Origin of the sequence: Pseudomonas furukawaii (assembly GCF_002355475.1) — a bacterium.
Taxonomy (GTDB): Bacteria; Pseudomonadota; Gammaproteobacteria; order Pseudomonadales; family Pseudomonadaceae; genus Metapseudomonas; species Metapseudomonas furukawaii.
This window is the reverse complement of record NZ_AP014862.1, coordinates 4248880-4360224: the sequence shown is the minus strand read 5'-3', so window position 1 is coordinate 4360224 and position 111345 is coordinate 4248880. Positions and strand designations below refer to the sequence as shown.

Here is a 111345-nt window from a genome sequence, read left to right as displayed (position 1 = left end):
GCGGTGATGCCGTTGCTGATCACCCTGCTCATCGTGTCCATCATCGGCCCGGTGTCCATGGGCGGCTTCCTGTTCTCCACCGAAGCCCTGATGCCCAAGTTCAGTCGGATGAATCCCCTGTCAGGCCTCAAGCGCATGTTCTCCCTGCATGCCCTGGCCGAGTTGCTCAAGGCCCTGGCCAAGTTCGGGCTGATCCTGCTGGTGGCCTTGCTGGTGCTGAACGCGGATCGCGACGATCTGCTGGCGATCGCCCACGAGCCGCTGGACATGGCCATTCTCCACAGCGTCCAGGTGGTGGGCTGGAGCGCCATCTGGCTGGCGTGCGGCCTGATCCTGATCGCTGCCGTGGACGTGCCGTTCCAGCTCTGGGACAACAAGCAGAAGCTGATGATGACCAAGCAGGAAGTGCGCGACGAGTACAAGGACTCCGAAGGCAAGCCCGAGGTGAAGTCGCGCATTCGGCGGTTGCAGCGGGAGATGGCCGAGCGGCGCATGATGGCCGCCGTGCCCCAGGCCGACGTGGTCATCACCAACCCCACCCACTTCGCCGTGGCGCTCAAGTACGACGCCGAGAAGGGCGGGGCGCCGGTGCTGCTGGCCAAGGGCAGCGACTTCACCGCGCTGAAGATTCGCGAGATCGCCCAGGACAGCAAGGTGACGGTGATGGAGTCGCCCGCGCTGGCCCGGGCGGTCTACTACTCCACCGAACTGGACCAGGAAATCCCCGCCGGCCTCTACCTGGCCGTGGCCCAGGTGCTGGCCTACGTCTATCAGCTCAAGCAGTTCCGCGCCGGCAAGGGCAAGCGTCCGACGCCGCTCAACGACCTGCCGATTCCGCCGGACCTGCGCCGCGACGAGTGAGGATCGGAATCGAACCCGCATCCTGCGAGGACGGTTTTCCGCGAATTCCGGCCGGGTGGAAAACGCAGGATGCGCCGTGCGCATGGCCGGCCCCTACGAAAGCCACGCCCCGCACCGCGCGCCCGTAGGATGGCGTAGAGCGCAGCGAAACCCATCGCCGTACCCGCACCGGGCCCCGCCGGTGGGTCGGTGAAGCGCGAGCCACGCCATTCGCCGGCAAGCCGGCTCCTGATATGGATTGACCTGTCAACTCTGGGTCTATTCTTTCGTTTTGTTCTTCTCCGCCAGTGGCTTCGGTTCAGGGGGTGGAGGGCGATTAGGCGACGGTGGATCACTCTGATATACGTGGGTTGGTTACCGACCTGACTTCACTTCGTCGCGGAGCTGCCCTTCTCTACGGTCGTGGGTCTGTCCTCCTCGCAGAGGACGCCACATAGGAGCGCCAGGGGTTCTCCTCACCGGCCCTCCACCCCCTGAACCGAAGCCACTGCTGCGGGTTCATGCCACGGCCTTACTGCCGTGTGCCTTGCCCGCCACCGCGCAGGCGATGGCCCAGATGAATCCCGCCAGCTCCCGGGCGATGGCGGTGGTGACCTGCTGCTTGAGCTTGCCCGCCGCCAGCAGCGCTCGATAACGACCGCACAAGCGCTTCTGCGCGTGCCAGGCGATGGCCTGAACCACCGCCGAGGTTTTCGCCGCGCGCGCCTCGATGACGCGTGTCTTGCGTGCCGGGAAACGGTAGTTCCACCCCGCTTCCACCAGCACCCGCCGGACATGGCCATTGCCCGTGCGGGTAATGCGGCCCTGGCGGCGTGAGCCACCGCTGGAGTGCTCGCTGGGAACCAGTCCCAGGTAGGCCATCAGCTCGCGCGGCGAGTCGAAGCGACTGAGGTCGCCCAACTCCGCCAACACCGTCATCGCCGTGATCAGGCTCACCCCGCGCAACGCCATCAGGGCTTGCGCCACCGTACCCAGCGACCAGCCGGCCAGCGCTTCGTGCATTTGCGCTTCCAGATCGGCCACCCGCCGTTGCATCGATTTAACGGTGTCGAGGTACTCCTGCAGGACGATCTGCTGCACCGGCGAGTCAAGTTTCACGCTCGCCAACCAGTGGAAATGGGCCTGGGTCCAGCGACTTTTACCGGCATAGACGTGCCCATGACGCAGCAAGAACGCGCCCAGGCGTTGCCGGCACTTCAGTTCCAGGGACTTCATGTCCTCCCGGGCGCGCGTCAAGTCGCGGATCGCTTCCTGCTCCTGATCCGGCACCCACACCGCCGTCAGCTCGCCCGCCCGATGCAGGCGCGCCAACATCAGGGCGTCCCGACGGTCGGTTTTCAACCGCTCGCCCGCCTTGCGCGGAATCAGCGAGGGCGCCACCACCACGCAACCATGGCCCAGCGCTGTCAGCTCACGGTAAAGGCCGTAGCCGCAGGGGCCGGCCTCGTAGCAGAAGCTCAACGCCTCGCCCTGCCGGCTCAGCTGCTTGAGCAGTTTGCGCAGCGCGCTGTCGCGGTTCTCGATGGTGCCGTGATAGTCCGGCTCACCGCGCCCCGGCCGTGCCACCGCGACAGCAATCGTCGCCTGGTGAACGTCCAAACCTACATAGACCTGGTTAAACTCGTTCATGACCTGTCCCCCTCGATGCGGCTCTGTGTTGGAGGTGTTTCCACCCCGAAAACATAACCCGCGCTTTCGAGGTGGGGCAGGTCAATCCATGATGTCTACGAAAGCCACGCCCCGCACCGCGCATCCGTAGGATGGCGTAGAGCGCAGCGAAACCCATCGGCGTACCCGCACCGGACCTCGCCGGTGGGTTGGTGAAGCCTGCCCCGGCCTACGGATTCTTTCCTGAAATCAGATCCTTAACGAAGTTGGAAGGCTTCTTGCACAAGGGAGGTCAAGGCGCCCTCTGGCGTCAAAAGATTGGAAGTGCGGAACGGCGTTTCGCGAAAGGGGTAGGGGAGCAACAGTGGATCGTACGCAACTGGTGGGCAATGTCCGCAACAACCTGATGGCGGTGGGCCGGGGCAATCTCGGGGTGCCGCTGCTGGTGCTGGTGATGCTGGGCATGATGACCCTGCCGGTACCGCCCTTCCTGCTGGACGTCTTCTTCACCTTCAACATCGCCCTGTCCATCGTGGTCCTGCTGGTCAGCGTCTACGCCATGCGTCCGCTGGACTTCGCCGTGTTCCCCACCATCCTGCTGGTGGCGACCCTGCTGCGCCTGGCGCTGAACGTCGCGTCCACGCGGGTGGTGCTGCTCCACGGCCAGGACGGCCACGATGCCGCCGGCAAGGTGATCCAGGCCTTCGGCGACGTGGTGGTGGGTGGCAACTACGTGGTGGGCGCAGTGGTGTTCGCGATCCTGATGATCATCAACTTCGTGGTGGTCACCAAGGGTGCCGGACGTATCTCCGAGGTGAGCGCGCGTTTCACCCTGGACGCCATGCCCGGCAAGCAGATGGCCATCGACGCCGACCTCAACGCCGGGCTGATCGACCAGGCCGAGGCCAAGAAGCGCCGCAGCGAAGTGTCCCAGGAGGCCGACTTCTATGGCTCCATGGACGGTGCCAGCAAGTTCGTCCGTGGCGACGCCATCGCCGGCCTGCTGATCCTCTTCATCAACCTGCTGGGTGGCATCGCCATCGGCATGCTGCAGCACGGCCTGAGCTTCGGCGACGCCGGCCGCATCTACTCCCTGCTGACCATCGGTGACGGCCTGGTGGCGCAGATCCCCTCGCTGCTGCTGTCCACCGCCGCCGCCATCATGGTCACGCGGGTTTCCAGCTCCGAGGACATGGGCCAGCAGGTCAACCGCCAGATGTTCGCCTCGCCCAAGGCCCTGGCCGTCTCGGCCGCCATCCTGATCGCCATGGGGCTGGTGCCCGGCATGCCCCACGTGCCCTTCGTCGGCCTCGGCCTGCTGGCCGCCGGTGGCGCCTGGCTCATCTGGAAGAAGCAGAACAAGGTCAAGGAAGAGGCGGTGCAGGAGGAGAAGCGCCAGCAGGAACTGCTGCCCGCCCAGCGCGCCCAGGAAACCAAGGAGCTGGGCTGGGACGACGTCGTTCCCGTCGACCTGGTGGGCCTGGAAGTGGGCTACCGGCTGATCCCGCTGGTGGATCGCAACCAGGGCGGCCAGCTGCTGGCGCGGATCAAGGGCGTGCGCAAGAAGCTGTCCCAGGAGATGGGCTTCCTCATGCCCTCGGTGCATATCCGCGACAACCTCGACCTGCTGCCCAACGCCTATCGCCTGACCCTCATGGGCGTCAGCGTCGCCGAGGCGGAGGTCTACCCGGACCGCGAGCTGGCGATCAATCCCGGCCAGGTGTTCGGCACCCTCAACGGCGTCGCCGCCAAGGATCCGGCGTTCGGCCTGGAGGCCGTGTGGATCGACGCCAGCCAGCGCGACCAGGCGCAGTCCCTCGGCTACACCGTGGTGGACGCGAGTACCGTGGTGGCCACCCACCTCAACCAGGTGCTCTACAAGCACGCCCACGAGCTGCTGGGGCACGAAGAGGTCCAGCAGCTGATGCAGAACCTCGCCAAGAGCTCGCCGCGCCTGGCCGAAGAGCTGGTGCCGGGCGTGGTGTCCCTGTCCACCCTGCTCAAGGTGCTGCAGGCGCTGTTGCAGGAGCAGGTGCCGGTGCGTGACATCCGCACCATCGCCGAGGCCATCGCCAACGTCGCGCCGAAGAGTCAAGATCCCGCCGCGCTGGTGGCGGCGGTTCGCGTCGCGCTGTCCCGTGCAATCGTCCAAGGCATTGTGGGACTAGAGCCGGAGCTGCCCGTGATCACCCTGGAGCCCAGGTTGGAACAGATATTGCTCAATAGCCTGCAGAAGGCCGGACAGGGTTCGGAAGATGGCGTTCTCCTCGAACCCGGAATGGCCGAGAAGCTGCAGCGTTCACTGGTGGATGCGGCGCAGCGCCAGGAAATGCTCGGCAAGCAGGCCATCCTGCTGGTGGCCGGGCCGATCCGGGCGATGATGTCGCGCTTCGCACGGCTGGCCGTACCGACCATGCACGTGCTGGCCTACCAGGAAATACCGGACAACAAGCAGGTCACCATCGTGGCCACTGTGGGACAGAACTAATCGAGGTCTACGGCCATGCAGGTCAAACGCTTCTTCGCCGCCGATATGCGTCAAGCCATGAAGCTGGTGCGGGATGAACTGGGCGCGGACGCCGCCATCATCGGCAATCGTCGCGTCGCCGGTGGTGTCGAGCTGACCGCCGCCCTGGACTATCCCATGCCGGCGCCGGCGCCGAGCAAGCCCAACCCGGCCCTCGAGGCCGAGCTGCGCAAGACCCAGGCCCGCATCGCCCAGGCCCAGGCCGATCTGGCCGTGCGTGCCGAGGCCGATGCCGCCAAGGACCGTCAATTGTTCGCCGCGCGCCCGCTGACCGCCGTCGAGCCGGAACTGCCGGAAGAGGCCCTGTCGGCCGCCCTGGGCCGTCCGCGTGCGGTGGCGCGCCCGGTGGAGCCGGTGGCCGCGCCGAAATCCTCCGGCGTCGACCAGGCCGCCCTGGATGCCATGCGCTTCGAGCTGAGCGGGCTGCGCGAGCTGATCGAAGTCCAGTTGGGCTCCATCGCCTGGGGCCAGATGCAGAGCCGTCGTCCGCAGCAGGCCAGCCTCTGGCGTCGCCTGCAGCGCATGGGGCTGCCGGCCGAGCTGGGACGCGCCCTGCTGGACAAGGTGGCCAAGGTCGACGAGCCGCGCCAGGCCTGGCGCATGGTTCTGGCCCACCTCGCCCACGCCATCCGTACCCCCAAGGTCGAGCCCCTGGAAGAGGGCGGTGTGATCGCCCTGGTCGGCCCGGCCGGCATGGGCAAGACCACCACCCTGGCCAAGCTGGCGGCGCGCTATGTGCTCAAGTACGGCGCCCAGAGCGTCGCCCTGGTCAGCATGGACAGCTTCCGCATCGGTGCCCAGGAGCAGATCAAGACCCTCGGCCGGATTCTCAACGTGCCGGTGACCCTGGTGGATCCGGGCCAGTCCCTGACCCAGGCGCTGGCGCCGTTGGTGCGCAAGCGCGTGGTACTGATCGACACCGCCGGCCTGCCCACCAACGATCCGGCGCTGACGATGCAGCTGGAGGCACTGGCGAGCCGGGCGATAAATGCGAAGAATTACCTGGTGATGGCCGCCACCAGCCAGAGCCAGGTGCTCAAGGCGGCCTATCACAGCTACAAACGTTGCGGCCTGGCCGGTTGTGTCATCACCAAGGTGGATGAAGCGGCCAGCCTCGGTGAGGCATTGGGTCTGGCTATCGGCCAGCATCTCCCGGTAGCCTATCTGGCCGACGGGCCGCGAATCCCGGATGATCTGCAGGTTCCCCGCAGCCACCAGTTGGTGAGCCGTGCGGTCAGCCTCCAGGCACCGGAGGACCCGAGCGAGGAAGCCATGGCCGACCTGTTCGCCGGGCTCTACCAGAATCCGGCGCGTCGCGCCGGTTGACGAATTTTTCGAGCCGCCCTGGAGTGGGCGGTGCTAGGCAGCCAAGTGGCCCAAGGCAAGGTATTTCAAATGGGTAGTATGCATCCCGTACAGGTGATCGCGGTGACCGGCGGCAAGGGCGGCGTCGGCAAGACCAACGTGTCGGTGAACCTTTCCCTGGCGCTCGCCGATCTCGGTCGCCGCGTCATGTTGCTGGACGCCGACCTGGGTCTGGCCAACGTCGACGTGCTGCTCGGCCTCACCGCCAAGCGCACCCTGGCCGATGTGATCAATGGCGAATGCGACCTGCGCGACGTGCTGTTGCAGGGGCCGGGGGGCATCCGTATCGTCCCGGCCGCTTCCGGCACCCAGAGCATGGTGCAGCTCTCGCCCATGCAGCACGCCGGCCTGATCCAGGCGTTCAGCGATATCAGCGACAACCTCGATGTGCTGGTGATCGACACCGCCGCAGGGATTGGCGACTCGGTGGTCAGCTTCGTCCGCGCGGCGCAGGAAGTCATAGTGGTGGTCTGCGACGAGCCCACCTCCATCACCGACGCCTACGCGCTTATCAAGTTGCTCAACCGCGATTACGGCATGAGCCGCTTCCGGGTTCTGGCCAACATGGCCCACAGCCCCCAGGAAGGGCGCAACCTCTTCTCCAAGCTGACCAAGGTGACCGACCGCTTCCTGGATGTCGCCCTGCAGTACGTGGGCGCCGTCCCCTACGACGAGTCGGTGCGCAAGGCGGTACAGAAGCAGCGCGCGGTCTATGAGGCCTTCCCGCGCTCGAAGTGCTCGCTGGCCTTCAAGGCCATCGCGCAGAAGGTCGACAGCTGGCCGCTGCCGGCCAATCCGAGAGGCCACCTGGAGTTCTTCGTCGAGCGTCTGGTCAGACAGTCGCCCGCGGAAACGCCCGTATGACACCCGCTACTGGACTGCGTATGTACGGCAAGACACAGGCAAGGGATTCGCAACATCAGTTGATCGAGCGCTACGCCCCCCTGGTCAAGCGCATCGCCTATCACCTGCTCGCGCGCCTGCCGGCCAGCGTGCAGGTGGAAGACCTGATGCAGTCCGGGATGATCGGCTTGCTCGAAGCCTCCAAGAAATACGACGGCACCAAGGGTGCCAGCTTCGAAACCTACGCGGGCATCCGCATTCGCGGCGCCATGCTCGACGAGGTCCGCAAGGGCGACTGGGCACCGCGTTCGGTGCACCGCAACACCCGTATGGTGAGTGACGCGATCCGCGTTATCGAGGCGAGAACGGGGCGTGACGCTAAAGATCAGGAAGTTGCTGCCGAACTTGGATTGAGTCTCGAAGACTACTACGGCATCCTGAGCGACACCTTGGGCAGCCGCCTGTTCAGCTTCGACGACCTGTTGCAGGACGGCGAGCATGGCGGCGTGCGCGAGGACGCCGGTTTCACCCAATTCTCACCCTCCCATGATCTGGAAGAAGAACGCTTCCAGGCCGCGCTGGCCGATGCCATCGCGAACCTGCCGGAGCGTGAGCGCCTGGTGCTGGCGCTGTATTACGACGAAGAACTGAATTTGAAGGAAATCGGGGAAGTGCTGGGGGTCAGCGAGTCGCGGGTCAGCCAATTGCACAGCCAGTGCGCCGCACGCCTGCGTGCGCGTCTCGGCGAGTGGCGCGCGCGCTGAACGGCACACCGCTTCCAGATTTGAACGGCGCCCGGCAAGAGGGGCGTTTGAGGACTGTACGGAGGTCGACTTGGACAAGAACATGAAAATCCTCATCGTTGACGATTTCTCGACGATGAGACGCATCATCAAGAACCTCTTGCGCGATTTGGGTTTCACCAATACCGCCGAAGCGGACGACGGCACCACGGCGCTGCCGATGCTCCACAGCGGCAACTTCGACTTTCTCGTCACCGACTGGAACATGCCCGGCATGACCGGCATCGACCTGCTGCGCGCCGTGCGGGCGGATGAACGCCTGAAGCACCTGCCAGTCCTGATGGTGACCGCGGAAGCCAAGCGCGACCAGATCATCGAAGCGGCCCAGGCCGGCGTGAACGGCTATGTGGTCAAGCCCTTCACCGCCCAGGTCCTGAAGGAAAAAATCGAGAAGATCTTCGAGCGGGTCAACGGCTGATGCCGGCCGCGAGGGCACCATGGACCAGAAAGAACCCCTGCTGGGAGACTTCGAGTCGACCCTGAAAGACCGTGCGCGGGAATTGGTGGACAGCCTGGAGAAAGGCAATTTCACCGACGCCGTGCAACTTATCCAAGAACTCAACCAGGTCCGGGATCGCGGCCTGTACCTGGAGGTCGGCAAGCTCACCCGCGAGCTGCATAACGCCATCGTCAACTTCCAGATCGACCCGCGCCTGCCCCATGCCCAGGAAGTGTCGCAGATCGCCGACGCGACCGACCGGCTGGGCTACGTGGTGCACATGACCGAGAAGGCCGCCAACCGTACCATGGACCTGGTGGAGGAGAGTGCGCCATTGCTCAACGGACTCAGCGACGAAGCCCTGCAGCTGCGCGAGCAGTGGGGACGCTTCATGCGCCGGGAAATCGGCGCGGACGGATTCCGCGAGCTGGCCCGTCGCGTCGACCAGTTCCTGGCGCGCAGCCAGCGTGATACCGACGCACTCTCCGGCAAGCTCAACGACATCCTGCTGGCGCAGGATTACCAGGACCTCACCGGCCAGGTGATCAAGCGCGTGACCCAGCTGGTCACCGAGGTGGAGAGCAATCTGGTCAAGCTGGTGCTGATGGCGAGCCAGGTGGACCGTTTCGTGGGTATCGAGCACGACCACAATGCGTTGCGTGCCGAGGCCGACAAACAAAAAGACACCTCCAGGGGTGAAGGTCCGCAGATGAATGCCGATAAACGGGAAGACGTGGTGTCCGGTCAGGACGACGTCGACGATCTGCTATCCAGCCTTGGTTTCTAGGGAGCGCTCATATGAGCTTCGACGCCGATGAAGAAATCCTCCAGGACTTCCTGGTAGAGGCCGGCGAGATTTTGGAGCAACTGTCCGAGCAATTGGTCGAGCTGGAAAGCCGCCCGGACGATATGGACCTGCTCAATGCGATCTTCCGTGGCTTTCACACCGTCAAGGGCGGCGCTGGCTTCCTCCAGCTCAACGCCCTGGTGGAGTGCTGCCACATCGCCGAGAACGTTTTCGACATCCTCCGCAAGGGCGTACGCCGTGTGGACGCCGAGCTCATGGATGTGGTGCTGCAAGCCCTGGATACCGTGAACGAGATGTTCAGCGAGGTGCGCGAGCGCAGCGAGCCGACGCCCGCTACGCCGGAGTTGCTGGCGGCGCTGTCGCGCCTGGCGGAGCCCGCCGGCGCGGAGCCCGCGCCCCAGGCTGCCGAACCGGCAGCGGTCGTGGCCGCGGAGCCGGCTCCGGCACCGGTCGCGGTCGTGTCCGGCGAATCCTCGATGGATATCTCCGACAGCGAGTTCGAGCAGTTGCTGGACGCCCTCGGCGACAGCGACGCCATCGCCGCTGCGGTGGCGAAGGATGCGAGCGACGAGATCAGCGACGACGAGTTCGAGTCCCTGCTGGACCAGCTGCATGGCAAGGGCAAGTTCTCCGGTGCGGTCGAGTCCGAGGTCGCGGTGTCCGCCCACGCGTCCGCCCCGGCCTTGGCCATTCCGGTTGGCGCCGGCGCTGGCGACGACATCAGCGACGACGAGTTCGAAGCCCTGCTGGACCAGCTCCATGGCAAGGGCAAGTTCAATGGTGCTGCTGAGCCCGCCGCCCCGGTGAAGTCCGAGGCGCCCGCCGTGGTCCCGGCCGCCGCCGAGGGTGGTGGCAATATCACCGACGACGAGTTCGAGGCCCTGCTGGACCAGTTGCATGGCAAGGGCAAGTTCTCCGGCGCCACCGAGGACCCCGTGGCGACTGCGGCGCCGACTCCCGTGCCGGCCGCCAGCCGCCCGGCGCCCGTACCCGCTGCCAAGCCGGCTCCGAAGGCCGAACCGGTCGCGCGTCCGGCTGCGCCCGCCGCCGGCAACGGCGCGGCTGGTCCGGCCGTGGCCAGCGAAGCGGAAACCACGGTGCGTGTCGATACCGCGCGCCTGGACGAGATCATGAACATGGTGGGCGAGCTGGTGCTGGTGCGTAACCGCCTGGTTCGCCTGGGCGCCAACAGCGGCGACGAGTCCATGGCCAAGGCCGTGTCCAACCTGGACGTGGTCACCGCCGACCTGCAGACCGCCGTGATGAAGACCCGGATGCAGCCGATCAAGAAGGTCTTCGGCCGCTTCCCGCGCCTGGTCCGCGACCTGGCGCGCAACCTCAAGAAGGAAATCAACCTCGAGCTGGTGGGCGAGGAGACCGACCTGGACAAGAACCTGGTGGAGGCCCTGGCCGACCCGCTGGTCCACCTGGTGCGCAATGCGGTCGACCACGGCATCGAGTCCCCCGACGAGCGCGAGGCCGCCGGCAAGCCGCGTACCGGTCGGGTGGTCCTGTCCGCCGAGCAGGAGGGCGACCACATCCTGCTGATGATCACCGACGACGGCAAGGGCATGGACGCCGCCGTGCTCCGCGCCAAGGCGGTGGAGAAGGGCCTGCTGGACAAGGACGCCGCGGATCGCCTCACCGAGCTGGAGTGCTACAACCTGATCTTCGCCCCGGGCTTCTCCACCAAGACGGAGATTTCCGACGTCTCCGGCCGTGGCGTCGGCATGGACGTGGTGAAGACCAAGATCTCCCAGCTCAACGGCACCGTGAACGTGTTCTCGCAGAAGGGCGCAGGCTCGAAGATCGTCATCAAGGTCCCCCTGACCCTGGCGATCATGCCCACCCTGATGGTGATGCTGGGCAACCAGGCCTTCGCCTTCCCGCTGGTCAACGTCAACGAGATCTTCCACCTCGACCTGTCCCGCACCAATGTGGTGGACGGCCAGGAAGTGGTGATCGTGCGCGACAAGGCGCTGCCGCTGTTCTACCTCAAGCGTTGGCTGGTCCGCGATGCGGCGGTGGAAGAGCAGGGGGAAGGTCACGTGGTGATCCTTTCCGTGGGCACCCAGCGAATCGGCTTCGTCGTCGACCAGTTGGTGGGCCAGGAAGAGGTGGTGATCAAACCGCTGGGCAAGATGTTGCAGGGAACGCCGGGCATGTCCGGCGCCACCATCACCGGTGACGGCCGCATCGCGTTGATCCTCGACGTGCCGAGCATGCTCAAGCATTACGCGCGCCGTGGCTGATCTGGGGCGGCCGGCAACGGCCGCCCGCTAGGAGCTTTATTCTTATGGCAGTCAAGGTTCTGGTGGTGGATGACTCCGGTTTCTTCCGTCGCCGTGTCTCGGAAATCCTCGCTTCCGACCCCAATATCCAAGTGGTGGGCACCGCCACCAATGGCCGCGAGGCCATCGACCAAGCGCTGGCGCTCAAGCCGGACGTCATCACCATGGATTACGAGATGCCGATGATGGACGGCATCACCGCGGTGCGGCACATCATGCAGCGCTGCCCGACGCCGGTCCTGATGTTCTCGTCCCTCACCCACGAAGGCGCCCGCGTCACCCTCGACGCCCTGGACGCCGGCGCGGTGGATTTCCTGCCGAAGAACTTCGAGGACATTTCCCGTACTCCCGAGAAGGTCAAGCAGTTGCTCTGCGAGAAGGTCCACAGCATCGCCCGCAGCAACCGCCGTTACAGCAGCTTCGGCACCTCGTCATTGCCCACGCCGGCGACCGCCCCCAGCCCCGGACTGTCGGCACGCTCCAGCCCAGCGCCGGCGGCAGCGAACCCCGCAGCCCCCGTCGCCAGCTCGCCGGCTCCCAAGCGCAAGGGCTACCGGCTGGTGGCCATCGGTACTTCCACCGGCGGCCCGGTAGCCCTGCAGCGGGTGCTGACCCAGCTTCCGGCGAACTTTCCCGCGCCACTGGTATTGATCCAGCACATGCCGGCGGCTTTCACCAAGGCCTTCGCCGAGCGTCTGGACAAGCTCTGCCGGATTTCCGTCAAGGAAGCCGAGGACGGTGACGTGCTGCGTCCCGGCCTGGCGCTGCTGGCGCCGGGGGGCAAGCAGATGATGGTGGATACCCGTGGGGTCGTGCGCATCCTGCCCGGCGATGAGCGCCTGAACTACAAGCCCTGCGTCGACATCACCTTTGGTTCGGCCGCCAAGGCCTACAGCGACAAGGTCCTCGCGGTGGTGCTCACCGGCATGGGGGCCGATGGCCGCGAGGGCGCGCGCCTGCTGAAGCAGGGCGGCAGCCAGGTCTGGGCGCAGGACGAGGCGAGCTGCGTCATCTATGGCATGCCCATGGCCGTGGTGAAGGCCAACCTGGCCGACGCCGTCTACAGCCTGGACGACATCGGTCGCCACCTGGTCGAGGCCTGCATGTAATGGAGAGCGCCAGGTAATGGATGTACTCAGCCTTATCGGGGTCATCCTGGCATTCGTCGCCATCGTCGGCGGCAATTACCTCGAAGGCGGTCACGTCGGGGCCCTGCTGAACGGCCCTGCGGCACTCATCGTCCTGGGCGGTACCCTGGGTGCCGCCTTCCTGCAAACGCCCATCAGCATTTTCAAGCGCGCCCTGGCCATCGTCCGCTGGATACTGTTCCCGCCCTTCATCGACCTGGCCGGCGGCATCAACCGGGTGGTGAACTGGAGCCAGACGGCGCGCAAGGAAGGCCTGCTGGGCCTGGAGCCCATCGCCGACAGCGAAGCCGATCCCTTCGCCCGCAAGGGCTTGCAACTGCTGGTGGATGGCGTCGAGCCGGAGTCCATCCGCAGCATCCTCGAGGTGGACCTCTTCACCCAGGAGGGCCGCGACCTCCAGGCTGCCAAGGTGTTCGAGAGCATGGGCGGCTACGCCCCCACCATCGGCATCATCGGCGCGGTGATGGGCCTGATCCATGTGATGGGCAACCTGGCCGATCCCAGCCAGTTGGGCGGCGGCATCGCCGTCGCCTTCGTCGCCACCATCTACGGCGTCGGCTTCGCCAACCTGCTGTTGCTCCCGGTGGGCAACAAGCTCAAGGCCATCGCCATCCGCCAGTCCCGTTACCGCGAGATGCTGCTGGAGGGCATCCTCTCCATCGCCGAGGGCGAGAATCCGCGTTCCATCGAACTCAAGCTGCAAGGCTTCATGGACTGAGGGTACGGCCATGGCACGCAGGCGGCACCAGGAAGAACACGAGAATCACGAGCGCTGGCTGGTGTCGTACGCGGACTTCATCACCCTGCTGTTCGCCTTCTTCGTGGTCATGTACTCGATTTCCTCCATCAACGAAGGCAAGTACAAGATCCTTTCCGAGTCCCTGGTCGGGGTGTTCAACCAGCCGGACCGCTCGGTCGAGCCGATCCCCGTGGGTGAAGAGAAACCGCGCAGCACGGGGCACGCCGTGACGGACGAGGGCGATCACAGCCAGTCCTCGGTCGATGATCCGGGCGCCGATCCCCTGGTGACCATCGCCCAGAGCATGCGCGATGCCTTCGGCGACCTGATCGATGCCGACCAGGTGAGCGTGCGCGGCAACGAGCTGTGGGTGGAGATCGAGATGAATTCCAGCCTGCTGTTCCCCAGCGGCGACGCCATTCCCAACGACGCGGCCTTCGAGTTGATCGAGAAGATTGCCGGGATTCTGGCGCCCTACGGCAACCCCGTGCATGTGGAGGGGTTCACCGACAACCTGCCCATCGCCACCGCGCAGTTCCCGTCCAACTGGGAGCTTTCCTCCGCGCGCGCCGCCAGCATCGTGCGCATGCTGGCCATGGATGGGGTCGCACCGAACCGCCTCGCCGCGGTGGGCTATGGTGAGTTCCAGCCGGTGGCGGACAACGCCACTGCCGAAGGACGGGCCCGCAATCGGCGGGTGGTCCTGGTGGTGTCCCGCAACCTGGATGTACGTCGCAGCGTCAGCGGTGTAGGGAGCGCCAACGCGCGGCCGGATGCCGCGTTGCAGAGGGCTGGCACGCAACCTGCACCAGTAGCGCCAGCAGAGGCCCCGGGTACGGGGGCCGTCAATTCCCCGTCGCCGGCCCCACAGGGCCGGTGAGAGTCTCGGTGCAACCGCGCAGCCGGGAGGATGAAGAACGATGAGAGTCTGGGCAGTAGCCAATCAAAAAGGTGGGGTCGGCAAGACCACTACATCCATCGCCCTGGCCGGCCTGCTGGCCGATGCCGGCAAGCGCGTCGTGGTGGTGGACCTCGATCCCCACGGGTCGATGACCAGTTATTTCGGTCATGATCCCGACACCCTGGAGCACAGTTGCTTCGACCTCTTCCTGCACCAGGGCAGCGTGCCCGACGGGCTGCCCCGGCAGTTGCTGCTGCAGACCAGCCATGAGCGCATTTCCCTGCTGCCGTCCAGCACCGCCCTGGCGACCCTGGAACGTCAGTCGCCCGGCCAGAACGGCCTGGGCCTGGTGATCGCCAAGAGCCTGGCGCAGCTCTGGCAGGAGTTCGACCACGCCATCATCGACAGCCCGCCGCTGCTGGGCGTCCTCATGGTCAACGCCCTGGCCGCCAGCCAGCAACTGGTCATCCCGGTGCAGACGGAGTTCCTCGCGGTGAAGGGCCTGGAGCGCATGGTCAGCACCCTCAGCATGGTCAACCGTTCGCGCAAGCAGGCGCTGCCCTACACCATAGTGCCGACCCTGTTCGACCGCCGGACCCAGGCGTCCCTCAACACCCTCAAGGTGTTGCGCAACAACTACCCGGAACATCTCTGGCAGGCCTACATCCCGGTGGACACGCGGTTGCGCGACGCCAGCCGGGCGGGCGTGACGCCCTCCCAGTACGATTCCAACAGCCGGGGCGTGATCGCCTACCGGGCCCTGCTCAAGCACCTGCTGACCCAGCAGCTGTCCGCCCAGGTGGCCTGAGATGCACCCGATCGCCGACCGCCGGGCCTCAAGTGAAGGGCGTCGACTGCCGATAGGCCTTACAGATCAATCCCGTGGGTTCCCAACATGAGTCGTCCCATCGCCACCGCCACACGTCCGCAACTGGCCTTGCAGTCCTACCTGGACGCGTTGCTGCACGAGGCGTCGGTCGAGTTGGCCGAGAGCATCAGCAGCGACGAGTTCGAGGCTGCGGTCCTGGAGGAACAGGTCCGGGATGCGCGCCTGACCCGCGAACTGGCCGCGCTGCCCCTGGCGGCGTCGGAGCCCCGCTTGCCCGAACCCATGCCCGAGGTCGAACCGCTGCTGGTACTGGAGCCGGAGTGCCCCGATCCGGTGGTCGCCCCGGTCCTGCCGGTGCAGGAGGCGGCGCTTCCGCTGGCGCGAGTCGAACCCCTGGTGGAACTCGGTACCTCCGGCGCGCCGCAGTCCGATATTCCCGCGTGGGTGGCCGGCGGCCGCCCCGCGTGGGGCGAGGAGCCCTTCGAGTGCCTGCTGTTCGATGTGGCCGGCCTGACCCTGGCCGTTCCCCTGGTATCCCTGGGCTCCATCTATCCCCTGGCGGGCCAGGAGCTGACGCCCTTGTTCGGCCAGCCCGAGTGGTTCCTCGGCATCCTGCCCTGCCAGGCGGGGAACCTGAAGGTGCTGGATACCGCCCGCTGGGTGATGCCGGAACGTTACCGCGACGACTTCCGCGAGGGCCTGCAGTACGTGATCTCCGTCCAGGGCTACGAGTGGGGGCTGGCGGTGCACCAGGTCAGCCGCTCCATTCGCCTGGACCCGAACGAGGTCAAATGGCGCAGCCAGCGTAGCCAAAGACCCTGGTTGGCCGGTACCGTGATCGAGCATATGTGCGCGCTGCTGGATGTCGCGGCCCTGGCCGAGCTGATCGCCAGCGGTGCCGTCAAGCGCATGGCGCTGAATTGAGGGGAAGGTCCCGCGTCGCGGGGCCCTCGAAGATAACAGCGGGTAGAACCCGTGACTGCCGCCCCGGGTGGCTCAAGAGAGGCTAGGGAACATGAAGAAATCGTCCGCTCAAGGTGCCGAAGATCCCATCCTGCAGTGGGTGACCTTCCGCCTGGACAACGAGACCTATGGCATCAACGTGATGCAGGTGCAGGAAGTCCTGCGTTACACCGAGATCGCGCCGGTTCCGGGGGCGCCGAGCTATGTGCTGGGCATCATCAACCTGCGCGGCAATGTGGTGACCGTGATCGACACGCGCCAGCGCTTCGGCCTGGGGCCGGCCCCGGTGACCGACAACACCCGCATCGTCATCATCGAGGCGGACAAGCAGGTCGTGGGCATCCTCGTCGACAGCGTCGCCGAGGTGGTCTACCTGCGCCAATCCGAGATCGAGACCGCGCCCAACGTGGGCAACGAAGAGTCGGCCAAGTTCATCCAGGGCGTCTGCAACAAGAATGGCGAGCTGCTGATCCTCGTCGAGCTGGACAAGATGATGAGCGAGGAAGAGTGGTCCGAGCTGGAGAGCATCTGAGTTGATCTGGATCGCGTCGCTCGCCGTAGCGCTCGCCGTGGCGTGCTCGGTACTGGGGTACGCCTGCCACCAACTCTCCCAGCGCCTGCGCCGGGAGGTCGAGGCGCAGGCCAGCCGCGACGCGCTGCGCGACCAGAGAATCAAGGAGCTGGGCCGTCGGCTGGAGACCTATCTCGAAGGCAGCGTGCGCATGGGCGAGGATCTCCACGAACTTCGCCGGCTGGTGGCGCCGTTGCCTGACCGGCTGACCCAGCTGGAGCAGCGGGATCCCCACAGCCTTTCCTTCAGTCAGGCCTCGCGCCTGGTGGGGCTGGGCGCCAGCGTCGACGACCTGACCCAGTCCTGCGGCCTGACCCAGGCCGAGGCCGAACTGGTCAGCCGCCTGCACCAGGCCGGCAAGGATCGCGGATAGTCGCCGCGATCGCCCATAGCACCAGGGGTTCTTAACCCATGGGGGCTCCGCTCCATTCGTTCCAAATCCCCTCGTTGCGCCTGACCTAAGCTGAAATTCCGGGGCTTCTCTCCGGGGGAGGTCCGGCCATGCGTCTACTTCCGATACTGCTGCTCTGCCTGGCGTCCCTGGCGAATGCCCAGGAGGCCCCCATGCAGGTGGCCGGCGCCATGACGGTGAATGTCCTGCAAGCGCGTTATCTGTATGAGCGGGGTGTGGTTTTCGTCGATGTGCGCCCCACCCGCGAGTGGACCTGGGGTCATATCCACGGCGCTCTCCACCTCGATCTCCTCGGGCGATTCGACGACCTCGCCCAGCCCCACTGGCCAAGGCAGGCGCCCCTGGTGATCTACTGCGACAGCGATGTCTGTCCGCAGAGCGCGGAGGCCGTGCGGCGTGCGGTGAGCTGGGGGTATCGCCAGGTCTTCTACTTCCGTGAGGGCTTCTTCGCCTGGCAACTGCTGGATTTTCCCCAGGGCAAGGGGCTGGAGGGCGAGCGCGTCGTGTTCAATCAGCCGGACCACCGATGAGTGGCAGGGACGGTATCGTCGCTCGCGCTTCGCCATCATCGGGCGCGAACCCCGTCGGGCACTTGCCCTTCAGGTACCAGGCGAAGGCGATGATCTCGGCGATGGTGCGGTAGAGCGGCTCGGGAATCGCATCCCCCAGTTCCAGGCGTGCCAGCAGTCGCACCAGTTCGGCGTTCTCGTAGATGGGCACCTCGTAGTCGCGGGCGATGGCGAGGATGGCTTCGGCCAGCTCGTCGTCCCCCTTGGCGGTGAGGCTGGGGGCGGCGACGCCGTCGTAGGACAGGGCGATGGCCTGGCGGGGTTTCCTGCTCATGCGGTTTCGTCCACCCAGCGTTGCTCCAGCGTGGTCCTGGGGCCTTGCGGCGGACGGCCCTGGCTGCAGGCCAGCTCTCCGACAGTGAGGCCGGCGGCCAGCAGGCGCTCCCGCAGGTTGGGCAGCTCGCGATCGATCAGGTGCGCGGTATCCGACCGTTCGGCCCAGAGCTGGCTGGACAGGCTGCCCTGCAGCAGTTGCGCCTGGACCTGCAAGGGCCCCAGGGGCTCCAGGTCGAAGGCCAGCTCGATCCGCCAGAGGCTCTCCTTGCGTTCGCTTTTCTCCTCACGCCCGTCCTGCTCCTGCTGCAGCTTGATCTGCAGCGGCACGATGTCCTGCTGGTTGCGCATGGGCACCTCCAACTGCCAGGTGGTCAGCAGGTTGCCGTCCGGGGTCACCTGGGTCTGGGCGAGGCTCGACAGTTGGTGGGTCTGGAGGCGGGAAACCGCGGCGGCGGCGAGTTTCAGCAGGGTTTCCAGATCGCCTTCCTCCTCGGCGGCCTGCGCCAGCCGGGAGGGAAGGGGGAAGCTGAGCGCCTGCTGGCGCAGGTTGGCCTGGCCCAGGGCGCCGAGGGCGTTGCGGATGAACGCGGGTACGGCCTGGGCCATGGCGTTGCTGGTGCCGGCGCTCGGCAGGCTGGCCGGGCCGCCCGGCAGGGTGGGCAGCAACTGGGCGATGAGGCGGAGCAGGTTGGCCTTCAGGTCCTGGGGCAGGGCGCCGGCCTGACCCGAGAGCAGCCGCGACTCCATCAGCGCGCCGCTGTTTTCCAGGGCCGCCGCGAGCAGCTTGGGGTCGCCCAGTTGGCGGACATCCGGCAGGGCCCCCAGCAGCTTGTCCATGGCGAGTTTCAGACTCTCCGGCAGATGCTCCCGGTCGACGCCCCGGAATGCCGAGACCAGGGCCTCCAGCGAGCCCTGGCGGCTTTGCTGGCTGGCTAGTTGCTGGGTCAGCTCCAACTGGTCCAGCTGGGTGGCCAGGGGCAGGAACTGCAGCGCCTGGCTGCCCTGCACCTGGGCGGTCAGCAGGCTGCCGATGGTCAGGGGCCGGGGGCTGTCGATGGTCAGCTGGTTGCCCGCCAGTGGCGTGTTGATCAGGTTGACCATCACCCTGTACAGCGCCGCCTGGGCCTTGCCCTGGCTGACCAGCTCGCTGGACACCACCTTGCCCTGCACCAGGCTGCCCACCGGCAGCAGCTCCAGGTCGAGGCTGCCGAGGGCGCGCTCGCCCCCCTTCAGGGCCATCGCCAGGCGGGTGTCTGACAGGGCGGTGATGCTGAGGAGGCTGCCCTGGGCGAGGGGGCGGGGGCTGCTGGCCTCCAGGGTGGTCTGGGTGCCATTGGCCAGGGTCAGCTTCAGCAGCACCTGGAAGCTCTGCGCGGCTTCCTTTAGGGCGATGACTTCCGCATCGGCGCTTTCCCCGGCGCTCATCAGCCCCCCGAGGGGCTGCAACAGTTTCAGCGCCAGGTCCGTGGCGTTCTGCACGGGGCGGGCGATGACGGGGTTGGCGGGAAGGGCGCGGGCGCCGCTGATCTCGGTCATCAAGGGGTTACAACCTGTCGAAAAAGCCCGCTTCGGGGGTGGGGGATGGCATGTATAATGCCGCCCCGTCCGGGCCGGCCGCGAGCCTTGGAGTTCTCCAGTATAGCGGCCGGCACCTTCCTGACTTGAATGCAATCCCGGGTATCCATGCCGTGACCAGTCCCTACCTCGAGACCGTGGCCCTCGCCTGCGAGCGGGACTGGCGTCTGCTCTTCGAGCGGCTGGACCTGCAGCTGTCCCGGGGCGAAATGCTCCAGGTGGCCGGCCCCAATGGCAGCGGCAAGACCAGCCTGCTGCGCCTGCTCTGCGGCCTGATGCAACCCACCTCCGGCGAGGTCCGGCTGAATGGCGCGCCGCTGACTTGCCAGCGCAGCGAACTGGCGCGCAACCTGCTCTGGATCGGCCATGCCGCCGGCATCAAGGGCCTGTTGACGCCCGAGGAGAACCTGCGCTGGCTCTGCGCGCTGCACCAGCCCGCCAGCCGCGAGGCCATCTGGCAGGCACTGGAAGCGGTCGGTCTGCGCGGCTTCGAGGATGTGCCCTGCCATACGTTGTCGGCCGGGCAGCAACGGCGTGTCGCCCTGGCCCGTCTTTACCTGGATGCGCCGCCCCTGTGGATTCTCGACGAGCCCTTCACCGCCCTCGACAAGCAGGGCGTCGCGCAACTGGAAGCCCATCTGGCGCGGCACTGTGACAACGGCGGGCTGGTGGTCTTCACCACCCACCACAGCATGGGCCAGGTGCCCGCCGGCTACCGCGAACTCGACCTGGGGCAGCCTCGTCCATGAGTAACGTCTTCACCCTCCTGGTCGCCCGCGAAGCCCGGCTGCTGGCGCGCCGTCCGGCGGAATTGGCCAACCCGCTGGTGTTCTTCGCCATAGTGATCGCATTGTTCCCCCTGGCGGTGGGGCCCGAGTCGCAATTGTTGCAAGGCCTTTCTCCCGGGCTGATCTGGGTGGCGGCGCTGCTCGCCGTGCTGCTCTCGCTGGACGGGCTTTTCCGCAGTGATTTCGAGGACGGCTCCCTCGAACAGTGGGTCGTTTCGCCGCACCCCCTGCCGCTTCTGGTCCTGGCCAAGGTGCTGGCACACTGGCTTTTTTCCGGATTGGCCCTGGTTCTGCTGGCGCCGCTGCTGGCGCTGATGCTGGGCTTGCCGGCCCGCTGCCTGCCGGTGCTGCTGCTGTCGCTGCTGCTGGGTACCCCGGTGCTCAGCCTGCTGGGCGCCGTGGGTGCCGCCCTGACCGTCGGGCTCAAGCGCGGCGGGCTGCTGCTCGCGCTGCTGATCCTGCCGCTGTACATCCCGGTGCTGATCCTCGGCAGCGGGGCGTTGCAGGCGGCCCTGCAAGGACTGCCGGCTGCCGGCCACCTCCTGTGGCTGGCCAGCCTCACCGCCCTGGCGGTGACCCTGACACCCTTCGCCATTGCCGCCGGCCTGACCATCAGCGTCGGTGAATAAGAAACGAGTTGCCCTGATGAGAAAACTGCCGATGTCCGAACAGGCCGAAGCGCCGAGCAGGGGGTCCCGATGAACTGGACCTGGTTCCACAAGCTCGGCTCGCCCAAATGGTTCTACGAGATCAGCGGTCGCTGGCTGCCCTGGTTCGCCTGGGGCGCGGCGATCCTCATCGCCGTCGGCCTGGCCTGGGGGCTCGCCTTCGCGCCGCCGGACTACCAGCAGGGCAACAGCTTCCGCATCATCTACATCCACGTGCCGGCGGCCTTCCTGGCCCAGTCCGGCTACATCATGCTGGCCGTCTGCGGGCTGGTGGGGCTGGTCTGGAAGATGAAGCTGGCCGACGTCGCCCTGCAGGCCGCCGCGCCGCTGGGGGCCTGGATGACCTTCGTCGCCCTGGTCACCGGCGCCATCTGGGGCAAGCCCACCTGGGGCGCCTGGTGGGTCTGGGACGCCCGACTGACGTCCATGCTCATCCTCCTTTTCCTGTACTTCGGTGTCATTGCGCTCGGCCAGGCCATCAGCAATCGTGACAGCGCCGCCAAGGCCTGCGCGGTGCTGGCCATCGTCGGCGTGGTGAACATCCCGATCATCAAGTACTCGGTGGAGTGGTGGAACACCCTGCACCAGCCCGCCACCTTCAAGATCACCGAGAAACCGGCCATGCCACCGGAAATGTGGGTGCCGCTGCTGCTCATGGTGCTGGGCTTCTACTGTTTCTTCGCCACCGTGGTGCTGATGCGCATGCGCCTCGAGGTGCTCAAGCGCGAGTCCCGCAGCAGCTGGGCCAAGGCCGAGATTCAGGCACAAGTGGGTAAGGTCTGATGAATTTTTCTTCCTTCACCGAGTTTCTCGCCATGGGTAACCATGGCCTGTATGTCTGGACCGCCTATGGCATCAGCCTGGCGGTGCTGGCCATCAACGTCGCCCTGCCGCTGATGGCGCGGCGGCGTTACCTGCAAGACGAGGCGCGCCGCCTGCGCCGGGAGGAGTCGAAGTGAATCCTGTACGCAAGAAGCGCCTGTTCATCGTCCTGGCCATCCTGGCCGGCGTCGGGATCGCCGTGGCGCTGGCGCTGTCCGCGCTGCAGCAGAACATCAACCTGTTCTACACCCCCACCCAGATCGCCAACGGCGAGGCCCCCAAGGACACCCGCATCCGCGCCGGCGGCATGGTGGCGGAAGGCTCGGTGCAGCGCTCCGGCGATTCCCTGGACGTGCAGTTCGTGGTGACCGACTTCGCCAGGAACGTGACCATCCGCTACCACGGCATCCTTCCGGACCTGTTCCGCGAGGGCCAGGGCATCGTCGCCCTGGGCAAGCTCAACGACGAGGGCGTGCTGGTGGCCGACGAGGTGCTGGCCAAGCACGACGAGAACTACATGCCGCCAGAGGTCACCAAGGCCCTGAAGGAAAGCGGCAAGCTGCCTGAAAAGAAAGAGGGCTGACGCGATGATTCCCGAACTCGGCCACCTGGCCCTGATCCTCGCCCTGTGCATGGCCCTGGTGCAGGCGACCCTGCCGCTGATCGGCGCCTGGCGAGGCGATCGCCAGTGGATGAGCCTGGCCCAGCCGGCCGCCTGGGGGCAGTTCGCCTTCCTGGCCTTCGCCTTCGGCTGCCTCACCTACGCCTTCATGGTGGACGACTTCTCGGTCGCCTACGTAGCCAGCAACTCCAACAGCGCGCTGCCCTGGTACTACAAGTTCAGCGCCGTCTGGGGCGCCCACGAAGGCTCCCTGCTGCTCTGGGCGCTGATCCTCGGCGGCTGGACCTTCGCGGTCTCGGTCTTCTCCCGGCAACTGCCGGAAGTGATGCTGGCCCGAGTACTGGCGGTGATGGGGTTCATCAGCATCGGCTTCCTGCTGTTCCTGATCGTCACTTCCAACCCCTTCAACCGCCTGTTGCCGAACATGCCGGCGGACGGCAACGACCTGAACCCGCTGCTGCAGGACTTCGGCCTGATCGTCCACCCCCCGATGCTCTACATGGGCTACGTGGGCTTCTCGGTCGCCTTCGCCTTCGCCATCGCCGCGCTGCTGGGCGGTCGCCTCGACGCCGCCTGGGCGCGCTGGTCGCGGCCCTGGACCATCGTCGCCTGGGCCTTCCTCGGCATCGGCATCGTGCTGGGTTCCTGGTGGGCCTACTACGAGCTGGGCTGGGGTGGCTGGTGGTTCTGGGACCCGGTGGAGAACGCCTCCTTCATGCCCTGGCTGGTGGGCACCGCGCTGATCCACTCCCTGGCGGTGACCGAGAAGCGCGGCGTGTTCAAGAGCTGGACCGTGCTGCTGGCCATCGCGGCCTTCTCCCTGAGCCTGCTAGGCACCTTCCTGGTCCGTTCCGGCGTGCTCACCTCCGTCCATGCCTTCGCCTCCGATCCTGAGCGCGGCGTGTTCATCCTCGCCTTCCTGCTGCTGGTGGTGGGCGGCTCGCTGACCCTGTTCGCCGTCCGCGCGCCGGTGGTCAAGAGCCAGGTGGGCTTCGCCCTCTGGTCCCGCGAGACCCTGCTGCTGGTGAACAACCTGGTACTGGTGGTGGCCGCCTCGATGATCCTGCTGGGCACCCTCTACCCGCTGGTGCTGGACGCGCTTTCCGGCGCCAAGCTGTCGGTGGGGCCGCCCTATTTCAACGCCCTGTTCCTGCCCCTGATGGGCATCCTGATGGTCACCCTGGCGGTGGGTGTACTGGTGCGCTGGAAGGACACGCCCACCCGCTGGCTGGCGGGCATGCTCGGACCGGTGCTGCTGGGCAGCCTGGCGCTCGGTGTGCTGGCGGCCTTCATCCTCGGCGACTTCCACTGGGCCGTGCTGGCCGTGGGCTTCCTCGCCGCCTGGGTGGTGCTGGCCGGTGTCCGCGACCTGCTCGACAAGACCCGCCACAAGGGCGTGCTCAAGGGCGCCGCCGGCCTGACCCGCAGTTACTGGGGCATGCAACTCGCCCACGCCGGCATCGCCATCTGCGCCCTGGGCGTGGTGCTGTCCAGCCAGTACAGCGCCGAGCGCGACCTGCGCCTGGCGCCGGGCGAGGCCGTCGAGCTGGGCGGCTACCGCTTCGTGTTCGAGGGCGCCGCTCACCACGAAGGGCCGAACTTCACCTCCGACAAGGGCACAGTGGCCGTGTTCGAGGGCGACAAGCGGATCACCGTGCTGCACCCGGAGAAACGCCTCTACACCGTGCAGCAGTCGGTGATGACCGAGGCCGGCATCGACGCCGGCTTCACCCGCGACCTCTACGTCGCCCTCGGCGAGCCGCTGGATAATGGCGCCTGGGCCGTGCGCGTCCATGTGAAACCCTTCGTCCGCTGGATCTGGCTCGGCGGCCTGCTCATGGGCCTGGGTGGCCTGCTGGCGGCCCTGGACCGTCGTTACCGCGTGAAAGTGAAGACCCGCGTCCGTGAGGCGCTTGGCATGGCTGGAGCCCAAGCATGAAACGCCTGATCCTCGTCCTGCCCCTGCTGGGCTTCCTCGCCATCGCGGTGTTCCTCTATCGCGGGCTGTTCCTCGATCCGGCCGAATTGCCCTCGGCCCTGATCGACAAGCCGTTCCCGGCCTTCTCCCTGCCCAGCGTCAGTGGCGATCGCACCCTCACCGAGGCGGACCTCAAGGGCAAGCCCGCCCTGGTCAACGTCTGGGGCACCTGGTGCGTGGCCTGCCGTGTGGAACACCCGGTGCTGAACAAGCTGTCGCAGATGGGCGTGACCATCTACGGCGTGAACTACAAGGACGACAATGCCGCCGCGCTGAAGTGGCTGAAGGAATTCCACAACCCCTACAAGCTGGACATCCGTGACGAGCAGGGCAGCCTCGGCCTCAACCTGGGCGTCTACGGCGCGCCCGAAACCTTCCTGATCGACAAGGACGGCATCATCCGTCACAAGTTCGTCGGCGTGATCGACGAAACCGTCTGGCGCGAACAGCTGGCGCCCTTGTACCAGGGCCTCGTGGACGAGGCCGGCAAATGAAGCGCCTGTTCGCCGCCCTGGTCCTGGGCCTCGCCCTGACCGGCATCGCCCGAGCCGCCATCGACACCTACGAGTTCAAGGACGAGGCCGAGCGCGAGCGTTTCCGCGTGCTCACCGAGGAACTGCGCTGCCCGAAGTGCCAGAACCAGAACATCGCCGACTCCAATGCGCCCATCGCCACGGACCTGCGCCGGGAAATCTTCCGCATGCTGGAAGAGGGCAGGAGCAACGACGAGATCGTCGACTTCCTGGTGGCCCGCTATGGCGACTTCGTGCGCTACAACCCGCCGGTGAACGCCCGCACCCTGCTGCTCTGGTACGGCCCCGCCGGCCTGCTGGTGGGTGGCCTGCTGGTGTTGGCCGTCATTGTCGTGCGCCGTCGCAAGGTGGAGAACAGCCCGTCCCAGGTGCTGCTCTCGGCCGATGAGAAGGCCCGCCTCGACGCCCTGCTGAACTCCGAGAACCAGGACAAGAAAGACTCATGATCGATTTCTGGCTCGCCGCCGGCCTGCTGTTGCTGGTCGCCCTGGCTTTCCTGCTGATTCCCGTGCTGCGTGGCCGCAAGGCCCAGACCGAGGAAGACCGTACCTCCCTCAACGTCGCTCTTTACCAGGAGCGACTCGACGAACTGGATACCCAGCACGCCTCCGGCACCCTGACGGCCGAGCAGTACGAGGCGGGCCGGGCCGAAGCCGGTCGCGAGCTGCTGGCCGACACCGAAGGCGCCGACGCCGCTGGCGGCTCCCGCCTGGGACGAGCGCTGCCGCTGTTCTTCGCCATCCTGGTCCCGCTGCTGGGCTTCGGCCTGTACCTGCACTGGGGAGCCAGCGACAAGGTGGAACTGGCTCGTGAGCTCCGTGAGCCGCCGCGCGACATGGAGGAGATGACCTCCCGCCTCGAACGCGTGGTGGAGGCCCAGCCCGAGTCCGCCGAGGGCTGGTACTTCCTGGGCCGTACCTACATGGCCCAGGATCGGCCGGCCGATGCGGCCCGCGCCTACGAGCAGGCCGCCAAGCGCGCGGGGCGTGAGCCCGAACTGCTGGGCCAATGGGCCCAGGCGCTGTACTTCGCCAGCCAGAAGACGCTCACCCCCGAGGTGAAGGCCCTGACCGAGGAGGCCCTGAAGGCCGACCCGAACGAGGTCACGAGTCTCGGTCTGCTGGGCATCGCCGGCTTCGAGGACGGCCGCTACCAGGACGCGATCCGCTACTGGGAGCGCCTGGTGGTCCAGTTGCCGAAGGACGATCCTTCCCGGGGCGCCCTCCAGGGCGGCATCGACAAGGCCCGCGAGAAGCTCAGGGAAAGTGGCGTTTCGGTGGAAGAACCCGCCGCCCAGGCGCCCGCCAGCGCCGAGCTGAAGGTCAAGGTGGACCTGGCCGCGGCCCTCAAGGACAAGGTGCAGCCCGGCGATGCCGTGTTCATCTTCGCCCGCGCCACGTCCGGCCCGCCCATGCCCCTGGCGGTCAAGCGCGTCACCGTCGCCGACCTTCCGGTGGAAGTGAGCCTGAGCGATGCGGACGCGATGATGCCCCAGCTCAAGCTGTCCAACTTCCCCCAGGTGCAGTTGGTCGCCCGGATCTCCCGAGGGGGCAATGCCACCGCCGGTGAATGGATCGGACGCAGTTCGCCGTTGTCTACTGGCTCGTCGGATACCCAACGACTGACCATCGACAGCCCGGACGAGAAATGACCACGCACAGCATCCATCCGGCAGGACCGAGCTCCCGCTTCGGCCTGCCCCTGATCTGCATCCTCCTGACCCTGGCCGGTTGCACCGGCCCGGGTGGCTACCGCGACGACTACCCCGACTGGGAGCCCGCTCCCCGGCAGCCCTCCGCGCAGACACCCGCCCAGACCCGCCCCCTGCCGCCCGCGCAGCCCCAGCCACCGAAGCAGGCGCCGCGCATGAAGGCCCACCCGCGCTTCGCCCCGCCACCCGGCGGCAACTGCTACTGGGACACCGGCCTCGGTGTCTACGTACTGGAGGGGCAGCGCAACACCTTCTATCGCGAACGGGTCTACTACCGCTGGGATAACGGCTGGAATTACTCCAACTCGCCTCAGGGACCCTGGCAGCCCACCGACGCCAGTGGCGTTCCGGCCGGGCTGGGACGGAAATTCCGCTAGGCCGGTTCGCGAGTTCGGCGAAGCTCCGTAGGAGCCGGCTTGCCGGCGAATGGCGCAGGCCAGTTCGCGAGTTCGGCGAAGCTCCGTAGACATCATGGATTGACCTGCCCCACCTCGAAAGCGCGGGTTATGTTTTCGGGGTGGAAACACCTCCAACACAGAGCCGCATCGAGGGGGACAGGTCATGAACGAGTTTAACCAGGTCTATGTAGGTTTGGACGTTCACCAGGCGACGATTGCTGTCGCGGTGGCACGGCCGGGGCGCGGTGAGCCGGACTATCACGGCACCATCGAGAACCGCGACAGCGCGCTGCGCAAACTGCTCAAGCAGCTGAGCCGGCAGGGCGAGGCGTTGAGCTTCTGCTACGAGGCCGGCCCCTGCGGCTACGGCCTTTACCGTGAGCTGACAGCGCTGGGCCATGGTTGCGTGGTGGTGGCGCCCTCGCTGATTCCGCGCAAGGCGGGCGAGCGGTTGAAAACCGACCGTCGGGACGCCCTGATGTTGGCGCGCCTGCATCGGGCGGGCGAGCTGACGGCGGTGTGGGTGCCGGATCAGGAGCAGGAAGCGATCCGCGACTTGACGCGCGCCCGGGAGGACATGAAGTCCCTGGAACTGAAGTGCCGGCAACGCCTGGGCGCGTTCTTGCTGCGTCATGGGCACGTCTATGCCGGTAAAAGTCGCTGGACCCAGGCCCATTTCCACTGGTTGGCGAGCGTGAAACTTGACTCGCCGGTGCAGCAGATCGTCCTGCAGGAGTACCTCGACACCGTTAAATCGATGCAACGGCGGGTGGCCGATCTGGAAGCGCAAATGCACGAAGCGCTGGCCGGCTGGTCGCTGGGTACGGTGGCGCAAGCCCTGATGGCGTTGCGCGGGGTGAGCCTGATCACGGCGATGACGGTGTTGGCGGAGTTGGGCGACCTCAGTCGCTTCGACTCGCCGCGCGAGCTGATGGCCTACCTGGGACTGGTTCCCAGCGAGCACTCCAGCGGTGGCTCACGCCGCCAGGGCCGCATTACCCGCACGGGCAATGGCCATGTCCGGCGGGTGCTGGTGGAAGCGGGGTGGAACTACCGTTTCCCGGCACGCAAGACACGCGTCATCGAGGCGCGCGCGGCGAAAACCTCGGCGGTGGTTCAGGCCATCGCCTGGCACGCGCAGAAGCGCTTGTGCGGTCGTTATCGAGCGCTGCTGGCGGCGGGCAAGCTCAAGCAGCAGGTCACCACCGCCATCGCCCGGGAGCTGGCGGGATTCATCTGGGCCATCGCCTGCGCGGTGGCGGGCAAGGCACACGGCAGTAAGGCCGTGGCATGAACCCGCAGCAGTGGCTTCGGTTCAGGGGGTGGAGGGCCGGTGAGGAGAACCCCTGGCGCTCCTATGTGGCGTCCTCTGCGAGGAGGACAGACCCACGACCGTAGAGAAGGGCAGCTCCGCGACGAAGTGAAGTCAGGTCGGTAACCAACCCACGTATATCAGAGTGATCCACCGTCGCCTAATCGCCCTCCACCCCCTGAACCGAAGCCACTGGCGGAGAAGAACAAAACGAAAGAATAGACCCAGAGTTGACAGGTCAATCCATATCAGGAGCCGGCTTGCCGGCGAATGACGCAGACCAATTCGCGAGCGAGCTCGCTCCTACGGCGAATGGCGCAGGCCGGTTCGCGAGTTCGGCGGAGTTCCGTAGGAGCCGGCTTGCCGGCGAACGGCACGGGCCGGTTCGCGAGCAAGCTCGCTTGTATGTCGTAAGGTGAGTCTGTCGGGGGTGGAGGGACTGAGCTCGCTTCTGCAAGACAGACGGTAGGAGAACTCCCCCACTCCTGGCTCACGACAAGCGCCGATAAGGAATCCATCGACTCGAGTAGCCGCTCGAGATCGACCATATCTGCAAGCCTGCGCACAGGTGAGCCCCCCGACAGACTCATTCATCTTGTCGGCCGGAATCGCACATGACAACCCAAACCCCCATCATCGGCATCGACGTGGCCAAGGACAGCCTGAGCCTGTATCGCGCCGACCTGGACCAGTACTGCACCCTGGACAATGACGCCCGCAGCATCCGCGCCTGGCTGAAGACGCTCCCCGGCGACTGTGCCTTGGCAGTGGAAGCCACCAGCACCTATCACGTGCAGCTGGTCGACCTGGCCCATGCGCGTGGTCATCGCCTCTATGTCATTGATGGCTATCGCCTGAGCAATTACCGCAAGGGCATCGGCGGCCGCATCAAGACCGACGCCAGCGATGCCCGTCTACTGGCCCGTTATCTGGCCCACGAACAGGCCCAACTGCGGGTCTGGCAACCCGCTGGCAAGGCTTACCGGCTGCTGCAAAGCCTGCTGCGACGCCGGGCGACGCTGATCCGCAGTGCCACGGCGCTGCGCCAGAGCTTTGGCCATGACACCCAGTTCAAGGTGTCGATGAAAGCGGCGCTCAGCTCCCTCAAGCGCCTGGAGCAGCGCCTCGATCAGGACATTGCCCAGGCCCTGAAGGACGCTGGCCTGGCCGAGCAGGCCAAGCGTTGCCGGGCCATTGAAGGCATCGGCCCGCTAACCGCAGCAGCCCTGAACATGGCCTTTCAGCGTGGCCCCTTCCGCAACAGCGACGCCTTCATCGCCTTCCTGGGCCTGGATGTGCGCGCGAAGGAATCGGGGCGCTACAGCGGACGCCGCAAGTTGAGCAAACAGGGCGATCCGGAGGTCCGGCGGCTGCTACACAATGCCGCCATGGCCGCCAGTCGCACCAAAGCTTGGCAGAAGCTCTATCTGGGCTACCTGGAGCGTGGTCTGAAAAAGACCGAAGCCCTGACCATCCTGGCACGGAAACTGGCTCGAATTGCCTTCGCCCTCATGAAGACCCAGCAGCCATATCGGTCACCAACCTGTACGGCGGGGTAGACATAGAATCTCCTACGGCGAATGACGCAGGCCGGTTCGCGAGTTCGGCGAAGTTCCGTAGGAGCCGGCTTGCCGGCGAATGACGCAGGCCAATTCGCGAGCGAGCTCGCTCCTACACGAAATCCAGTTGTTGCCCCCCGGATTCCGGGGGTTGTAGCATGATGGCATTCCGCCATTTCGGAGTTGCCGGATGTCGCCCCGTACCGCCCTTGCCGTCCTTGCCCTATTGCTGGCCCATCCCCTTTCCGCGCAGGTCTACCAATGGCGTGACGCTGACGGGAAGGTGCATTTCACCGACACGCCACCTCCCCAGAGCCAGGCGGTGGAGGGCGCGCAGTTGCCGGCCGGCGGTAGCGCGGTGCCCCCGGTGGCTGCGGAGCCGAAAGCCCCGCCCGCGCTGTCCGGCGATGGGGCCGATCCGCTGTATGACAAGGGCCGGAAACAGTGTTCCGCCGCCATCGCCCGCATGCCGGTGCTGATCAACCAGACCCAGACCCTCGGCCGTGACGCGGTGAAGCAGCGAAAGATTTCCCAGGAGCAGCTGGACAGGGCCATGTACCTGATGGACGACTTCTACAAGGGGCTCAAGCGCAGCGAGCGCGAGTGCACCCGTGACTACGTCGTCAGCGAGAAGGGCCGCAGCGGCACCGACTGCCTGGCCGATACCCCGGACGTCCTGAGCTTCGGTGTCTGCATGCGCTTCGCCGAATGGGAGCGGACCTTCAGGTAGCCGCCGGCCGACTACGCCCGCAAGGGGCTGCCGTTCACCACGCCGCTGGCCATGGTCAACAACGACCACATCTCGGCCCTGTTCGCGGCGGCGGTGGAAGCGGTGGAGGAGGCCATCGTCAATGCGCTGCTCGCCGGCCGGGAGAGGCTGTGTGCCGACTTGAACCACTCCGGCCAGTCCTCCAGCTGCCCTTGCTCATTGGGCGCCCGATGCGATCAGAACACCCGCCCCAGGTTCAGGTACAGCGCCCGCTCGGAGGCGTCGTTCAGGCCGTAGCTGAAGTCCAGCGGGCCCAGCGGCGTGTCGAGGCTGATGAAGAGGCTGGCGGCGTTGATGTAGCCGCTGTCGAAGTCGTCGTCATTGTTCCAGGCCCGGCCCCGCTCGAGGCTGCCGCCCAGGTAGAAGGGGAAGTCCAGGGGCAGGAAGCTCCGGGGCGTCATGCGGCGGTAGTAGACCACCCGCGCCAGGCTGATGTTCTGCCCGGCAATGGCGTCCTGGCGGAAGCCCGAGAGCTGGCGCGCGCCGCCGAGGACGAAGGCCGAGGTGACGGTATCGGCCCTGTCCAGCGTGCGCCCGTAGCGTCCGCCGACGACGAAGGTGTCGGGGCCGCGGCCGAACGCCTTGTCCAGGTTGATGCCCCATTGCCGGTAGCGCTGGTCCGAATCCAGGCTCGGGTCGTACTGGCGCAGCAACACGCTGATGTCTTCGCCCTCGTGGGGGTAGTCGACGTTGTCCAGGGTGTCGAAGGAATACTTGGCCTCGTAATAGCCCTCGCTGAAGCTGAAGCTCGGCAGCTCCGGGTCGCCGATCTTCACGTCAGCCTCGCCCCAGGCCTGGCCGATGCCGAAGCGGATCTCGCCATTGTTGGCGATCTGCCGGCCGAGATTCAGGCCGTAGCCGTAGCGTTCCACCCGGTATTCGGCGACGGGGTCATCGTCCAGTGTGGCTTCGATGTTCTGCGATTCGCCGATCAGGTAGGGGGCGACGAAGTAGCGGGAGCCAGCGTCCAGCGGTTGGTAGAACTCGCTGTAGAACTTCTGGTAGTCCCCCAGCTGGACACGTGTCAGCCACTCGGCCCCCAGCTCGTTGATGCCGTTCTTGCGGTAGCTGGCGCCCAGGTTGAAGGCGCTGTCGCCGCGCAGGTCGTCGGAGAGGTTCAGCCCCAGGCGCAGGTAGTCGGTGCCGGCGCGCTTGCCCCGGGCGTTGATCACCAGGGCATCGCCATCCTTGCGTTTGACCACCCGGTACTGCACCTGCTCGAAGTAGTCCAGGCCGTAGAGGGTGCTCATGTCGCTTTGCAGGCGCTCCAGGTCCAGGCGCTGTCCCAGGGGCTGGCGGATGTAGCGGCGGATGGTGGCGTCGCCGATCTTCGAGTCGTTCTCGATGAGGATGCTGCGGATGATCGGCGTGCGTTCGCTGGGCAGGCGCGCGTCGGCCAGTCGGGCATCGCCGCCGCCCGCGTCGGGGCGAAGGTCCGCCAGGCGCGCGGCCAGGATCTGGGTGGCGCGGTAGCCGGCGTCGATCATTTCCCGGGAACGGCCGAAGTCGGTGGCGCTGTAGCCGGCCAGGGGCGGCTGTATCAGCACGTCGGTCGGTTCCAGGGTGGCCAGCTGCATCTCGGAATTGGTCCGCGTCATCAGGGTCACGGATTGGTTGAGCACGTCCACCACGGTGCCCAGCTCCTTGCGCGAGCGCAGCGGGGTACCGATGTCGACCACGATCACCCGGTCCACGCCCATCTCCCGGGCGACGTCCACCGGAATGTTGTCCACCATGCCGCCGTCCACCAGCAGCCGACCGTTGACTTCCACCGGCGCGAACACGGCGGGAATGGACATGCTGGCGCGGATCGCCTGGGGCAGGTGGCCGCGCCGGAACACGACCTTCTCGCCGGTGGCGATGTCCGTGGCGACGGCGCGGAAGGGAATCGCCAACTGGTCGAAGTCCCGAGTATCGCTGGTGTGGACCAGCAGGCTCTCCAGCAGCAGGGCGAGGTTCTGCCCCTGGATCACCCCCAGGGGCAGCCCCAGGCTGCCGTCATCGCGGAAGCTGAGGCGCTGCTTGACGAGGAAATCGCGGTCGTCCTGCTTGCGGCGAAAGGGCACTTCCTGGCGGGGCGGGTTATCGGACAGGGTGTGCTGCCAGTCCAGGGTGGTGGCCAGTGCTTCCAGTTCGTCCACCTGGTAACCGGCCGCGTACAGGCCGCCGATCACCGCCCCCATGCTGGTGCCGGCGATGGCGTCCACCTTGATGCCCTGTTCCTCCAGGGCCCGCAACACGCCGATATGGGCCAGGCCCCGTGCGGCGCCGCCGGAGAGCACGAGACCGACCCGGGGTTCGGGCTGGGCCAGGCAGAACAGGGGGAGGAGGAGCAGGCAAAGCAGAACGCGGCGCATAACGCATCCCTGGTCAGGCGGGGGAACTGAAGGCGGCTATTATAGGGCGCCCTTTCCCGCTTCCGAGCTCATTCATGTCCGATTCCAAGCCCGAGATCGTCATCACCTATTGCACCCAGTGCCAGTGGCTGCTGCGCGCCGCCTGGCTGGCCCAGGAGCTGCTCAGCACCTTCGGCGACGACCTTGGCAAGGTCAGCCTGGTGCCCGGCACCGGGGGTGTCTTCCGCATCACCTGCGATGGCGTGGAGATCTGGGAGCGCAAGGCCGATGGCGGTTTCCCCGAGGCCAAGGTGCTCAAGCAGCGGGTGCGTGACCGCATCGATCCCGCGCGGGACCTGGGCCACAACGATCGCCCCTGATCCGCCGCGCCAACGCCTTCAGGACGCCGCTAGGGGTTGGCGGTGGCCGGACGCGTCTCGACCGGCGCCCCTTTGCGGGCCGACAGGGCGATGGCGAAGATGATCAGCGCGCCCCCGGCCAGCATCCGCAGGCCGGGCTCTTCGTTGAACAGCCACCAGGCGAAGGCGATGCCGTAGACCGGCTCCAGGGCGAAGATCACCGCCGTGGTGCGGGCCTTGAGGACCTTCAGGCTGGCGACGAACAGGCTGTGGGCGAGGCCGGTGCAGAACACGCCGAGCAGGGCGATCCACAGCCAGTCCATAGCCTTGACGCCCGCCAGCAGCGGCCAGCTGAAGGGCAGCAGCAGGACGACGATGGTGAGGTTCTGGCACAGCGCCGCCTTCACCGGGTCCAGCCCCTTGACGCTGACCCGGTTGAGCAGCGACAGCAGCGAGAACAGCAGGCCCGAGAGAATCGCCGAGAGCAGCCCCTGGGTGGCCTGGCTGGCGAACTCGAAACTGGGCGTCACCAGTACCAGGCCCAGGCAGACGAGGCCGACGATGAGGACCTCCTGGGCGCGGATGCGCTCGCGGAACAGCAGCCCCTCCAGCAGCAGGGTGAACGCCGGAAAGCTGGCGAAGCCCAGGGTGGCGATGGCCACGCCGCCCACCTGAACCGCGTGGAAGAAGGTGATCCAGTGGGTGCCCAGGAGCACGCCGCCCAGGGCCAGCATTCCCAGCTGGCGCAGGTTCGGGTTGACGCTGCGGGTGCGTGTGATGAGCTGGGCGAAGAGCGCCAGGGCGATGACCGCGAAAAGCCCGCGACCGAAGGTGATGATCATGGGCGCGGTGTCGGCCAGCTTGCCGAAGATCCCCGAGAGTCCGAACAGCAGGGCGCCCAGGTGGATCGCCAGCAGTGCGTTGCGTTCCTTCATGCCAGGCGCGCCCCGTTGGGCAGCGGCTTGTCGAAGCCGGCCAGCACCACCTTGTTCTCGTCATCATGGACACCGGTCACCAGCACCTCCGAGCGCACCCCTGCAATCCGCTTGGGTGCGAAATTGCACACGCAGAGCACCTGCCTGCCCACCAGTTCCTCGGCGGCGTAGTGGTCGGTGATCTGGGCGCTGGAGGTCTTCACCCCCAGTTCTCCCAGATCGACCTCCAGCACGTAGGCCGGCTTGATGGCCTTGGCGTTGGGGATGGCGGAGAGCACGGTGCCGACGCGCAGCTCGATCCGCTGGAAATCGTCCCATTCGATGGTGGACATGACCTTCTCCCTGATGAGTGACGGCGCCAGTCTAGGGGCGCCGGACCGTCCTGTCTGTCGCCAGGCTCGCGGACTTTGTCGCGTTACTCGTGGGCGCGGCGCAGCGCGCGCGGGGTGACGCCGTAGGCCCGGGACAGGGCGGCGGTGAAGGCGCTCTGGGAGCTGTAGCCGACCCGGGCGGCGATCTCGCCCACGGGCAGTTGGCTGTCCAGCAGCAGCCGGCGGCCCAGGTGCAGGCGTCGGGCGCGGACATGGTCCATGGGCGTGAGTCCGGTTTCCGCGAGGAAGCGGGCGTGGAAGCGGGCCACCGACAGGCCGCAGAGGCGAGCCAGGTCGGCCACCTGCAAGGGGTGGGCGGCGTGCTGGTCGATATGGGCGTCAAGGGCGGCCAGGGGCAGGGCGCCGGAGTCCTCACGTTGGGCGCCCGGTGCGGCCAGGCTGGCCAGCAGCAGGCCGGCGGATTGCGCGGCGATCACCTCGTCGCCCACGGCGCTGGTGGCTATCCAGCTCACCAACTGGCTTTGCACTGGGTCGAGGCTGAGGGCGCCGGGGCGCTCCAGCAGCCGCCGGCCCGCATCGAAGTGCCGGCCCAGGGCCTGTCGCAGCCAGTCGTCGTCCGGCACGTCCACCACCAGGCAGCGGCTGCCGCCCGGGCTGCCGCAGGCGTGTCGGGCCTCGGGCGGCACCACCGCCAGGGTTTGCCGCTCCACCCGCGCGCCCTGGCCGTCCACTTCGAAATCCAGGCAGCCGGAGAGGCCGAACACCAGTTGGGCGTGGTCGTGGCTATGGACCAGGAGGTCGTGGTTGTACTGGCGCAGGGAGAGGATCGAATGCATGGCGGGCACCTCGGGGCAGGCCGTCAGTGTACCTCCAGTCGCCGGATTTTCGTTGTCATCGCCCTGCAATCCCGTCGTCACGCCCACTTCACCCCCGCGAGGCACCATCGGCGAAATCCCGCAGGAGGCCGCCCATGAGCAGCGTCGAATCCCTGGACCCGGTTGTCAGGAGCAAACCCCGCAAGCAGCGCGTGCGCACCCTGTGGATCTCCGACGTCCACCTCGGCACCCGAGATTGCCAGGCCGATCGGCTGGCGCACTTCCTCAAGCAGTACCACGCCGATCGTATCTACCTGGTGGGCGACATCATCGACGGCTGGAAGCTGCGGGGCGGGTTCTACTGGCCCCAGGCCCACACCAACGTGATCCGTCGCCTGCTGACCATGAGCAAGCGCGGCACCGAGGTGATCTATGTCACCGGCAACCATGACGAGTTCCTGCGCCGCTACTCGGCGCTGATGCTGGGCAATATCCAACTGGTGGACGAGGCGGTGCACGAGACCGCCGACGGACGCCGCCTGCTGGTGATCCATGGCGACCAGTTCGACGTGATCACCCGTTACCACCGCTGGCTGGCCTTCCTCGGCGACTCCGCCTACGAGTTCACCCTGACCCTGAACCGCTGGCTCAACCACTGGCGCGAACGCTGGGGCTACGGCTACTGGTCGCTGTCCGCCTACCTCAAGCACAAGGTGAAGACGGCGGTGAACTTCATCAGCGACTTCGAGGAAGCCATCGCCCACGAGTGCGCCAAGCGCGGCCTCGACGGCGTGGTCTGCGGCCACATCCACCACGCCGAGATCCGCAAGGTGGGCGAGGTGGACTACCTGAACTGCGGTGACTGGGTGGAATCCTGTTCCGCGCTCATCGAGCACTGGGACGGCAGCATCCAGCTCTACCGGCTCGCGGAGGCCCAGGCACAGGAAGCCCGCGAGGTGGCGCTGGTCGAGCCGGCGGCATGAAGGTCCTTGTCGTCAGCGACGCCTGGCTGCCCCAGGTGAACGGTGTGGTGACCAGCCTTCGCCACCTGGTTCGCGAGTTGGAAGGGCTCGGCCACCAGGTGCTGCTGCTCTCGCCCCAGGGCTTTCGCTGCCGGCCCTGCCCGAGCTACCCGGAAATCCCCCTGGCCTGGGACCTCTGGCGGGTGGGACCGATGATCGAGGCCTTCGCCCCCGACTGCGTGCACCTGGCCACCGAAGGCCCCCTGGGCTGGGCCGCCCGGCGCTGGCTGGTGAGCCGGGGACTGGCCTTTTCCACTGCGATCCACACCCGCTTTCCCGAGTACGTCCACGGTCGCTGGCCCTGGCTGCCGCTGTCGTGGGGATACGCCTTCCTCCGTCATTTCCATCGGCCCAGCCAGGCGGTGCTGGTGACCACCGAGCGCATGCGCGAGACCTTCGCCGAGCGCGGCCTGGTCTGGCTGCACCTGTGGCGCAAAGGCGTGGATACGGCCCTGTTCCGACCCCGCGACCTGCCGAGGCCCGCGCGGCCGGTCTTTCTCCATGTGGGGCGCCTGGCGCCGGAAAAGAACCTGGAGGCCTTCCTCGGCCTGGACCTGCCCGGTGAAAAGTGGGTGGTGGGCGATGGCCCTTCGCGGGCCGGGCTGGAGGCCCGTTACCCCGGCGTGCGCTTCTTCGGTTATCGCCAGGGCGAGGCGCTGGCGGAGCTCTACGGCCGAGCCAGCGTCCTGGTGTTCCCGTCCCTCACCGACACCTACGGCTTGGTGATGCTGGAGGCGCTGGCTTGCGGCACGCCGGTGGCGGCCTTCCCCGTGGCCGGGCCGCTGGATGTGCTGGAACCGGGCGTGACCGGTTGCCTGGACGAGGACCTGGGACGCGCTTGCCTCGCGGCGCTGGAACTGGATCGGGCGGTCTGTGCCGAACGTGCCGGACGCTTGTCCTGGCGGGCTTCGGCGCTGGAGTTCCTGGCCCGACAGCCGTTGCTGGATGGGGAGCCCTGCCTGGAAGGGGCGCTGGTTGCCGATCTGTGAACCGGCGGCCCTGCGCACCGGGATGATCGCGGTGCCCGCAGCGCACCCTTGGGAAGCCCGTGTCGTCTGCCGCCGATCGCGGATCAGGGAATGATCTTGTCCCGCAGTTTCTCGGCGGCCTGCTGCAGGGCCTGGATGACCCTGGCCTTGTCGAAGCTCTCGATGCTGTTGGTGTCCAGGTACATGGAAAAACCGGGCAGTTCGTGCTCGACGTAGCTGGAGGTGGCGCCCAGGTCGCGGCGGAAGTCCACCACCTGGTAGATCTGCACCGGTCGGGTGAAGCCCTTGACGCTGATCTGGCCCTTGTCGCGGCACATGATCACGTCCTTCACCAGGGAATAGGTCTCGTGGGAGATGAGGATCTCGCCGGCGTCGGAGGCGGTCTCCAGGCGGCTGGCCAGGTTCACCTCGCGGCCGATGATGGTGTAGTCCATGCGGGTGTCGGCGCCGAAGTTGCCCACGGTGCAGTAGCCGGTGTTGATGCCCATGCGGATCTCCAGGGGCTTGGTGATGCCCTGGGCGCGCCATTGCTGGCGGAGCACCTTCATGTGCTTGCGCATGGCCACGGCCATGGAGACCGCCGCCACCGCGTCCTTCTTCGCCCCCTGGGTGCTGGGGTCGCCGAAGAACACCATGACGCTGTCGCCGACGAACTTGTCGATGGTGCCGCCGTACTTGAGGGCGATCTTCGACATGTCGTTGAGGTAGTTGTTGAGCAGGTCGGTGAGGGCCTCGGCTTCCAGTTCCTCGGACAGCTCGGTGAAGCCCTTGATGTCGGAAAAGAACACGCTGAGCTTCTTGCGCTGGGTCTCCAGGCGCACGCTCTTCTTGCCGCTGAAGATCATTTCCCAGACCTGGGGCGACAGGTACTTGGCGAGATTGCGCGCCAGCCGCGCGGCCTTCTCCTGTTCCCGCTTGATCTCGCTGCGGGCCTGGGCCAGGCGCAGGCCCTGCTGGTGCACGAAGAAGGCGGTGATGCAGATGTAGAGCGTGGTGAAGAGCACGCTGACCACCGATACCAGGGTCGGCGTGCCGGTCTTGAATTCCGGCTGCAGGGCGAGGCCGACCAGGGCCATGCTGACCAGGGTGCCCGCCAGTACCAGGGTCATCTGCCCGAGGCCGCCGAGGATCATGGCGCTGAAGCAGAGGGTCAGCAGCACCATCAGGGTGGGAACCAGGGAGAAGCTCAGCAGCGCCGCGGCGGCGCCGGCGTGGAAGGTGTCGACGCCCATGAGGATGCGGGCGGTGCGGCTATCGGGAAAGCGTTGGCTCAGCTGGCGGGCCAGGTGGGGGTAGAGCAGGGCATAGGGCACCATCCAGAGGATGTCGAAGCTGAAGTGCTGGACATAGGTGCCGGCGGCGATGCAGGCGGCGATGCCCATGTAGGCCAGGACTCGGGAGTAGTACTCGCGCAGGACGGGCGTTGCGGAGGTGGATTCGAGCGTGGGCTTCATGGCTGGGGTCTGTCCCTGATGCTTTCTTGACGCCGGGTTGCGGCATTCGCGATGCGCTGCAAGTCCTGGGCCATGGAGTAGGCGGGGCGGGATCATAACCAGACGACGGACCGGCGGCCAAGGGGCCGCCGGCCGGGTGACCTCAGAAGCGGATGCGGCCGGTGAAGGCGTCCTTCAGCATCACCCAGTCGCCCATGAAGCTGTAGAGCGGGTACTTGAAGGTGGCCGGCTTGTTCTTCTCGAAGACGAAGTGCCCGATCCAGGCGAAACCGTAGCCGGCGAAGGGCAGGGCGAGGAGCCACAGCCACTGCTGGGTGACGATGGCGTACCCGAGGATGGAGAGCACCAGCAGGCTGCCTACGTAGTGGAGACGTCGACAGGTGTCGTTGCTGTGTTCCTGCAGGTAGTAGGGGTAGAACTCGGCGAAGGTCCGGAAGCGCTGGGTGGATTCGGCAGGCATGGCGGCGGCTCCTGATTCTTGTTGTCTGCTGCAGTGTAGGCCGGGTGTCTTCGTGGGCCAGTGACAATGAGCGCCACTTTAGTATCCTTGCCGGCACTCCGTCCCCGGACGGCTCGCTTGACCCCAGAACCAGAAGGCGCCATGAGCGAACGCACGACATCCTCGAGCTGGGCCCTCGGCATCGTCCAGGCCCTGGAAATGGGCGGAGTGGATTGCCGCAAACTCTTTCCCGAACTCGGCCTCGACTACCAGGCCTTGAACGACCCTGACGCACGTTTCCCCCAGGATGGCATGACCCGTCTCTGGCTGCGGGCGGTGGAGTTGTCCGGCAACCCGGCTATCGGTCTCAACATGGCCAAGGTGGTGCGCCCGGCGTCCTTCCACGTGGTGGGCTATGCGCTGATGTCCAGCCGGACCCTGAAAGAGGGGTTCGCCCGGCTGGTGCGTTACCAGCGGATCATCGCCGAAGGGGCCGACCTCAGCTTCTGCGCGACGCCCTCGGGCTATGAGCTGCGCCTGTCGATCCACGGCGATCGACTGCCGCCGGCGCGGCAGAGCGCCGAGGCTTCCATGGCCTACTGCCTGGCGTTCTGCCGCTGGATGACCGGGCGGCCGATCAATCCCCTGGAGATCCGTTTCCAGGGGCCGGCGCCGACGGACCTCGAACCCTATCGCCAGGTGTTCCAGGCGCCGCTGCGCTTCAACGCCGACCATTGCGCCCTGCTGTTCAGCCGTGCCGACATGGAGTCGCCCCTGCCCACGGCCAACGAATCCCTCGCCCAGCTGCACGATCGCTTCGCCGGCGACTACCTGGCACGCTTCTCCGGGACCCGCGTCACCCATCAGGTGCGTCAGGTGCTCTGTCGCCTGCTGCCCCAGGGTGAGCCCAAGCGTGAAGTGGTGGCGGGCCTGATGCACCTGTCCCAGCGCACCCTGCAACGTCGCCTGCAGGAGGAAGGGGTGAGCTTCCAGCAACTACTGGACGACACGCGCCGCGAGCTGGCCGAGCAGTATCTGGCCCAGCCCAGCCTGACCCTGCTGGAAATCGCCTACCTGCTGGGCTTCGCCGATCCGAGCAATTTCTTCCGGGCCTTCCGGCGCTGGTTCGGCAGCACCCCCGGGGAATACCGCGCAGGTCTCGAGTAGGCGTTGGGCGGTTCCGCCCTCAATGGCGCCAGAAATAGGGCGTCAGCAGCACCAGTACGGTGAGGATCTCCAGGCGACCCAGCAGCATGCCGAGGGTCAGCAGCCATTTCGCGCCATCGGGCAGGCTGGAGAAGTTGCCCGCCGGGCCGATGACGTCGCCAAGTCCCGGGCCGACGCCGGAGACGGTGGCGGCGGCGCCGGTCAGCGCGGTGATCCAGTCGAGCCCCATCAGCGACAGGCCCAGGGCGATGCCGCAGATGATGATGGTGAAGAAGAAGGAAAAGGTCAGGATCGAGCGGACGATGTCCTCGTCGAGGCGATGGCCGTTGTAGGTCTGCTTTATCACCGCGCGAGGGTGGACCAGCTGCGTCAGGTTGGCCTTGAGCAGGATGTAGGCCACCTGGAAGCGGAATATCTTGATGCCGCCGGCGGTGGAGCCGGAGCAGCCGCCGATGAAGCCCAGGTAGAAGAACAGCATCAGCGAGAAATTGCCCCACAGGCTGTAGTCGCCCAGGGCGAAGCCGGTGGTGGTGAGGATCGAGGTGGTGTTCACCGCGACGTGACGCAGGGCGTCCAGCCAGTGCAGTTCGGTGGTGAGCCAGTACCAGGTGCCCAGGACCAGCCAGATCGCCAGCAGCAGGCCGATGAAGCCGCGCACCTGTTCGTCGCGGATCAGTGCCTTGCGGTTGCCGCGCAGGGTGGCCGCGTAGAGCATGAAGGGCAGGCTGCCGAGGATCATCACCACCACCGCGACCCAGTGCACCGCAGGCTGCTGCCACTTGGCCAGGGACTGGTCGGAGGTGGAGAAACCACCGGTGGCGATGGCTGACATGGCGTGGTTGATGGCGTCGAAGGGGCCCATGCCCGCCCACCAGAAGGCCAGGGCGCTGAGGATGCTGAGGCCGACGTAGATGGCGACGATGTACTTGGCCACCATGTGCGACCGGGGCATGACCTTGTCCGAGCGGTCCGACGACTCTGTCTGGAACAGCCGCATGCCGCCGATGCGCAGCAGCGGAAGGATCGCCACCGCCATGCCGATGAAGCCGATGCCCCCGAGCCAGCGCAGCAGCGAGCGCCACATGAGGAGGCCGGGGGACATGCCGTCCAGGCCGCTGAGCACCGTGGCGCCGGTGGCGGTGACCCCGGACATGCTCTCGAACCAGGCATCGGTGAAGCTGATGTGCTGGGTGAAGATGAAGGGCAGCGTGGCGAACAGGCAGACCACGATCCAGCTGGACACCGTCAACAGGTACATGTCCCGGGGACGCAGGTGGACGTGCTCGGGGCGACCCTGGATCACCAGGGCCAGGCCGGCGATGAAGGTGATCAGGCTCGACCAGACGAAGGCATTGATGTCGCTGGCGCGGTCGTAGATCACCAGGGTCAGCACGGGAATGGCCATGCTCACCGCGAGGGTGATCAGGAAGATGCCGTTGAGGAAGCCGATGATGCGAAGGGTCGGCAGGGCCATGGTGTCCGTTTCAGGCAGAGGGCGAAACGCGCCATTCTAACCGCGCCCGGCGCCCTGTAAACCGGGGGCGGTCGCGCAATCAATGTCGCCAGAACTTCGGGGTGAACAGCACCAGCACGGTGAGGATCTCCAGGCGGCCCAGCAGCATGCCGATGGTCAGCAGCCACTTGGCCGCGTCCGGCAGGGTGGAGAAGTTGCCCACCGGCCCGATGATCGGCCCGAGGCCCGGCCCCACGTTGCAGACGGCAGTGGCGGCGGCGGTCAGCGCGGTGACCCAGTCCAGGCCGATCAGGCTTAGCCCCAGGGCGATCACCGCGATAGTGGTGGTGAAGAAGAAAGAGAAGGTGATCAGCGAGCGGACGATCTCGTCGTCCAGGTAATGGTTGTTGTACTGCTGCTTGATCACGGCGCGCGGGTGCACCAGTTGCTGCAGGTTGGCCTTGAGCAGTTGCCAGGCCACCTGGAAGCGGAAGATCTTGAGTCCGCCGGCCGTGGAGCCGGAGCAGCCGCCAACGAAGGTCAGGTAGAAGAACAGCAGGACCGAGAAACTCCCCCACAGGGTGTAGTCGCCCAGCGCCACGCCGGTGGTGGTGACCACCGAGGTGACGTTCACCGCGACGATGCGCACCGCGTCCAGCCAGGGATGGGTCGAGTGAGCCCAGAGCCAGGTGCCTACCACCAGCCAGGTGACCACCAGGAAACCGATGAAGCCGTGTACCTGGTGGTCGCGGATCAGTGCGGTGCGGTGGCCCCGCAAGGTGGCGACCATCAGGGTGAAGGGCAGGCTGCCGAGGATCATCACCACCACCGCTACCCAGTGCACGGCGGGTTGCGTCCAGTTGGCGAGGGACGAGTCGGAAGTGGAGAAGCCGCCGGTGGAAATGAGCGACATGGCATGGTTCACCGCGTCGAAGGGCGTCATTCCTGCGATCCAGAACGCCAGGGTGGCGAGCAGGGTGAGGCCTGTGTACACCAGCACGATGTACTTGGCCGCCATGTGGGAGCGCGGCATGACCTTTTCGCCCCAGTCGGAGGACTCGGTCTGGAACAGGCGCATGCCGCCGACCCGCAACAGCGGCAGGATCGCCACCGCCATGCCGATGAAGCCGATGCCCCCCAGCCAGTGCAGCATCGAGCGCCAGATCAGCAGGCCCGGCGAGGCGTGGTCCAACCCGGTGATCACCGTGGAGCCGGTAGTGGTGATGCCGGACATGGTCTCGAAGAAGGCGTCCGTGTAGCTGATGTGCTGGATCATCACCATGGGCAGGGCGGCGAAGCAGCAGACCACCACCCAACTTGCGGTGGTCAGCATGTACATGTCCCGGGGGCGCAGGTGGGCGTGTTCTGCCCGGCCGGGCGCCACCAGGGCCAGGCCGGCGATGAAGGTGATCAGGCTTGACCAGAGGAAGGCGAAGATGTCGTCGGTTCGCTCGTGGGCCAGCAGAGTGATCATCGGGATCACCATGCTGACGGCCAGGGTGATGAGGAACAGGCCGATGAGGAAGCCGATGATGCGCAGGGTCGGCAGGGACATGGATCACTCGGGACGGGAGGTCGGAGGCGGCATTCTACTGGCCCGGCGAGCGCCATGTAATGGCCTCGGGCAGAGGAGTTTCGGCTCTGCCGGCTCCCGGTCGGTTATGGGCTAGAATGCCGCTCTTTCGAACTCTGGAGGTAGCCGATGGAGGCTCTCGACGCTCTGCTCAATCGCGTATCCCTGGCTCGCCTGCGGGAGCCAGCGCCGGACGCCGCCCAGCGCGAGGTGCTGTTCCGTGCCGCGCTGCGGGCGCCGGATCACGGTTACCTGCGGCCCTGGCGCTTCCTCACCGTCGAAGGTGACGCACGCCAGAAGCTCGGTGAGCTGTTCGTCTCCGCCCTGCTGGCGAAGAACCCCGACGCGCCCGAGGCGGCCGTGACCAAGGCCCGCGCCATGCCCCTGCGGGCGCCGCTGCTGGTGGTGGTGATCGCCCGCCTGCAGGCCGGCCACAAGGTGCCGGAGTGGGAGCAGATGATGTCCGCCGGCTGCGCCGCCCACGGGGTCCTGCTGGCCGCGCATGCCCAGGGACTGGGGGCGATCTGGCGCACCGGCGACATGGCCACCGACCCCACCGTCGCAGCCGGCCTCGGCCTGGCGGAGAACGAGCGGGTGGTCGGCTTCCTCTATCTCGGCAGTGTCGAGGGTGAACGTCGTGCGGCGCCTGACCTGGCGCCGGCTGACTTCGTCAGCGCCTGGGGTTGATCAGGCGTCGATCGAGCGCGGCAGTTCGAGGGTGGCGATAAAGCCGCCCTCGGGATGATTGCCCAGGGTCAGGCCGCCGCCATGGCGCTCCGCCGCCCTGCGCGCGATGGCCAGGCCCAGGCCATGGCCGGCGCCGGTCTGGTTCGGGGCGCGGAAGAAGGGTTCGCCCAGTTGCGCCAGGTACTCGGCGGCGACGCCCGGGCCGTGGTCGCGCACGCTGACCCGCAGGCGTTCCGGCTCCTGCGTGACAGTCACTTCCACCGGCGCTCCGGGTGGATTGAAGCGCAGGGCGTTGCGCAACAGGTTGTCCAGCGCCCGCTCCAGCATGTCCGGCCAGCCTTCCAGCTGCGGGTCGCCCTCGCAGTCGAGCCTGATCTCCTGTTCCGGTGCCAGCAGCCGGGCATCTTCCCGTAGTTTCTCCAGTACCTGTCGCAGGGCGATGGGATGGCGGGCGCCCGGTTCGGCGTCCAGGCGCGCCAGGGCGAGGATTTCGCTGATCAGCGCTTCGAGGCGGTCGCATTCCTGGCCGAGGCGTGGCCAGAGGGCTTCACGTTGCTTCGGTTCGGCGCGCTCGGCCAGCGCCAGGGCGACGCGCAGGCGTGCCAGGGGCGAACGCAGCTCGTGGGATACGTCACGCAGCAGCTGGCGCTGGCTGCTGATGAGACCCTGCAGGCGCTGGCCCATGCGATTGAAATCGCCGGCGAGCACGCCCAGTTCATCGCGACGACGCGACAGTCGCGCCAGGCTGTCCTGCTGGTAGGCGGTCTGGCCGAGGTCGTGCACGGCCCGTCGCAGGCGGTCCAGCGGACGGGTGATGGAGAAGGTGAGCAGCAGGCTGAAGAGGGTCATCACCACCAGGGCGATGCCCAGTGCGCTCAGGGGCCAGAACACGCTGCCCCGGTGCCAGGCTTCCAGCTCGGGGTAGGGAATGCGGTAGATCAGCAGGTAGGAGTCGCCGCTCGCGGGGCTGGTGTACTCCTGGGTGAGCCGTCGCCAGGGCAGGCGCCGGTGGTTTTTCTGGCGGGCCTCGAAGGCGGCGGCGCGAGGCGGGAAGGTGCCCTTCACCACCGGCTCCCCGTTGTCGTTGAGGATCTGGATATCCACCCGCGCGCGATCGTGGTAGCGCTCCAGCAGGCGCTGCGTTTCACGGGGACCCTCGGTCTCCAGGCGATTGACGACCCGTTCCGCCAACCCCTTAAGGGCGGGGTGATGGCCGAGGATCCAGGCATCCTGGTTGAGGGCGCGACCCAGCAGGATGGACAGGCCGGCCACCAGGGCGAGCGCCAACCAGAGGGTGGCCAGGATTCGCCAGAAGAGTGATCGCACGGGGAGGCTCCTGAACGGCAAAGCCCATCAGGCCGGTGAGCCTGATGGGCGGGGTTGCGGGGATTGCGGCGGCGCCGCTCGGGATTACTGGGCCTTCTTGTCCTTCTCGGCTTTCCAGGCTTCGAACTCGGCGCGTTCGGCGCGGCGTTCTTCCATCTTCTTCTGGATCTCGTCGAAGGTCTTCTGCTGCTCGGGCTTGAGCTGGGCGCGAATGGCGTCACGGTTCTTGGCTTCGGCGGCCTTGATCTCGTCCTCCATGGCCTTCTTCTCGGCCGCCGGCAGCTTGTCCAGGTAGCGCTGGGTGATCTCGTGGCGCGCTTTCATGCCGTCGCGCATCAGTTTGCCGATCTCGTGGCGCTGTTCCCGGGTCAGGTCCAGCTCCTTGAATGCGTGGCCACCGAAACCGCGCTCGTGGCGCGGACCGCCCTCCGGCATGGCCATGGCCAGGGTCGGCAGCGTGGCGGCGAGCAGCAGGGCGATAAGGGTCTTGCGCATGGTGGTTCTCCTAGTCTCGATTCCGGCCGGTTGCCGGATGTGCCCAGTCTAGGGACGGCAAGGTCAAGGGCGGTCAGCCCTGGGTAAAGGCTGGGTAAAGAGGCGTCTCAGGCGCTGTAGTAGTAGCCGCGGCTGCGCAGGGCGAGGATGCGGGGGCGGCCGTCGGCATGGGGGCCGAGCTTCTTGCGCAGGTTGCTCACGTGCATGTCCAGGCTGCGGTCGTAGAGCGTCAGCTTGCGGCCGAGCGCCAGTTGCGCCAGTTGCTGCTTGTCCAGTGGCTCGCCGGGCTGGCGCAGCAGGGCTTCCAGCAGGCGGCCTTCGGACAGGGTCAGGCTGATTTCGTGGTCGCCGACGGCCACCACGCCGCGTACCGGGCTGTAGCAGAGGTCGCCGAGTTCCAGCTGGCTGGACGGTTGCGGCGGCTGGGTGCGCCGCAGCACGGCGCGCAGGCGTGCGGTGAGTTCGCGGGGATCGCAGGGCTTGGCCAGGTAGTCGTCGGCGCCCAGTTCGAGGCCGAGGATGCGGTCCAGGGGTTCGCCCCGGGCGGAGAGCATCAGCACCGGCAGTTCCGGGTGGTCGCTGCGCAGTTGCTTGAGTAGCTCCAGCCCGCTGCCGTCGGGCAGCATCACGTCCAGCACCACGGCGGAGGGGGTGTGTTCGGACAGGGCGGCGCGGGCCGACTCGCCATCGTGCCGGGCGCGGACGCTGAAGCCTTCCTGGCTCAGCCAACTGATCAGCAGTTCGCAGAGTTCCCGATCGTCATCGATAAGCAGCAATTCACTCATGGTGCGGTCAGTTGATCCATTGACGGCGCTGGCGACGGCCGCCACGGGCGACCAGGCCGGTAATCAGCGAGAGGAGGGCGACGCTTCCACCCAGGGCGAACCAGGTCTGCTGTTCGCTCAGCAGTGCGGGTGGCTGCTGGGCTCGGGCTTCCTTCAATTGCAGCTTGAGGCGCTGGTTTTCCTGGCGCAGACGGGTCAGCAAGGCGTTTTCGCGTTCGGAGCCCGCTTCCTCCAGCCGAGCCTCGAGCTCGCCGCGCTGGCGTTCGCTGTCCGCCAGCCGTTGTTGCAGGCTGTCGACCTGCGCCAGCAGGGCGTTCTGGGTAGGCTGCGGGGCAATCGCCGTGGACTCGGCGGCTGGGGGTTCTTCGGCCTGCGCCAGGCTGCAGAGCAGCGCGGCGGTTAACAGCAGGGGCAATTGACCGACGCGCATTAGGGGCTCCTTTTCCTGGCGACTCAGACCGGGCGAATCAGGGGAAGACCTGCTTGAAGGGTTTCACCACGACGTCGGCGTAAACGCCCGCCGCGCGGTAGGGGTCGGCATCGGCCCAGGCCCTGGCGGCGTCCAGCGACTCGAACTCGGCCACGATGAGGCTGCCGGAGAAGCCGGCGCTGCCCGGGTCCGGGCTGTCCACGGCCGGGTGCGGGCCGGCCAGGACCAGGCGGCCTTCGGTCTTCAGCTGTTCCAGGCGCGCGAGGTGGGCGGGGCGGGCGGCGAGGCGGTTCTCCAGGGAACCGGCCACGTCGGTGGCGATGATGGCGTAGAGCATGGCTGTCCTTATTCTTGCTGGGGCTTTTCGGTTTCGGTGTCGTGGAGGTGGCGGGACAGGTAGACACCCTGACCCACCAGGAACAGCACGGTCATGCCGAGGCTGCCGAAGACTTTGAAGTCCACCCAGATCTCATGGAAGGTGAAGGCGACGAAGAGGTTGGCGAAGCCGCAGACCAGGAAGAACGCCACCCAGGCCAGGTTCAGCCGCACCCAGATGGGCTGGGGCAGGCTCAGGGCGTGGCCCATCACGCGCTGGATCAGGGGCTTGTCGCCGATGAAGTGGCTGCCGGCGAAGGCCAGGGCGAAGAGCCAGTTGACCACCGGCGCCTTCCACTTGAGGAAGGTTTCGCTGTGGAACGCCAGGGTCATGCCACCGAACACCAGGCAGGCCACCAGGGTCAGCCATTGGCCTTTCTCCAGCCGACGCTGGAGCAGGAAGATGGCGCCATAGACGATGACCGAACCGATGATCAGAACTGCGGTGGCGCTGAAAATACCGCCTAGCATGAAAGTATGCCCGGCCAGTTCGACGGCGCGCGGGTCCAGCTTGTAGACGATGAAGAAGAGGATGAGCGGGATGAAATCGATGAATTGTTTCACGGCGGCAGCCAGAAGCGGGATGTGGCGGCATAATAACAAACCAATCCCCTAGGGAAAGCAGACCCCATGCAGATCGACCTGCATTGCCACAGCACCGCCTCCGATGGCGCCCTGGCCCCGGCGGCCCTGGTCGCCCGCGCCCATGAGCGTGGGGTCCGGCTGCTCGCGCTGACGGACCACGACACCCTGGAGGGCCTCGCCGAGGCCCGGACGGCGGCCGAAGCGCTGGATATGCAGCTGATCAATGGCATCGAGCTGTCCTGCACCTGGGGGGGCGCCACCATTCATGTGCTGGGGTATGGCTTCGCCACCGATGCGCCGGCCCTGGTCGCGGCCATCGCCGATCTCCATGCCGGCCGCTGGGCCCGGGCCGAGGAAATCGCCCGTCGGCTCGCGGCGAAGGGCATGCCCGGTGCCCTGGAGGGCGCGCGGGCGGTGCAGCAGGAGCTGGGTGACAGCGGCAATGCCCCCGCACGACCTCACTTCGCGGAGTTCCTGGTGCGCAACGGTTTAGTTCGTGACCGTGCCGATGCCTTCCGCAAGTGGCTTGGTGCCGGCAAGCTGGGGGACGTCAAGCAACACTGGCCCACTCTGGAAGACGCCGTCGGGACCTTGCGTTCCGCGGGGGCCTGGGTCAGCCTGGCGCACCCGTGGCAGTACAACTTCACGGGTGCCAAGCGGCGTCGACTGGTGGCGGATTTCATCCGGGCCGGTGGACACGCGCTGGAAGTAGTCAACGGTCTGCAGCCAGCCGACCAGGTGGGTAGCCTGGCGATCCTGGCGCGAGAATTCGGCCTGCTGGTCAGTGCCGGTAGTGATTTCCATGCACCCTGCGATTGGTCGGAGCTGGGCCTGTACCGACCCTTGCCGGATGACCTGCCGCCGCTCTGGGGGCGCTTCCGTCATGCACACAGCGCTATTGCTGCCTTCTGAACAGGGAGATGTCGTGAGTCAGTTCTTTCAGGTGCATCCTGACAATCCACAGCCGCGCCTGATCCGCCAGGCCGTGGAAATCCTCAAGTCGGGTGGGGTCGTCGTCTATCCCACCGATTCGTCGTACGCCCTTGGTTGCCTGATCGGCGACAAGACGGCGGTGGAGCGCATTCGTCGCCTGCGTCGGTTGGACGAGAAGCACAACTTCACCCTGGTCTGCCGGGACCTCTCCGAGATCGGGGTCTTCGCCAAGGTGGATACGGCCGCGTTCCGACTCATCAAGGCTCACACGCCAGGCCCCTATACCTTCATCCTCAACGCCACCCGTGAAGTGCCGCGCATGCTGATGCATCCCAAGCGCCGCACCATTGGAATCCGTATTCCGGCCAATCCGGTGGCCCTGGCGCTGCTGGAGCAACTGGGGGCGCCGCTGATGAGCACCAGCCTGATCCTGCCGGGTGAAGAGCTGCCCATGAGCGACCCTTACGAGATGCGGCAGATTCTCGAGCACCAGGTGGACCTCATCATTGACGGCGGCTTCGGCGGCATGGCGGCCTCCACGGTCATCAGCCTGGCCGATGGCGAGCCCGAGGTGATCCGCGAGGGGTGCGGTGATCCCGAACCCTTCCTCAATCCCGCATAGCCCCGGTCAGAGCAGTATCGCCACCAGGATCACCACCAGCAGGATGATGATGAAGTCCGTCTGGTCGATCCGGCCACCGGCGGGCATCGCATCCATCTTCTGTACCAGTTGTGCCGCTTCCGCCGGCGTCAGGGCCTGGGCCCTGACGCGGGCTGTGGCGGCGTCCACGCCCATGGCGCGCAACTGCTTCTCCACCTCGGATTGGCGAAGAAAAGCGTCGATCCTGGCGTGATCCCCGCCTTGCTGGAGGGCATCCTGGGTGCCGATCATGTCGGCCTGGGCGGTCGCGCTTGGCAGCAGGCCCAGGCAGAGCAGCAGGACTATGGCGCTGACGATCAGGGTGAAGGGTTTCATGGGAACCTCCCGGAGCGGTGCTCCAGACCTGACAAGAGGAAGCCGTGTCGAGCTTTTTAAGTCTGGCATAGGGTGCTAATTTTCCGCTTTTTCCGCCGACCGGTATTTCCCGCCAGGGCAGCGGCCGAGTGACGAGAGGATTCGATGCAGAACACGCCGCCCCAGGAACAGGACAGCCAGGCCGGAGCCCAGCAGGAGCTGCCCTTCGCCCTGGTCTACGGTCAGGCGGTCACCGAGCTACCCCAGGATCTCTACATCCCGCCGGACGCCCTGGAGGTCTTCCTGGAAGCCTTCGAAGGGCCGCTGGACCTGCTGCTCTACCTGATCCGCAAGCAGAACATCGACATCCTCGATATTCCGGTGGCCGCCATCACCCACCAGTACATGGCCTACGTCGAGCTGATGAAGTCCGTGCGCCTGGAGTTGGCGGCGGAGTACCTGGTGATGGCCGCCATGCTGGCGGAGATCAAGTCGCGCATGCTGCTGCCGCGCTCCAGCGAGATGGAGGCGGAGGAAGAGGATCCCCGGGCCGAGCTGATCCGCCGGCTCCAGGAGTACGAGCGCTTCAAGGCGGCGGCCGAAGGGCTGGACGAGCTGCCAAGGGTGGGGCGCGACACCCTGGTTCCGCGGCTGGACGCCCCGGATGCCCGGGCCCGCAAGCTGCTGCCCGACGTCGCCCTGGAGGAGTTGCTGTTGTCCATGGCCGAGGTGCTGCGCCGGGCGGACATGTTCGAAAGCCACCAGGTGACCCGCGAGGCCCTGTCCACCCGCGAGCGCATGAGCGAGGTGCTGGAGAAGCTCAAGGGTGGCGCCTTCGTGCCCTTCGTGGCCCTGTTCACCCTGGAGGAAGGGCGTCTGGGGGTGGTGGTGACCTTCATGGCGGTACTGGAACTGATCAAGGAACAGCTGGTGGAACTGGTGCAGAATGAGCCCTTTGCCCCGATCCATGTGCGCGCCCGAGCCGAGTAGATGAACCTCAACGATCCCAATGAACTCGCGTCCCTGCTGGAGGCCTTCCTGCTCGCCTCGGGCAAGCCCCTGTCGCTGGAGCGTCTGGCGGAACTCTTCGAGGAGGCCGAGCGCCCCGAGCTCTCGGTGATTCGCTCGGCCATCGCCATCCTCGGCCGCAGCTGCGAGGGGCGCGCGTTCGAGCTGAAGGAGGTGGCCACCGGCTATCGCCTGCAGGTGCGTGAGCGCTACTCGCCCTGGGTCGGGCGGCTCTGGGAGGAGCGGCCCCAGCGCTATTCCCGGGCCATGCTGGAAACCCTGGCGCTGGTGGCCTACCGGCAACCCATCACGCGGGGCGAGATCGAGGAGATTCGCGGCGTCGCGGTGAACAGCCAGATCGTCAAGACCTTGCTGGAACGTGAGTGGATCCGTGTGGTGGGCTATCGCGACGTGCCCGGCAAGCCGGCGATGTTCGCCACCACCCGCGCCTTCCTCGATCACTTCAACCTCAAGGGGCTGGAGGAATTGCCGCCGCTGGCCGCCCTGCGTGAACTGGAGCCCGAGCCGGCCCTGGATCTTGACGATGGCGATGCCCCGGTTCCAGCCGATCTCCAGGCCCGCGCCGACGCCGAGCAGCAGGTCGAGCCCCGTGAGGAAACCAGCTTTCGTTCCCTCCTGGCCGAACTGGACAGCATGGAAGATGGGCTCAAGACCGATTTCGACGATCTGCTGCCGGAGGACGAAGCGGATGCGGAGGCGGAAACCGCCGAAGCAGCCGAGTCGCTGTTCGACGATCACGAGGAATCCCGTCACTGAGGCGCACGCCAGTCATGAAGGCCACCTGTATCAGGGTGGTCGCTTTGTGCGCCCAGCATGGGCGCCATCCTAGAGGTGAAAGTCCTCTCTTGAGCTGGCCACAGCGAATGAAGTGAAGCGCAACTGCATGAAGGCGACTGAGTGTGGGGAGGAAGCGTGGAGCGTAAACCGCGAGCCGAGGTACACGAACTGCATCTGAGGCGTTACCGGACAGGGCGAGCAGCCAAGGTACTGCGAAGCTCTTGTGGCCAAAGCCCGGTGACGTAAATGCAGCGGTTGTGCGGTGAAGGATGGCGTTCTTACCTGGGGAGATCTCGCCTTATGCCTGAAAGGGCAACGACGTAAGTTGGAGCGAGAAGTCAGCAGAGGCCGTAGTAGTTGCGCTGCAGCGAAGGGCCGAACGAGAAGGAGTGAGGTTCACCATGGCGATACAGCAGGCCTTGCATCAGATGCCCGGGAAACCGGGGCGGGACGGAGCTGCAACGGGTGAAGCCCGACGCGGGGCGTCCAGCGATGAAGCCGGCTGTCCGCGCCATGACCAGAACCACACGGGGTCAGGGCTTCTGCAAGAAGTCCTGACAAGAGAGAACCTGCAACTGGCGCTCAAGCGCGTTCGGGCTAATAAAGGTGTTGCGGGCGTCGACGGTCTTGGGATCGATGAGACGGTCGAGCATCTGAAAACGGCCTGGCCCGCGATACGGGCACAGTTGCTGGCCGGGACGTATCGGCCAAGTCCGGTGCGTAGAGTCCTGATCCCCAAGCCGGAGGGTGGCGAGCGCAAGCTGGGCATCCCGACGGTGACGGACAGGCTGATCCAGCAGGCGCTGCTACAGATTCTGCAGCCGTTGCTGGACCCAGGGTTCAGTGATCATAGCTACGGCTTTCGTCCCGGTCGCAGCGCTCACCAAGCGGTACTGGCAGCGCAGCGATACATTCACTCGGGGCGGAACATCCTGGTGGACGTCGATCTGGAGCAGTTTTTCGATCGCGTCGACCATGACCTGTTGATCGCTCGACTGAGCAGAAAGGTGACCGACCGAGGCGTTCTGCGTCTGGTCCGGGCCTACCTGAACAGCGGGACGTTGATCGACGGCGTGGTGGTGGCCAGTGAACGAGGGACACCGCAAGGCGGCCCCCTTTCACCACTGCTGGCCAATGTATTGCTGGATGAGGTGGACAAAGAGTTGGAGCGACGAGGCCATTGCTTCGTCAGGTACGCGGACGACGCGAATGTTTACGTACGCAGCCTCAAGGCCGGTCAGCGGGTAATGGCAGTGCTCCGTCGCCTTTATGATCGACTCAGGCTGCAAGTGAACGAACGCAAGAGCGCGATTGCCAGTGCGTTTGGCCGCAAGTTCCTGGGCTACAGCTTTTGGCTGTCGGCTCAAGGCGAGATCAAACGCGGGGTGGCCAGCCAAGCACTGCAGCGGTTCAAAAGCCGCATCCGACAGCTGACGTCTCGAAACGGAGGCCGAAGTGTGTCGCAAGTGGTGGAAAGCCTGAGGCCTTACCTACTGGGTTGGAAAGCGTACTTCGGTCTATCGCAAACCCCTCGTCGTTGGCGGGGTTTTGATGAGTGGATACGCCGACGACTCAGGGCCATCCAGCTCAAACAATGGAAAACCGGACGGAGAACGTACCGTGAACTGCGCAAACTTGGAGCATGGCCTGATCTGGCAGCGGCGATAGCCGGCAACAGCCACAGGTTCTGGCACAACAGTGTCGGTCTGATCCATGGAGTGCTCACGGTGGCGTGGTTCGACCGGTTGGGTCTACCTCGACTCTGCTGACCTCAACTTCTCGAACCGCCCGGTGCGGACCCGCATGCCGGGTGGTGTGGCAGGGGCGCGGCCCGATGGCCGCCCCCTATGCCGATTCCGACGTCATCTTTCGGGGCTGCGGCTGCACGTCCGTGGGTACTGGCCGAGGCGGACCCGCGTCTCATCGCCCTGGAAACGACCGGCCGGCGAAAACACTGACGGCACGCGTGGTCTCGTCTAGCCTGAGGGGTTCCTGGCGCGTATGATGCGCGGCCCTGTTTCACCGCTACACCGGGAGGTGCCCAGATGAACGATAGTGAACATAGCCCCGCAGGCGAGAAGCTGCAGAAGGTCCTGGCCCGTATGGGACTGGCCTCGCGCCGCGATATCGAAGCCTGGATCGGCGAAGGCCGCGTAAAGGTCAACGGCGAGGTGGCCACCCTTGGCCAGCGCGTCGATAGCCACGACGCCATCAGCGTCGATGGTCGCCTGCTCAAGCGCGAGGAAGCGGTCGAAAGCGTCCGCCGCGTGCTGATCTACAACAAGCCGGAAGGCGAGGTCTGCACCCGTGACGACCCGGAAGGTCGCCCCACCGTCTTCGAGCGCCTGCCGCGCCTGAGAGCCGGCCGCTGGATCAACATCGGTCGCCTGGACATCAACACCACCGGTCTCCTGCTGTTCACCACCGACGGTGAACTGGCCAATCGCCTGATGCACCCCTCCTACGAAATGGACCGCGAGTACGCGGTGCGGGTGCGTGGTGAAGTCACCGAGGAAATGCTGGAGAACCTCAAGCAGGGCGTCATGCTGGAAGACGGCCCCGCGAAGTTCACCGATATCCAGGAAGCCCCCGGCGGGGAAGGCCTGAACCACTGGTATCACTGCGTGGTGATGGAAGGCCGCAACCGCGAGGTGCGTCGCCTCTGGGAGTCCCAGGGCCTGGTGGTGAGCCGCCTGAAGCGCGTGCGTTTCGGTCCGGTGTTCATCACGTCCGACCTGACCATGGGGCGCTGGCGTGAGATGAGCCAGAGCGAAGTGGACATCCTCAGTGCCGAGGTCGGTCTGAAGCCGGTGGCCCTGCCGACCATGAAAGGCAAGTTCCGCGAGAAGCTGGACCGCCTGCAGCGCAAGTCGGCCAAGCCGGTCGGTACCCGTGCGCCGCGTCGGGAAGAGGGTGAACGCCCCGCCCGCGCACCGCGCCGCGAGGGCGACGAGCGTCCGGCTCGCGCCCCCCGTGGCGATGCGCCGTCCCGCGCACCGCGCCGCGAGGGCGATGAGCGTCCGGTTCGCGCCCCCCGTGGCGATGCGCCGTCCCGTGCACCGCGCCGTGAGGGCGACGAGCGTCCGGTTCGCGCTCCCCGTAGCGATGCGCCGTCCCGCGCACCGCGCCGCGAGGGCGATGAGCGTCCCGCTCGCGCTCCCCGTGGCGATGCGCCGTCCCGCGCACCGCGCCGCGAGGGCGATGAGCGTCCGGCTCGCGCCCCCCGTGGCACGCCGGTCGCCGACCGCCCGCGCGACGTGAACAAGAAGCGTCCGGGCAAGCCCCAGGGCGAACGTCCGGCCGTGGAGCTGGCGGATCGTCCGGCGCGCAAGCCGCAGCGCCCGCAGAACAAGCGCAGTGGTCCGCCCGCTGGCGATGGCCAGCGTCCGGGGTTCGGTCGCAAGCGCTGATTGGCGTTGAAATGAAGAAGGGGCTCATTCGAGCCCCTTCTTCTTTTCTGGATAGGGGTGATTGATCGCGGCCGGGCGCGCGGCGTCGACCGATGGCTGTCAGCCCGCCATGGTCAGGCGGTTGCGGCCTTCGCGCTTGGCGACGTAGAGCGCATTGTCAGCGCGGCGCAACAGGCTTTCCACCGACTCCGCGGGCAGCAGCGTGGCGCAGCCGAGGCTGATGGAGAGGTCCAGGGGCGTGCCTTGCACCAGACACTGCAGTTCGAGCACGCCCAGGCGCAGGCGTTCGCCCACCAGGGCGGCGGCTTCCCGGGGGGTGCCGGAAAGCAGTACGAGGAATTCCTCGCCACCGAAGCGGAAGACCATGTCCACATTGCGCAGCTTGGCTTTCAGGGTCGCAGCGACAGCCTTGAGGACTTCGTCGCCAGTGGCATGGCCATACTGGTCGTTGATGCGCTTGAAATGGTCGATGTCGAGCATCAGTACCGATAGTGGCTGCAGATTGCGTCGAGCCAGGTCGACTTCCCGCTGCAGGGCCTGCTCCATGGCGACGCGGTTGCCGGTGTCGGTCAGCGGATCGCGCAGGGCGCTCTGGATGGCGGCGCGGTAGAGCAGGGCGTTGCGCAAGGGAAAGAGCAGGCTGCCCAGCAGGGACTCCAACTGGTTCAGTTCATGTTCATCGAAGCGCTGGTTCCGGCGGAAGATGATTTCACCCAGGTATTCGCCTTCATGGGTCAGGCGGTAGCCGGCGGAGTGGCTGGCACGATTGCCGTACTCCAGGCGCAGGTCGCCGCTCTGATGCTGGTAGGCGAGGGCATCCAGAGGCACCAGGCGCTGCACTTCGCTGAAGAACAGGCTGACGATGCGCTCGACTTCCAGGCTCGTCTGCAACTGCAAGGTCAGGTGGCGGCGCAACTCCGCCAGGCTGACGGGGCGAAGCTTGGGCTGGCGCTTGCCGGTGTAGCCCAGGCGCTGCAGCTTGGCCGCGTCGAAATCGATGGTGTTGGTCTGGGTGGGAGGAACCATTCAGTTGAGCCTCTGACGCAATATGCGACGACCCCAGGCTTAGAGCGAATTCCGTGCCAGGAGTGCGTAAGTCCTTTAAATCGCTTCAAATTCAACTAGTTAGCGATCGTGTGAGACTTCGCGTGGCAAACCTTTGCCGGTTTGCTGGCGAAATCATGGCAATGCGATGCCGTTCACGGGAGGAGGCGCCGGAAATCCGGCAGAGGCAGCGGCGGTCGATTGACCGCCGCGAAGGAGGTCACTGCGCGTCGAACGCCTGGCCGTTCACTCCGGCGCTGTCCGGCCCCATGAGATAGAGGTAGACCGGCATGATGGCGGCGGGTTCCGGATTGTTTTCCGGGTGCTCGCCTGGGTAGGCCTGAGCCCGCATGCTGGTGCGGGTAGCGCCCGGGTTGACGCTGTTGGCGCGAACCGGCGCCACGCCGTCCACTTCGTCCGCCAGCACCTGCATCAGGCCCTCGGTGGCGAACTTGGAGACCGCATAGGCGCCCCAGTAGGCGCGGCCCTTGCGGCCGACGCTGCTGGAGGTGAAGACCACCGAGGCGTCAGGGGAGAGCTTGAGCAGGGGCAGCAGGGTGCTGGTCAGCATGAACATGGCGTTCACGTTCACCTGCATGACGCGCATGAAGTTCTCGCCGGAGAGCTGTTCGATGGGGGTGCGCGGGCCGAGGATGGAGGCGTTGTGCAGCAGGCCGTCGAGGCGGCCGAACTCGTTTTCCACCATGGCCGCCAGTTCGTCGAACTGGTGTGGCTGGGCGGTTTCCAGGTTGAAGGGAATCACCACCGGCTGGGGGTGGCCGGCGGCCTCGATCTCGTCGTAGAGGGCGTTCAGGCTGGCCTCGGTCTTGCCCAGCAGGAGCACGGTGGCGCCATGGGCGGCAAAGGTCCTGGCGGCGGCGGCGCCGATGCCGCGGCCTGCGCCGGTGACGAGGATGACCCGGCCCTTCAGCAGGTCGGGGCGGGCGGAATACTGGAACATATGAAACTCCTTCGGAGAGCCGGAGGCTTGAAGCGGGATGCGTGAAGTGCTGCGGATCGCGTCCGGCTCAGCATGAGCACAGTGCGCGGTCGAGGACGGCACGCAGTTCGAGCGGATGGTCGACCACCACGTCGGCGCCCCAGTGCTTGGGGTTGTCCTCGGGATGGATGTAGCCGTAGCTGACCGCGGCGGTGCGGGTGCCGGCGGCCCGGCCCGCTTCGATGTCCCGCAGGTCATCGCCGATGTAGAGCACGCTGGCCGGATCGATATTGAGCTGGCTGCAGGCCAGGAAGAGCATTTCCGGGTCCGGTTTACTGTTCTTCACGTGGTCCGGGCAGATCAGCACGGCGGAGCGTTCCGCCAGGCCGAGCTGCGCCATGATGCGCTCGGCGAAGCGCAGGGACTTGTTGGTCACCACGCCCCAGGTCAGGTTGGCGGCTTCGATGTCGGCCAGGAGTTCCTCGATGCCCTCGAAGGGGCGGGTTAGGACGGCGCAGTCGCTCAGGTACCGCTCCAGGAACTCCAGGCGCAGCTCCTCATGGCCGGGTGCGCCCTGGGTCAGGTCGAAGGCGGCCGCGACCATGGCGCCGGCGCCGCCGGAAACCACGTCGCGTATCACCTTGCCGTCCATCGGCGGCAGGCCGCGATCGCTGCGCATGGCCTGGCAGATGGCGATGAAGTCCGGCGCCGAGTCCAGCAGGGTGCCGTCCATATCGAAAAGTACCGCTTGAAGTCGCATGCCGGTCACTCCTCGCGCAGGGTCTGGATCATGTAGTTGACGTCGACGTCCGCTTCCAGCTTGTAGTGCTTGGTCAGTGGGTTGTAGGTCAGACCGATGATGTCCTTGACCGAAAGGCCGGCGGCGCGACTCCAGGCACCCAGCTCGGAGGGGCGGATGAACTTCTTGAAGTCGTGTGTGCCGCGCGGCAGCAGCTTCATGATGTATTCGGCGCCGACGATGGCGAACAGGTAGGCCTTGGGGTTGCGGTTGATGGTGGAGAAGAACACCTGTCCGCCCGGCTTGACCAGGGTATGGCAGGCGCGGATCACCGAGGCCGGGTCCGGCACGTGCTCCAGCATTTCCATGCAGGTGACCACGTCGAACTGGCCGGGCATTTCGGCGGCCAGGGCTTCGGCGGTGATCTGTCGGTATTCGACCGGGACCCCGGATTCCAGTTGATGGAGCTGGGCGACCGCCAGCGGCGCCTCGCCCATGTCGATGCCGGTGACGGTGGCGCCGCGCTGGGCCATGGACTCGCTGAGGATTCCGCCTCCGCAGCCGACGTCCAGCACCTTCTTGCCCGCCAGGCTGACGCGCTCGTCGATCCAGTTGACCCGTAGCGGGTTGATGTCGTGCAGGGGCTTGAACTCGCTCTCGCGGTCCCACCAGCGGTGGGCGAGGGCCTCGAACTTGGCGATTTCGACGTGATCGACGTTGGTCATGGGATGTCCTCGAAACAGAATTCAGCGGCCGGCGATGCGTTCGCCCCAGGCGCGCGCGGTGGCGCCCAGACGGTCTTCGTCCAGCCGCGTCAGGCGGCCGTCGTCCAGCAGGTGCTTGCCGTCGACCCAGAGGTGTCGCACCGCATCGCGTCCGGTGGCGTAGATGAGTTGGGAAACCGGATCGTAGACCGGTTGCTGGGCCAGGCCCGAGAGGTCGAAGGCGACCAGGTCGGCGGCCTTGCCCGGTTCCAGGGAGCCGGTGTCCTGGTCCAGGCCCAGGGCGCGGGCGCCGTTCAGCGTCGCCATGCGCAGGGCGCGATGGGCGTCGAGGGCGCTGGCCGAGCCGGCCACGGCCTTGGCCAGCAGCGCGGCGGTCCGGGTCTCGCCCAGCAGGTCCAGGTCGTTGTTGCTGGCCGCGCCGTCGGTGCCGATGGCGACGTTGACCCCGGCCTGCCAGAGGCGCTCCACCGGGCAGAAGCCGCTGGCCAGCTTGAGGTTGGATTCGGGGCAGTGAATGACGTTGCTGTTGCTCTCCACCAGCAGCTCGAGGTCCGCATCGTCCACCTGGGTCATGTGCACGGCCTGGAAGCGCGGGCCCAGCAGTCCGAGGCGGGCCAGGCGCGCCATCGGGCGCTCGCCGCGCTGTTCGAGGCTCTGTTGCACCTCGAAGGCGGTTTCCTGCACGTGCATGTGGATGCCGGCGTCCAGTTCTTCGGCCAGTACGCGGATGCTCTCCAGCTTGTCGTCACTGACGCTGTAGGGCGCGTGGGGGCCGAAGGCCACCTTGATCCTGGGGTGGTGCTTGAGGTCGCTGAACAACTCGACGCCCCGGCGGACGGCTTCGGAGGCGTCGGCGGCGCCGGGAATGGGGAAGTCCAGCACCGGAATCGCCAGTTGCGCCTTGAGGCCGGCGGCGTGGATGACGGCGCTGGACTGGGCCGGGAAGAAGTACATGTCGGAGAAGCAGCTGATGCCGCCCTTGATCTGCTCCGCCACCGCCAGCTCGGTGCCGTCGCGGACGAAGCTTTCGTCCACCCATCGGGCTTCCGCCGGCCAGATGTGCTCCTGCAGCCAGGTCATCAGCGGCAGATCGTCGGCCAGGCCGCGGAACAGGGTCATGGCGGCGTGGCCGTGGGCGTTGATCAGGCCGGGAGCCAGCAGCATGCCCGGCAATTCGCGGCGCTCCCGGGACTCGACTTTCAGCGCCTGGTCGCGAGGGGCGAGGAGGGCGATGCGGCCGTCGCGGATACCCAGCGCGTGATCCCGCAAGACCACGCCGGCGGGTTCTACCGGGACAATCCAGGAGGGGAGCAGAAGCAGGTCGAGCGGGGCGTTGACGCTGGGCATGGAGGCGCATCCTGAGCGCTGGTGGAAATGGCCGGCAGTATACCCGAGCCAGACGGGCTCCGGCTCGCTATAATCTGCGGTTTTTCCGCGAGTTATGGGTGGCGAGGTGGTCGATGCGTGAACAATTGTTGGCAGCCGAGAAGGTCAGGGCCATCGAATGGCGTGACGGAGCGCTGCATCTGCTCGACCAGCGCCTGTTGCCGGCCGAGGAAGTCTGGCTCTCCTATCACAGTGCTGAGGGCGTGGCCCAGGCGATTCGCCAGATGGTGGTCCGGGGGGCGCCGGCCATCGGCATCAGTGCCGCCTATGGTGTGGTGCTGGGCGCCCGCGAGCGCTTCAAGGCCGGCGGTGACTGGCGCGCGGCCCTAGAGGAGGATTTCAGGGCCCTGGCCGAATCCCGTCCCACCGCGGTCAACCTGTTCTGGGCGCTGAATCGCATGCGCGAGCGCCTGGATCGTGTCAAGGAAGGCGAGTCTCCCCTCCAGGCGCTGGAGGCCGAGGCCATCTCCATTCATGAAAGTGACCGCGAAGCCAACCTCACCATGGCCCAGTTGGGCATGGAGCTGATTCGCAAGCACCAGGGGACGCCCCAGGCCCTGCTGACCCACTGCAACACCGGTGCCCTGGCCACCGGCGGCTTCGGCACCGCCCTGGGCGTGATCCGCGCCGCCCACCTCGACGGCCTGGTGGAGCGCGTCTACGCCGACGAAACCCGCCCCTGGCTCCAGGGTGCCCGCCTCACCGCCTGGGAGCTGGCCAACGAAGGCGTGCCGGTGAGCCTCAACGCCGACGCCGCCGCCGCGCACCTGATGAAGACCGCTGGCATCACCTGGGTCATCGTCGGCGCCGACCGCATCACCGCAAACGGCGATGTGGCCAACAAGATCGGCACCTACCAACTGGCGGTCAATGCCATGCACCACGGCGTCCGTTTCATGGTGGTGGCGCCGAGCTCCACCATCGACATGGCCCTGGAGAGCGGTGACGACATCCCCATCGAGGAGCGCGACGGCTCCGAGCTGCTGGATCTGGGCGGGCGCCGGATAGCGGCGGAAGTCCATGCGGTCAATCCGGTGTTCGACGTGACTCCGGCGGATCTCATTGACGCGATCGTGACCGAGAAGGGCGTGGTCGAGCGTCCCGACGCGGCGAAGATGGCCCAGCTCATGTGTCGCAAGCGCCTCCATTGAGGCCCCGTCGGCAGGTGGATGGCCCGCCCGGCGGGGTAGGTGCGAGGCGGTGACTGTGGTAAGCTCCGGCAGTTATCGCCGCCCCTCCGTAAGGGCGACAGAATTGCACAGATCCTTGGCTTAACTCGTTGATTTGTCGTGAGTCGCTGCCGCAACAGCTTGCAGCGACGAGCTTCATGCCGCTCAGGATGATCGGGTGAGGCTTCATCAGAAAAAGGAACCAGGCTTCTCATGGGCGAACTGGCCAAAGAAATCCTCCCGGTCAATATCGAAGACGAGCTGAAACAGTCCTACCTCGACTACGCGATGAGCGTGATCGTCGGTCGCGCCTTGCCGGATGCGCGCGACGGTCTCAAGCCGGTTCACCGTCGCGTCCTCTATGCGATGAGCGAGCTGGGCAACGACTGGAACAAACCCTACAAGAAGTCCGCCCGTGTGGTCGGCGACGTGATCGGTAAGTACCACCCCCACGGCGACACCGCGGTGTACGACACCATCGTGCGCATGGCCCAACCGTTTTCCCTGCGCTACATGCTGGTGGACGGCCAGGGCAACTTCGGTTCGGTGGACGGCGACAACGCGGCCGCCATGCGTTACACCGAAGTGCGCATGGCCAAGCTGGCCCACGAGCTGCTGGCCGACCTGGACAAGGAAACCGTGGACTGGGTGCCCAACTACGACGGCACCGAGCAGATCCCCGCGGTCATGCCCACCAAGATCCCCAACCTGCTGGTCAACGGTTCCAGCGGTATCGCCGTGGGCATGGCGACCAACATTCCGCCCCACAACCTGGGCGAGGTCATCGACGGCTGCCTGGCGCTCATGGATAACCCGGAGCTCACCGTCGACGACCTGATGAAATACATCCCCGGTCCCGACTTTCCCACCGCCGGCATCATCAACGGCCGCGCCGGGATCATCGAGGCCTATCGCACCGGTCGTGGCCGCATCTATATCCGTGCCCGCGCCGAGATCGAGGACATGGAGAAGGGCGGTGGTCGCCAGCAGATCATCGTCACCGAGCTCCCCTACCAGCTGAACAAGGCGCGCCTGATCGAGAAGATCGCCGAGCTGGTCAAAGAGAAGAAGATCGAAGGCATCACCGAACTGCGCGACGAGTCCGACAAGGACGGCATGCGCGTGGTGATCGAGTTGCGCCGTGGCGAAGTGGGCGAGGTGGTGCTGAACAACCTCTACGCCCAGACCCAGATGCAGAGCGTCTTCGGCATCAACGCCGTGGCCCTGGTGGACGGCCAGCCGCGCACGATGAACCTCAAGGACATGCTCGAGGTCTTCATCCGTCACCGCCGTGAAGTGGTGACCCGTCGCACCGTCTTCGAACTGCGCAAGGCCCGCGAGCGCGGCCACATCCTCGAAGGCCAGGCGGTCGCCCTGTCCAACATCGACCCGGTCATCGAGCTGATCAAGGCCTCGCCGACCCCGGCAGAGGCCAAGGAACGCCTGATCGCCACCGCCTGGGAATCCAGCGCCGTGGAAGCCATGGTGGAGCGCGCCGGCGCCGACGCCTGCCGCCCCGAGGACCTGGACCCGCAGTACGGCCTGCGTGACGGCAAGTACTACCTGTCCCCCGAGCAGGCCCAGGCCATCCTGGAACTGCGCCTGCACCGCCTGACCGGCCTGGAGCACGAGAAGCTCCTGTCCGAGTACCAGGAAATCCTCAACCTGATCGGCGAGCTGATCCGCATCCTCACCAACCCCGAGCGCCTGATGGAAGTGATCCGCGAGGAGCTGGAGAAGGTGAAGGCCGAGTTCGGCGACGCCCGCCGCTCCGAGATCGTCGCGTCCCAGGTGGACCTGACCATCGCCGACCTGATCACCGAGGAGGAGCGCGTCGTCACCATCTCCCACGGTGGCTACGCCAAGTCCCAGCCGCTGGCCGTCTACCAGGCCCAGCGTCGTGGCGGCAAGGGCAAGTCCGCCACCGGCGTGAAGGACGAGGACTACATCGAACACCTGCTGGTGGCCAACAGCCACGCGACCCTGCTGCTGTTCTCCAGCAAGGGCAAGGTCTACTGGCTGCGCACCTTCGAGATTCCCGAGGCCTCCCGCACCGCCCGTGGCCGTCCGCTGGTGAACCTGCTGCCGCTGGATGACGGCGAGCGCATCACTGCCATGCTCCAGATCGACCTGGAGGCCCTGCAGCAGAGCGGGGGCGAAGAGGACCTGGAAGAGGCCGATGGCGCGGTGATCGAAGGCGAACTGGTCGAGCCCGAAGCCGTCACCGAGTCCGTCGAAGATGGCGAGACCGAGCTGGCCGACGACGAGCCCACCGGCGCCTACATCTTCATGGCCACCGCCTTCGGTACCGTGAAGAAGACCCCGCTGGTGCAGTTCAGCCGTCCGCGCAGCGCCGGCCTGATCGCACTCAAGCTGGAAGAAGGCGACACCCTGATCGCCGCCGCCATCACCGACGGCGCCAAGGAAGTCATGCTCTTCTCCGACGGCGGCAAGGTCATTCGCTTCAAGGAAAAGCTGGTTCGCATCATGGGCCGCAACGCCCGTGGCGTGCGCGGCATGCGCCTGCCGGAAGGCCAGCGCCTGATCTCCATGCTGATTCCGGAAGCCGGTGCGCAGATCCTAACCGCCTCCGAGCGCGGCTATGGCAAGCGTACCCGCCTCGGCGAGTTCCCCCGTCGCGGCCGCGGTGGCCAGGGCGTGATCGCCATGGTCTCCAACGAGCGCAACGGCAAGCTGGTGGGTGCCGTCCAGGTCCAGGACGGCGAGGAGATCATGCTGATCTCCGACCAGGGCACCCTGGTGCGCACCCGCGTCGACGAAGTCTCCAGTTCCGGCCGGAACACCCAGGGCGTCACCCTGATCAAGCTGGCCAAGGACGAGACCCTGGTGGGCCTGGAGCGAGTCCAGGAACCCTCCGGCGGTGACGAGGACGAGGAGCTGGACGCCGTCGACCTGGCCGAGAGCGCCGTGGTCGAGGCCGATGACGTTCAGTCGGGCGATCACGCCCAACCGGCTGCCGACGAGTAATGTTGTAGCAACGGGCGGGCCGTTGCCGGTCCGCCCATTCGGTAGATGACAATCCGCGGGGGCTCTGGTGCCCCCGCGCTACCCAGTGAGAGTGGATGTGAGCAAGCGAGCCTTTAACTTCTGCGCCGGCCCGGCCGCGCTTCCGGAAGCTGTTCTGCAACGCGCCCAGGCGGAACTCCTCGATTGGCATGGCAAGGGCCTGTCGGTCATGGAGATGAGCCACCGCAGCGACGAGTACGTCGCCATCGCCGAAAAGGCCGAGCAGGACCTGCGCGACCTCCTGTCCATTCCCTCCAACTACAAGGTGCTGTTCCTCCAGGGCGGCGCCAGCCAGCAGTTCGCCGAGATTCCGCTCAACCTGCTGCCCGAGAACGGTGTGGCCGACTACGTCGAGACCGGCATCTGGTCGAAGAAGAGCATCGAGGAAGCCAGCCGCTTCGGCCGTGTCAACGTTGCCGCCAGCGCCAAGGGCTATGACTACTTCGCCATCCCCGGGCAGAACGAGTGGAAGCTCTCCAGGGACGCCGCCTACCTGCACTACGCCTCCAACGAGACCATCGGTGGCCTGCAGTTCGACTGGATCCCCGAGGTCGGCGACGTACCGCTGGTGGTGGACATGTCCTCCGACATCCTCTCCCGTCCGCTGGACGTTTCCCGCTTCGGCCTGATCTACGCCGGCGCGCAGAAGAACATCGGCCCCAGTGGCCTGGTGGTGGTGATCGTGCGCGAGGACCTGCTGGGCCGTGCGCGCGCCAGCTGCCCCACCATGCTGAACTACAAGGTCGCGGCCGATAACGGCTCCATGTACAACACCCCGGCCACCTTCTCCTGGTACCTCTCCGGCCTCGTGTTCGAGTGGCTGAAGGAGCAGGGCGGCGTCGAGGCCATGGAGAAGCGCAACAAGGCCAAGAAGGAGCTGCTCTACGGCTACATCGACAAGAGCGACTTCTACACCAACCCCATCGCCCACAACGCCCGCTCCTGGATGAACGTCCCGTTCCGCCTGGCCGACGAGCGCCTGGACAAGGACTTCCTCGCCGGCGCCGATGCCCGTGGCCTGCTCAACCTCAAGGGCCACCGTTCCGTGGGCGGCATGCGTGCCTCCATCTACAACGCCGTCGGGCTGGACGCGGTCGAAGCCCTGGTGGCCTACATGGCCGAGTTCGAGAAGGAGCGTGCGTGATGTCCGACCAGGAACTGAAGGCCCTGCGTCTGCGCATCGACAGCCTCGACGAGAAGATCCTCGAGCTGATCAGCGAGCGCGCCCGCTGCGCCCAGGACGTGGCGCGGGTGAAGATGGCCTCCCTGCCGGAAGGCGAGAAGCCGGTCTTCTACCGCCCCGAGCGCGAAGCCTGGGTGCTCAAGCACATCATGGAGCGCAACAAGGGCCCGCTGGACAACGAGGAAATGGCGCGGCTGTTCCGCGAGATCATGTCCTCCTGCCTGGCCCTGGAGCAGCCGCTCAAGGTGGCCTACCTCGGCCCGGAAGGTACCTTCACCCAGGCAGCGGCCCTCAAGCACTTCGGCCACGCGGTGATCAGCTCGCCCATGGCCGCCATCGACGAAGTCTTCCGTGAAGTGGCCGCCGGCGCGGTCAACTTCGGCGTCGTGCCGGTGGAAAACTCCACCGAGGGCGCGGTCAACCACACCCTGGACAGCTTCCTCGAACACGACATGGTGATCTGCGGTGAAGTGGAACTACGCATCCACCATCACCTGCTGGTGGGCGAGAACACCAAGACCGACAACATCACCCGCATCTACTCCCACGCCCAGTCCCTGGCCCAGTGCCGCAAGTGGCTGGACGCGCACTACCCCAACGTCGAGCGCGTGGCGGTATCCAGCAACGCCGACGCCGCCAAGCGCGTGAAGAGCGAATGGAACTCCGCCGCCATCGCCGGCGACATGGCCGCCAACCTCTACGGCCTGACCAAGCTGTGCGAGAAGATCGAGGACCGCCCGGACAACTCCACGCGCTTCCTCATCATCGGCAGCCAGGAAGTGCCGCCCACGGGCGACGACAAGACCTCCATCATCGTCTCCATGCGCAACAAGCCGGGCGCGCTCCACGAGCTGCTGGTGCCCTTCCACAACAACGGCATCGACCTGACCCGCATCGAGACCCGGCCCTCCCGCAGCGGCAAGTGGACCTACGTCTTCTTCATCGACTTCGTCGGCCACCACCGCGATCCGCTGATCAAGGACGTGCTGGAGAAGATCAACCAGGAAGCCGTTGCCCTGAAGGTGCTGGGTTCCTACCCGAAAGCGGTGCTCTGAGTGGACGGTCGCCGTCAGGTGCAGTGGAGCCCGACCCGCGTGGACCGCCCCCAGCGGTCCCGCCTCAAGGGGCAGGAGCCCTGCGTGGTCTGGTTCACCGGGCTCAGCGGTGCGGGCAAGTCGACCCTGGCCGACACCCTCGAGGCCCGGCTCCATGCCGACGGCCGTCACACCTACCTGCTGGACGGCGACAACCTGCGCCATGGCCTCAACCGCGACCTCGGATTCAGCGCCGAGGACCGCCGCGAGAACATTCGCCGCGTCGGCGAAGTGGCTGCCCTGATGGTGGATGCCGGACTGATCGTCATCGCCGCCTTCATCTCGCCGTTCCGCGCCGACCGCGACGCCATCCGCCAACTGCTGCCCGGCCGTTTCATCGAGGTCCATGTCGACACGCCCCTCGAGGTCTGCGAGCAACGCGACCCCAAGGGCCTGTACCGCAAGGCCCGCGCCGGCCAGCTGAAAGACTTCACCGGCCTCGACTCGCCCTTCGAGGCGCCCGAGTCCGCCGAACTGCGCATCGACACCTCCCGCCTCGGTGTCGAGGACGCCGTCCAGCAGATCCTCGACCACCTCCGGGGCCGCCAATACCCGGAAAGGGCGGGGCACTGATGGGCCACCTCGACCGCCGCGACGCCGATTCCACCCCCGCGACAAACAAGAGCATCACGTCATGAGCTGCGACTTCCTCGCCCTTGCCCAACCGGGCGTGCAGAAACTTTCGCCCTACGTGCCCGGCAAGCCGGTGGATGAGCTGGCCCGCGAGCTGGACCTCGACCCGGCCGGCATCGTCAAGCTGGCCAGCAACGAGAACCCCCTCGGCCCGAGCCCCAAGGCCCTCGACGCCATCCGCGCCGAACTGGCCGAGCTGACCCGTTACCCCGACGGCAACGGTTTCGAACTCAAGCGTCGCCTGGCCGAGCGCTGCGGCGTCACCCCGGCCCAGGTGACCCTGGGCAACGGTTCCAACGACATCCTCGACCTGGTGGCCCGCGCCTACCTGGCCCCGGGCCTGAACGCCGTGTTCAGCGAGTACGCCTTCGCCGTCTACCCCATCGCCACCCAGGCCGTGGGCGCCGTCGGCAAGGTGGTGCCCGCCAGGGACTACGGCCATGACCTGCCGGCCATGCTGGCGGCCATCGACGCCGACACCCGCGTCGTCTTCATCGCCAACCCCAACAACCCCACCGGCACCTGGTTCGGCCCGGCCGCGCTGGAGGACTTTCTCGCCCAGGTGCCGGAGAACGTTCTGGTGGTGCTGGACGAGGCCTACATCGAGTACGCCGAGGGCGACGAACTGCCCGACGGCCTCGACTACCTGGCGCGCTACCCGAACCTGCTGGTGTCCCGCACCTTCTCCAAGGCCTACGGCCTGGCTTCCCTGCGCGTCGGCTACGGCCTCTCCAGCGCCCAGGTGGCCGACGTGCTGAACCGCGTGCGTCAGCCCTTCAACGTCAACAGCCTGGCCCTGGCCGCTGCCTGCGCCGCGCTGGACGACGCCGACTACCTGGCCGAGAGCCGCCGCGTCAACGATGCCGGCATGGCCCAGCTGGAAGCGGGCTTCCGCGCCCTCGGCCTGTCCTGGATTCCCTCCAAGGGCAACTTCATCGCCGTCGACTTCGGCCGCGACGCCGCCCCCATCAACGCCGCCCTGCTGCGTGAAGGCGTGATCCTGCGTCCGGTGGGCGGATATGGCATGCCGACCTTCCTCCGCGTCTCCATCGGCCTGCCGGCGGAGAACGCCCGCTGCCTGGAAGCGCTGGCCAAGGTACTCGACCGTGCCTGATGTCATGACCCTGCAACGGGGCGCCCCTATCTTCGGGCGCCTGGTGGTGATCGGCCTGGGCCTCATCGGCGGTTCCTTCGCCAAGGGGCTGCGCGAGAAGGGCCTGTTCGCCGAAGTGGTGGGCGTGGACAAGGACCCGGAATCCTGCCGCATCGCCGTCGAGACCGGCGTGGTGGACCGTTGCGAGACCGAACTCGCCTCCGCCTGTCGTGGTGCCGAGGTGATCCAGCTGGCGGTGCCGATCCTCGCCATGGAAAAGCTGCTCGGCCAGTTGGCCCAGCTCGACCTGGGCAATGCGGTACTGACCGATGTGGGCAGCGCCAAGGGCAATGTGGTGCGTGCCGCGCGTCTGGCCTTCGACCAGATGCCGGCACGCTTCGTCCCCGGCCATCCCATCGCCGGCTCCGAGAAGAGCGGTGTGGAGGCGGCCAACGCCAGCCTGTTCCGTCGCCACAAGGTGATCCTCACTCCCGTGGAGAACACCGACCCGGCGGCCCTGGCGCAGGTCGACCAGCTCTGGCGCGCCCTGGGCGCCGACGTCGAGCACATGGAGGTCGAGCACCACGACGAGGTGCTCGCCGCGACCAGCCACCTGCCGCACCTGCTGGCATTCGGCCTGGTCGACTCGCTGGCCAAGCGCAGCGAGAACCTGGAGATCTTCCGCTACGCTGCGGGCGGTTTCCGCGACTTCACGCGGATCGCCGGCAGCGACCCGGTGATGTGGCACGATATCTTCCTCGCCAACCGCGAGGCCGTGCTGCGGATCCTGGACGTATTTCGCGCCGACCTCGACGCCCTGCGCGCCGCGGTCGACGCAGGGGATGGGCATGAATTGCTGGGCGTGTTCACCCGCGCCCGCTTCGCCCGCGAGCATTTCAGCAAAATCCTGGCCCGCAGGGCCTATGTGGACGCCATGCACAACAACGACCTGATCTACCTCGCCCAGCCCGGTGGCCAACTCTCCGGCCGTATTCGCGTTCCCGGTGACAAGTCCATTTCCCACCGGTCCATCATGCTCGGCTCCCTCGCTGAAGGGACCACCGAGGTCGAAGGCTTCCTCGAAGGCGAAGACGCCCTGGCCACGCTGCAATCCTTCCGCGACATGGGCGTGGTCATCGAGGGCCCGCACCATGGCCGCGTGACCATCCACGGCGTTGGCCTCAACGGCCTGAAGCCGCCGCCCGGCCCGCTCTACCTCGGCAACTCCGGCACCTCCATGCGCCTGCTCAGCGGCCTGCTGGCGGCCCAGCCGTTCGACACCACCCTGACCGGCGACGCCTCCCTCTCCAAGCGCCCGATGAACCGCGTGGCCAAGCCCCTGCGGGAAATGGGCGCGGTGATCGAGACCGGCCCCGAAGGCCGTCCGCCGCTGACCATTCGCGGCGGCCAGCGCCTGACCGGCATGAGCTACGAAATGCCCATGGCCAGCGCCCAGGTGAAGTCCTGCCTGTTGCTCGCCGGCCTCTACGCCGCCGGTGAAACCTCGGTCACCGAGCCGGCCCCGACCCGCGACCACACCGAGCGCATGCTTCAGGGCTTCGGCTACCCGGTGAAGGTGGACGGCAACACCGCCACCGTCGAAAGCGGCCACAAGCTCAGCGCCTGCAAGATCGAAGTGCCGGCCGACATCTCCTCCGCCGCCTTCTTCCTGGTGGCCGCGAGCATCGCCGAAGGCTCCGAGCTGGTGCTGGAGCACGTCGGCATCAACCCGACCCGTACCGGCGTGATCGATATCCTCAAGCTCATGGGTGGCGACATCAGCCTGGAAAACCAGCGCGTCGTGGGTGGCGAGCCGGTGGCCGACATCCGCGTACGTGCCGCCAAGCTCAAGGGCATCGACATCCCCGAGGACCTGGTGCCGCTGGCCATCGACGAGTTCCCGGTGCTCTTCGTCGCCGCCGCCTGCGCCGAGGGCCGCACCGTCCTGCGCGGCGCGGAAGAGCTGCGGGTCAAGGAATCCGACCGTATCCAGGTCATGGCCGACGGCCTGCAGGCCTTGGGCGTCAAGGCCGAGCCGACCCCCGACGGCATCGTCATCGACGGCGGCCCCTTGGGTGGTGGCGAAGTCTGGAGCCACGGCGACCATCGCATCGCCATGTCCTTCAGCGTGGCGTCCCTGCGCGCGTCCGCGCCGATCCGCATCCATGACTGCGCCAACGTCGCCACCTCCTTCCCCAACTTCCTCGGCCTGGCCGCCCAGACCGGCATCCGCGTAGCGGAAGAGGCTCAGGCATGAGCGCCCAGGTGCCCGTCATCACCATCGACGGCCCCAGCGGCTCCGGCAAGGGCACCCTGGCGGGCCGACTGGCCAAGCACCTGGGCTGGCACCTGCTGGACTCCGGCGCCCTCTACCGACTGCTGGCCTTCGCCGCGCGCAACCACGGCGTCGACCTGACCAACGAGGAAGCCCTCAAGGTCCTCGCCGCCCACCTGGACGTGCAGTTCAGCACCAAGCCCGGCGGTGGCCAGCGCATCACCCTCGAAGGCGAGGACGTCACCGACGTCATCCGCTCCGAGCAGGTGGGTGCCGGCGCCTCCCAGGTCGCCGCGCTGCCCGCCGTGCGTGACGCCCTGCTGCAACGCCAGCGTGCCTTCCTCGAAGCCCCCGGCCTGGTCGCCGATGGCCGCGACATGGGCACCGTGGTGTTCCCCCAGGCGCAGCTGAAGATCTTCCTCACCGCCAGCGCCGAGGAGCGCGCCCGCCGCCGCTTCCTCCAGCTCCAGGGCAAGGGCATGGAAGCCGACCAGGCGACCCTGCTGAAGGAGATCCAGGACCGCGACGAGCGTGACAGCCAGCGCTCCGTGGCGCCGCTCAAGCCCGCCGACGATGCCATCCTGCTGGACTCCACCCGCCTCAGCATCGACGAAGTGCAGGAGAAGATCCTCGAAGCCTTCGCCGCCCTGGGCCTGGACGACTGAAGTCCCGCCGCAACGAAAACGCCGCAGCTGACCGCTGCGGCGTTTTTGTTCGTGGGCAGGATCGGCTGAGCGGTCACGCCGCCTGTATCGTCCCCGCAGCGACCGGATTGCGGGACTCGGCATCGATCTCCTTCATGTCCAGATGCGCCGTCTCCTCGAGCCGGTACGAACACAGCGCCACCAGCGCGAGCGCCGCTGCGCCGTAGGCCGCCACGCCGAAAGGGCTGCCGGTGGCGATCAGGATGGCCGTGGCCAGGCTGGAGGCGGTCGGAAAGGGCGGCGAACAGCGGCGCTGATGACGCTGGCAACCGGCAGCGGCACGGCGCACCCTGCGGGCTGTGCGCACTGATTCATGGGCCTAGGAGGCGTCTTCCGCCTTCTGCGCCAGTTCCTCCCGGCAGAAGTCCACGAACAGCTGTGCCGGCTTGGTCAGCTGGCCGCGCTTGAGGCGGGCGGCCACCAGGCCGGAGGTGGCCACTGGCTCGGCGATGTTCACCGTCACCACCTTCTTGCCGTCGTAGGTGCATTCGGAATGGGGACGGGTGACCAGCAGGGAGAAGCCGAAGCCCTGTCCCACCATGCCGCGCACCATCTCGATGGACGGCGAGCTGAAGATGATGTTGGGCGTCAGGCCCAGCTCGTGGAACAGGCTGACGAAGTAGGTCCGGCTCGGCTGCACATCCAGCAGGATCATGGGCTCCAGGCAGAGGTCGCGCAGGGAGACCTGGGCCTGGCCGGCGAAGCGGTGGTTCTCCGGCAGCAGGGCGTAGGGCTTCTGCGGCGGCATCAGCGGTTCGGTGGCGATGGTGCTGTCCAGGTCGTGGTCGTAGAGGAAAGCCAGGTCGAAGGTGCCGGCGGTGAGGCCCTGCACCAGCTCCTGCTGCTCGCCGTCGCGGATGCGGATGTCGACGCCCGGGTAGCGCTCGCGAAAGCCGGCGATGAGTCGGGGCAGGTAGAGCGGGGCGACCGTCTCGAAGCAGCCGATGTCGATCTGCCCGGCGACGATGTCGTTGTCCGCCAGGGCGTTCTGCTCGAACTCCCGGGCCACCCGCAGCAGTTCCAGGGCCTTCTGGTAGAAGCGCGTGCCGCTGGGGGTCAGCGACACGCCCTGGGCATGGTGGCGGATGAACAACTGGACACCGAAGCTCTCCTCCAGGCCCTTGATGGCGGTGGAGATGGAGGGCTGGGCGATGTACAGCTTGCGTGACGCTTCAGCCACGCTGCCGGCTTCCACGGTGGTCACGAAATAGCGGAGTTGTCGCAAGGTATAGGTCGCCACGGGCACCTCTCTTTCGGCTGGCCGCCGGTGCGCGCCGACGGCCTGTTCTTATGGTCACGCTGGGTGAAACCTTACCCCAGGCGGCCCTGTCAGGCCCCCTCGGGCTGCCGAGCTTTTTCATATGACTCGAGCATATTTTTAATAATTTTCCTCCGCCGGACTCTGTCGCACCATCTGCCTCGACCCGAATAACAACCAGACCGCACAGACGGTCGAGTGGGAGTGCAGCGTGTTCGATCTCGGCTATTGGCAGCAGAAGGCTGCCCGGCAAGGCTTCATCGACAAGGCTCTGATTGGCGGCCGCCAGGTCGCCGCCGCGTCCGGCGCCACCTTAGATGCCATCAACCCCGCCACCAACCAGCTGCTGGCCCGCGTCGCCGCCTGTGGCGAGGCCGAAGTGGACCTGGCGGTGCGCACTGCGCGCCGTGCCTTCGAGCAGGGCCCCTGGGCGCGCATGGCGCCGGTGGAGCGCAAGAAGGTGCTGCTGCGCCTGGCCGAACTGATGATGGCCAATCGCGAGGAGCTGGCCCTGCTGGACTCGCTGAACATGGGCAAGCCGGTGATGGATGCCTGGAACATCGACGTCCCCGGTGCCGCCCACGTCTTCGCCTGGTACGGCGAGGCGCTGGACAAGCTCTACGACCAGGTGGCGCCCACTGCGCCCAACGCCCTGGCCACCATCACCCGCGAGGCCCTGGGCGTGGTCGCCGCCGTGGTGCCCTGGAACTTCCCCCTCGACATGGCCGCCTGGAAGCTGGCCCCGGCCCTGGCCGCCGGCAACAGCGTGGTGCTCAAGCCCGCCGAGCAGTCGCCGTTCTCGGCCCTGCGCCTGGCCGAGCTGGCCCTGGAAGCCGGGTTGCCGGAAGGCGTGCTGAACGTGGTTCCGGGCCTGGGCGAACACGCCGGCAAAGCCCTCGGCCTGCACAGCGACGTGGATTGCCTGGTGTTCACCGGCTCCACCCAGGTGGGCAAGTACTTCATGGGCTACTCGGCGCAGTCCAACCTCAAGCAGGTCTGGCTGGAGTGTGGCGGCAAGAGCGCCAACCTGGTATTCGACGACTGCCGTGACCTGGACCTGGCCGCCGAGAAGGCCGCCTTCGGCATCTTCTTCAACCAGGGGGAGGTCTGCTCGGCCAACTCCCGGCTCTTTGTGCAGCGCTCCATCCAGGACGAATTCATCGAACGGCTGCTGGCCAAGGCCCGCGACTGGATGCCCGGCGATCCACTGGACCCGGCCAGCCGCGCCGGCGCCATCGTCGACGCCGGCCAGACCCGCAACATCATGGGCTTCATCGAACAGGCCCAGGGGCAGGGCGCCCGCCTCCTGGCCGGCGGTCGCCAGCTGACCTTCAACGGCTCCAGCAACTTCATCGAGCCGACGGTGTTCACCGACCTGAATCGCGACGTCGCCCTCGCCCGGGAAGAGGTGTTCGGCCCGGTGCTGGCCATCGGCACCTTCGACACCGAGGAGGAGGCGGTGCAGCTCGCCAACGACAGCGTCTACGGCCTCGCGGCCTCGGTGTGGAGCGATGACCTGAATCGCGCCCACCGTGTCGCCCGGGCGCTGAAGGTGGGCACGGTGTCGGTGAACACGGTGGATGCCCTGGACGTCACCGTGCCATTCGGCGGCGGCAAGCAGTCCGGTTTCGGCCGCGACCTCTCGCTGCATTCCTTCGACAAGTACAGCCAGTTGAAAACCACCTGGTTCCAGCTGCGCTGAGTTCCGCTGGTCGCGACGACGACCCGGCCGCGAGAGCGGCCGCCCAGAACAACAACGACGGTCCACCCGCGCGGTAGCCCGCGCGGATTCACGGCTTCCTGGCCATGACTGCCTCAGCAACTGACCACAACCCAAAAAGTAGTGAGGGAGTTTCCATGCTTACGCGCTTCCCGTGCATCCGTGCCGCACTCGGCGTCGCCCTGTTGTCCGCGGCCGGTCTTCCGGCCCTGGCCCAATCCTCCAGCCTCACCGTGATTTCCTTTGGCGGCGCCACCAAGGCGGCCCAGGACACGGCCTATTTCAAACCCTTCGAGCAGAGCGGTGCCGGCAAGGTGGTGGCCGGCGAGTACAACGGCGAGCTGTCCAAGGTGAAGGCCATGGTGGATATCGGCCAGGTCACCTGGGACGTGGTGGAAGTGGAGAGCCCCGAACTGCTGCGGGGCTGCGAGGAAGGATTGTTCGAGCGCATCGACCCGGCGTTGCTGGGCAAGTCGGACGACTTCATGCCGGGAACCGTCAGCGAGTGCGGCGTGGCCAGCTACGTCTGGTCAATGGTCCTGGCCTACGACGCCGGCAAGCTGTCCGCCGCGCCGGCCTCCTGGGCCGACTTCTGGGACCTCCAGCGTTTCCCCGGCAAGCGCGGCCTGCGCAAAGGCGCCAAGTACACCCTGGAAGCGGCGCTGCTGGCCGACGGGGTTCGGCGCGAGGACCTCTACCGCGAGCTGGAGACCCCGGAAGGCGTGGCGCGGGCCTTCCTCAAGCTGGATGAGATCAAGCCCCATATCCAGTGGTGGGAAGCCGGCGCCCAGCCGCCCCAGTGGCTGGTGGCCGGCGACGTGGTGATGTCCGCCGCCTACAACGGCCGTATCGCCGCCGCCCAGAAGGAAGGCTCGAAGCTCGCCATCGTCTGGAACGGCAACCTCTACGACCCGGATCACTGGGCCATCGTCCGCGGCAGCCCGAACAAGGCCCTGGCCGAGCGCTTCATCACCTTCGCCAGCCAGGCGGAGCACCAGAAGGCCTTCTCCAGCCAGATTCCCTACGGCCCGGTGCACAAGGACGCGCTGGCCCAGCTGCCGGCCGCCACCCAGGCGCAACTGCCCACCGCGCCGGCCAACCTGGCCGAGGCGCAACTGGTGAGCGCGGAGTTCTGGGTCAACCACGGCGAGGAGCTGGAAGAACGATTCAACGCCTGGGCGGCCCGCTGAACGGCCGCCTCAACCGGTGACAAGATGGGTGGTCGACGCCTCGTCACCGACCCCACCCGCCGACCACGCGCGGCCGGCGGGTCCATAACAAGTACAAGAGAGTGGAGAGAGTCATGAGTGCAAGTGTGTCCGTTCCCGCCCAAGGGCAGGTGGAGTCCGGCGGTTTCCGCCGGGTGCTGGGCCTGGGTGCGCTGCTGGCGGTCGCCATCGGCCTGGTGGTGTCCCAGGGCGTGATGGTGATCATGCTGCAGGGCGTCGGTTTCTCCGGCCTGGGCTTCATCATCCCGCTGGGCCTGGCCTGGTTGCTGGCCCTGAGCTACGCATTTTCCTTCTCCGAGCTGGCGCTGATGATCCCCCGTGCCGGCGGCCTGTCCAGCTACACCGAGGTGGCCCTGGGGCATTTCCCGGCGATCCTCGCCACCTTCTCCGGCTACGTGGTGGTGGCCATGTTCGCCCTCTCGGCCGAGTTGCTGCTGCTGGACCTGATCATCGGCAAGGTCTACCCGGGCGTCTTCCCGCCCTTCAGCGTGGCCTTCGGTGTGCTTGGCCTGTTCACCCTGCTCAACCTCATGGGCATCGACATCTTCGCCAGGCTGCAGACCGCACTGGCCGTGGTGATGGTCATCGTCCTGCTGGTGCTGGGCGTCACCGCCATCGTCGAAGGCGCCCCGACCGAGACCGCGAGCACGGTGCTCGGCGGTGACTGGAACCCCATGGGCGCGGGCGTGCTGACCCTCACCGCGCTGGCCGTCTGGGGCTTCGTCGGTGCCGAGTTCGTCTGCCCGCTGGTGGAGGAGACCAAGCGCCCCGAACGCAACATCCCGCGCTCGATGATCATCGGCCTCACGGTCATCTTCATCACCATCGGCCTGTATTGCCTGGGAGCGCTCTTCCTGCTGCCCGCCGAGGCCCTGACCACCGATGCGCTGCCCCATTACCTGTTCGCCACCACGGTGTTCGGCAAGACCGGCGAAGTGTTCCTCGTGATCGCCGCCGTCACCGCCACCTGCAGCACCCTCAACACCTCCCTGGCGGCCATCCCGCGCATGCTCTACGGCATGGCGCAGAACGGCCAGGCCTTCCCGCAGTTCAAGCGGCTCAGCCCCCGTGCCCGCACGCCCTGGGTGGCGGTGCTGTTCGTCGCCGCCATCACCGGCCTGCCGATCCTGGTGATGGGCCAGGACGCCGCCTCCATCAACCTGCTGCTGCTGGCCGCCGCGCTGGCCTGGCTGCTGGCCTACATCATCGTCCACCTGGACGTGATCGCCCTGCGCCGCCGCTACCCGGCCATCGCCCGTCCGTTCCGTACCCCGTTCTACCCGCTGCCCCAGCTGTTCGGCATCGCCGGCATGCTCTATGCCATCTGGTACGCCTCGCCGAGCCCGGACATGACCGCGCAGATCTTCGGCAGCGCCGGCATCGTCCTCGGCCTGGTCTCGCTGATCGCGGTGGTCTGGATCAAGCTGGTGATGCGCAAGGACCTGTTCCGCCCCGAACCCCTGGAGCGGGTCGAGTGACCCGCTCCCATACACGAAAGAACCTGTAACACCCCCGCAGGGGGACATAGGAGAAGCAGAGATGAACGCCCCAATCCAGGCCCAACGTGAAACCCGTGACTACCAGGCTTCCGATGCGGCCCACCACATCCACGCCTTCCTGGACCAGAAGGCGCTGAACGCCGAAGGCCCCCGCGTGATCGTGGGCGGCGAACGCCTCCACCTCTGGGACAACGACGGCAAGCGTTACCTGGACGGCATGTCCGGCCTGTGGTGCACCAACCTGGGCTACGGCCGCAAGGACCTGACCGCCGCCGCCACCCGCCAGCTGGAGCAGCTGCCGTACTACAACATGTTCTTCCACACCACCCACCCGGCGGTGATCGAACTGTCCGAGCTGCTTTTCAGCCTGCTGCCGGGCCACTACAGCCACGCGGTCTACACCAACTCCGGCTCCGAGGCCAACGAGGTGCTGATCCGCACCGTGCGCCGCTACTGGCAGATCCTCGGCAAGCCCGAGAAGCGCGTCATGATCGGCCGCTGGAACGGCTACCACGGCTCCACCCTGGGCGCCACCGCCCTGGGCGGGATGAAGTTCATGCACGAAATGGGCGGCATGCTGCCGGACATCGCCCACATCGACGAACCCTACTGGTTCGCCCAGGGCGGCGACCTGACCCCTGAGGAGTTCGGCCTGCGCGCGGCCCGCCAGCTGGAGGAGAAGATCCTCGAACTGGGCGCCGACAAGGTCGCGGCCTTCGTCGCCGAGCCGTTCCAGGGCGCCGGCGGCATGATCTTCCCGCCGGAGTCCTACTGGCCGGAAATCCAGCGCATCTGCCGCAAGTACGACGTGCTGCTGTGCGCGGACGAGGTGATCGGCGGCTTCGGCCGTACCGGCGAGTGGTTCGCCCACCAGCACTTCGGCTTCGAGCCGGACACCCTGTCCATCGCCAAGGGCCTGACCAGCGGCTATATCCCCATGGGCGGCCTGATCCTCAGCAAGCGCATGGCCGAAGTGCTGGTGGAGCAGGGGGGCGTCTTCGCCCACGGTCTGACCTACTCCGGGCACCCGGTGGCGGCGGCGGTGGCCATCGCCAACCTCAAGGCGCTGCGCGATGAAGGCGTGGTCGCCCAGGTCAAGGCGGACACCGGTCCCTACCTGCAGCAATGCCTGCGGGAAGTCTTCGGCAACCACCCGCTGGTGGGCGATATCCAGGGCGTCGGCATGGTCGCCGCCCTGCAACTGGCCGAGGACAAGGTCAGCCGCAAGCGCTTCGCCAACGAGAACGACATCGCCTGGCGCTGCCGCACCATCGGCTTTGAGGAGGGCGTGATCATCCGCTCCACCCTGGGCCGCATGATCATGGCCCCAGCCCTGGTGGCGAACCGCAGCGAGATCGACGAACTGGTCGCCAAGACGAAAAAGGCGGTGGACCGCACCGCAGAGGAGCTGGGGCGTCTCTGACGTCCCGCCGCGAAACGCCGGTTCAGGGCCGGCGCTTCGTTCACCACAGCTGCATAGGCAGTCTTCACGGCGCTCGGGGTGCTGCCCGCGCGCCGTTTTTTTTGTTCGTCGCGGTGTGGGGTGTCGGGGTGCTGTCGACCAACGGAGGTAGATTGATATTGTGCGTGTAATATTATGCGTGTAATTTAACTTCGTCCCCACATCGACCCACCCGGAGAAAGACCCATGAGCGAGCAGAAGCACAAAGGCGTAGCCCTGATCACCGGCGCGTCCAGCGGCATCGGCGCCACCTATGCCAAGCGCCTGGCCAAGCGGGGCCATGACCTCTTGCTGGTTGCCCGTGACCAGGCACGCCTGGACGCCCTGGCGGCGCAACTGCGTGAAGAGACGGGCGTGCAGGTGGAGGTGCTGAGGGCCGACCTGACCGAGCGGGCCGACCTGAACCGGGTGGCCCAGCGCCTGCGCTCCGATGCCGCCATCAGCGTGCTGGTGAACAACGCCGGCGTGGCCATCAACGGCACCCTGGCGGACACCGACCTCGACCGCTTCGACGCCATGATCCAGCTGAACGTGATCGCCGTGACCCACCTGGCCGCCGCGGCGGCCGCCAACTTCTCCGCCCAGGGGCGCGGCACCCTGATCAACATCGCCTCGGTCCTGGCCCTGGCGCCGGAGCTGTTCAACGGCACCTACAGCGGCACCAAGGCCTTCGTGCTGAACCTCAGCCAATCGCTGAACCAGGAACTGGCGGACAAGGGCGTGCGAGTCCAGGTGGTGCTGCCGGGCGCGACGCGCACCGAAATCTGGGAACGCTCCGGCACCGGCATCGAGAACATCCCGCAGGAAATCATCATGGACGTGGACGAAATGGTGGACGCCGCGCTGGCCGGCTTCGACCAGGGCGAACTGGTGACCATCCCGGCGCTGCCGGATGTCACCGACTGGGAGCGCTTCACCGCCGCGCGCTTCCACATGGCGCCGAACCTGTCCCTGTCCCGGGCGGCCGAGCGCTACAAGGGCTGATCGGGGCGGAATGCAAAAGGCCGGGCATTTGCCCGGCCTTTTGCTTTTTCACCCATTGCCAAGGGTGTGGGGGATGCGCCTCCGATGGGTTTGGAGGCCACCCCGCGTCCTCAGGCGAAGACGAAGTACTTGCGCACCGTCTCCACCACTTCCCAGGTGCCCTTCATGCCGGGTTCGATCACGAACACGTCGCCGGCCTTCAGGTGCTTCGGCTCCTCGCCTTCCGGGGTGATGATGCAGTAGCCGTCGAGGAAGTGGCAGTACTCCCACTTTTCGTAGTTCACCTCGAACTTCCCGGGGGTGCAGATCCAGGTACCCATGATCTTGCTGCCGTCCTTGGAGAGGTAGGCGTTCAGGTTCACGGTGTGCGGGTCGCCGCCGATGCGCTTCCACTTGGTGGCATCCACGACCGGCGTGGGGCAGGTTTCGCGCAGAACGGTGATGAAGTCGGACATGTCATCTCCAGAGGATCTGATGAAAGGCCCGTCACCATAGGACCATTGCCGGGACGGGAGTTGTCTGGATTCGACCCCCAGGTGCCTGGAAACGCGCCGGCAGGGCGCGCGAAAGGGCGCTAACGTGAATTCAGGGGGAGCCTTCACGGGTCCCGGGTCGTTGGGGCGACGCGCCCATCAGGAGGTGACTTTGTGAGTACGCAGAATCCGGCCCTGGAGGGCAGCTTCGACCAGTGGTGGGATGCCTATGGCGAATGGTTCGACCCCCAGGGCCCGTCACCGACCGGCGAGAGTGGCATCCAGCGCCTGCATACCCCGGACGGACGCCTGCTCTACAGCAAGCGCCAGGTCAATCACTTCCACCGCGACCTGACCCATCCCCTGGGACAACCGACGCTCCTCCACGAGATGCAGGCGATGCAGGCCCTGGCGCGCCTCGGCATCGGCGTGCCCCGGGTGGTGTTCGGCGGCGCCCGCAAGGTCGAAGGCGAGTCCCAGGCCCTGCTGGTGACCGAGGCCCTGGACGGGTACGAAAGCCTGGAGGACTGGTACGCCCGGCCCCACGCCGTGGAACTCCGCCAGCGGGTGATCCAGCAACTGGCCAATACCCTGGGCCGACTGCATCGGGCCGGGTGGGAACATGGCCGGCTCAGCCCGAACAACCTGTTCCTGCGGGTGATCGAGGGGCGTGATCCCAAGGTGGACATCGCCCTGCTGGGACTGGCCCAGGCGGAACACCGGATGACCGCCCACAGCGCGTCCAGGCACGATTTCGAGTATTTCAAGCAGCACCACAAACCCATGCCGGACGAAGACTGGAAGGCCTTCGTCAGGGCTTACGGGGATGTGATGGAGAGCGACTACATCCGCTAGCGGACTAGGGCGCCTGCAACGCCTGCAGGGCGCCCTCGTGCATGGGGATGGCCGTGCCCCGGCGCGCGTTGGCCCTGGACAGCTGTTCGCCCTGGATGCTGCCGGCGCCCAGCCAGTCCAGCCCCGGAGTGAACAGTTCGCGCACCAGGTGCTCCGCCTCGCCGACGCTGAGCCGCTCGTCCCCGAGCAGCAGGGCGCTGACGGCGAGGGTCGGCGTCGATCGGTCCTGGTTGGGGTAGCTGCCCACGGCGATACGGCTGGCGAAGGTGCCCGGGCGGGTGGCTTCCAGGCTGCGGATAGCCTGTTCGTCCAGGGGCAGCAGGCGCAGGGGCATGGCTTCGCTGGCCGCGCGAATGCTGTCGGCCGGTTCGCCGATGACCTGCAGCGTGGCGTCCAGCTGGCCGTCACGCATGGCGGTGAGGGCCAGCTGCAGGTCGAGGCTGGCGACTTCTGCCAGGTCGGTCGTTTTCAAGCCGTGGGCGGCCAGCACCGCAAGCGCCGTGTCCCGCGAGGCGGAGCCGGGCAGGCCGAGGTTGACCCGCTTGCCCTTCAGCCCGGCCATGTTCTCGATCGGGCCATCGCCCCGCACCAGCACGTGCACCGGCTCCGGATACAGGCTGGCCAGGACCCGCAGGCCGCCATAGGGGCCTTCGTCGCGGAAGGGACCGCTGCCGCTCAGTGCCAGGTGGGCCATGTCGCTCTGGGAAAAGGCCGCCACCGCATCGCCGTCCCGGAGCCGGCGCAGGTTGTCCAGGCCGCCCTCGGTGGTCAGCGGCGTCAGGTTCACGCCCCTGGGCCGCAGCAGGCTGGCCATGGCCTGGGCCAGCCGCGCGTACTGCCCGGACACCGGGCCGCCCGCGAGGGGATAGCCCTGCTGGAGCCGACTCAGGCGGCCCTGGATATTGCCCAGGGCGCGGCCGAGCTCGTCGGAGATGATGGCGCGTTCCTTCACCCCGGTGCCGCCAGGCGAAAGCTTGAGCGCGGTGCTGATGGCCGCCACCAGCTGTTCGCGGGGCTGGCTGGCGGCGGGCTCCAGGCTGCCCGGCGCCGGCGGGGGCTTGAAGCCCTGGGGCACCACGGCCGTCCAGCCCGAATCGGAGCGCCGGTAGATCAGGCTGCCGTGGGCCTTCAGTGTGTCGCCGGCGCGATTGCCCCCCGCGCGGATACCGGACAAGCCCCTGGGACCGGCGCCCAGCGCGCTCACCAGGCTGGCGACCCCGGGAGAGTCCCAGGAACCGAAATCCAGGTCCCGCTCCAGGCGCAGGCTGGCGTCGAAATAGACCACCAGGCGCTCTTCGTCACCCGGGGCATTGGCGTCGCTGGCCGAGCCGCGCCGATCCAGTTGCGCCAGGCGGATGCTGCCGGCGCCGAAGGCCAGGTCCAGGCGCTGCTGCACCTCGGCTTCCAGGCGGGCGGGATCGGGGCCCCGGGAACAGGCCGCCAGGGCCAGGGCCAGCAGGCCCATCAGCAGAACACGGAGCATGCTCAACCTCCCATTCCCGGCAGCGACAGGAAGCCCGTCAGCACCAGGGCGTTCAGCAGGTCGATGAGGAAGGCACCCACCAGCGGCGCGACGATGAAGGCCTCCGGCGCCGGTCCGTACTTGCGGGCGATGGCCTGCATATTGGCGATGGCGGTCGCCGTCGCGCCCGTGGAAAAGCCGCAGAAGGCCGCCGAGAGCACCACCGATTCGTAGTCGCGACCGGTGAAGCGGAACACCACCATGGCGGCGTAGACCATCGCCAGGATGGATTGCGCCACCAGTATCAGCAGCAGCGGACCGGCCACCGTCGCCACATGGGCGAGGTTCAGCGCCATCATGGTGATCACCAGGAACAGCGACAGGGTGACCGAGGCCAGCAGGTCGATGGCGCCGTCATTGAGTCGCACCCGTGCCAGGGGCAGCAGGTTGCGGATCGCCACGCCCATCAGCAGGCACCAGAGGAAGCTGGGCAGGGTGATGGGGCTGTCGCTGAACAGGCCCGCCAGGACCTGGCCGATCACCAGCGCGGCCAGGGTCGCCGACAGCACCGTGAGGAAGTTGGCCGAACCCACCGGCTCGGCCTGTGTCGCGCCACCCTCCGATTGCGCGGTTCCGCGCTGGACGCCCGCTTCCAGCCGGTGACGGCGGATCAGCCACTGGGCGACCGGACCGCCGATGATGCCGCCCGCCACCAGGCCCAGGGTGGCGGAGGTCATGGAGAGCTCCATGATGGATTGCAGGTTGTGCACCTCGGCGAAGCGGTCGGCATAGGCCGCTCCGGTGCCATGCCCGCCCACCAGGGTGATGGTTCCGCCCACCAGCCCCATCAGCGGATGCATGTCCATGCCCTTTGCGATGAGGATGCCAAGCAGGTTCTGCAACACCAGGAAGGGCGCCAGGACGATCACGAACAGCAACAGGCGCTTGCCACCGTGCCGCAGCATGGCCAGGTCCGCCGACAGGCCCACGGCGGAGAAGAAAGCCAGCAGCAGGACCGGTTTGGCGGTGTTGTCGAACTCCAGGTGCAGGTCGCCCAGGGCTCCGGCCAGGGCCAGGCCGATGGAAACCAACAGCCCGCCGGTGATGGGGTCGGGAATGTTGTAGCGCGAGAGCAACGGGACGAGCCGGTTCACCAGGCGGCCGAGGAGCAGGGCCAGGGTGGCCAGCAGAAGGGTTTCCAGGGGTTGCAGCGTCACGATCGAGCTTCCTGCCAGGCGTCCCCGAGAGGCCGGGGGCTGATTGGAGTTCTAGCCAAGGAGCGCGAACTTGTCGACCCGGCCCCGGAGCCCGGTATCCAGGGCCTGGGGTTCGCCACCGGCACCCGGCCGCTTCATCCCTCGGCCTCGCGGTCCAGCAGCCGGCGCTTGCGCTCCACCCCCCAGCGATAGCCGGAGAGGGCGCCGTCGCTGCGGACCACCCGGTGGCAGGGAATGGCCACGGCGATGCTGTTGGCCGCGCAGGCCTGGGCGACGGCGCGAACCGCGCGGGGCGAGCCGATGCGCTGGGCGATTTCCGCGTAGCTGGCGGTGCTGCCCGGTGGAATCTCCCGCAGCGCCTGCCAGACCCGCTCCTGGAAGGCGGTGCCGCGCACGTCCAGGGGCAGGTCCAGGCCGAGGTTGGGGGCTTCGATAAAACCCACCACGCGCGCCACCAGTCGTTCGAAGTCGCCGTCGCCGCCTATCAGCCGGGCCTGGGGGAACTTGTCCTGCAGGTCCCGCAGCAGGGCTTCAGGGTCGTCGCCCAGGAGCAGGGCGCAGACGCCGATCTCGCTCTGGGCCACCAGGAAATGCCCCAGGGAGCATTCGCCCAGGGCGAAGCGGATCTCGTTGTTGGCGCCGCCGGCGCGGTAGTCGGCGGGCTTCATGCCCAGCACCTGGGCGGAGTCGGCATAGAAGCGGCTGTTGGAGTTGAAGCCGGCATCGAGGATCGCTTCGGTCACCGAGGCGCCCGGGCGCAGGCGTTCACGCACCTTGCGGGCGCGCTGGGCGCGGGCGTAGGCCTTGGGGGTGAGGCCGGTGACGGCCTTGAACACCCGGTGGAAGTGGGAGGCGCTGAGGCCCGCCGCCTCCGCCAGGGCTTCCAGGCCCGGGGCGTCCTCGGCGCGCTCGATGTGCCGGCAGGCGGCCTCCACCAGGGCGGCGTGCTGGGCCGCCAGGCTGGTCATGTCGGCGGCGGCGCGGCGGCTGGGACGGTAACCGGCGGCCTCGGCCTCCGCGGCGCTGTCGAAGAACTCGACGTTCTCCGGACGCGGCAGGCGGGTGGGGCTGCTGGGACGGCAGTAGATGCCGGTGGTTTTCACGGCGTAGACGAAGTGCCGGTCGGCGGCGGGGTCCCGGGCCTGCACGGCGGCCCAGCGCGGGTCCTGTTCGACGGCTTTCCTGGCGGAGGATTTCATGGCGGTGGTCCGCTTGCGGTTCGTTCATGGCAGAGAGTATGCGGGCTGGCGTGCGCCCGCATCCCGACTCTTGCCGTCGAATTCCCTCAGCGGCGCGAATACACCTTGAACAGGGTCTGGTCCAGATCGCCGGGCGGCCCGAAGTAGCGCGTATACAAGGGCACCATGTCGCCGGAGCGGTAGAAGCGGCTCAGCGCGGTGTCCACCTGCAGGCGGAAGTCCTCATCGCCCCGGGCCATCGCCAGGGAGACGGGCTCGAACTCGAAACGCCGGTCCAGCACCATCAGCCCGGCGTTGGACGCGTCACGCTGCACCAGGCTGCGCAGCATCATCTGGTCGGCGAAGAAGGCATCCGCCTCGCCCTTGGCGACTTTCTGCACCCCGTCCAGTGCGCTGGGAACGGTGTCCAGGGTCACCAGTACCTTGAGCAGGCGCAGCCGTTCCCGCGCCCAGCTTTCCACCACGGTGCCGCCCTGTACCACGAAATGGGCGGCGGTCAGGCCCCGGTTGACCGTGGCGCGCCAGGTGGGGCCGCTGGGCGACTCCTCGCCCTTGAGCACGCGGACCAGGTGCGGGGAGGCGTCCTGGCGCAGCACCACGCCGACGCCGGCCGTGTACACCGGCAGGGAAAAGGCCAGGGTTTCCCGGCGCTTCAGGGTTTCCACGACCGGGCTGCAGAGCAGGTCGACGCCGCCTTCGCGCACCACATCCAGGGCCTTCTCCGGCGCCAGCGGGACGAAGCGCGTGCGCAGTTGCGCCAGGCCGGGTTGGGTGCGCAACTGATCGGCCACCTTCTGGCAGAGGTCGACGCCGTAGCCGGAGGCGCCATCGCCTTCGCTGACGCTGAAGGGCGGCTGGTCCGGCAGGTAGCCGAGGGTGAGGGTGCCGCTGGCGCGGACGCGGTCCAGGGTCTGGGCGACGGCCAGGGACGGCAGCAGTGCGGCGAGCAGCAGGGGCAGCCAGCGCAGGGGGGCGGCGTTCATGGCTGGTCCTCCAGGCCGAGTTCGCGCTTTCGCGCGGTGCGCTCTTCGAGGAAGCGCTCGGCGATGTAGCCGAACATCAGGTAGCCCACGGCGGTGACCAGCATGCCGCCGAACACCGCCTCGGTGCCGGAGGCGTAGAGCGCGTAGAAGCTGTAGGCCATGGCCACCAGCAGGGCGGCGACGTTGCGGTGGTGGGGGAAGCCGGTCACCCCGGCCTTCTGCATGATCACCAGCAGCGCGGACAGGGCCGTGATGTAGGGAATGATATTGGTCACCGCCGCCAGGCTCACCAGCTTGCCGAACTGCTCCGAGGCGTTGGGGGAGATGGTGGAAATGGCCATGCCGCTCTGCAGCAGGGCGTTGGCCAGCAGTCCAGCGATCGGGGCGCCGAGCAGGGTGACCTTGGCGAAGAAACCGGGAAACATCCGTTGCTCGGCGGTGACCTTGGCGGTCTGGGCCAGGGTGAACTGCCAGCCCAGCAGCGAGCCGACGCAGGCCATCACCGCCAGCCCCATGATGATGTTACCCACCAGGGGATCGAACATCTGGGCGTAGACGAAGGCGAAGGGTGCGCTGGAGTTGGCCAGCTCGGCGTTGGGCACTATGCCCATGATCACCGAGGTGGAAAGCACGTAGACCACCGCCGCACCCAGGGTGCCCAGCAGGCAGGCGAGCGGCACGTTGCGCTTGGGGTTTTCCACGGCATCGGAGTTCTGTGCGGCGGATTCCATGCCGAGGAAGGCCCAGAGGGTCAGCGGAATGCTCTGGGTGATGGCGTCACTGGTGGCGATGCCATTGGGGTTCCAGGCGTCCTCGAACACCTGGGGGTCGAACCAGAACCAGCCGATCAGCGACAGGCCCGCCACCGGGATGATCACGCCCCAGACGGTGATCGAACCGATGTGCCCGGTGACCTTGGGCCCGCCGAAGTTGGCCAGGGTGGTGAGCCAGATCAGCCCCAGGGTGCCGATGAACAAGGGGATGGCGCCGGTCCCCAGCCAGGGCAGGAAGGGCGTGAGGTAGCCCACGGCGGAGATGGCGATGGCCACGTTGCCGATGGCCAGGGACAGGAAGTAGAGGTAGGAACAGAGGAAGAAGGCCGACTTGCCGTGGGCCTCCTCGGTGTACGCCGACATGCCGCCGGAGCGGGGGCAGAAGATGCCGCATTGGGCGAAGCAGTAGGCGATGGCCATGGAACCGATGGCGGTGATGCCCCAGGACAGCAGCGAGATGGCGCCCAGCTGGGCCATGCTCGACGGCAGCATGATGATGCCCGAGCCCATCATGTTCACCGCCACCAGGGTGGTGAGGCCCGTGAGGGTCATTTTCTTTCCGGTGTCGGCCATGACGAGTCCCGCGCAGATGTGGGTTCCAGAAAGATAGGCGGCGTCCTGGAAAGTTGCCGCCGCCGAGAGCGTAGAATTCAGTTTTCCGTCCAGATTCCTTCGAGCCCGCCATGCCCCTGCGTCCCGACGACCTCGCCAGCATCACCGCCACCACCCTCGACGACTACGAGCGCAACGCCGACGAGTTTCGCGAGGGCACCCGCGACCATGACGTGAGCCAGAACATCGCGGCGCTGTTGCGGCATATCCGTGGCGAGGCGCCGTTCGTCATCCTCGACTTCGGTTGCGGCCCCGGCCGCGACCTGGCGGCCTTCGCCCGCCTGGGTCACCGCGCCATCGGCCTGGACGGCACCGCCCGCTTCGTCGCCATGGCCCGCGCCGACTCCGGTTGCGAGGTGTGGCAGCAGAACTTCCTCGCCCTCGACCTGCCGGCCGAACACTTCGACGGCATCTTCGCCAACGCCTCCCTGTTCCATGTCCCGCGCCAGGAGCTGCCCCGGGTCCTCGCCGAGCTGCGGGACGCGCTGAAGCCGGGCGGCGTGCTCTTCAGCTCCAATCCTCGGGGGCAGAACGACGAGGGCTGGAGCGGCAATCGCTACGGCGCCTGGCATGACTACGAGAGCTGGAAGGCCCTGCTGGAGGCCGCCGGCTTCGAGGCGCTGGAGCACTACTACCGTCCCGTTGGCCTGCCCCGGGAGCAGCAGCCCTGGCTGGCCAGCCTGTGGCGCAAGCCCCGGTAGCGGGCCGACGGTCACGCGCGCAGCCTGGCTCCGTAGGAGCCGGCTCGCCGAGGAATGGCGCGGGCCTTGTTCGCGAGCAAGCTCGCTCCTACAGGGGCGCGGTGCAGCCGGCATTGCACGGACCGCCCCCTCTCCCTCTGGGAGAGGGCGGGGGAGAGGGAAGCCGGCGGCGCCTCGGTGTTTCATCACTTGACAGGGCCGGTGGATGGAAAAGCGCCATCCACCCTACGGGGCGGTGCAGCAGGCATTGCACGGACCGCCCCCTCTCCCTCTGGGAGAGGGCGGGGGAGAGGGAAGCCGGCTGCGGCTCGGTGTTTCATCACTTGACAGGGCCAGTGGATGGAAAAGGGCCATCCACCCGGAGCAGTGCAGCCGGCATTGCACGGACCGCCCCCTCTCCCTTCGGGAGAGGGCGGGGGAGAGGGAAGCCGGCTGCGGCTCGGTGTTTCATCACTTGACAGGGCCGGTGGATGGAAAAGCGCCATCCACCCTACGGAGCGGTGCAGCCGGCATTGCACGGACCGCTCCCTCTCCCTCCGGGAGAGGGCGGGGGAGAGGGAAGCCGGCGGCGGCTTGGTGTTCCATCACTCCTGGGCGGGCAGTCGCTTCCAGCTGGGTTCGAGGCCGAGCGCCGGGTCGTCATTGGCTGCCATGAACACCGGCAGGTCCCGTCGCGCGATCCATAGTTCGCCCTGCCACTGCACCACCCCCACGCGCTGGTCCGCCCAGGTCATGAAGGCGCGCCGGGGGCTGGCGTCGGGTTCGCGGTGAAGATCATGCAGGGTGGGCAACACCTCTTCGCTGAGCCACTGGCCGATCAGCCCATGCTCCGGATGCCCGAAGCGGAACAGCGCGTGATAGGCGCCCTGGTCGCTGATCATCTCCATTTCCTCCAGGGTTCCGCTGTCGTACCGCAGCAGCACCGTGCGGCGCTGGAAAGCGACCAGTCGCCTGGCCAGCAGGTGGGCGCGGGGCGCCGCGATGAGGCGGGCGAAGTCGTATCCCGAGAACCAGGGTCGGTGGTCGATCATCACCGCGCGCAACTGGCGGGAATGTCGGTGGAAAACGATGGGGGTGTATGCGTCATGCATGGTGGTTCTCCGTTATCGGTTGGGGAGTTGCCACCTGCGTCGCCAAACGAGGGTGGCAAACCGCGCGGGGTTGGCGAACCGGCTAACGGGAACCGGCAGATCACGAGGATCTCCCCGCGCGATCTGCCATATAGCGCTGCAGTGAAAACTGCAGTTGTGAAGGGGCCTGCAAGAAGCCTACGCCGCTTCTCGCATGCACCGTTCGGCGCAATCGCGCCCGTTATTAAGCCGGGTCGCCAAACCCGTCCACGGGATTGACCGTGGCCGGGGCAGGATAGGGAGGGCGAGGCGCAAGGGCAAGCCAGGGTCGTGGCCCGCATGCATTCCGGGAGCGGGGTTGCGGGCCTGGACTCCGGTGTCCTGGGCGCGGTGCCGTCAGGCCTGTGCCCTCAGCCACGCCAGCAGCCGTGCCGGCGGGCTATCGGGCTCCGGGGCGCTGGGCGCCAGCAAGCAGTAGCGGGAACCGTCTTCGATGAAACCCTGGGGCGCCACCAGCAGGCCACTGTCCAGGTCGTCGCGGACCAGGTGCCAGGGGCCGATGGCCACGCCCAGTCCGGCGACGGCCGCCTGGAGGCTGAAGTAGAAGTGCTCGAAGTGCTGTTCCGTCGCTGGCGGCAGGTGCTGGCCCGTCAGACCGGCCCAGTGGTTCCAGGCGCCGGGGCGGGTCTGGCTGTGCAGGCGCGGGGCACTGGCGCCGAGGGTGTCGCCGTCGAACCAGTCGGCGGCCAGGGCAGGGCGGCAGACGGGCCCGACCCGTTCGGCGAACAACGGCTCTGCGTGGTAATGGGCCGGCCAGGGAAAGTCGTCGCGGCGGATGGCGAGGTCGATGCCGGCGTCGAAGCTGAAGGGGCCGCCGCCGGCGACCAGGTGGACCTGCAGTTCGGGGTGGTGGCGCTGGAAGACCGGCCAGCGCGGAATCAGCCAGCGCATCAGCAGGGTGGGTTCGCAGGACACCACCCAGCGCCGTTGCTGCCTGACGCTGGCGCGCAGTTCGTCCACGGCCGCACGCATCAGGTGCAGGCCCTCGCCCACGGCGGCGGCGAGTCGGCGCCCGGCATCGGTGAGGTGGACGCGGCGGTTGCGCCGCTCGAACAGGGGCAGGCCGATGTCGTCCTCCAGCAGGCGCACGGCTCGGCTCACGGCGCCGTGGGTGAGGTGCAGCTCCGCCGCGGCGCGGGTGAAGTTCTCCAGCCGCGCGGCGGCCTCGAAGCAGCGCAGGGCCAACAGCGAGGGCAGGCGGCTCTGTCTAATCGGTGAGCTGGATTCACGGATATGGTCAGAAGACATCGTTAATCACGGTGGCGGTGTGTCGCTAGGATAGGCGCATTCTTACACCTCCTGGACAGGATAAGACATGACCGAACTGCTAGCTGTAATCACCATCACCCTGCTGGCCGTGATCAGCCCGGGGCCGGACTTCGCCATGGTCACGCGCAACAGCCTGCTGCTCTCGCGCCGTGCCGGTGTGCTCACGGCCCTGGGGGTGGGGGTAGGGGTGTTCGTCCATGTCGGCTACACGCTCTGGGGCCTGGGGCTGCTGGTGCGTGAGTCGATCTGGCTGTTCAACCTGCTGAAGCTGCTGGGGGCCGCCTATCTCATCTACCTGGGCGTGAGCCTGCTGCGGGCGCCGGCGCAGGCTGTGGACACCGCCCCGCAGGAGGCGCCGCAATCGGACCTGGCCGCGCTGCGCATGGGGTTTCTCACCAATGCGCTGAACCCCAAGACGTCGATCTTCGTGGTGAGCCTGTTCATGCAGGTGGTGCAGCGGGACACGCCGCTGGAGGTGCAGGCAGGCTATGGCGCCTTCATCGCCCTGGCCCATGTGGCTTGGTTCGGCCTGGTGGGGCTGTGCTTTTCCACCGGCGCGGTGCGCGCCCGGCTGCTGGCGGTGCGTGGCGTGATCGATCGTGCCTTCGGCACGCTGCTGGTGGGATTTGGCGGCTTGCTGCTGCTGTGGCGGCCGTCGTCGAGCTGAGCCGTGCGGCTGTGCGCAAAGGGTTTTGGTGTCTGGCCGTGGTGCGTCCCGGGGGAAGCGGGGCGCCAGGCATTTCTTCAACCCCGGCGAGGCGCCTGCCTGGGCAGGTCCTTGCCCGCCTCGGGCACCCTGGGATGGAGGATGGCCTGGCGCACCTTCTCGTAGTCCTCGTAGGGCAGGCCGGCGCGGCTGAGCATTTCCAGGGCGAACTGCTTCACCTCGGCGTCGGTGTAGGGGCGCGGTTCGGGTTCCGGCTGGCTGGCGCAGCCGGCCAGGACCAGGGCCGTTACGGCCAGCGCAAGGATCGGTACGTGCTTCATGGCGCCCCCAGGGCATCGATGGCTTGATGCTGCGCAGGCTACCAATGGGGCCGGGACCGGAAAAATCATCCCCGTAGATAATGACTATTGCCTGGGTCGCAAGGATGCCCGGGTTGCGGGCAGATAGTGAGCCAGCTAACATTTTTCGCCTGATTTCATCGGATGACTCGATGACCCTCATGTCCACACCCGCCCTACAGCGTTCCCTGGTGGATAGTGCCCTGGAGCTGCCTTGCCATGAACGCCCCGAATTCCCTGGATGACACCCCGCTTTCCTGCCCGCCGGAAGAGCTGTTGATCGATGCCGAGGCCGATGACGAGCCGGCGCCACCGGCCTTCCGCGGCAGCGCCTGGCTGCTGCTGGCGGGCCTGGTGATGGTGGCCCTGAATCTGCGTCCGGCGCTGTCCAGCCTGGCCCCCTTGCTCAACATGGTGCGCGAGGCCACCGGTCTCTCGGCGTCCGGTGCGGGGTTGCTGACCACCTTGCCGGTGCTCTGTCTCGGCCTGTTCGCGCCGCTGGCGCCCATGCTGGCGCGGCGCCTGGGCAGCGAGCGCACGGTGCTGCTGATCCTCCTCACCCTGGCGGGCGGCATCCTGCTGCGCAGCCTGTTCCCGGTGGCGGGGCTGTTCCTTGGCAGCCTGGTGGCGGGCGCCAGCATCGGCATCATCGGGGTGCTGCTGCCGGGTATCGTCAAGCGCGACTTCCCCCATGTCGCCGGGCTGATGACCGGGGTCTACACCATGTCCCTCTGCCTGGGCGCGGCGCTGGCCGCTGGCGCCACCGTGCCCCTGGCCGAGGCCCTGGATCACGCCTGGCAGCCGGCCCTGGCCTTCTGGGCGTTGCCGGCCATCCTCGCCGCATTGGTCTGGCTGCCCCAGGCGCGGCAGTCGGGGCACGCCGGGCGCCAGGCCTATCGGGTGACCGGGCTCTGGCGCGACCCGCTGGCCTGGCAGGTGACCCTCTACATGGGCCTGCAGTCGTCCCTGGCGTACATCGTGTTCGGCTGGCTGCCGTCGATCCTCATCGACCGGGGCCTCTCGGCCGTGGATGCCGGGCTGGTGCTGTCCGGCTCGGTGATGGTCCAGCTCATCAGTGCGCTCGGCGCCCCCTGGCTGGCCACGCGGGGACGCGACCAGCGCCCGGCGGTGGTGCTGGTGATGGGGCTGACCCTGGCCGGGCTGCTGGGCATGCTCTATGCGCCCTTGTCCGGGATCTGGGGCTGGGCGGTGGTGCTCGGCCTGGGGCAGGGCGGCACCTTCAGCATCGCCCTGGCGCTGATCGTGCTGCGTTCGCGGGATGCCCACGTGGCCGCCAACCTGTCCGGCATGGCCCAGGGCGTGGGCTATACCCTGGCGGCCATGGGCCCGTTGGCGGTGGGCGTGGTGCACGACCTGACCCATGGCTGGAGCGCGGTGGGCTTCATCTTCGTCGGCGTGAGCCTGGCGGCCACGGCTTTCGGCCTTGGCGCCGGCCGCAACCTCCAGGTGAACGCCCGCAGCGAACATCTCTGAGGAGCGTCGCGGCTCACACCCTCTGGAGCAGGCGCTCGCGAAACGCCGGGTCCGCTTCCTTGCCGCGCCCGGCCTGGAGGTTGTCCAGCATGTGGCGGGGGTTGCCGGTTCCGGGAATCACGCAGGTCACCGCCGGGTGGCTCAGGCAGAACTTCAGCAGCAGTTGCGGCCAGCTCGTGCAGTCATACTCGCCGGCCCAGCCCGGCAGGGGCGCTTGCAGGAGGTCGCGCAGCAGGTTGCCGCCACCGAAGGGGCGGTTGATCAGCACCGCCACACCGCGCTCCCGGGCGAGCGGCAGGATGCGGCGCTCGGCTTCGCGGTCGTTCAGGGCGTAGTTGATCTGCAGGAAGTCCAGCGGCTCGGCGCGCAGCACGCGCTCCAGTTCGTCGTAGGCGCTGGCCGTGTAGTGGGTCACGCCCAGGTAGCGGACGCTGCCGTCCTCCTTCCATTGGCGGAGGGTTTTCAGGTGCTCCCGCCAGTCCACCAGGTTGTGCACCTGCATCAGGTCGATACGGGGGCTGCGCAGTAGCTCCATGGACCGGCGCATCTGGCGGATGCCGTCCTCGCGGCCCCGGGTCCAGACCTTGGTGGCGACGAAGGCGCGGTCGCGGGCGCCGATCGCTTCCAGCAGATCGCCCACCGTCTCCTCCGCCTGGCCGTACATCGGCGAGCTGTCGATCACCGAGCCGCCCGCGGCGAGAAGGCTGTTCAGCACCTGGCGGCAGTCCGCCCAGGCGTCGCGGTCGGTGGCGGCGATGTCGAAGCCCCGGTAGGTGCCGACGCCGATCACCGGCAACGGCTCGCCGCTGGCGGGAATGGCGCGGCGGCGTATCGGCTGCCCGGCGGTTTCCGCGCCCAGGCTCAGGGGGCTCATGGCCAGCAGCGCCGCGCCGGCGCCGAGGCGAAGGAATTGTGCGCGGGTGATGCCGCTTTTCATGGTCCGACCTCCTGGGCAGTGATGCCCCGTTCATGCCACCGGCCGAGTCTCCAGCCCAGCAGGGACCAGGCCAGGGCGATGCCGGCTCCCACCAGGGCCACCAGGGCGGCGCCCAGGCCGATGGCGTCCAGCAGGGTTTTCAGCCAGGCGCTCATGGCGTCGCCGCCGCGATAGACCAGGGTGTCGATGACGTTCTTCGCCCGGTATTTGCGCTGGGCGCCCAGGGGGACGAAGAGCATTTCCCGTCCCGGCCGGATGAAGGCGTATTCGCCCACGCGGCGCACCACCATCACCACCGCCAGCACGGCGAACTGCGGCAGCAGGGCCAGGGCGAGGAAGCCCAGGGCCACCAGCAATGGCACGGCGCCGAGCAGGGCGGTGACGCCGAAGCGCTGGGCCACGCGGCCGGCGACGAACAGCTGGCAGGCCAGGGAGAGGGCCTGGACGGCAAAGTCCAGCAGGCTGAAGACGCGGAGCTGTTGCGTTCGGTCCGGGAACAGCTCCGCCACCCGCCGCGCCTGTTCGAAGTAGAGGAAGGTGCTGGTGCAGGTGAGCAGCAGGACGAAGGCGCAGATGCCCAGCAGGTAGGGCGAGCCCAGCACCAGGCCGATGCCGGCGAAGGGATTGCCGGGCACCGGGCGCTCCGGAGGTTCGGTTTCAGCGCCTGGGCGCCCGGCCCCATCGGTGGCGCGCCAGGCCATCAGCCAGCGACGCAGCAGCAGGGTGGGCAACAGCAGCGCGGCCGCCAGCATCAGCAGCCCGGCCGCACCCAGGTGGCCCGCGAGCAGGCCGCCCGCCAGTGGGCCGAGCAGCCCCCCGAGGCTGGCGCCGGCGGCGATGGCGGGGAACAGGCGCTTGGCCTGCTGGCGGTCGAACACGTCGGCCAGCAAGCTCCAGGCCAGGGACACTACGAAGAGGTTGTAGACCGAGAGCCAGACGTAGAAGGCGCGGGCCGTCCACAGGGGATCGGGAATGCGCCAGAGCAGCCAGGCGAAGGCCAGCAGGTGGCTGGCGAAGAACAGGTAGACCCAGTCGAGGAACACCCGCCGGGGGACGCGGGCGTTCAGCCAGCCGAAGGCCGGCACGGCCACCAGCATGGCGATGAAGGTGGCGCTGAACAGCCATTGCAGGTTTTCGACGCCGCCCGCGATGCCCATGGTTTCCCGCACCGGGCGCAGCATGAAGTAGCCGCTGAACAGGCACAGCAGCAGGGCGAAGGCGGCGAGGGCCGGGGCCAGTTCACCGGCCCTGGCGTGGATGGCGCGGTGCAGCGGGGACATGGCGGTGGTTCGTGTGGGCTGGTCTGGAAGGGTTTAGACCATGGTGAGGCCTGATGTTATGCGGGAGGGGTTGCAGGATTTTTCGCAGGTTGGGCCAAGCGCAGTGCGGCCCGACCTGAGGTGGCGCTGGGGCTCGCGTCGCTCAGCCACAACCTGCGGCCCCTGACCGCCGAGCGGGGCGGTCACAGTCCGTACTTCTTCACCTTGTCGAACAGGGTGGTCTTGGCCATGCCGAGGGCGATGGCGGCCTGGCTGAGGTTGCCGTCATGGCGTTCGAGGGCGGCCGTCAGCAGGTTCTTCTCGAAGGCTTCCACCGCCTCGGCGAAGCGCGGCTCGGCGTCGTCCGGGGCCTGGCCGCTTTTCTTGAACACCGGCAGGCCCAGGGCGAAGCGTTCGGCGACGTTGCGCAGCTCGCGCACGTTGCCCGGCCAGTCGTGGGCCATGAGCGCGGAAACGGTAAGGTTGTCCAGTTCCGGTGGAGGACGGTCGAAGCGCAGGGAGGACAGCTGCAGGAAGTGCTCGAACAGCAGCAGGATGTCTTCGCGGCGATCCCGCAGGGGCGGCAGCTCCAGGGTCACCACGTTGAGGCGGTAGTAGAGGTCGCTGCGGAAGCGCCCGGCGCGGCCTTCGTCCTCCAGGTCGAACTTGGTGGCGGCGATCACCCGGCAGTCCACCGGGATCGGCTGGTTGGAGCCCAGGCGTTCCAGGGTCTGCTCCTGGAGCACCCGGAGGAACTTGATCTGCAGGTTGATGGGCATGCTCTCGATTTCGTCGAGGAACAGCGTGCCCTGGTGGGCGTGCTCGATCTTGCCGATACGGCGCTTGCCGGCGCCGGTAAAGGCGTGGGCCTCGTGGCCGAAGATCTCGCTGTCGAAGAGGTTCTCCGGCAGGCCGCCGCAGTTGAGGGCGACGAATTGCTTGCCCTGGCGCCGGCTGTAGTCGTGGAGGCAGCGGGCGACCAGTTCCTTGCCGGTGCCGGTCTCGCCTTCGATGAGCACGTTGGCGGCGGTGTCGGCGACGTTGGCGATGAGCTCGCGCAGGGCCTGGATGGCCGGCGAGCGGCCGATGATCCGCTGCTCCAGGGACTGCCGGCCGGCGAGCTGGCGGCGCAGGCTGGACACTTCCCGGGCGAGGGCGCGTTGTTCCAGGGCGCGACGGGCCACGTCCACCAGGCGCTCGGGAGAGAAGGGCTTCTCCATGAAGTCGTAGGCGCCGTCACGCATGGCCTTGACCGCCATGGAGATGTCGCCGTGGCCGGTGATGAGCACCACCGGCAGGCTGCGGTCGCGGGCCTTGAGGCGCTCCAGCAGGGTCAGGCCGTCCATGCCGGGGAGGCGGATGTCGCTGATGACGATGCCGGCGAAGTCGTCTCCCACCCGGGCCAGGGCTTCCTCGGCGCTGGCGACGCCGACGCTGGGGATGTCTTCCAGGGCGAGCGCCTGCTGGCAGCCCAGGAGGACGTGGGGGTCGTCTTCGACGATGAGGACGTTGAGCGGCTCGGTCATGGGGCGGGGCTCCCGGGGTTTTCCAGCAGGGGCAGGCAGAGCTCGAAGGCGGTGCCGCCGCCCTCCGGGTGATGGGCAGCGAGGCTGCCGCCGGCGGCGGTGGCCAGGCTGGCGGAAAGGGTCAGGCCCAGGCCCAGGCCGTGTTCGCCGGGCTTGGTGGTGAAGAAGGGCTCGAACAGGTGCTCGCGGTTGGCCGGGTCGATGCCGGGGCCGTTGTCCCGCACCTGCAGGCGGTAGGTACTGCCGTCGACCCGCCCGGCGAGCCAGAGCTGGCAGTCGTCCTGGCCGCTCATGGCGTCCAGGGCGTTGGCGATGAGGTTGACGAGGATCTGCTCCAGCCGGGTCTGGTCGATGGCCAGGAGCACGTCGGCGAAATCCCGGTGCAGGGTGAGCGCGGTGCGCTCCAGGCGGGTGCTGAGCAGGAACAGCGCGGCATCCACGGCTTTGCCCAGGCGGGCCTGGCCGTGGTCGTCGGAGCGCCGGGCGAAGGCCCGCAGGCTGGCGGTGATGCGGCCCATGCGGTCCACCAGTTCGTTGATGGCCGCGAGGTTGGTGCTGGCGGTGTCGAGGGCGCCCCGGGCGAGGAAGCGCACGGTATTGCCGGAAAGGGTGCGCAGGGCGGCCAGGGGTTGGTTGAGTTCGTGGGCGATGCTGGTGGACATCTGGCCGATGACCGCCAGCTTGCCGGCCTGGACCAGCCCGTCCTGGGCCTTGCGCAGGTTTTCCTCGGTCTGCTTGCGCTCGCGGATTTCCTCCAGCAGGCGGTGGTTGCTGGCGCGCAGGTCGGCGGTGCGTTCGGCGATCTTGCGTTCCAGTTCGTTGTTGGCGGCCAGCAGCGCCTCGCGGGCGGCCAGGCGGGTGGCGATCACCTTGCGGCGTTCGTTCCAGGCGATCAGCAGGAAGGCCAGCAGGGCGAGGCCGACCGCGGCGAGCATGCCCTGGATGATGGCCTCGCGGCGCAGGTCGGCGAGCGGCGAGAGCAGGGTGAAGTGCCAGGGCGTGCCGGCCAGGGGGCGGGTCTGGGCCAGGTAGGCGATGTCGTCCTGGTCCTGGCCGTCGGGGCCGTGGCTGGCGAAGCTGATGGCTTCCAGGCCCTCGCCGAGGCTCTCGCGGGAGCGGGGTTCCCATTCGTTCAGCGCCCACCAGTAGTACTGCAGGCTGCGGGCCAGGCGTTCCTTGTCGTCGGCGGACAGCGGGCGTACCGCCTTCATCCGCAGGGCCGGGTCGCTGGAAAGGATGATGATGCCGTTCTCGTCGCTGACGAAGGCTTGCAGCCGGGCCTTCTCCCAGCGCTCCTGGAGGGCCTCCAGCTTCACCTTGACCACGGCGACGCCGATGATCCGGCCCTGGTAGCGCAGGCCGTGGGCGAGGTAGTAGCCGGCTTCGCCGGTGGTGCTGCCGATGCCGTAGAAGCGGCCGGGACGGCCTTGGACGGCGTCCTGGAAGTAGGCGCGGAAGGCCAGGTCTTCACCCAGGAAGCTGTCGGCCTCCCGCCAGTTGCTGGTGGCCAGCACGCGGCCTTCGGTATCCAGCAGGAAGGTGGCGCGGGCGCCGCTGCGGCGGTTGAGGCCTTCCAGGTAGTCGTTGACCAGGTTGCGCCGGTAGGGCGTGGGATGGAGCAGCAGGTGGCTGACGCTGGATTCCAGCTCCAGCAGGCTGGGCAGGTAGGTGTAGCGGTTGATCTCGCTTTCCACGGCACGGGCGTGGAGTTCCAGCTGGCGTTCGCCGTTGTCGCGCAACTGGCGGATGCCCGATTTCTCGCTGAGGTGATAGCCGAGGTAGCCGACGCCCAGCATGCACAGGATGAGCAGCAGGATCAGCGTGAGGTGGCGAAGCAGGCGCGGTTTCACGGTCAGGGCGGGCGGTACGGCGCGGAGGCTGGTGGTGGGGCATTGCATCATAGTCATCCGGGCCGTTCCAGCCCGCCGCCCGGAAGGGCGCCGAGCGGCGGGGCGGGCGTGGGAGCGGGCTTGCTGGCGAACATTCGCCAGCGAGCTGGCTCCTACGGGTACGGGCTTAGTGCTGAAGGATCTTGGCGAGGAACTGCTGGGCGCGGTCGGAGCGGGCGTTCACGTCACCGAAGAATTCTTCCTTGGCGCAGTCTTCGACGATCTGGCCACGGTCCATGAAGATCACCCGGTCGGCCACCTTGCGGGCAAAGCCCATTTCGTGGGTCACGCACATCATGGTCATGCCTTCCTGGGCCAGCTCCACCATCACGTCGAGCACTTCGTTGACCATTTCCGGGTCGAGGGCGGAGGTGGGTTCGTCGAACAGCATCACCACCGGGTCCATGGCCAGGGCGCGGGCGATGGCGACCCGTTGCTGCTGGCCGCCGGAGAGCTGGCCGGGGTGCTTGTGGGCGTGGGCCTTGAGGCCGACGCGGTCGAGCAGCTTGAGGCCCTTGTCCAGGGCTTCTTCCTTGCCACGGCCAAGTACCTTGACCTGGGCGATGGTCAGGTTCTCGGTGATGGACAGGTGGGGGAACAGCTCGAAGTGCTGGAACACCATGCCCACCCGGGAGCGCAGCCTGGGCAGGTTGGTGGCCTTGTCGGCGATGGAGGTGCCGTCGACGACGATATCGCCCTTCTGGAAGGGTTCCAGGGCGTTGACGCACTTGATCAGGGTGGATTTGCCCGAGCCCGAGGGGCCGCAGACCACCACCACTTCGCCTTTCTTCACCTCGGTGCTGCAGTCGGTCAGCACCTGGAAGTCCCCGTACCACTTGTTGACGTTCTTGATGGAAATCATACGGCTAACCTTTTCTGCAGGAGTTTGACCAGCTGGGAGGCGATGAAGCTGACGCTGAAGTAGACCAGGCCGGCGAAGATGAGGAACTCATGGGGCTGGCCGATGATGTCGCCACGGGAGCGGGCGGCGTTGAGGAAGTCCATCAGGCCGACGGTGTAAACGAGCGAGGTGTCCTGGAACAGGATGATGCTCTGCTGCAGCAGCAGGGGGGTCATCTTGCGGAAGGCCTGGGGCAGGATGATCAGGCGCATGCTCTGGCCGTAGGTCATGCCCAGGGCGGAGGCGGCGCCCATCTGGCCCTTGGGGATGGCCTGGATGCCGGCGCGGACGATCTCGCAGAAGTAGGCGGCCTCGAACATCATGAAGGCCACCAGGCAGGAGGTGAAGGCACCCACGGGGGTGTCTTCGCCGGTGATCGCCCGGAGGATGAAGGGCACCGCGAAGTAGAACCAGGTGATCACCAGCAGCAGCGGGATGGAGCGGAAGTAGTTGACGTACAGCCCGGCGAGCTTCGACATCAGCGGGTTGTCGGACAGGCGCATCAGGGCCAGCAGCGTGCCCAGGGCGATACCACCGAGTACGCCCAGCACCATCAGCTGCAGGGTCATCAGCATGCCCTCGCCCAGGCCGGGCAGGGCGGGGATGATCGCGGAGAAATCCATCATTTACCCCCTACGGCGATCAGGCCGGGCACGGCGACTTTGCGTTCCACCAGGCGCATGAGCAGCATCAGGCTCATGTTCAGGGTGAAGTAGATGAGGGTGGCCAGGGTGAAGGCCTCGAACAGGTTCGCCGAGAACTCGGCGGTCTGCTTGGTCTGGGCCAGTAGCTCCATCAGGCCGATCAAGGATGCCACCGAGGAGTTCTTGAAGATGTTGAGGAACTCGCTGGTCAGCGGCGGAATGATGATGCGGAAGGCCTGGGGCAGCAGCACGTAGCGGTAGATGGCGGGCAGGCGGAAGCCCATGGCGCGGGCGGCGCCGAGCTGGCCCTTGGGCAGGGCCTGGATGCCGGTGCGGACCTGTTCGCAGACGCGGGCGGCGGTGAACAGGCCGAGGCAGATCACGACGCTCAGGTAGGCCGAGGTGGCCGGGTTGAGGTCCTGCTTGAACCAGATTTCCAGCGGCTCGGGCAGAAGGTCCGGCACCAGGAAGTACCAGAGGAAGAGCTGCACGAGCAGCGGCACGTTGCGGAAGATTTCCACGTAGGCGGTGGCGATGCCGGAGACCCAGCGATTCGGCACGGTGCGCATCACGCCGAGCAGGGAGCCCAGCAGCAGGGCGATGATCCAGCCCACCAGGGCGATGGCGATGGTCCAGCCCAGGCCGGTGACGAACCAGTCCAGGTAGATTTCAGTGCCGATGCCGGTGGACTTCAGGAACACGCCCCAGTCCCAGTTGTAGTTCATCAGGGTTTTCCCCTATCAGGTCGGTCTGTCTGCGGTGAGGGCAGTGGGAAAGGGGGCGAGGGTCGTCCCACCTTCCCTCTCCCCAGCCCCTCTCCTGGTGGGAGAGGGGAGAGCGGTCGTCAGATTTCTTCGGCCGACTTGTCAGTGGGGTTGGCGACCAGCTTCTTCAGCTCGTCGCTCATGGGGAAGTTCAGGTTCAGGCCCTTGGGCGGGATGGGCTGGGTGAACCATTTGTCGTAGATGCCATTGATCTCGCCGGAAGCGAAGACCTGGGAAATGGCCTTGTCCACCACCTGCTTGAAGGGCTCGTCACCCTTGCGAACCATGCAGCCGTAGATCTCGTAGGACTGCGGGGTACCGGTCACGACCCAGTCATCCGGCTTCTTGGCCTTGGCCATTTCGCCGTAGAGCAGGGCGTCGTCCATCATGAAGGCCACCGCGCGGCCGGACTCCAGCATCAGGAAGGACTCGCCGTGGTCCTTGGCGGAGATGATGTTCATGCCCATCTGCTTCTCGGCGTTCATGGACTTGATCAGGCGCTCGGAGGTGGTGCCGGCGGTGGTCACCACGTTCTTGCCCTTGAGGTCGGCGAAGTCCGTGATGTTGGCGCTCTTCTTCGACAGCAGGCGGGTGCCTACCTCGAAGATGCCCACGGAGAAGCCGACCTGCTTCTGGCGCTCCAGGTTGTTGGTGGTGGAACCGCACTCGATGTCCACGGTGCCGTTCTGCACCAACGGGATGCGGGTCTGGGATGTCACCAGGTTGTAGCGGACCTTCAGCTCAGGCATGCCCAGTTCCTGCTTGATGGCCTCGACGACCTTCAACTGGAGGTCGTGGGAGTAGCCGACGGGCTTGCCCGGCTCGGTGCCGAGGTAGGAGAAGGGGATGGAGGCGTCACGGTGACCGAGGGTGATGGTGCCGGTCTCCTTGATCTTCTTCAGGGTGCCGGTCAGCTCGGCGGCGAAGGCCGGCGCGGAGATCAGGGTCGCTGCGATGGCGGTGGCCAGTACCTTGGGGAGCATACGCATGAAGTTCAGTCCTCGACGATGTTTGTTCTTATCGGCGCGGTAGGAGTCCGCGTCCGTCGAGGATCTGTATTGGCAGGATGCGTGCCATCTGTATGGCCTGGGTTTGTTTTGTTCAAGCCATTGAATTTAAAAGGATTTAATTGTTTGTGTGGTGTAGGTGTCCGCCCGGGTTGTCCGGTCTTCCGAACAGGACGTCGTTTGGCGTTCGGTTTTCCGAATGAGGGGCGTGCGAGCCAAATGAAAAGGCCGCCCGGTGGGCGGCCTCATGTGCGGATGGAATCGCTCAACTGGTGTAGACCGGCCCCAGCCCGAAGCCCCAGAGGATCACGGCGGAGGCGATCATGGCGACCAGCACCACCAGGCCCACCGCCAGCACCGAGCTGGAGAACAGGAAGCCTTCGTCCTTGGGAATGTTCATGAAGGTGGGAATGCCCACATAGAGCAGGTAGACCGTGTAGCAGATGGCCAGGGTGCCCACCGTCGCGCCGAACCAGAGGTGCGGGTAGAGCGCGGCCAGACCGCCGATGAACAGTGGCGTGGCGCAGTACGCGGCGAAAACGACACATTCGGTGATGCTGGGATTGGCATCGTAGGTACGCGCCATCCAGTGGATGAAGCCGCCCATCACCGCCACGCCGGCCAACATCGCCAGGTAGGACATGATGGACATCTGCAGGGCGCTGGCCTGCGTGAGCATGACGGGATCGCCCTTGCCCAGGACCCAGCCGACCTGCGTGGTGCCTATGTAGGCGGAGATCACGGGTATGGCCGCGAGGATCAGGACGTGGGTGAGATACATGTGGCTGATGCTTTCCTCTTCGCCACGAATTTCCTGCCATTCTTGATCGGGATGGGTGAAGAGCCCCCAGACGTGGTGGATCATGCTGAACACCTCCTCATTATTATGAGGTCGCCCCCCAGCGAAGCGCCGGGGGCGCGTAGCCAGCGCCACCCGGTGCCCGGCCGACCTATGCGACCTTATGTCGCAGTATAGGCAGAGTGTTTCGTCGCGCCTTAGAGCGAATGGAAGATTCAGCTCCGGCTGTAATAGCGCTGAAGTATTTCCATCGCCTTGTTGATGGATTGCAGGCGCGAGGTGCTGCCGCCTCGATCGGGGTGATGCTGGCTCACCAGTTGGCGATAGCGCTGCTTGATGCGCTCCAAGCTGAGGGGTTGGTTGTCGTCATGAAGGCCGAACAATTCAAGGGCTGCCTGCTTTTCTTCACTTCCCTGCATCCGCGTCCAGAAGCTTGCCAGTAACTTTCCTACGTCCTCTTCAGTAGTGTCCCTCAGGTTTTTCAGATCCAGGTAGTAGTCCCGCAACGGATCCAGTTCGCTGAGGCTCGCTGCCGTACCCGGTTCGTAAGGCAGCAACTGGACGCAGAGGGGGTTGATGGCGAGATGGGCCTGCCGGTCGCCATTGAGGCGGTCGCGCAGCCGATAGAGCGCGTTGAAGACCAGGAAGTGGGTGCGGAACAGGACCAGGCGGTCGGTGAGTTCCAGATGGGGGATATGGGTGGAGTGGCCGGCCTTGAGCGCCAGGATCAACTGATACTCGCTGAGCCCCTGGGGCGCGTCGAGCAGCAGGGCGTGAAGCTGGTCGCTGAGGTCCTGGGCGGGGTCGAGGTCGTGGCTCATTCGCGGGAGCCTAGCACAGGCTGACGATGGGGCTGGGGTGGCGCGCGCTTTGTGCGTAAAATAGCCAGCTTTTGGCATTTCCCCGGACTTCAGAGCACCATGGGCACCCTTTCGGTCAACCAGAACAAACTGCAGAAACGCATTCGTCGCCAGGCCGGCGAAGCCATCGCCGACTTCAACATGATCGAGGACGGCGACAAGGTCATGGTCTGCCTGTCCGGCGGCAAGGACAGCTACACCATGCTGGACGTGCTGCTGTACCTGCAGAAGGTCGCGCCGATCAAGTTCGAGATCGTGGCCGTGAACATGGACCAGAAGCAGCCCGGTTTTCCCGAGCACGTGCTGCCGCAGTACCTGGAATCCATCGGCGTGCCGTACCACATCATCGAGAAGGACACCTACTCGGTGGTGAAGGAAAAGATCCCGGAGGGCAAGACCACCTGCTCGCTCTGCTCGCGCCTGCGTCGCGGCACTCTTTATACGTTCGCCGACGAGATCGGGGCGACCAAGATGGCCCTGGGTCATCACCGTGACGACATTCTCGAGACCTTCTTCCTCAATATGTTCTACGGCGGCACCCTCAAGGCCATGCCGCCCAAGCTGCGTGCCGATGACGGGCGCAATGTGGTGATCCGCCCGCTGGCCTACTGCAACGAGGCGGACATCGAGGCTTACGCCCGGCTCAAGGAGTTCCCGATCATCCCGTGCAACCTCTGCGGCTCCCAGGAGAACCTGCAGCGCCAGGTGGTGAAGGAGATGCTCAACGAGTGGGAGCGCAAGTCGCCGGGTCGCACCGAGATCATGTTCCGCGCTTTGCAGAACGTGGTGCCGTCGCAGCTGGCGGACCGCAACCTGTTCGACTTCGTCAACCTGCGCATCGACGAGACTGCGGCGCCGCGTACCCTCGATCTGGTGAACCTTTGAGTCGATCCGTTTCCGCCAAGGCCCCCCTCCATGCGTGATTACCGCTGGCTCCATGAGTACTGCCTGAATCGCTTCGGTTCGGTCGAGGCCCTTGAGGCGAGGCTGCCGCAGCCGCGCGGCGAGGCGGAACTGCGAGCGGTCACCGATGATCGCTACCTGTCGCTGATGGCGCTGCGGGTGTTCCGCGCGGGCCTCAAGCACAGCCTGGTGGACGCCAAGTGGCCGGCCTTCGAAGAAGTGTTCTTCGGCTTCGACCCGCAGAAGGTGGTGCTGATGAGCGCGGAGCACCTCGAGCGGTTGATGCAGGACACCCGCCTGATTCGCCACCTGGGCAAGCTCAAGAGCGTGCCGCGCAATGCCCAGTTCGTGCTGGACGCGGCGCGGGAGAAGGGCAGCTTCGGCGCGCTGGTCGCCGATTGGCCGGTGACCGACATCGTTGGCCTGTGGAAGTACCTGGCCAAGCATGGAAATCAGTTGGGTGGGCTGTCCGCGCCGCGTTTCCTGCGCATGGTGGGCAAGGACACCTTCATCCCCACCGATGACATGGTGGCCGCGCTCAAGGCGCAGGGTGTCATCGACAAGGCGCCCACCAGTCAGAAGGACCTGGCCCAGGTGCAGGCGGCCTTCAATCAGTGGCATGCCGAAAGCGGCCGGCCCTTGTGCCAGCTTTCGGTCATGCTGGCCCATACCGTCAATCACTGAGCCCTGTCGGTAGGCGCCGGCCAGGGAAGGAGGAGGGCGATGTCGGATGTACGCAGGGTCGCGGCCGCGCTGAAGGCCGCCAAGCGAATCCTGGTGATCACCGGGGCGGGACTTTCCGCCGATTCGGGGTTGCCCACCTATCGGGGACTGGGTGGCCTTTACAACGGCCGGACTGAGGAGGGGATGCCCATCGAGCGGGCGCTGTCAGGGCCCATGTTGCAGCGTGATCCGGCGCTCTGCTGGAAATACCTCGCACAACTCGGGCGCGCCTGCCTTTCGGCACGTCCCAACGCAGGGCATCGAGCCATCGCCCGCCTGCAGGCGCTGAAGCCCGAATGCTGGGTGCTGACCCAGAACATCGACGGCTACCACCGCCAGGCGGGGTCGCCACCGGAGCGCCTGATCGAGATCCATGGCGAGCTGGCGCCGCTGTTCTGCCAGTCATGCGGCGCGGAGAGTCAGGAGCTTTCCCGACATTTGGCAGGAGAATTGCCTCCCAGATGCGACAGTTGTGGTGGTATCCTCCGGCCTCCCGTGGTGCTGTTCGAGGAAATGCTCCCTGAGCAGGCCATCGACAGCCTCTACGCCGAGCTACGCAAGGGATTCGATGCGGTGATCTCGGTGGGAACCACGGCGAGCTTTCCCTACATCATCGAGCCTGTTTTTCGCACCCGCCAGGCTGGCGGTTTCACGGCGGAAATCAATCCTGCGCTCACCGACCTCAGTCCTGTGGTCGACGTCCACCTGAAAGGAAAGGCCTTAGATGTTCTGGAAGAGCTGCTGAGTCACATTACGGGCGATTAAATTTGCAAATGAGGTTGATAGAGGGCATAGTCGCGCCTTCTTCAAATTTCATTCGACACGGTCGTGCCCATGCTCAAGCGCTTCGCACCCCTCGTGCCTCTTACCTTCGCACTCTTTCTCGCCGCTTGCGCAGGCACTGTGCAGCAGCCGTCCCAGACCCAGGCTGCCGCCCCTGTCGCGGACGGCGCCCCGGACTCGATGATCGACGATCGCGAGCCGAGCGCCCTGGATCTGGCCAACCTCACCGACGACGAGCCCTATCAGATGCCGTCCCTGGCCGATGGTCTGCTGGAGCGCGGTTTCGAGCTGGTGGGCACGCCCTACCGCTTCGGTGGTCGTTCCCTGAAGACCGGCTTCGATTGCAGCGGCTTCGTCGGGTACCTGTTCAAGGAAGAGGCTGGCATCCAGTTGCCGCGTTCCACCCGCGAGATGATCAACCTGGACGCCCCGGTCATTGCCCGCAGCGAACTGCAGCCCGGCGATATCGTCTTCTTCAACAACCGCGGCCGCGGCCGTGTCAGTCACGCCGGCATCTATATCGGCGACGACCAGTTCATTCATTCCAGCAGCAGCCGCAGTGGCGGTGTTCGTGTCGACAGTCTCCACGACCGTTACTGGAAGGCCAGCTACATGGAAGCCAAGCGCGTCCTGGCGATGAATAGCGCCGCCCAGGGCCGCAGCCCGCTGCACCGTTGATCCTTGGCGCCAAACGAAAAGCCGAGGCCGTCGAATGACCGCCTCGGCTTTTTTCTGCCCAGTCGTGCAGCTTCCACTTGCAATATCACTGTGAGATCAGCACATTAGCGTGCATTCCTCAAGTCAGGACTGACTTGCCATGCTCGCACCGGATCGCCTTGCCATTCTCGCCCTGGCTGCGCTGCTCACCGCCTGCTCGAGCAAGGCGCCGCCAACGCCGCCCCCTGTCGTTCGCGCGCCGCCCGCCCAGTTTTCCCCCGTGGCGGAAGATGTCCTGTTTCGCGCCCTGGGGCTGGTGGGCACGCCCTATCGCTGGGGCGGCAATACACCTGACAGCGGCTTCGATTGCAGTGGCCTGATCGGTTACGTCTACCGCGACGTGGCTGGTATCCAGCTGCCGCGCTCCACCCGAGAGATGATCGCCATGGGCGCGCCGAACGTCGGGCTCAGCGCGCTGCAGAGTGGCGACCTGGTGTTCTTCGCCACCAACGGTGGTGGTCAGGTCAGCCATGCCGGCATCTATGTGGGCGAGGGACGTTTCGTCCATGCGCCGCGCACTGGCGGTACGGTTCGTCTGGACAGCCTGTCGAACAGCTACTGGCAACGCAGCTATCTCAGCGCCAAGCGCGTACTCTTCGATCCACGATTTGCCCAGACTCAGTGAGGTCCGTCATGACCAACCGCACGCTCAACCTCGACGACGCCCTGTATGGCTATCTCCTCGAGGTCTCGCTGCGGGAGTCGCCCCTGCTCGCGCGCCTTAGGGAAGAAACCCTCGCGCTGCCCATGGCGCGTTGGCAGGTGGCGCCCGAGCAGGGCCAGTTCCTGGCATTGCTGGTGAAGCTGATCGGCGCCCGTCGCATCCTCGAAGTGGGCACCTTCACCGGCTACAGCGCCCTCTGCATGGCCGCCGAACTGCCGGAGGACGGCCGGCTGCTGTGCTGCGACCTGCCGGGCGACTACAACGCCATCGCACGGCGCTACTGGGCGGAAGCCGGTGTGGCCGAGCGCATCGAGCTGCGCCTGGGACCGGCCCTGGACACCCTGGCGACCCTGGCAGACGGTGCCTTCGACCTGGCGTTCATCGACGCCGACAAGGCCAACTACCCCGTCTACCTGGAGGAAGCGTTGCGCCTGGTCCGGCCGGGTGGCCTGATCCTGTTCGATAACGTGCTCTGGAGCGGTCGGGTGCTGGAGGTCGAGCCTGAAAGCGAGGACACCCGCGCCATCCAGGCGCTGAATCGCGCGTTGCGGGACGACGCCCGCGTCGACCTGTCCCTGCTTCCCCTGGGCGATGGCCTGACCCTCTGCCGCAAGCGCTGAGCGAGGACCATGGCCGAGTCCATCCGCCTGCCACCCCAGCCGGACGTTTGCGAACTCTGCAGGCGCGCCGCCGCGCTGACCCGCCATCACCTGATCCCCAGGGCGCTCCACGACAAGCCTTACGTGCAGAAGCGCTTCGATCGCATCGAGCGCATCACCGCCACGCTCTGGGTGTGCCGCCCTTGCCACAACCAGATCCACAGGTTGTTCAGCGAGAAGGAGCTGGCGCTCACCTTCAACACCCGCGAAGCGCTCCTGGCCGACGAGCGACTGCGCACCTTCGTCGACTGGCTGGCCGGCAAGCCCGCTGGATTCACGCCGAGGCACTGATCGGCGGGTGCGATTGACGCTGTCCCGACGACCCTCTACCCTTCGCGCCTGCCTCAGGTGCCCCTTGACCTTGCGTCGAAGGGGTGAAACAGGGAAGCCGGTCCATCCCCCATGGGAGATTCCGGCGCTGCCCCCGCAACGGTAGGCGAGTCGACAGCCGCATTCGGCCACTGTGCACACGCATGGGAAGGCGCGGCAGGGGAGCCAGGCTCCACTCGCAAGCCCGGAGACCGGCCTGGTGCAACCAGCGCACGGCGGACCTTCCGCCCTGCAGACCCCACAGATGTCGCGCGGGTGGCGCGACGGAGAGCAGATCTTGATTCGCAAGCCTTTAATCAAGCCCGCGGCCTTTGCGCTGCTGGGCGGCACATCCCTTTCCAGCTTCCTGGCCGCCGCGCCCCTGACCCTGGACGAACAGGTGGTCACCGCCACCCGCAGCGAACGGCCGGTCAGGGCCAGCCTGGCCGCGACCACGGTGATCGATCGTGAGGAGATCGAGCGGAGCCAGGCCCGGTCGGTGCCCGAGCTGCTGCGCAGGGTGCCGGGGGTGACCCTGAGCAACAATGGCGGCCCGGGCAAGAACACCACCTTGTTCATGCGTGGCGCCGAGTCCGACCACGTCCTGGTGCTGATCGACGGGGTCAAGGTGGGGTCGGTCAGCGCCGGCCTGACAGCCTTCCAGGACCTTCCGGTGGAGCTGATCGAGCGCATCGAAGTGGTTCGTGGTCCGCGCTCCAGCCTCTATGGCTCGGAAGCCATCGGTGGCGTAATCCAGATCTTCACCCGCAAGGGCGGTGGCGATGGTCGTGCCAAACCCTGGTTCTCCGCCGGCTACGGTACTCACGACAGCTATGAAGGCAGCGCCGGCGTGGCCGGTGGCGACGACAAGGCCTGGTACAACCTGGGCGTCAGCAGCCAGGACACCGATGGCATCAACTCCCGTCGCCAGGGGAGCAATTACTACGAGCCGGACGCCGACGGCTATCGCAATCTGTCCGGCACCCTGCGGGCGGGACTCCGTTTCGACAACGGACTGGAGCTGGACGGCACCCTGATGCGTGCCAGGGCGCATAACGACTACGACGATATCGACCGCTTCGGCTTCTTCCATCCCCTGGGGGGGCACGATGCCAATGCCGACAACCGCCAGTCGGTCACGGGCGGCCGGGCGCGCTTCAGTCCGCTCGAGGCGTGGGACGTCACCCTGCAGGCCGGTCGCAGCGAGGACAGGTCCCGCAGCGAAGTGGATGGCCAGTTCGATGCTCGCTTCGACTCCAAGCGCGACAGTGCATCCTGGCTCAACGACGTCACCCTGGCCGAGGGGCATGTACTGACCCTCGGCTATGACTGGCAACGGGACCAGGTCAGCAGCTCCACCCCCTTCGACAAGGACTCGCGCAAGAATGAAGGCGGGTTCGTCCAGTATCTGGGCGAGCACGGTCGCCAGGACTGGCAGCTCAGTCTTCGTCGCGACGACAACGAGCAGTTCGGCACCCACGACACTGGCAACGCCGCTTGGGGATTGGCACTTAGCGAGGCGGTACGCTTCGGCCTGAGTTATGGCACGGCCTTCAAGGCGCCCAGTTTCAACGAGCTCTACTACCCGGGCTACGGCAACCCGAACCTGGATGCCGAGACCTCCGAAAGCATCGAGGCGTCGCTGTCCGGTCGGCATGAGTGGGGGCACTGGTCCGCCAACCTGTTCCGCAACGATATCGATGACCTGATTGCCTACGACTCCACCCTGGGCCCCTTCGGTGGCCCGAACAATATCGGCAAGGCCCGCATCGACGGCCTCGAGCTGGTCCTCGGCAGCCAATGGCTGGGCTGGGACTGGCGCGCCAATGCCACCTTCCTCGACACCGAGAACCGCGATGGCAGCGCCAACGCCGGCAATGAACTGCCGCGCCGCCCCCAGCAGGCCTTCAATCTCGATATCGATCGCCGCATCGGCCGCTTTGGCGTGGGCGCTACCCTTCATGCAGAGGGCCGCAGCTACGACGATCTGGCCAACCGCAACGAGGTGGCCGGCTACGCCACCCTCGACCTGCGCGGTGAGTACTGGCTGGACGATGAGTGGCGCCTGCAGGCCAGGGTGACCAACCTGTTGGACGCCGACTACGAGACCGCGCTGGACTACAACCAGCCCGGCCAGGCCGTGTATTTCACCGTCCGCTACCAAGCCCTCTGACAGGAGCGACCATGACCGAATCCGCCGAACGCGATGCCCGCCACAAGGCCCGCATGCAGCGCAAGAAAGCGCTGATCGACGAGAAGATCGCCCAGGCCCGGGACGAGTACGGCCTGCTGCTGGTGCACACCGGCAACGGCAAGGGCAAGAGCAGCTCCGCCTTCGGCATGGTGGCCCGGGCCCTTGGCCACGGCATGAAGGTGGGCGTGGTGCAGTTCATCAAGGGCGGCATGTCCACCGGGGAGGAGGCCTTCTTCCGGCGTTTTCCCGAGGAGGTCAGCTACCACGTGATGGGCGAGGGCTACACCTGGGACACCCAGGATCGCCAGCGCGATATCGAGAAGTCCCGTGCGGCCTGGGCGATCGCCCGTGAGCTGCTGGACGATCCCCGGGTGGGGCTGGTGGTGCTGGATGAGCTGAACATCGCGCTGAAGCACGGCTACCTGGAACTGGACGAGGTGCTGCGGGACATCCAGTCTCGCCCGGAGCACCAGCATGTCGTGGCCACCGGCCGGGGCGCGCCGGAGGGCCTGGTCGAGGCCGCCGACACCGTCACCGAGATGAGCCTGGTGAAGCACGCCTTCAAGGCCGGCGTGAAGGCCCAGAAGGGCGTGGAGTTCTGATGGAACGTTCCTGTCCCGCCCTGTTGATCGCCGCCCCGGCCTCGGGGCAGGGCAAGACCACCGTCACGGCAGCCCTGGCGCGTCTCCACGCCCGTCAAGGGCGCCGGGTGCGGGTCTTCAAGTGCGGTCCGGATTTCCTCGATCCGATGATCCTCGCCCGGGCTTCGGGCCATCCCGTGTACCAGCTGGACCTCTGGATGGTGGGCGAGGCCGAGAGCCGTCGCCTGCTCTGGGAGGCCGCCGGTGACGCCGACCTGATCCTGATCGAGGGGGTGATGGGGCTGTTCGACGGCTCGCCGTCGGCGGCCGACCTGGCCCGACGCTTCGGCGTTCCGGTGCTGGGCGTGATCAATGGCGCGGCCATGGCCCAGACCTTCGGCGCCCTGGCGGTGGGCCTGGCCACCTACCAGCCGGACCTGCCGTTCGCCGGGGTGCTGGGCAATCGTGTCGGCAGCCAGCGGCACAGCGACCTGATCCGCGACAGCCTGCCGGACTGGATCCGCTGGTATGGCGCCCTGC

Annotated in this window: 111 protein-coding genes, 1 pseudogene and 1 riboswitch (2 of these 113 cut by a window edge); of the genes and pseudogenes, 68 read left to right on the top strand and 44 right to left on the bottom strand. The window is 66.8% G+C overall.

Translation table 11 applies throughout. The features are described from left to right. Positions 1 to 861: the 3' portion of a flagellar biosynthesis protein FlhB gene (gene flhB / locus KF707C_RS20140; RefSeq protein WP_003457015.1), read on the top strand. It extends 276 nt beyond the left edge of the window; the window shows 861 of its 1137 coding nt (coding positions 277–1137); the start codon falls outside the window, past its left edge; the stop codon is at positions 859 to 861. Positions 862 to 1359: 498 nt separating this feature from the next. Here flhB and KF707C_RS20135 read toward each other — a convergent pair whose 3' ends face one another. Further along, complete coding sequence (locus KF707C_RS20135) at positions 1360 to 2490, bottom strand: IS110 family RNA-guided transposase (protein ID WP_036990837.1); 1131 nt, start codon at positions 2488 to 2490, stop codon at positions 1360 to 1362. A 343-nt stretch (positions 2491 to 2833) separates the two neighbouring features. Here KF707C_RS20135 and flhA point away from each other — a divergent pair, with 343 nt between their 5' ends. The 15 genes from flhA (at position 2834) to KF707C_RS20060 (ending at position 17638) form a co-directional block, all read left to right on the top strand. Further along, the gene (gene flhA, locus KF707C_RS20130) at positions 2834 to 4957 is read left to right on the top strand and encodes a flagellar biosynthesis protein FlhA (RefSeq protein WP_003457016.1); all 2124 of its coding nucleotides are present in this window, start codon (positions 2834 to 2836) and stop codon (positions 4955 to 4957) included. A 15-nt stretch (positions 4958 to 4972) separates the two neighbouring features. Next, positions 4973 to 6322, top strand: a complete 1350-nt coding sequence (gene flhF, locus KF707C_RS20125) for a flagellar biosynthesis protein FlhF (RefSeq protein ID WP_003457017.1) — start codon at positions 4973 to 4975, stop codon at positions 6320 to 6322. A gap of 69 nt (positions 6323 to 6391) precedes the next feature. Next, on the top strand, positions 6392 to 7225 hold the full coding sequence (fleN, locus tag KF707C_RS20120) for a flagellar synthesis regulator FleN (RefSeq protein WP_003457018.1): 834 nt from the start codon (positions 6392 to 6394) through the stop codon (positions 7223 to 7225). Further along, a complete protein-coding gene (gene fliA / locus KF707C_RS20115; protein WP_036994408.1) occupies positions 7222 to 7968 on the top strand; it encodes an RNA polymerase sigma factor FliA in 747 nt (248 codons plus the stop codon). The genes fleN and fliA overlap by 4 nt, the downstream gene beginning before the upstream one ends. 82 nt (positions 7969 to 8050) lie before the next feature. Then, a complete protein-coding gene (locus tag KF707C_RS20110) occupies positions 8051 to 8425 on the top strand; it encodes a chemotaxis response regulator CheY (RefSeq protein ID WP_003083073.1) in 375 nt (124 codons plus the stop codon). A gap of 19 nt (positions 8426 to 8444) precedes the next feature. Continuing rightward, on the top strand, positions 8445 to 9233 hold the full coding sequence (locus tag KF707C_RS20105) for a protein phosphatase CheZ (protein ID WP_003457022.1): 789 nt from the start codon (positions 8445 to 8447) through the stop codon (positions 9231 to 9233). Positions 9234 to 9244: 11 nt separating this feature from the next. Then, a complete protein-coding gene (locus tag KF707C_RS20100) occupies positions 9245 to 11506 on the top strand; it encodes a chemotaxis protein CheA (protein WP_003457024.1) in 2262 nt (753 codons plus the stop codon). 44 nt (positions 11507 to 11550) lie between these two features. Next, complete coding sequence (locus tag KF707C_RS20095; RefSeq protein WP_003457027.1) at positions 11551 to 12654, top strand: protein-glutamate methylesterase/protein-glutamine glutaminase; 1104 nt, start codon at positions 11551 to 11553, stop codon at positions 12652 to 12654. A 16-nt stretch (positions 12655 to 12670) separates the two neighbouring features. Next, complete coding sequence (locus tag KF707C_RS20090; protein WP_003457029.1) at positions 12671 to 13411, top strand: flagellar motor protein; 741 nt, start codon at positions 12671 to 12673, stop codon at positions 13409 to 13411. A gap of 10 nt (positions 13412 to 13421) precedes the next feature. Beyond that, positions 13422 to 14312: a flagellar motor protein MotD gene (gene motD, locus KF707C_RS20085; protein WP_003457031.1), complete on the top strand. Its 891-nt coding sequence runs from the start codon at positions 13422 to 13424 to the stop codon at positions 14310 to 14312. 40 nt (positions 14313 to 14352) lie between these two features. Next, positions 14353 to 15141: a ParA family protein gene (locus KF707C_RS20080; protein WP_003457033.1), complete on the top strand. Its 789-nt coding sequence runs from the start codon at positions 14353 to 14355 to the stop codon at positions 15139 to 15141. Between the two features lie 87 nt (positions 15142 to 15228). Next, positions 15229 to 16086, top strand: coding sequence for a CheW domain-containing protein (locus KF707C_RS20075; protein ID WP_003457036.1), 858 nt, complete (start codon positions 15229 to 15231; stop codon positions 16084 to 16086). Between the two features lie 91 nt (positions 16087 to 16177). Beyond that, on the top strand, positions 16178 to 16657 hold the full coding sequence (locus KF707C_RS20070) for a chemotaxis protein CheW (RefSeq protein ID WP_003457037.1): 480 nt from the start codon (positions 16178 to 16180) through the stop codon (positions 16655 to 16657). A gap of 1 nt (position 16658) precedes the next feature. Further along, on the top strand, positions 16659 to 17069 hold the full coding sequence (locus KF707C_RS20065; protein WP_003457039.1) for a DUF2802 domain-containing protein: 411 nt from the start codon (positions 16659 to 16661) through the stop codon (positions 17067 to 17069). 128 nt (positions 17070 to 17197) lie between these two features. Then, complete coding sequence (locus KF707C_RS20060; RefSeq protein WP_036994410.1) at positions 17198 to 17638, top strand: rhodanese-like domain-containing protein; 441 nt, start codon at positions 17198 to 17200, stop codon at positions 17636 to 17638. On the opposite strand, the gene KF707C_RS20055 is transcribed toward KF707C_RS20060, so the two are convergent. Beyond that, entirely contained in the window at positions 17616 to 17951 is a 336-nt protein-coding gene (locus tag KF707C_RS20055) for an EscU/YscU/HrcU family type III secretion system export apparatus switch protein (RefSeq protein ID WP_003457043.1), read from the bottom strand. The genes KF707C_RS20060 and KF707C_RS20055 overlap by 23 nt on opposite strands. Further along, positions 17948 to 19489, bottom strand: coding sequence for a flagellar hook-length control protein FliK (fliK, locus tag KF707C_RS20050; protein ID WP_003457046.1), 1542 nt, complete (start codon positions 19487 to 19489; stop codon positions 17948 to 17950). The genes KF707C_RS20055 and fliK overlap by 4 nt, the downstream gene beginning before the upstream one ends. A gap of 134 nt (positions 19490 to 19623) precedes the next feature. Here fliK and ccmA point away from each other — a divergent pair, with 134 nt between their 5' ends. The 14 genes and pseudogenes from ccmA to KF707C_RS29805 all read left to right on the top strand — a co-directional run. Continuing rightward, positions 19624 to 20277, top strand: coding sequence for a cytochrome c biogenesis heme-transporting ATPase CcmA (gene ccmA, locus KF707C_RS20045; RefSeq protein ID WP_192817707.1), 654 nt, complete (start codon positions 19624 to 19626; stop codon positions 20275 to 20277). Continuing rightward, positions 20274 to 20945 carry a heme exporter protein CcmB gene (ccmB, locus tag KF707C_RS20040; protein ID WP_003457050.1) on the top strand — a complete coding sequence of 224 codons (672 nt, stop codon included), beginning with the start codon at positions 20274 to 20276 and terminating at the stop codon, positions 20943 to 20945. The genes ccmA and ccmB overlap by 4 nt, the downstream gene beginning before the upstream one ends. A gap of 69 nt (positions 20946 to 21014) precedes the next feature. After that, positions 21015 to 21767 (top strand): heme ABC transporter permease, encoded by a 753-nt coding sequence (locus tag KF707C_RS20035; protein WP_003457051.1) that lies wholly within the window; start codon positions 21015 to 21017, stop codon positions 21765 to 21767. After that, positions 21767 to 21943, top strand: coding sequence for a heme exporter protein CcmD (ccmD, locus tag KF707C_RS20030; protein WP_003457053.1), 177 nt, complete (start codon positions 21767 to 21769; stop codon positions 21941 to 21943). The genes KF707C_RS20035 and ccmD overlap by 1 nt, the downstream gene beginning before the upstream one ends. Further along, positions 21940 to 22389, top strand: a complete 450-nt coding sequence (gene ccmE / locus KF707C_RS20025) for a cytochrome c maturation protein CcmE (protein WP_003457054.1) — start codon at positions 21940 to 21942, stop codon at positions 22387 to 22389. The genes ccmD and ccmE overlap by 4 nt, the downstream gene beginning before the upstream one ends. A 4-nt stretch (positions 22390 to 22393) precedes the next feature. Then, positions 22394 to 24367 (top strand): heme lyase CcmF/NrfE family subunit, encoded by a 1974-nt coding sequence (locus tag KF707C_RS20020; protein ID WP_003457056.1) that lies wholly within the window; start codon positions 22394 to 22396, stop codon positions 24365 to 24367. Continuing rightward, positions 24364 to 24900 carry a DsbE family thiol:disulfide interchange protein gene (locus KF707C_RS20015; protein WP_003457059.1) on the top strand — a complete coding sequence of 179 codons (537 nt, stop codon included), beginning with the start codon at positions 24364 to 24366 and terminating at the stop codon, positions 24898 to 24900. The genes KF707C_RS20020 and KF707C_RS20015 overlap by 4 nt, the downstream gene beginning before the upstream one ends. After that, positions 24897 to 25385, top strand: a complete 489-nt coding sequence (locus KF707C_RS20010; protein ID WP_003457061.1) for a cytochrome c-type biogenesis protein — start codon at positions 24897 to 24899, stop codon at positions 25383 to 25385. Before KF707C_RS20015 ends, KF707C_RS20010 begins: the two co-directional genes overlap by 4 nt. After that, positions 25382 to 26590: a c-type cytochrome biogenesis protein CcmI gene (gene ccmI / locus KF707C_RS20005; protein ID WP_003457063.1), complete on the top strand. Its 1209-nt coding sequence runs from the start codon at positions 25382 to 25384 to the stop codon at positions 26588 to 26590. Before KF707C_RS20010 ends, ccmI begins: the two co-directional genes overlap by 4 nt. Beyond that, positions 26587 to 27027 (top strand): hypothetical protein, encoded by a 441-nt coding sequence (locus KF707C_RS20000; protein WP_003457104.1) that lies wholly within the window; start codon positions 26587 to 26589, stop codon positions 27025 to 27027. Before ccmI ends, KF707C_RS20000 begins: the two co-directional genes overlap by 4 nt. A gap of 184 nt (positions 27028 to 27211) precedes the next feature. Next, positions 27212 to 28342, top strand: coding sequence for an IS110 family RNA-guided transposase (locus KF707C_RS19995; protein WP_036990837.1), 1131 nt, complete (start codon positions 27212 to 27214; stop codon positions 28340 to 28342). Positions 28343 to 28974: 632 nt separating this feature from the next. Beyond that, complete coding sequence (locus KF707C_RS19990; RefSeq protein ID WP_096368049.1) at positions 28975 to 29919, top strand: IS110 family RNA-guided transposase; 945 nt, start codon at positions 28975 to 28977, stop codon at positions 29917 to 29919. Between the two features lie 190 nt (positions 29920 to 30109). Continuing rightward, positions 30110 to 30649: a DUF4124 domain-containing protein gene (locus tag KF707C_RS19985; protein ID WP_003457107.1), complete on the top strand. Its 540-nt coding sequence runs from the start codon at positions 30110 to 30112 to the stop codon at positions 30647 to 30649. Then, positions 30650 to 30808, top strand: a pseudogene (locus KF707C_RS29805) (P1 family peptidase); the annotation flags it as partial. 56 nt (positions 30809 to 30864) lie between these two features. Here the strand turns inward: KF707C_RS29805 and KF707C_RS19975 are convergent. Beyond that, positions 30865 to 33045, bottom strand: a complete 2181-nt coding sequence (locus tag KF707C_RS19975) for a patatin-like phospholipase family protein (RefSeq protein WP_003457109.1) — start codon at positions 33043 to 33045, stop codon at positions 30865 to 30867. Positions 33046 to 33119: 74 nt separating this feature from the next. Between KF707C_RS19975 and KF707C_RS19970 the strand changes: the two genes are divergently transcribed. Continuing rightward, the gene (locus KF707C_RS19970) at positions 33120 to 33404 is read left to right on the top strand and encodes a SelT/SelW/SelH family protein (RefSeq protein WP_003457111.1); all 285 of its coding nucleotides are present in this window, start codon (positions 33120 to 33122) and stop codon (positions 33402 to 33404) included. 29 nt (positions 33405 to 33433) lie between these two features. On the opposite strand, the gene KF707C_RS19965 is transcribed toward KF707C_RS19970, so the two are convergent. The 3 genes from KF707C_RS19965 to KF707C_RS19955 all read right to left on the bottom strand — a co-directional run bounded on the left by KF707C_RS19965 (position 33434) and on the right by KF707C_RS19955 (position 35486). Then, positions 33434 to 34318: a DMT family transporter gene (locus KF707C_RS19965; RefSeq protein WP_003457113.1), complete on the bottom strand. Its 885-nt coding sequence runs from the start codon at positions 34316 to 34318 to the stop codon at positions 33434 to 33436. Further along, on the bottom strand, positions 34315 to 34650 hold the full coding sequence (locus KF707C_RS19960; RefSeq protein WP_003457115.1) for a tRNA-binding protein: 336 nt from the start codon (positions 34648 to 34650) through the stop codon (positions 34315 to 34317). Before KF707C_RS19960 ends, KF707C_RS19965 begins: the two co-directional genes overlap by 4 nt. 83 nt (positions 34651 to 34733) lie before the next feature. Next, positions 34734 to 35486, bottom strand: a complete 753-nt coding sequence (locus KF707C_RS19955) for an AraC family transcriptional regulator (protein WP_003457117.1) — start codon at positions 35484 to 35486, stop codon at positions 34734 to 34736. Positions 35487 to 35620: 134 nt separating this feature from the next. On the opposite strand from KF707C_RS19955, the gene KF707C_RS19950 reads away from it, so the two are divergent. Both KF707C_RS19950 and KF707C_RS19945 read left to right on the top strand, forming a co-directional pair. Next, positions 35621 to 36448, top strand: a complete 828-nt coding sequence (locus KF707C_RS19950; RefSeq protein ID WP_003457119.1) for a UDP-2,3-diacylglucosamine diphosphatase — start codon at positions 35621 to 35623, stop codon at positions 36446 to 36448. Next, a complete protein-coding gene (locus tag KF707C_RS19945) occupies positions 36445 to 37476 on the top strand; it encodes a glycosyltransferase family 4 protein (protein ID WP_003457121.1) in 1032 nt (343 codons plus the stop codon). The genes KF707C_RS19950 and KF707C_RS19945 overlap by 4 nt, the downstream gene beginning before the upstream one ends. Before the next feature lie 83 nt (positions 37477 to 37559). Here the strand turns inward: KF707C_RS19945 and KF707C_RS19940 are convergent, their stop codons facing one another. Both KF707C_RS19940 and KF707C_RS19935 read right to left on the bottom strand, forming a co-directional pair. Continuing rightward, a complete protein-coding gene (locus KF707C_RS19940; RefSeq protein ID WP_003457122.1) occupies positions 37560 to 38930 on the bottom strand; it encodes an adenylate/guanylate cyclase domain-containing protein in 1371 nt (456 codons plus the stop codon). A gap of 142 nt (positions 38931 to 39072) precedes the next feature. Continuing rightward, complete coding sequence (locus KF707C_RS19935; RefSeq protein WP_003457124.1) at positions 39073 to 39390, bottom strand: Mpo1-like protein; 318 nt, start codon at positions 39388 to 39390, stop codon at positions 39073 to 39075. A gap of 141 nt (positions 39391 to 39531) precedes the next feature. Between KF707C_RS19935 and KF707C_RS19930 the strand changes: the two genes are divergently transcribed. Continuing rightward, positions 39532 to 40536, top strand: coding sequence for an AraC family transcriptional regulator (locus KF707C_RS19930; protein WP_003457126.1), 1005 nt, complete (start codon positions 39532 to 39534; stop codon positions 40534 to 40536). A 19-nt stretch (positions 40537 to 40555) separates the two neighbouring features. On the opposite strand, the gene KF707C_RS19925 is transcribed toward KF707C_RS19930, so the two are convergent. Then, positions 40556 to 42010: a TrkH family potassium uptake protein gene (locus KF707C_RS19925; protein WP_003457127.1), complete on the bottom strand. Its 1455-nt coding sequence runs from the start codon at positions 42008 to 42010 to the stop codon at positions 40556 to 40558. A 79-nt stretch (positions 42011 to 42089) separates the two neighbouring features. Then, entirely contained in the window at positions 42090 to 43544 is a 1455-nt protein-coding gene (locus tag KF707C_RS19920; protein ID WP_003457128.1) for a TrkH family potassium uptake protein, read from the bottom strand. A 147-nt stretch (positions 43545 to 43691) separates the two neighbouring features. Between KF707C_RS19920 and KF707C_RS19915 the strand changes: the two genes are divergently transcribed. Beyond that, positions 43692 to 44249: an NAD(P)H nitroreductase gene (locus tag KF707C_RS19915; protein WP_003457129.1), complete on the top strand. Its 558-nt coding sequence runs from the start codon at positions 43692 to 43694 to the stop codon at positions 44247 to 44249. Here the strand turns inward: KF707C_RS19915 and KF707C_RS19910 are convergent, their stop codons facing one another. From KF707C_RS19910 to KF707C_RS19885, 6 genes are all read right to left on the bottom strand, one after another. After that, a complete protein-coding gene (locus KF707C_RS19910; RefSeq protein ID WP_003457131.1) occupies positions 44250 to 45575 on the bottom strand; it encodes a sensor histidine kinase in 1326 nt (441 codons plus the stop codon). An 84-nt stretch (positions 45576 to 45659) separates the two neighbouring features. Beyond that, positions 45660 to 46070 carry a Spy/CpxP family protein refolding chaperone gene (locus tag KF707C_RS19905; protein WP_003457132.1) on the bottom strand — a complete coding sequence of 137 codons (411 nt, stop codon included), beginning with the start codon at positions 46068 to 46070 and terminating at the stop codon, positions 45660 to 45662. Between the two features lie 107 nt (positions 46071 to 46177). Next, entirely contained in the window at positions 46178 to 46855 is a 678-nt protein-coding gene (locus KF707C_RS19900; protein WP_036994413.1) for a response regulator transcription factor, read from the bottom strand. Positions 46856 to 46862: 7 nt separating this feature from the next. After that, entirely contained in the window at positions 46863 to 47285 is a 423-nt protein-coding gene (locus KF707C_RS19895) for a hypothetical protein (protein WP_003457135.1), read from the bottom strand. Positions 47286 to 47322: 37 nt separating this feature from the next. Further along, a complete protein-coding gene (locus tag KF707C_RS19890) occupies positions 47323 to 47622 on the bottom strand; it encodes a YciI family protein (protein ID WP_003457137.1) in 300 nt (99 codons plus the stop codon). Between the two features lie 8 nt (positions 47623 to 47630). Continuing rightward, the gene (locus KF707C_RS19885; RefSeq protein ID WP_003457139.1) at positions 47631 to 48224 is read right to left on the bottom strand and encodes a septation protein A; all 594 of its coding nucleotides are present in this window, start codon (positions 48222 to 48224) and stop codon (positions 47631 to 47633) included. Positions 48225 to 48290: 66 nt separating this feature from the next. On the opposite strand from KF707C_RS19885, the gene KF707C_RS19880 reads away from it, so the two are divergent. Further along, positions 48291 to 49157, top strand: a complete 867-nt coding sequence (locus KF707C_RS19880) for a PHP domain-containing protein (protein ID WP_003457141.1) — start codon at positions 48291 to 48293, stop codon at positions 49155 to 49157. Positions 49158 to 49170: 13 nt separating this feature from the next. Continuing rightward, positions 49171 to 49800, top strand: coding sequence for an L-threonylcarbamoyladenylate synthase (locus KF707C_RS19875; protein ID WP_003457142.1), 630 nt, complete (start codon positions 49171 to 49173; stop codon positions 49798 to 49800). Between the two features lie 6 nt (positions 49801 to 49806). On the opposite strand, the gene KF707C_RS19870 is transcribed toward KF707C_RS19875, so the two are convergent. After that, the gene (locus KF707C_RS19870; RefSeq protein ID WP_003457145.1) at positions 49807 to 50154 is read right to left on the bottom strand and encodes a PA2779 family protein; all 348 of its coding nucleotides are present in this window, start codon (positions 50152 to 50154) and stop codon (positions 49807 to 49809) included. Positions 50155 to 50298: 144 nt separating this feature from the next. Between KF707C_RS19870 and KF707C_RS19865 the strand changes: the two genes are divergently transcribed. The 4 genes from KF707C_RS19865 to rluB all read left to right on the top strand — a co-directional run bounded on the left by KF707C_RS19865 (position 50299) and on the right by rluB (position 55349). Beyond that, positions 50299 to 51123: a segregation and condensation protein A gene (locus tag KF707C_RS19865; RefSeq protein WP_003457148.1), complete on the top strand. Its 825-nt coding sequence runs from the start codon at positions 50299 to 50301 to the stop codon at positions 51121 to 51123. Further along, positions 51124 to 51918, top strand: a complete 795-nt coding sequence (gene scpB, locus KF707C_RS19860) for an SMC-Scp complex subunit ScpB (RefSeq protein WP_003457150.1) — start codon at positions 51124 to 51126, stop codon at positions 51916 to 51918. Positions 51919 to 52340: 422 nt separating this feature from the next. After that, entirely contained in the window at positions 52341 to 53708 is a 1368-nt protein-coding gene (gene ltrA / locus KF707C_RS19850; protein ID WP_003453656.1) for a group II intron reverse transcriptase/maturase, read from the top strand. A 276-nt stretch (positions 53709 to 53984) separates the two neighbouring features. Then, a complete protein-coding gene (rluB, locus tag KF707C_RS19845) occupies positions 53985 to 55349 on the top strand; it encodes a 23S rRNA pseudouridine(2605) synthase RluB (protein ID WP_096368048.1) in 1365 nt (454 codons plus the stop codon). 99 nt (positions 55350 to 55448) lie between these two features. Here the strand turns inward: rluB and KF707C_RS19840 are convergent, their stop codons facing one another. From KF707C_RS19840 to KF707C_RS19820, 5 genes are all read right to left on the bottom strand, one after another. Further along, positions 55449 to 56375: a GGDEF domain-containing protein gene (locus KF707C_RS19840; RefSeq protein WP_003458416.1), complete on the bottom strand. Its 927-nt coding sequence runs from the start codon at positions 56373 to 56375 to the stop codon at positions 55449 to 55451. A gap of 238 nt (positions 56376 to 56613) precedes the next feature. After that, positions 56614 to 57354 (bottom strand): YciK family oxidoreductase, encoded by a 741-nt coding sequence (locus KF707C_RS19835; RefSeq protein ID WP_003458414.1) that lies wholly within the window; start codon positions 57352 to 57354, stop codon positions 56614 to 56616. Between the two features lie 67 nt (positions 57355 to 57421). Further along, a complete protein-coding gene (gene mupP / locus KF707C_RS19830) occupies positions 57422 to 58093 on the bottom strand; it encodes an N-acetylmuramic acid 6-phosphate phosphatase MupP (protein ID WP_003458413.1) in 672 nt (223 codons plus the stop codon). Between the two features lie 5 nt (positions 58094 to 58098). Next, the gene (gene ubiG / locus KF707C_RS19825) at positions 58099 to 58797 is read right to left on the bottom strand and encodes a bifunctional 2-polyprenyl-6-hydroxyphenol methylase/3-demethylubiquinol 3-O-methyltransferase UbiG (protein ID WP_003458410.1); all 699 of its coding nucleotides are present in this window, start codon (positions 58795 to 58797) and stop codon (positions 58099 to 58101) included. A gap of 21 nt (positions 58798 to 58818) precedes the next feature. Next, on the bottom strand, positions 58819 to 60144 hold the full coding sequence (locus tag KF707C_RS19820) for a TRZ/ATZ family hydrolase (RefSeq protein ID WP_003458408.1): 1326 nt from the start codon (positions 60142 to 60144) through the stop codon (positions 58819 to 58821). Positions 60145 to 60257: 113 nt separating this feature from the next. On the opposite strand from KF707C_RS19820, the gene mtnA reads away from it, so the two are divergent. From mtnA to cmk, 8 genes are all read left to right on the top strand, one after another. Further along, positions 60258 to 61334 (top strand): S-methyl-5-thioribose-1-phosphate isomerase, encoded by a 1077-nt coding sequence (mtnA, locus tag KF707C_RS19815; protein WP_003458407.1) that lies wholly within the window; start codon positions 60258 to 60260, stop codon positions 61332 to 61334. Between the two features lie 231 nt (positions 61335 to 61565). Then, positions 61566 to 64340 carry a DNA gyrase subunit A gene (gene gyrA / locus KF707C_RS19810; protein WP_003458406.1) on the top strand — a complete coding sequence of 925 codons (2775 nt, stop codon included), beginning with the start codon at positions 61566 to 61568 and terminating at the stop codon, positions 64338 to 64340. Between the two features lie 97 nt (positions 64341 to 64437). Next, positions 64438 to 65523: a 3-phosphoserine/phosphohydroxythreonine transaminase gene (serC, locus tag KF707C_RS19805; protein WP_036994774.1), complete on the top strand. Its 1086-nt coding sequence runs from the start codon at positions 64438 to 64440 to the stop codon at positions 65521 to 65523. Then, a complete protein-coding gene (gene pheA, locus KF707C_RS19800; RefSeq protein WP_003458404.1) occupies positions 65523 to 66617 on the top strand; it encodes a prephenate dehydratase in 1095 nt (364 codons plus the stop codon). Before serC ends, pheA begins: the two co-directional genes overlap by 1 nt. After that, the gene (gene cysC / locus KF707C_RS19795; protein WP_051050813.1) at positions 66618 to 67229 is read left to right on the top strand and encodes an adenylyl-sulfate kinase; all 612 of its coding nucleotides are present in this window, start codon (positions 66618 to 66620) and stop codon (positions 67227 to 67229) included. It begins immediately after the preceding gene. A 61-nt stretch (positions 67230 to 67290) separates the two neighbouring features. Then, positions 67291 to 68403, top strand: a complete 1113-nt coding sequence (hisC, locus tag KF707C_RS19790) for a histidinol-phosphate transaminase (protein ID WP_003458400.1) — start codon at positions 67291 to 67293, stop codon at positions 68401 to 68403. 4 nt (positions 68404 to 68407) lie between these two features. Beyond that, on the top strand, positions 68408 to 70639 hold the full coding sequence (locus tag KF707C_RS19785; protein ID WP_036994772.1) for a bifunctional prephenate dehydrogenase/3-phosphoshikimate 1-carboxyvinyltransferase: 2232 nt from the start codon (positions 68408 to 68410) through the stop codon (positions 70637 to 70639). Continuing rightward, the gene (cmk, locus tag KF707C_RS19780) at positions 70636 to 71322 is read left to right on the top strand and encodes a (d)CMP kinase (RefSeq protein WP_003458396.1); all 687 of its coding nucleotides are present in this window, start codon (positions 70636 to 70638) and stop codon (positions 71320 to 71322) included. Before KF707C_RS19785 ends, cmk begins: the two co-directional genes overlap by 4 nt. 73 nt (positions 71323 to 71395) lie before the next feature. Here the strand turns inward: cmk and KF707C_RS19775 are convergent, their stop codons facing one another. Then, complete coding sequence (locus KF707C_RS19775; protein ID WP_036994770.1) at positions 71396 to 71650, bottom strand: hypothetical protein; 255 nt, start codon at positions 71648 to 71650, stop codon at positions 71396 to 71398. Positions 71651 to 71680: 30 nt separating this feature from the next. Beyond that, the gene (locus KF707C_RS19770; RefSeq protein ID WP_003458390.1) at positions 71681 to 72601 is read right to left on the bottom strand and encodes a LysR family transcriptional regulator; all 921 of its coding nucleotides are present in this window, start codon (positions 72599 to 72601) and stop codon (positions 71681 to 71683) included. Positions 72602 to 72830: 229 nt separating this feature from the next. Between KF707C_RS19770 and KF707C_RS19765 the strand changes: the two genes are divergently transcribed. From KF707C_RS19765 to KF707C_RS19745, 5 genes are all read left to right on the top strand, one after another. Next, positions 72831 to 74321, top strand: a complete 1491-nt coding sequence (locus tag KF707C_RS19765) for an aldehyde dehydrogenase (RefSeq protein ID WP_003458388.1) — start codon at positions 72831 to 72833, stop codon at positions 74319 to 74321. 155 nt (positions 74322 to 74476) lie between these two features. Continuing rightward, positions 74477 to 75529 (top strand): ABC transporter substrate-binding protein, encoded by a 1053-nt coding sequence (locus tag KF707C_RS19760; protein WP_003458387.1) that lies wholly within the window; start codon positions 74477 to 74479, stop codon positions 75527 to 75529. A gap of 113 nt (positions 75530 to 75642) precedes the next feature. Further along, positions 75643 to 77046: an APC family permease gene (locus tag KF707C_RS19755; protein ID WP_003458386.1), complete on the top strand. Its 1404-nt coding sequence runs from the start codon at positions 75643 to 75645 to the stop codon at positions 77044 to 77046. A 61-nt stretch (positions 77047 to 77107) separates the two neighbouring features. Continuing rightward, the gene (locus tag KF707C_RS19750; protein WP_003458385.1) at positions 77108 to 78490 is read left to right on the top strand and encodes an aspartate aminotransferase family protein; all 1383 of its coding nucleotides are present in this window, start codon (positions 77108 to 77110) and stop codon (positions 78488 to 78490) included. Positions 78491 to 78715: 225 nt separating this feature from the next. Continuing rightward, positions 78716 to 79513: an SDR family NAD(P)-dependent oxidoreductase gene (locus tag KF707C_RS19745; protein ID WP_003458382.1), complete on the top strand. Its 798-nt coding sequence runs from the start codon at positions 78716 to 78718 to the stop codon at positions 79511 to 79513. A 110-nt stretch (positions 79514 to 79623) separates the two neighbouring features. Here KF707C_RS19745 and KF707C_RS19740 read toward each other — a convergent pair whose 3' ends face one another. Beyond that, positions 79624 to 79968 carry a cupin domain-containing protein gene (locus KF707C_RS19740; protein WP_003458371.1) on the bottom strand — a complete coding sequence of 115 codons (345 nt, stop codon included), beginning with the start codon at positions 79966 to 79968 and terminating at the stop codon, positions 79624 to 79626. A gap of 192 nt (positions 79969 to 80160) precedes the next feature. Here KF707C_RS19740 and KF707C_RS19735 point away from each other — a divergent pair, with 192 nt between their 5' ends. Continuing rightward, positions 80161 to 80841, top strand: a complete 681-nt coding sequence (locus KF707C_RS19735; protein ID WP_003458369.1) for a lipopolysaccharide kinase InaA family protein — start codon at positions 80161 to 80163, stop codon at positions 80839 to 80841. Positions 80842 to 80845: 4 nt separating this feature from the next. Here KF707C_RS19735 and KF707C_RS19730 read toward each other — a convergent pair whose 3' ends face one another. From KF707C_RS19730 to potE, 5 genes are all read right to left on the bottom strand, one after another. Then, entirely contained in the window at positions 80846 to 82324 is a 1479-nt protein-coding gene (locus KF707C_RS19730) for a TAXI family TRAP transporter solute-binding subunit (RefSeq protein ID WP_036994766.1), read from the bottom strand. A 2-nt stretch (positions 82325 to 82326) separates the two neighbouring features. Then, the gene (gene gltS / locus KF707C_RS19725; protein WP_003458358.1) at positions 82327 to 83520 is read right to left on the bottom strand and encodes a sodium/glutamate symporter; all 1194 of its coding nucleotides are present in this window, start codon (positions 83518 to 83520) and stop codon (positions 82327 to 82329) included. 134 nt (positions 83521 to 83654) lie between these two features. Beyond that, positions 83655 to 84719 (bottom strand): bifunctional DNA-binding transcriptional regulator/O6-methylguanine-DNA methyltransferase Ada, encoded by a 1065-nt coding sequence (gene ada / locus KF707C_RS19720; RefSeq protein ID WP_003458356.1) that lies wholly within the window; start codon positions 84717 to 84719, stop codon positions 83655 to 83657. Between the two features lie 86 nt (positions 84720 to 84805). Then, complete coding sequence (locus KF707C_RS19715) at positions 84806 to 85702, bottom strand: amino acid ABC transporter substrate-binding protein (RefSeq protein ID WP_003458355.1); 897 nt, start codon at positions 85700 to 85702, stop codon at positions 84806 to 84808. Continuing rightward, complete coding sequence (gene potE, locus KF707C_RS19710) at positions 85699 to 87048, bottom strand: putrescine-ornithine antiporter (RefSeq protein ID WP_003458353.1); 1350 nt, start codon at positions 87046 to 87048, stop codon at positions 85699 to 85701. The genes KF707C_RS19715 and potE overlap by 4 nt, the downstream gene beginning before the upstream one ends. 110 nt (positions 87049 to 87158) lie before the next feature. Here potE and KF707C_RS19705 point away from each other — a divergent pair, with 110 nt between their 5' ends. After that, positions 87159 to 87788, top strand: a complete 630-nt coding sequence (locus tag KF707C_RS19705) for a class I SAM-dependent methyltransferase (protein WP_003458351.1) — start codon at positions 87159 to 87161, stop codon at positions 87786 to 87788. A gap of 584 nt (positions 87789 to 88372) precedes the next feature. Here the strand turns inward: KF707C_RS19705 and KF707C_RS19700 are convergent. Further along, complete coding sequence (locus tag KF707C_RS19700) at positions 88373 to 88879, bottom strand: BRO-N domain-containing protein (RefSeq protein ID WP_003458349.1); 507 nt, start codon at positions 88877 to 88879, stop codon at positions 88373 to 88375. A 375-nt stretch (positions 88880 to 89254) separates the two neighbouring features. Then, on the bottom strand, positions 89255 to 90166 hold the full coding sequence (locus tag KF707C_RS19695; protein WP_036994762.1) for a LysR family transcriptional regulator: 912 nt from the start codon (positions 90164 to 90166) through the stop codon (positions 89255 to 89257). A 67-nt stretch (positions 90167 to 90233) separates the two neighbouring features. Between KF707C_RS19695 and KF707C_RS19690 the strand changes: the two genes are divergently transcribed. After that, entirely contained in the window at positions 90234 to 90854 is a 621-nt protein-coding gene (locus KF707C_RS19690) for a LysE family translocator (protein ID WP_003458344.1), read from the top strand. A 77-nt stretch (positions 90855 to 90931) separates the two neighbouring features. Here the strand turns inward: KF707C_RS19690 and KF707C_RS19685 are convergent, their stop codons facing one another. Continuing rightward, on the bottom strand, positions 90932 to 91174 hold the full coding sequence (locus KF707C_RS19685) for a hypothetical protein (RefSeq protein ID WP_003458342.1): 243 nt from the start codon (positions 91172 to 91174) through the stop codon (positions 90932 to 90934). A gap of 237 nt (positions 91175 to 91411) precedes the next feature. On the opposite strand from KF707C_RS19685, the gene KF707C_RS19680 reads away from it, so the two are divergent. Beyond that, positions 91412 to 92686: a CynX/NimT family MFS transporter gene (locus KF707C_RS19680; RefSeq protein ID WP_003458340.1), complete on the top strand. Its 1275-nt coding sequence runs from the start codon at positions 91412 to 91414 to the stop codon at positions 92684 to 92686. A gap of 13 nt (positions 92687 to 92699) precedes the next feature. Here the strand turns inward: KF707C_RS19680 and KF707C_RS19675 are convergent, their stop codons facing one another. The 10 genes from KF707C_RS19675 to KF707C_RS19630 form a co-directional block, all read right to left on the bottom strand. Beyond that, positions 92700 to 93623 carry an aldo/keto reductase gene (locus tag KF707C_RS19675; protein ID WP_003458337.1) on the bottom strand — a complete coding sequence of 308 codons (924 nt, stop codon included), beginning with the start codon at positions 93621 to 93623 and terminating at the stop codon, positions 92700 to 92702. Beyond that, a complete protein-coding gene (locus KF707C_RS19670) occupies positions 93620 to 94903 on the bottom strand; it encodes an NTP/NDP exchange transporter (RefSeq protein ID WP_003458335.1) in 1284 nt (427 codons plus the stop codon). The genes KF707C_RS19675 and KF707C_RS19670 overlap by 4 nt, the downstream gene beginning before the upstream one ends. A gap of 182 nt (positions 94904 to 95085) precedes the next feature. Continuing rightward, the gene (locus KF707C_RS19665; protein ID WP_003458333.1) at positions 95086 to 96408 is read right to left on the bottom strand and encodes a two-component response regulator AauR; all 1323 of its coding nucleotides are present in this window, start codon (positions 96406 to 96408) and stop codon (positions 95086 to 95088) included. Further along, positions 96405 to 98306, bottom strand: a complete 1902-nt coding sequence (locus tag KF707C_RS19660) for a sensor histidine kinase (RefSeq protein WP_036994780.1) — start codon at positions 98304 to 98306, stop codon at positions 96405 to 96407. Before KF707C_RS19660 ends, KF707C_RS19665 begins: the two co-directional genes overlap by 4 nt. A 118-nt stretch (positions 98307 to 98424) precedes the next feature. Continuing rightward, on the bottom strand, positions 98425 to 99159 hold the full coding sequence (locus KF707C_RS19655; protein WP_003458330.1) for an amino acid ABC transporter ATP-binding protein: 735 nt from the start codon (positions 99157 to 99159) through the stop codon (positions 98425 to 98427). After that, positions 99156 to 99824 carry an amino acid ABC transporter permease gene (locus tag KF707C_RS19650; RefSeq protein ID WP_167394933.1) on the bottom strand — a complete coding sequence of 223 codons (669 nt, stop codon included), beginning with the start codon at positions 99822 to 99824 and terminating at the stop codon, positions 99156 to 99158. The genes KF707C_RS19655 and KF707C_RS19650 overlap by 4 nt, the downstream gene beginning before the upstream one ends. Further along, positions 99821 to 100567: an amino acid ABC transporter permease gene (locus KF707C_RS19645; RefSeq protein ID WP_003458326.1), complete on the bottom strand. Its 747-nt coding sequence runs from the start codon at positions 100565 to 100567 to the stop codon at positions 99821 to 99823. Before KF707C_RS19645 ends, KF707C_RS19650 begins: the two co-directional genes overlap by 4 nt. A 119-nt stretch (positions 100568 to 100686) precedes the next feature. Next, positions 100687 to 101595, bottom strand: a complete 909-nt coding sequence (locus tag KF707C_RS19640; protein WP_003458324.1) for a glutamate/aspartate ABC transporter substrate-binding protein — start codon at positions 101593 to 101595, stop codon at positions 100687 to 100689. A 283-nt stretch (positions 101596 to 101878) separates the two neighbouring features. Further along, a complete protein-coding gene (locus tag KF707C_RS19635) occupies positions 101879 to 102478 on the bottom strand; it encodes a Yip1 family protein (RefSeq protein ID WP_003458322.1) in 600 nt (199 codons plus the stop codon). A 149-nt stretch (positions 102479 to 102627) separates the two neighbouring features. Further along, positions 102628 to 103233, bottom strand: a complete 606-nt coding sequence (locus KF707C_RS19630; protein ID WP_003458320.1) for a DNA-J related domain-containing protein — start codon at positions 103231 to 103233, stop codon at positions 102628 to 102630. Positions 103234 to 103332: 99 nt separating this feature from the next. On the opposite strand from KF707C_RS19630, the gene ttcA reads away from it, so the two are divergent. From ttcA to KF707C_RS19580, 10 genes are all read left to right on the top strand, one after another. Next, the gene (ttcA, locus tag KF707C_RS19625; RefSeq protein WP_003458318.1) at positions 103333 to 104157 is read left to right on the top strand and encodes a tRNA 2-thiocytidine(32) synthetase TtcA; all 825 of its coding nucleotides are present in this window, start codon (positions 103333 to 103335) and stop codon (positions 104155 to 104157) included. A 30-nt stretch (positions 104158 to 104187) separates the two neighbouring features. Then, on the top strand, positions 104188 to 104859 hold the full coding sequence (locus tag KF707C_RS19620) for a DNA-3-methyladenine glycosylase I (protein ID WP_003458316.1): 672 nt from the start codon (positions 104188 to 104190) through the stop codon (positions 104857 to 104859). Positions 104860 to 104898: 39 nt separating this feature from the next. Continuing rightward, positions 104899 to 105663 (top strand): NAD-dependent deacylase, encoded by a 765-nt coding sequence (locus KF707C_RS19615; protein WP_003458314.1) that lies wholly within the window; start codon positions 104899 to 104901, stop codon positions 105661 to 105663. 69 nt (positions 105664 to 105732) lie between these two features. Then, the gene (locus KF707C_RS19610) at positions 105733 to 106359 is read left to right on the top strand and encodes a C40 family peptidase (RefSeq protein WP_003458312.1); all 627 of its coding nucleotides are present in this window, start codon (positions 105733 to 105735) and stop codon (positions 106357 to 106359) included. A gap of 139 nt (positions 106360 to 106498) precedes the next feature. Continuing rightward, a complete protein-coding gene (locus KF707C_RS19605) occupies positions 106499 to 107023 on the top strand; it encodes a C40 family peptidase (RefSeq protein ID WP_003458311.1) in 525 nt (174 codons plus the stop codon). A gap of 8 nt (positions 107024 to 107031) precedes the next feature. Further along, positions 107032 to 107682 carry an O-methyltransferase gene (locus KF707C_RS19600; RefSeq protein WP_003458310.1) on the top strand — a complete coding sequence of 217 codons (651 nt, stop codon included), beginning with the start codon at positions 107032 to 107034 and terminating at the stop codon, positions 107680 to 107682. A gap of 9 nt (positions 107683 to 107691) precedes the next feature. Next, the gene (locus tag KF707C_RS19595) at positions 107692 to 108012 is read left to right on the top strand and encodes a hypothetical protein (RefSeq protein ID WP_003458309.1); all 321 of its coding nucleotides are present in this window, start codon (positions 107692 to 107694) and stop codon (positions 108010 to 108012) included. A gap of 38 nt (positions 108013 to 108050) precedes the next feature. Then, positions 108051 to 108265, top strand: a riboswitch (cobalamin riboswitch). Positions 108266 to 108331: 66 nt separating this feature from the next. After that, positions 108332 to 110203 carry a TonB-dependent vitamin B12 receptor gene (btuB, locus tag KF707C_RS19590; protein WP_167394938.1) on the top strand — a complete coding sequence of 624 codons (1872 nt, stop codon included), beginning with the start codon at positions 108332 to 108334 and terminating at the stop codon, positions 110201 to 110203. An 11-nt stretch (positions 110204 to 110214) separates the two neighbouring features. Then, positions 110215 to 110826, top strand: a complete 612-nt coding sequence (gene cobO / locus KF707C_RS19585) for a cob(I)yrinic acid a,c-diamide adenosyltransferase (RefSeq protein WP_003458306.1) — start codon at positions 110215 to 110217, stop codon at positions 110824 to 110826. After that, positions 110826 to 111345 carry the start of a cobyrinate a,c-diamide synthase gene (locus KF707C_RS19580; RefSeq protein WP_003458304.1) on the top strand. Its footprint extends 770 nt past the window's final position, so only the first 520 of its 1290 coding nucleotides appear in the window; its start codon is at positions 110826 to 110828; the stop codon falls past the right edge of the window. The genes cobO and KF707C_RS19580 overlap by 1 nt, the downstream gene beginning before the upstream one ends.

Excerpts from the sequence above, each read along its gene's own strand:
- KF707C_RS20135 (WP_036990837.1), bottom strand. The coding sequence starts at position 2,490 with ATGAACGAGTTTAACCAGGTCTATGTAGGTTTGGACGTTCACCAGGCG.
- flhF (WP_003457017.1), top strand. The coding sequence starts at position 4,973 with ATGCAGGTCAAACGCTTCTTCGCCGCCGATATGCGTCAAGCCATGAAG.
- fleN (WP_003457018.1), top strand. The coding sequence starts at position 6,392 with ATGGGTAGTATGCATCCCGTACAGGTGATCGCGGTGACCGGCGGCAAG.
- fliA (WP_036994408.1), top strand. The coding sequence starts at position 7,222 with ATGACACCCGCTACTGGACTGCGTATGTACGGCAAGACACAGGCAAGG.
- KF707C_RS20110 (WP_003083073.1), top strand. The coding sequence starts at position 8,051 with ATGAAAATCCTCATCGTTGACGATTTCTCGACGATGAGACGCATCATC.
- KF707C_RS20105 (WP_003457022.1), top strand. The coding sequence starts at position 8,445 with ATGGACCAGAAAGAACCCCTGCTGGGAGACTTCGAGTCGACCCTGAAA.
- KF707C_RS20100 (WP_003457024.1), top strand. The coding sequence starts at position 9,245 with ATGAGCTTCGACGCCGATGAAGAAATCCTCCAGGACTTCCTGGTAGAG.
- KF707C_RS20095 (WP_003457027.1), top strand. The coding sequence starts at position 11,551 with ATGGCAGTCAAGGTTCTGGTGGTGGATGACTCCGGTTTCTTCCGTCGC.
- KF707C_RS20090 (WP_003457029.1), top strand. The coding sequence starts at position 12,671 with ATGGATGTACTCAGCCTTATCGGGGTCATCCTGGCATTCGTCGCCATC.
- motD (WP_003457031.1), top strand. The coding sequence starts at position 13,422 with ATGGCACGCAGGCGGCACCAGGAAGAACACGAGAATCACGAGCGCTGG.
- KF707C_RS20080 (WP_003457033.1), top strand. The coding sequence starts at position 14,353 with ATGAGAGTCTGGGCAGTAGCCAATCAAAAAGGTGGGGTCGGCAAGACC.
- KF707C_RS20075 (WP_003457036.1), top strand. The coding sequence starts at position 15,229 with ATGAGTCGTCCCATCGCCACCGCCACACGTCCGCAACTGGCCTTGCAG.
- KF707C_RS20070 (WP_003457037.1), top strand. The coding sequence starts at position 16,178 with ATGAAGAAATCGTCCGCTCAAGGTGCCGAAGATCCCATCCTGCAGTGG.
- KF707C_RS20060 (WP_036994410.1), top strand. The coding sequence starts at position 17,198 with ATGCGTCTACTTCCGATACTGCTGCTCTGCCTGGCGTCCCTGGCGAAT.
- KF707C_RS20055 (WP_003457043.1), bottom strand. The coding sequence starts at position 17,951 with ATGAGCAGGAAACCCCGCCAGGCCATCGCCCTGTCCTACGACGGCGTC.
- fliK (WP_003457046.1), bottom strand. The coding sequence starts at position 19,489 with ATGACCGAGATCAGCGGCGCCCGCGCCCTTCCCGCCAACCCCGTCATC.
- ccmB (WP_003457050.1), top strand. The coding sequence starts at position 20,274 with ATGAGTAACGTCTTCACCCTCCTGGTCGCCCGCGAAGCCCGGCTGCTG.
- KF707C_RS20035 (WP_003457051.1), top strand. The coding sequence starts at position 21,015 with ATGAACTGGACCTGGTTCCACAAGCTCGGCTCGCCCAAATGGTTCTAC.
- ccmD (WP_003457053.1), top strand. The coding sequence starts at position 21,767 with ATGAATTTTTCTTCCTTCACCGAGTTTCTCGCCATGGGTAACCATGGC.
- KF707C_RS20020 (WP_003457056.1), top strand. The coding sequence starts at position 22,394 with ATGATTCCCGAACTCGGCCACCTGGCCCTGATCCTCGCCCTGTGCATG.
- KF707C_RS20015 (WP_003457059.1), top strand. The coding sequence starts at position 24,364 with ATGAAACGCCTGATCCTCGTCCTGCCCCTGCTGGGCTTCCTCGCCATC.
- KF707C_RS20010 (WP_003457061.1), top strand. The coding sequence starts at position 24,897 with ATGAAGCGCCTGTTCGCCGCCCTGGTCCTGGGCCTCGCCCTGACCGGC.
- ccmI (WP_003457063.1), top strand. The coding sequence starts at position 25,382 with ATGATCGATTTCTGGCTCGCCGCCGGCCTGCTGTTGCTGGTCGCCCTG.
- KF707C_RS20000 (WP_003457104.1), top strand. The coding sequence starts at position 26,587 with ATGACCACGCACAGCATCCATCCGGCAGGACCGAGCTCCCGCTTCGGC.
- KF707C_RS19995 (WP_036990837.1), top strand. The coding sequence starts at position 27,212 with ATGAACGAGTTTAACCAGGTCTATGTAGGTTTGGACGTTCACCAGGCG.
- KF707C_RS19990 (WP_096368049.1), top strand. The coding sequence starts at position 28,975 with ATGACAACCCAAACCCCCATCATCGGCATCGACGTGGCCAAGGACAGC.
- KF707C_RS19985 (WP_003457107.1), top strand. The coding sequence starts at position 30,110 with ATGTCGCCCCGTACCGCCCTTGCCGTCCTTGCCCTATTGCTGGCCCAT.
- KF707C_RS19975 (WP_003457109.1), bottom strand. The coding sequence starts at position 33,045 with ATGCGCCGCGTTCTGCTTTGCCTGCTCCTCCTCCCCCTGTTCTGCCTG.
- KF707C_RS19970 (WP_003457111.1), top strand. The coding sequence starts at position 33,120 with ATGTCCGATTCCAAGCCCGAGATCGTCATCACCTATTGCACCCAGTGC.
- KF707C_RS19965 (WP_003457113.1), bottom strand. The coding sequence starts at position 34,318 with ATGAAGGAACGCAACGCACTGCTGGCGATCCACCTGGGCGCCCTGCTG.
- KF707C_RS19960 (WP_003457115.1), bottom strand. The coding sequence starts at position 34,650 with ATGTCCACCATCGAATGGGACGATTTCCAGCGGATCGAGCTGCGCGTC.
- KF707C_RS19955 (WP_003457117.1), bottom strand. The coding sequence starts at position 35,486 with ATGCATTCGATCCTCTCCCTGCGCCAGTACAACCACGACCTCCTGGTC.
- KF707C_RS19950 (WP_003457119.1), top strand. The coding sequence starts at position 35,621 with ATGAGCAGCGTCGAATCCCTGGACCCGGTTGTCAGGAGCAAACCCCGC.
- KF707C_RS19945 (WP_003457121.1), top strand. The coding sequence starts at position 36,445 with ATGAAGGTCCTTGTCGTCAGCGACGCCTGGCTGCCCCAGGTGAACGGT.
- KF707C_RS19940 (WP_003457122.1), bottom strand. The coding sequence starts at position 38,930 with ATGAAGCCCACGCTCGAATCCACCTCCGCAACGCCCGTCCTGCGCGAG.
- KF707C_RS19935 (WP_003457124.1), bottom strand. The coding sequence starts at position 39,390 with ATGCCTGCCGAATCCACCCAGCGCTTCCGGACCTTCGCCGAGTTCTAC.
- KF707C_RS19930 (WP_003457126.1), top strand. The coding sequence starts at position 39,532 with ATGAGCGAACGCACGACATCCTCGAGCTGGGCCCTCGGCATCGTCCAG.
- KF707C_RS19925 (WP_003457127.1), bottom strand. The coding sequence starts at position 42,010 with ATGGCCCTGCCGACCCTTCGCATCATCGGCTTCCTCAACGGCATCTTC.
- KF707C_RS19920 (WP_003457128.1), bottom strand. The coding sequence starts at position 43,544 with ATGTCCCTGCCGACCCTGCGCATCATCGGCTTCCTCATCGGCCTGTTC.
- KF707C_RS19915 (WP_003457129.1), top strand. The coding sequence starts at position 43,692 with ATGGAGGCTCTCGACGCTCTGCTCAATCGCGTATCCCTGGCTCGCCTG.
- KF707C_RS19905 (WP_003457132.1), bottom strand. The coding sequence starts at position 46,070 with ATGCGCAAGACCCTTATCGCCCTGCTGCTCGCCGCCACGCTGCCGACC.
- KF707C_RS19900 (WP_036994413.1), bottom strand. The coding sequence starts at position 46,855 with ATGAGTGAATTGCTGCTTATCGATGACGATCGGGAACTCTGCGAACTG.
- KF707C_RS19895 (WP_003457135.1), bottom strand. The coding sequence starts at position 47,285 with ATGCGCGTCGGTCAATTGCCCCTGCTGTTAACCGCCGCGCTGCTCTGC.
- KF707C_RS19890 (WP_003457137.1), bottom strand. The coding sequence starts at position 47,622 with ATGCTCTACGCCATCATCGCCACCGACGTGGCCGGTTCCCTGGAGAAC.
- KF707C_RS19880 (WP_003457141.1), top strand. The coding sequence starts at position 48,291 with ATGCAGATCGACCTGCATTGCCACAGCACCGCCTCCGATGGCGCCCTG.
- KF707C_RS19870 (WP_003457145.1), bottom strand. The coding sequence starts at position 50,154 with ATGAAACCCTTCACCCTGATCGTCAGCGCCATAGTCCTGCTGCTCTGC.
- KF707C_RS19865 (WP_003457148.1), top strand. The coding sequence starts at position 50,299 with ATGCAGAACACGCCGCCCCAGGAACAGGACAGCCAGGCCGGAGCCCAG.
- scpB (WP_003457150.1), top strand. The coding sequence starts at position 51,124 with ATGAACCTCAACGATCCCAATGAACTCGCGTCCCTGCTGGAGGCCTTC.
- ltrA (WP_003453656.1), top strand. The coding sequence starts at position 52,341 with ATGGCGATACAGCAGGCCTTGCATCAGATGCCCGGGAAACCGGGGCGG.
- rluB (WP_096368048.1), top strand. The coding sequence starts at position 53,985 with ATGAACGATAGTGAACATAGCCCCGCAGGCGAGAAGCTGCAGAAGGTC.
- KF707C_RS19840 (WP_003458416.1), bottom strand. The coding sequence starts at position 56,375 with ATGGTTCCTCCCACCCAGACCAACACCATCGATTTCGACGCGGCCAAG.
- KF707C_RS19835 (WP_003458414.1), bottom strand. The coding sequence starts at position 57,354 with ATGTTCCAGTATTCCGCCCGCCCCGACCTGCTGAAGGGCCGGGTCATC.
- mupP (WP_003458413.1), bottom strand. The coding sequence starts at position 58,093 with ATGCGACTTCAAGCGGTACTTTTCGATATGGACGGCACCCTGCTGGAC.
- ubiG (WP_003458410.1), bottom strand. The coding sequence starts at position 58,797 with ATGACCAACGTCGATCACGTCGAAATCGCCAAGTTCGAGGCCCTCGCC.
- KF707C_RS19820 (WP_003458408.1), bottom strand. The coding sequence starts at position 60,144 with ATGCCCAGCGTCAACGCCCCGCTCGACCTGCTTCTGCTCCCCTCCTGG.
- mtnA (WP_003458407.1), top strand. The coding sequence starts at position 60,258 with ATGCGTGAACAATTGTTGGCAGCCGAGAAGGTCAGGGCCATCGAATGG.
- gyrA (WP_003458406.1), top strand. The coding sequence starts at position 61,566 with ATGGGCGAACTGGCCAAAGAAATCCTCCCGGTCAATATCGAAGACGAG.
- pheA (WP_003458404.1), top strand. The coding sequence starts at position 65,523 with ATGTCCGACCAGGAACTGAAGGCCCTGCGTCTGCGCATCGACAGCCTC.
- hisC (WP_003458400.1), top strand. The coding sequence starts at position 67,291 with ATGAGCTGCGACTTCCTCGCCCTTGCCCAACCGGGCGTGCAGAAACTT.
- KF707C_RS19785 (WP_036994772.1), top strand. The coding sequence starts at position 68,408 with ATGACCCTGCAACGGGGCGCCCCTATCTTCGGGCGCCTGGTGGTGATC.
- cmk (WP_003458396.1), top strand. The coding sequence starts at position 70,636 with ATGAGCGCCCAGGTGCCCGTCATCACCATCGACGGCCCCAGCGGCTCC.
- KF707C_RS19760 (WP_003458387.1), top strand. The coding sequence starts at position 74,477 with ATGCTTACGCGCTTCCCGTGCATCCGTGCCGCACTCGGCGTCGCCCTG.
- KF707C_RS19755 (WP_003458386.1), top strand. The coding sequence starts at position 75,643 with ATGAGTGCAAGTGTGTCCGTTCCCGCCCAAGGGCAGGTGGAGTCCGGC.
- KF707C_RS19750 (WP_003458385.1), top strand. The coding sequence starts at position 77,108 with ATGAACGCCCCAATCCAGGCCCAACGTGAAACCCGTGACTACCAGGCT.
- KF707C_RS19745 (WP_003458382.1), top strand. The coding sequence starts at position 78,716 with ATGAGCGAGCAGAAGCACAAAGGCGTAGCCCTGATCACCGGCGCGTCC.
- KF707C_RS19740 (WP_003458371.1), bottom strand. The coding sequence starts at position 79,968 with ATGTCCGACTTCATCACCGTTCTGCGCGAAACCTGCCCCACGCCGGTC.
- KF707C_RS19730 (WP_036994766.1), bottom strand. The coding sequence starts at position 82,324 with ATGCTCCGTGTTCTGCTGATGGGCCTGCTGGCCCTGGCCCTGGCGGCC.
- ada (WP_003458356.1), bottom strand. The coding sequence starts at position 84,719 with ATGAAATCCTCCGCCAGGAAAGCCGTCGAACAGGACCCGCGCTGGGCC.
- KF707C_RS19715 (WP_003458355.1), bottom strand. The coding sequence starts at position 85,702 with ATGAACGCCGCCCCCCTGCGCTGGCTGCCCCTGCTGCTCGCCGCACTG.
- potE (WP_003458353.1), bottom strand. The coding sequence starts at position 87,048 with ATGGCCGACACCGGAAAGAAAATGACCCTCACGGGCCTCACCACCCTG.
- KF707C_RS19705 (WP_003458351.1), top strand. The coding sequence starts at position 87,159 with ATGCCCCTGCGTCCCGACGACCTCGCCAGCATCACCGCCACCACCCTC.
- KF707C_RS19700 (WP_003458349.1), bottom strand. The coding sequence starts at position 88,879 with ATGCATGACGCATACACCCCCATCGTTTTCCACCGACATTCCCGCCAG.
- KF707C_RS19695 (WP_036994762.1), bottom strand. The coding sequence starts at position 90,166 with ATGTCTTCTGACCATATCCGTGAATCCAGCTCACCGATTAGACAGAGC.
- KF707C_RS19690 (WP_003458344.1), top strand. The coding sequence starts at position 90,234 with ATGACCGAACTGCTAGCTGTAATCACCATCACCCTGCTGGCCGTGATC.
- KF707C_RS19685 (WP_003458342.1), bottom strand. The coding sequence starts at position 91,174 with ATGAAGCACGTACCGATCCTTGCGCTGGCCGTAACGGCCCTGGTCCTG.
- KF707C_RS19680 (WP_003458340.1), top strand. The coding sequence starts at position 91,412 with ATGAACGCCCCGAATTCCCTGGATGACACCCCGCTTTCCTGCCCGCCG.
- KF707C_RS19675 (WP_003458337.1), bottom strand. The coding sequence starts at position 93,623 with ATGAAAAGCGGCATCACCCGCGCACAATTCCTTCGCCTCGGCGCCGGC.
- KF707C_RS19670 (WP_003458335.1), bottom strand. The coding sequence starts at position 94,903 with ATGTCCCCGCTGCACCGCGCCATCCACGCCAGGGCCGGTGAACTGGCC.
- KF707C_RS19665 (WP_003458333.1), bottom strand. The coding sequence starts at position 96,408 with ATGACCGAGCCGCTCAACGTCCTCATCGTCGAAGACGACCCCCACGTC.
- KF707C_RS19660 (WP_036994780.1), bottom strand. The coding sequence starts at position 98,306 with ATGCAATGCCCCACCACCAGCCTCCGCGCCGTACCGCCCGCCCTGACC.
- KF707C_RS19655 (WP_003458330.1), bottom strand. The coding sequence starts at position 99,159 with ATGATTTCCATCAAGAACGTCAACAAGTGGTACGGGGACTTCCAGGTG.
- KF707C_RS19650 (WP_167394933.1), bottom strand. The coding sequence starts at position 99,824 with ATGATGGATTTCTCCGCGATCATCCCCGCCCTGCCCGGCCTGGGCGAG.
- KF707C_RS19645 (WP_003458326.1), bottom strand. The coding sequence starts at position 100,567 with ATGAACTACAACTGGGACTGGGGCGTGTTCCTGAAGTCCACCGGCATC.
- KF707C_RS19640 (WP_003458324.1), bottom strand. The coding sequence starts at position 101,595 with ATGCGTATGCTCCCCAAGGTACTGGCCACCGCCATCGCAGCGACCCTG.
- KF707C_RS19635 (WP_003458322.1), bottom strand. The coding sequence starts at position 102,478 with ATGATCCACCACGTCTGGGGGCTCTTCACCCATCCCGATCAAGAATGG.
- KF707C_RS19630 (WP_003458320.1), bottom strand. The coding sequence starts at position 103,233 with ATGAGCCACGACCTCGACCCCGCCCAGGACCTCAGCGACCAGCTTCAC.
- ttcA (WP_003458318.1), top strand. The coding sequence starts at position 103,333 with ATGGGCACCCTTTCGGTCAACCAGAACAAACTGCAGAAACGCATTCGT.
- KF707C_RS19620 (WP_003458316.1), top strand. The coding sequence starts at position 104,188 with ATGCGTGATTACCGCTGGCTCCATGAGTACTGCCTGAATCGCTTCGGT.
- KF707C_RS19615 (WP_003458314.1), top strand. The coding sequence starts at position 104,899 with ATGTCGGATGTACGCAGGGTCGCGGCCGCGCTGAAGGCCGCCAAGCGA.
- KF707C_RS19610 (WP_003458312.1), top strand. The coding sequence starts at position 105,733 with ATGCTCAAGCGCTTCGCACCCCTCGTGCCTCTTACCTTCGCACTCTTT.
- KF707C_RS19605 (WP_003458311.1), top strand. The coding sequence starts at position 106,499 with ATGCTCGCACCGGATCGCCTTGCCATTCTCGCCCTGGCTGCGCTGCTC.
- KF707C_RS19600 (WP_003458310.1), top strand. The coding sequence starts at position 107,032 with ATGACCAACCGCACGCTCAACCTCGACGACGCCCTGTATGGCTATCTC.
- KF707C_RS19595 (WP_003458309.1), top strand. The coding sequence starts at position 107,692 with ATGGCCGAGTCCATCCGCCTGCCACCCCAGCCGGACGTTTGCGAACTC.
- cobO (WP_003458306.1), top strand. The coding sequence starts at position 110,215 with ATGACCGAATCCGCCGAACGCGATGCCCGCCACAAGGCCCGCATGCAG.